The following is a 109525-nucleotide window of genomic DNA, read 5'->3' as shown; positions in this document are numbered from 1 at the left end:
AAAAGAAGGACATGCTGCGGCTATGCGGTGCCGAATTGATCGAGGTGCCGCAGCTGCCCTACTCCAATCCGAACAACTATCAGCATGTCGGCAAACGGCTGGCTGACGAACTTCGCAAGACCGAGCCGAACGGCGTGTTGTTCGCCGACCAGTGGAACAACCTCGACAATGCCAAGGCGCACTACGACTCGACCGGCCCGGAGATCTGGCAGCAGACCGGCGGCAAGGTCGACGGTTTCATCTGCTCGGTCGGTACCGGTGGCACGCTCGCCGGCACCAGCCGCTATTTGAAGGAAAAGAACAACGCCATCGTCACTGCCTGCGCCGATCCGCACGGCTTTGCGATGTACGAACTGTTCAAGCATGGCGAAGCCAAATCGACGCTGGGCGACTCGATCACCGAGGGCATCGGTCTTGGCCGCGTCACGTCCATCATCGAGACCGCCAAGGTCGATGACGCCTTCCTGATTTCCGACGAAGAAGCGGTCACCGTGATTTACGAACTCCTGGAGCATGAGGGCCTCTGCCTCGGCGGTTCGACCGGCATCAACATCGCCGGCGCGATCCACCTGGCAAAGCAGCTCGGGCCCGGCAAGACGATCGTCACGATTCTCGCCGACTCCGGCAACCGCTATCAGTCCAAGCTCTTCAATCCGGATTTCATGCGCTCGAAGAACCTGCCGGTGCCTGCATGGCTCGAGAAGCGCACCAAGATCGACGTGCCGTTTGTCTAAGATTTGGCAACACTCGCGAACCTCATCTTGAGGAGTGGCCGCAAGGCCGCGTCTCGAAGGATGGGCCACGGGCTCTATGGTTCGAGACGCGCGCTATCGCGCGCTCCTCACCATGAGGGAGACAGTCACCGTAAAATCTGACTGAGGAACAGCTTCGTCCGCGCGTGCTGCGGATGAGCGAAGAATTCCTTCGGCGTGTTCGACTCGATGATCTGGCCGGCGTCCATGAAGATGACGCGGTCGGCGACCTCGCGGGCAAATCCCATCTCGTGGGTGACGACCAGCATGGTCATGCCTTCCTTGGCGAGGTCGACCATGGTGTCCAGGACTTCCTTCACCATTTCCGGATCGAGCGCCGAGGTCGGCTCGTCGAACAGCATGACCTTCGGATTCATCGTGAGCGCACGCGCGATCGCGACGCGCTGCTGCTGGCCGCCGGACATCTGGCCCGGATATTTGCTGGCCTGATGCGGGATTTTCACCCGCTCCAGAAACTTCATCGCGGAGGCCTCCGCGTCCTTCTTCGGGATGTTGCGTACCCAGATCGGCGCCAGCGTGCAGTTTTCGAGCACCGTCAGATGCGGGAACAGGTTGAAGCTCTGGAACACCATGCCGACCTCGCGCCGGACCTCGTCGACGCGCCGCAAGTTCGGGCCAAGCTCGATGCCATCGACGATGATCTCGCCTTCCTGAAACTCCTCCAACGCGTTGATGCAGCGGATCAGCGTCGACTTGCCGGAGCCCGAAGGGCCGCAGATCACGATGCGCTCGCCGCGGGCGACTTCGAGATTGATGTCGCGCAGCACGTGGAACTCGCCGTACCACTTGTTGAGGTCCTTGATGCTGACGATCGGATTCGAACTCATGGTGAATTTACTCAGTTGCGCCGGTGCGCGTTCAGCCTGTTCTCGACGAACAGAGAATAGCGCGACATGCCGAAACAGAAGACGAAATAGATCAGCCCGGTGAAGGCAAAGCCGGTGAAAGCCGTGGTCGGCGTCGCCCACGTAGGATCGCTGAAGGAAGCGCGCAACTGGCCGAGCAGGTCGAACAGCGCGACGATCGACACCAGCGAGGTGTCCTTGAACAGCGCGATAAAGCTGTTGACCAGGCCGGGAATGACGTGGCGCAGCGCCTGCGGCAGGACGATCAGCGCCGTCGTCTTCCACCAGGACAGGCCGAGCGCGCTTGCCGCCTCCCCCTGCCCGCGCGGGATGGCCTGCAGCCCACCCCTGATGACCTCGGCCTGATAGGCGCCGGCGAACAGCGCAATGCCGATCAGCGCGCGCACCAGACCGTCGATGGTGAAGCCGGTCGGCACGAACAGCGGCAGCATGTAGGTCGCAAAGAACAGCACCGTGATCAGCGGCACGCCGCGCCAGAACTCGATGAAGGCGATCGAGAAGATACGGATCAAGGGAATGGTCGAACGTCGGCCGAGCGCCAGCGCAATGCCGACCGGCATCGAAGTGACGATGCCCGTCACCGAAACGACCAGCGTCACCAGCAAGCCGCCCCATAGCCTGGTGTCGACCACGGGGAAGCCGCCGCGGTCGAGCTTCATGACGGCTATCACCAGACCAATCCCGGCGAAGGTCGCGAGACTGACGGCCAGCGGCCGCCAGCCGGTGCGGAAGCCGCCGCCGAGGAAGAACAGCAGCAGCGAGACGATCGCGGCAGTGAGCGCAAAATCAGTCCAGACCGGCTGACCGCCGCTCTGGATCTGGTCGCGCAGCCATTGCAGGGGCAACAGCACCCAGGAGATCACCGTGCTGATCAGAACGATCAGCTTTCCGAGTCCCCAGAGCACCGGCCCGATCACGGCGGAGGCTTCGCCGGCTGCCGCGAGCTTACGCCCGCCGTCGCCGATGCTGTCGTTGAAGCCCGACAATAGCGACGTGACCCAGCTCACGGCAAAACCATCGAGCCCGCCGCCACGCAGCAGGAAGAACGCCACCACCGGAAAAGCCAGGAAGAACAGGCTGGCATTGATGCCCTTGGCCGGGAGTCGGGGAATCAACAGCGGCAGCAGGAGCACAGCCGCCAGGAAGAACGTCAGGTTGACCCGCCAACGCTCCGGCTCCGGATAGAATCCATAGATGAACTGGCTGAGCTTGGCCTGGATGAACGGCCAGCAGGCGCCGACCGGATGCCCGGCATTCTCGGCCAGGCACGCGGCGCGGTCCTTGCCGGTCCAGACTGCATCCACAAACAAGAATTTGACCGTGGGGACAAGCACGAACCACAGCAGGAGCACGCTGACGATCGTGATCAGGATGTTGGTCGGCGAATTGAACAGCCGGGTGCGCAGGAAGCCTACGAGACCCGTGGTCTTCACCGGCGCCGGCCGCTGCGGAACGAGTTCCTCGCGGACGAAATTGGAAACGGCGATATCGCTCATCAGCCCATGCTCCGACTGATCCGCCAGCCATAGAAGCTCATGATCGCGCTCGTCACCAGCGAGATCAGGAGATAGACGCCCATGGTGATGCCGATGATCTCGATCGCCTGGCCGGTCTGGCTCAGCGTCGTTCCGGCGAACACCGACACCAGGTCGGGATAGCCGATCGCGACCGCGAGCGAGGAGTTCTTGGTGAGGTTGAGATACTGGTTGGTGAGCGGCGGCAGGATCACGCGCATCGCCTGCGGGATCACGATCAGCCGCAGCACCTCACCGCGGTGCAGCCCGAGGGAGGAGCCGGCCTCCATCTGCCCCTTGTGCACGGACAGGATGCCGGCGCGCACGATCTCGGCGATGAAAGCGGCGGTGTAGGTCGACAGCGCGAGCGTCAGCGCCACGAACTCCGGAATCAGGCGCGCGCCGCCGGCGAAATTGAAGCCCCTCAGCACCGGCATCTCGAAGGTCACGGGCGCGCCGAAGATCAGCGACGTCACCAGCGGCAGCCCGATCAGGAGGCCGAGCAGGTAGGGCCAGATCGTGATCATCCTGCCATACTGGTAGAGCTGCCGCCGCGCGTAGCGCCAGAGCACCAGCGCCGCCACGATCGCAACCAAGACCGCCACGACAAACGGCTCGAAGCCAGGATTGCCGATCGGCCTTGGAATCACCAGGCCGCGGTTGTTGAGGAAGAACATGCCGAACACGGAGACGCTCTGCCGCGGACTGGGCAGGGCCGCGAGCACCGCCAGATACCAAAACAGGATCTGGAACAAGATCGGCAGATTGCGCACCAGTTCGACATAGGCGCCGGAAATCCGCGACAACAGCCAGTTCGGCGACAGCCTCCCGAGCGCCACCATGAAGCCGATCACGGTGGCGAAGAAGACGCCGATCACCGAGACCAGCAGCGTATTGAGCAGTCCGACGAAGAAGACACGCGTATAAGTGTCCGAGCCCGTATACGGGATCAGGTTCTGGCTGACGTCAAAGCCGGCGGTGTTCTGTAGGAAGCCAAAGCCCGCGGTGATCCGCTGCGCCTGCAGGTTGGCGCGGGCATTGGCCACGATCTCATAAGCAATCCAGGCGAGCACGGCGACGAACAGGAGCTGGAGGACGAATCCTCCCCACCCTGCGCGGCCGCCAAGCGCACGTTGCAGCTTGAGCACAAACTGCGACGGTGGTTTCCGGGGCTCGATGGCCATCGCCGCACGCCTGTCGGATCAGCGGATCGGCGGCGCGTATTGGATACCGCCCTTGTTCCAGAGGTTGTTGAGGCCGCGGGCGATGCCGAGCTTCGAGCCTGCGCCGACGTTGCGATCGAACGCCTCGCCGTAATTGCCGGTCGCCTTCACGATCCGTGCGAACCAGTCCTTGGTCAGGCCGAGCTGTTCGCCGAGATTGCCGTCGGTGCCGAAAGCCCGCTTCAGCTCCGGCTTGTCGGATTTGGCCATCTCGTCGACGTTCTTCTGGGTGACGCCGAGCTCCTCGGCATCGACCATCGCAAACAGCGTCCATTTCACGATGTCGAACCACTGGTCGTCGCCGTGGCGGACCATCGGGCCGAGCGGCTCCTTGGAGATCACCTCAGGCAGCACGACGTGGTCGGCGGGATTGGCGAGTTTCAGGCGCTCGGCATAAAGCTGGGAGACGTCGGACGTGAAGACGTCACAGCGGCCGGATTCATAGGCCTTCACCGTCTCGTCGGCTGAGGCGAACGCGATCACCTCATACTTCATGTTGTTGCCCTTGAAGTAGTCGGCGAGGTTCTGCTCAGTCGTGGTCCCGGTCTGCACGCAAACCGAGGCGCTGTTCAACTCCAGCGCTGAATTGACCTTCAGCGACTTCTTCACCAGGAAGCCCTGCCCGTCATAATAGGTCACGCCGGTGAAGTTGGCGCCGAGCGAGGTATCGCGCGACAGCGTCCAGGTGGTGTTGCGCGAGAGCACGTCGATCTCGCCGGACTGCAGCGCGGTAAAGCGGTCTTTCGCCGACAGCGGCACGAACTTGACCTTGGTGCCATCGTTGAAGATCGCCGCCGCGATTGCGCGGCAGACATCCACATCAAGTCCGGTCCAGTTCCCCTTGTCGTCGGGGGACGAGAATCCCGGCAGGCCCTGGCTGACCCCGCAGGACAGCATGCCCCGGTCCTTGACCGTCTTAAGAGTTTGCGCCGAAGCGCCCTGCGCCGAGAGGCCGGCGGCAAGGGCAAGAGTGAGAACCAGCGATACGCGTTTCATGGCAGGGCCTTTCAAGGGGTCGTCCGGGAAGGTTTGCGTGCGGTCGCCTCAAACGTTAACGGACCGACCGATGATCCCCAGCGAATCGCCGATCTGGCCTGCATCTTGCGTGCCAATCAGCCAAGCGTTGGATCGAAGGTCGCGGCAGGCCCCTCAACGTGCGGCGACTAGAAGTTGGGGGCATCACATAGTGACTGGCGAGCCGGGTCAAGGGGTTGACGTAGCTCTTCCCTGTCCTGTTATTAAAAACCCGGCCCGGGCCCGCTTCTTCCGACGCGTCATGGCTGCTGCGGCAAAAAGTCTTTAACGGCGAGCGCATGAGCTTTTCCAACGACGGACCTGTCCCCCCACAACAGCCCGAAACCCGCCTGGTGACCGCGGGCCGGGACACCGAGGCCCAGAAGGGCTTCGTTAATCCGCCGGTTGTCCACGGTTCCACCGTGCTCTATCCGACCGCGGACGACCTCCATGCCCATCGCGGTGAGTATCAGTATGGCCGCCACGGCACGCCGACGACGCGGGCGCTGCAGGACGTGCTGATGGGGCTGGAGGGGCCGCAATGCGCCGGCGTCGGACTGGCGCCGTCTGGCCTCGCGGCGATCAGCACGGCACTATTGTCGGTGCTCAAGGCTGGCGACCATCTCCTGGTCTGCGACAACGTCTATCGCCCCTCGCGCAATTTCTGCAACGGCATGCTGGCGCGCTACGGGGTGGAGACCACCTATTTCGATCCGCTGATCGGTGCCGGCATCGAAGCGCTGTTCAAGCCGAACACCCGCGCGGTGCTGGTCGAAGCGCCCGGCTCGCAATCCTTCGAGATGCCTGACATTGCTGCCATCGCTGCCGTCACGCATGCGCGGGGCGCGCTCGTGATCGACGACAACACCTGGGCAACGCCGCTCTATCACCGCTCGCTGGAGCAAGGCGTCGACATCAGCATCCAGGCCGCAACCAAATATATCGGCGGCCACTCCGACATCATGTTCGGCACCATTTCGGCGAATACCCAGGCGTGGCCACTGCTCGCCGAGGGCATCCGCCTGCTCGGCGTCTGCGCCGGGCCGGATGATGTCTATCTGGCGCTGCGCGGCCTCCGCACGCTCTCGATCCGGCTGGCGCAGCATTACCGTTCGGGGCTGGAGATGGCGCGCTGGCTGCAGGCACGTCCGGAAGTGGCGCGGGTGCTGCACCCTGCGATCGAAGCCGATCCCGGCCACGCGATCTGGAAGCGCGATTTCACCGGCGCTTGCGGGCTGTTCAGCATCGTGCTGAAGCCGGCTCCACAGAAAGCAGTCGACGCCCTGCTCGACACCGTCAAGCTGTTCGGCATGGGCTATTCCTGGGGCGGGTTCGAAAGCCTGGTCATCCCCTTCGACTGCAGCGACTATCGCACGGCTACCAAATGGGCGCCGGGCGGTCCGACGCTGCGGCTGCATATCGGCCTCGAGAGCATCGACGACCTCAAGGCCGATCTCGATCGTGGCTTTGCGGCGCTCAAGGCGGCGATGTAAGCGCGCAAGTACCGGTATTTTGCGGGCTTTCGGCGCGGCCAAATAACCGCGCGTTCACCATGACGAAGAACTCCAATCCTCGTCAGGCAAATCATCCCGCTCATCAAGTTCCCTTACACCTTTGCTGCCTTAGTCATGCTCCCGGGTTGGGCTGCCATCGCCGTGCTGCGTTGGCAGTCTGGGGTAAGCGTAAGCAGTCAAGCGTATGAAGACCGCACAGATCGTCGTACTGACCATCGCGCTTGGTGCTGGCGGTGGCGTGGTCTATTTGGTTCCCCAGTTCGAGACCAAGCCTGGTCCGGCCGCGCCGGTCGCGCAGCAACTGGCGACCGTCGAAGTTCTGGTCGCGCAGTCCGACATCGGCCTCGGCCAGTCGGTCAAGCAGGAGAACCTGCAATGGCAGGCCTGGCCGGCTGCGACCGCAAGCAACAATTTCATCCGCCGTAACAACAGGCCAGATGCCATCAAGGACGTGATCGGCTCGATCGCGCGCGCGCCGCTCATCGCCGGCGAGCCGATCCGGGAGCAGAAGCTCGTCAAGGCGGACGGATCGGGCTTCATGGCGGCAATCCTGCCCTCAGGCAGCCGCGCCGTCTCGACGGAAATCTCGGCAGAGACTGCTGCCGGCGGCTTCATCCTGCCGAACGACCGCGTCGACGTCATCCTCAGCAGGCGCGAGAAGAACCCGGACCAGCACAGCGCGGATCTCGTCCGTTCGGAGATCATCCTGAGCAATATCCGCGTGCTCGCCATCGACCAGGCGCCGAAAGAAAAAGACGGTGCCAATTCCCTGCTCGGCAAGACCGTCACGCTTGAATTGAAGCCCGAGCAGACCGAGACGCTGGCGCGGTCGCGCCAATCCGGCGTCCTGTCGCTCGCGCTACGCAGCATCGCCGACGTCAACGTGGCCGACAACGCCTCACAAGATCAGCCCCCGAAGCGGGGCCAGAGCATCAACGTGGTTCGCTACGGCGTCCCGAGCTCGACAACGACACAGAAGTGAGAAGGACGCCTGCCATGAAATGCGGTCGAACCAGATTTGCGGTGCGGTCTTCGCTGGTCCGCATCCTCTTGCTTTCGGCCGCGGCCGCACTGACTCTCTCGCCGGTCATTGCCGCCGATCCCGAGACCGAAGGCGCGCAACCGGTTGCGGGTTCGCCGGCCAAGACCCGATTCCTGGCGCTCGGCGTCGGCAAATCGGTGATCATTGACCTGTCGCGCGACGTGAAGGACGTGCTGGTTGCCGATCCCAAGATCGCCAACGCAGTCGTTCGCTCCGCGCAGCGTGCCTACATCATCGGCGCGGCGGTCGGGCAGACCAACGTCGTGTTCTTCGATGCCGACGGCCAGCAGGTCGCCGCCTATGACATCGCGGTGAAGCGCGATCTCAACGGCGTGCGCGCCGCGCTGAAGCAGACGCTGCCGGGCATCCAGATCGAAGGGGTCGGCGACGGCGTGATCCTGACCGGCTCGGTGTCGTCTCCGATCGAGGCCCAGCAGGCCGGCGACCTCGCGGCGCGGCTGGTCGGCGGCGCCGACAAGGTCGTCAACTCCATCACGGTGCGCGGCCGCGACCAGGTGATGCTGAAAGTCAATGTTTCCGAAGTGCGGCGCGACATCGTCAAGCAGATGGGCGTCGATCTTTCGGCCAACATGAACTACGGCACGGCGATCGTGAACTTCAACAACTCCACCCCGTTCACGGCCTTTGGCCGCCCGCTGGTGGCGGACAATGGCGCCGCCGTCTCGGCGGTCGCCAAGGGCCTCCCGACCGTCACCGCCACCTTGCGTGCGATGGAAAGCGCGGGTGTGGCGCGGACGCTGGCCGAGCCCAACCTGACCGCGATCTCCGGGGAATCGGCGACCTTCATCGCCGGCGGCGAATTTCCGATCCCCGCCGGCTATTCCTGCGATCCGGTCACGCATGTCTGCACGACCCAGATCCAGTTCAAGAAGTTCGGCATCTCCCTCAACTTCACCCCGGTGGTGCTGACCGAGGGCCGGATCAGCCTGCGCGTCATGACGGAAGTGTCCGAGCTCTCCACCGACAACGCCATCACGCTGAACCAGGGCGGCGCGTCGCTGACCATTCCTTCGATCACCACCCGCCGCGCAGAGACCACGCTGGAGATTCCCTCCGGCGGCTCGATGGCGATGGCCGGCCTGATCCAGCAGAAGACCAAGCAGGCCATCAACGGCATGCCCGGCGTCGACCAGTTGCCGATCCTCGGCGCGCTGTTCAGGAGCCAGGACTTCGTCAACAACGAGACCGAGCTGATGGTGCTGGTCACGCCCTATGTCGTGCGTGCGGTGGCCCAGAAGGAATTGTCGCGGCCCGATGACGGGTTCGCGCCTGCCGCCGACTCGCAATCGACGCTGCTCGCCCGCATCAACCGCATCTACGGCGTGGCGGCCCGCGCCGAGCCGGTCGGAGCCTATCCCGCCAATTTCGGCTTCATCATTGACTGAGCTTGGGGGCGCAACGATGACGCGCAGAGCAGATCACCATCGCACCTTGTACCGGCTGGGCGCCCTTGTCGGTGTGTCGGTTGCGCTTGCCGCCTGCCGCAGCGGCGGCGACGAGCTCACGACCGCGAGCGTTCCCACCGACTACCGTTTGCGGCATCCGATTGCCGTCACCGAAGCCGATCGCTCGATGGTCATCTTTGTCCGACACGGCCGGCCCGGCCTCACCGCCCCGCAGCGCGCCGATGTGATGGGACTGGCGCGAACCTGGACCCGCGAAGGCACCGGCGCGATCATCGCCGAGGTGCCGGTCGATACGCAGAACGCGCGGGCGGCCGGCGCGACCTACCAGGAAATCCGCTCGCTGCTCACGGCCGGCGGCGTGCCCGCGCGCGCCATCACGCTGCGCAATTACCATCCCGACGATCCGCGCACGCTGGCGACGATCCGCCTGAGCTATCCGAAGATCGCCGCCGTCGCGGGTCCTTGCGGGTTGTGGCCGGAGGATCTCGGCCCCTCGATCGACGATTTCGGCTACAACCAGAACAGGCCGTACTACAATCTGGGTTGCGCGAGCCAGCGCAACCTGGCGGCGATGATCGACAATCCCGCCGACCTCGAGCAGCCCCGCGTCGAGACGCCGGCCTACTCGCCGCGGCGTGACGTGGCGTTCGAGAGGTACCGCAAGGGTGTTTCGACCACCACCAGCTACCCCGAAGCCGACAAGGCCAAGCTCAGCGACACAGGCAAATGATCAGCCGCGCACAACATCCTGATAACGAGACCGACGCCGCGCCGCATGCCGACGACTATATCGCTCCTGCCCCGCGCGTGTCGGTGCAGGCGTTCTGCGCGACGGTGGCAACCGCGACAACCGTGAAGGCCGCGAGCGAGGACCGCCGTCTCGCTAAGGCGCATCTCTCGGTGCATATGGGCGGCATCGCCGCGGCGATCGACGCCTATCATACGGCACCGACCCCGAACGTCATCGTGCTCGAGACCGAGAGCGGCAGCGACTTCCTCGCCGGCCTCGACGAGCTCGCAGCCGTCTGTGACGCCGGCACCCGCGTCGTCGTGATCGGCAGGGCCGACGACAAGGCGCCCTATCGCGAACTGGTGCGCCGCGGCGTCAACGACTATGTGGTCGGCCCGGTCGAGGTGCTCGACGTGGTGCGCTCGATCTGCGGCCTGTTCTCGGCGTCCGAGGCAATCACTGTCGGCAGGATGATCGCGGTCTGCGGCGCCAAGGGCGGCGTCGGCGCGTCCACGGTCGCGCATAACATCGCCTGGGCGATCGCGCGCGACGTCGGGCTTGATTCGGTCGTGATCGATCTCGACCTCGCATTCGGCACGGCCAGCCTCGATTACAACCAGGACCCGGTCCAGGGCATCGCCAATGCGGTGTTCCAGCCGGAGCGCCCGGACAGCGCGCTGATGGAACGCCTGCTTGCCAAATGCACCGACCATCTCAGCCTGCTGGCGGCGCCGGTGACGCTGGATCAAGTGTATGACTTCGGCGCCGACGCGTTCGATGCCATCTTCGACACCTTGCGCATGACGACGCCCTGCATCGTGCTCGACGTGCCCCACCAATGGACCGCCTGGACCCGCCGCGCCCTGATCGGCGCCGACGACATCCTGATCGTCGCCGAGCCCGATCTCGCCAACATGCGCAACACCAAGAATATGATGAACACGCTGAAGGCGGCGCGGCCCAACGACCGTCCTCCGCTCTACTGCCTCAACCAGGTCGGCATGACCAAGCGGCCGGAGATCGAGGTGCGTGCCTTCGCCAAAACCATCGACAGCCAGCCGATCGCCACCATTCCTTTCGATTCGAAACTGTTCGGCACCGCCGCCAATAACGGCCAGATGATCGCGGAGATCGCCTCCAATCATCGCATCACCAAGACGTTCCTGCAGATCGCGCAGCGGATGACCGGGCGCGCCGACACAAGGGCCCAGCGCAATTCGCTGTTGTCACCGATCATGAAGAAATTGCGCGCGGTCGGCACCCGATCGAAAGGCGCCTCAGCCTAGTAGGCACCGCGCGTCAATCGGAGCTGCCGACCGCAGCAACTGGGATCTTCTCGGTACCTCCCCGCGGTCCTTCCTTGCGGGCCAGCACACGCTTCAATGCGGCGACATTGGCGACGGCTTCCTCCGGCGGCACATCCGCCTTCACGATGCTCTCCGCCTCGCCGGCGCGGCCCTGCAGGCCGACTGCGAGCGCCAAATTGGCCTTGATCCGCTGATCGTTCGGCGCGCGGGTGCGGGCTTTGCGCAGCGTCTCCTCGGCCAGCGGCAATTCCTTCGACAGCACGTAGGACAGCCCGAGATTGGACAGCACCGACGGCTCGTCGGGTGCGATCTTGAGCGCGCTCGCATAGTATTGCCGCGCCTCGTCGTGGCGGTCGAGCTGATCGAGCGCGGCTCCCTGCGCGGACAGGATCCGCCAATCCGGATCATCCGGGCTGTGGGCGCGGCCGAGCACGTCGAAGGCCTGCTGGAAATTGCCGTTGTCGGCGAGCGCGCGCCCATAGCCGGCGAGCAGCGCCTTGTTGTTCGGCTGCGCCATCGAGGCCTGCTCGAGGATCGCGACCGCCTGCGCGCGCTGCCCGGTGGCGCGCAGCGCCTTGGCGTATTGCAAGGCTGCGGCAGCGTCCTTCGGATTGGCCTTGAAGCGCTCGTGATAGCTCTGAAGGTCGCGCCGCGGGTCGGCGCTTGGCCGGCTGTCCTCGGCCGTGTCGCCGAGCGATCCCGTGATGTCGGAAGGGAGGGAGGTCTGGCAGCCGCTAAGCGCCAGCACCAGGGCCGCCGATGCTGCCGCGCCGACGAGGAGCCTTGCGGCGGAAGATCGGTGAAGCAACTTCTGGGACATGTACCCTGACCACGGTCGGCGATTGCCCAGAATGCTTCGCAGCTTAACCCTAAATCCGGGTTAAGGAGGCGCGCTACACAGGATGTTCGACCCGATATCGAACCATCTTCGCGCCTTTGTTGCTACCGACGACATGCATCATCGACAGCGGCACAACTTGCAGTCTAATCGACGAACTGTGCGCCGAACTCGCAGCCGATCCGCCAGGCGAGACGGCATTGGCGCGGGCTGCCGTTCGACAGGATGATGGTGAACTCAGAGGGAATTTCCGCATATTCGGCGATCACCTTGACGCCGCCATCGGAGATATCAGTGATCATGCAGTCCCGCGGCAGGGTGCCGGTGCCGAACTGGATCTTGGCGAGACTCCTGCACAGACGACGCTCGCTCTTACGTCGATTGACGAACATGTCGACCCCGGCCCCTGCTCATTGATTAGCGCGTTTGTTCTTCTGCTGTAGCGAGAAATCGTTGGAATCCGGCTAGCGGGACTGCTCGCAGTTGAACTGTCGGCTTCAGATTCCATTTACCGGCTCTGCGGGCCTTCTCCTCGAAATGACGTAATCTCGGGCAAACGGGGCGCTGGCACAGATGAACGCCCGCGTCCATTCCTTGGGAACAAATGGGTTGATCCGCCGTCGTTTGGCGATAGCCTGACCCTTTGTCCGGACTTCCAGGAAACTGACGAGCATGGGAAGCATGGTTCTCCTCGATCTGATGGGTGGCGTGGCACTGCTGCTGTGGGGCCTGCACATGGTCCACAGCGGGATTCTGCGCGCATTCGGGCCGGATCTGCGCATCCTGCTGGCAAAAGCGCTGAACAACCGATTCACCGCTTTCGCCGCGGGCCTCGGCCTCACCGCCCTGCTTCAGAGCTCGACCGCCACCGCCCTGATCACAAGTTCGTTTGCATCCGAAGGGCTCGTGAGCCTGGTTCCGGCGCTGGCAATCATGCTGGGTGCCAATGTCGGCACCACGCTGATCGTGCAGATCCTGTCGTTCAACATCGCCGCAATCGCCCCGCTCCTCTTCATCATCGGGCTGGTCGCGTTCCGCAGCGGGCCGCGCTCGCGCATCAAGGATATCGGCCGCGTCTCGATCGGGCTCGGACTGATGCTGCTGGCGCTGCACATCCTCCTCGACACGCTGGCGCCGGCGGAGAATGCGCCCGGCGTGCGCGTCGTCATGAATGCGATCACCGGCGATCCCGTGCTCTGCATCTTCATCGGCGCCGTCGTCACCTGGCTGGTGCATTCCAGCGTCGCCAGCGTGCTCCTGGTGATGTCGCTCGCCTATTCGCAGTTCATCACGCCCTATGCGGCGTTCGCGCTGGTGCTCGGCGCCAACCTCGGCAGCGCTATCAATCCGCTGTTCGAAGGCGCCCGACGCGACGATCCGGCGAGTTACCGGTTGCCGCTCGGCAATCTCATCAATCGCGTCATCGGCATCCTCGTGGTCGCCCCGTTCCTCGGTCCGATCGCCGCGCATCTGTACGCTTTCCAGCCCGATCTCGCCAAGGCGACTGCGCTGTTCCACATCGCTTTCAACGTCGCGACAGCGGTTCTCTTCATTGGCGTGCTCGACAGTCTGGCACGGCTGCTCGGAATGCTGCTGCCTCGCCGCATCCGGGATACCGATCCGGCCCGGCCGCGCCATCTCGACGAGAGTGCGCTGGAGACGCCGTCGCTTGCGCTCGCCGACGCCGCGCGCGAAGCACTGCGCATGGGCGATATCGTCGAAGAGATGCTGCGTAAGGTGATGGCGGCGATGATGACGGGTGACCGGGTGCTGGTCGACCAGGTGTCGCGGATGGACAACAGCGTCGACAGCCTCGACGAGGCGATCAAGCTCTATGTCACGAAGCTCACCCGCGGCAGTCTCGACGAGCGCGAAGGCCAACGCGCGATGGAGATCATCTCGTTTGCGATCAACCTCGAACATATCGGCGACATCATCGACAAGAACCTGAGCGAGCTCGCCACCAAGAAGATCAAGCGCCGGCTGCAGTTCTCGCCCGAGGGCACCGAGGAATTGCAGGCGTTCCACAGGCGCACGCTGGACTCGCTCCGGATCGCGTTCGGCGTCTTCATGTCGGGCGACGTCAGCGAGGCGCGCAAGCTGGTTGCGGAAAAAGCCGCGCTGCGCAGTGCCGAGTTCGCCGCCACCGAGCGGCACCTCGAACGCCTGCGCGAAGGTCGCCCAGAAACCATCGAGACGACGTCCCTGCACCTCGACGTGCTGCGCGACCTCCGCCGCATCCATTCGCACATCTGCTCGGTCGCCTATACCGCGCTCGTCTCCGCCGGCGAACTCGCCGCCGATCGCAGCACCGAAAGTGATGTCGGTGCGCTGCCGGGGACCGTGGCACAGCCGACGCCGCGGTAGTTGATCGCTGCGTCAGGCCCTATCCCGCCGGCTCTCACTCCGGCTTCGTCCCCGCTTTCGCCAGAACGACGTTGTCATTGCGAGCGCAGCGAAACAATCCATAGCGCCGCAAGTGGAGTCATGGATTGCTTCGCTGCGCTCGCAATGACGGGGTGAGGTCTGACTCAAATGTCAAGCAACGTCGGGATATGAGTCTACGTTCTCGCGGCGCTTTGCGTCCGAGCTCTGCTTCACTTTCCATCCTCTCCAGGCTGCCTCGGCGAAGCCGAGATCAGAGGATCAATATCTCTCGTGCGGCATTAATGGGACGGGGGACACAAGTTTCCGAGGAGGCTCGAAATGTACACGCGCGTTCTAGGATTCACGGTATCTGCTCTCGTTCTGGCGAACGGCATTGTCGGCGCGATTGCACAGGACCGAATGACGCCTCAGCCAGATCAGCAACAAATGCAATCCCATCCCACCAGCCAGGACGGCGCGAGCACGATGGGACAAGGCGGTATGACGGGGCACGGCATGATGGGAGGACATATGATGGGGCGCGGCATGATGGGTGGGAGCGCGATGGGACCACCCTTTATGATGCGTATGATGTTCGCTCTGATGGACGCCGACAGCGATGGGACCATCTCACTGCAGGAGTTTCAGACAGCTCACGAACGGATTTTCAAGGCGATGGACAGCAATAGAGATGGCAAGCTTACCCTGGAGGAGATGCAAGCGTTCATACACGGGACGAGGTGATCGGCTCCGAGCGGATGGCGCCTCGTCTCGTGCGCCATCCGCTCCTGCAATCGATCTTTTGCGAACAAGCGAGCCTTAAGCCTTCAGGTCCGTGATCCGCATTATCGCGACCACATTCCCATCGTTGTACGCCTGCTCTTTCGTGTCCTTGTTGCAGGTCCAGACAAAGTTTTTCTTGGCCGTAAAGGTCTTTCCTTCCTGTTCAATCCGAAGCTCCCCCTCCGGGATATGACAGATCATGGCATTCATCATCGGGGGACCCATCGTCTTCGACCCCGGCTGCATAATGACATCGCGCATTGAGACGGTCTTAAAGCCGGGAATGATGGATGGTGTCTCACCGTCGTAGGCACGGACCACGACACCTGGCCACGGCGTGGTGTCCTTGTAGCCCGAGGTTTGAGCGGCGGCTGGCTTCATCATAGCCGCCGAAGCCGCTGCCAAGCCGATTCCCAGCGCGGACCTTCGATCGATCTTGCTCATCGCTTTTCTCCCGACGTTGCGCAACGAGCCGCTGCAAAAGCGGCGCGCAAAGTTCGTGGTGAATGGTGGTGCGAACCGAAAAAACGGTCTCTTAAGAGCGCGTGCCTGCCGATGGCGCCAGTGCTGCTCGTTCGCCCCGGACGGTGATTTCGGCACGTCCCGCCTGAAGGGCAACTGCATTCTACGTGATCTGACGCACCTGGGAAACATGTTGCGTCGCCCGAAGACACGATTGCCATACGTTCGGAGGTGTGCACCGTGAGGCCGCAAACGCTACGAGTCACGCAGAAGTGCGTCAATCATCTCCGACGTAATTTCATCCGATGAGAGATCGACCAGCGCGTAAGATTCCGCATGGCGCAATAACGTCAGGACAACTGACAATACGTGCGGTGCTTTGGCGCTTAATCTCTCATCCGGCGACAAGAAGTACATTGACGGTGCCTGCGTGCTGGCCGACAGTGAGGGCGACAAGATTTTCTCGACCTTCGATACGCGCGATCTCGACAAGTCCCAGGCGAAGATGGATTGCGGCACTCATATCATCACCGGCGGTACCGGGAAGTATAAGGGGATCACCGGGAGCGAACCATTTGCTTGCATCAATATGCCTGCGCTGGCAGGCGCGGGTGACTATTTTGCGATGGACATCCCGCACAACACGTCGTGGGAAATCAAATAGCACGAACTTGGACGCCCGGTGTCGACGACCGGGCGTCGATTACTGAACGAGAGCCCTGTTATTTTCGAGTACTGCCTGTGGCGTGTTCCGGAAGCCGATGGCCAACCGGTTGTAGACATTCATCAAGCCGATCGCGATCGTGAGATCGACCAGTTCCTTTTCCTCGAGGACTGTGCGCGCGGCGTTGAATGCTTGATCCGGTATGCCGGTCTCTGACACACGTGTCACCGTTTCGGCCCAGGCAAGCGCGGCACGCTCACGCTCGCTGAAGAGATGGCCAGCCTCCGCCCAAGCCTGCACCAGCGCAAGCTTCTCGACCTTCACACCCTTCTTGATGAGGTCGCGGGTGTGCATGTCGAGGCAATAGGCACAGTTGTTGATCTGCGAAACCCGCAAGTAAACCAGGTCAACCAGCTCGGCGGGAAGACCGCTCTGCATGATATAGCCATAGACGCCGCCAAGGGCTTTTACGCCGTTCGGCGCGACTTGGTTGTAATCGAGACGCTTGGTCATCGTTATTCTCCTTGGTCTTCAGGCTCTATTTGACTGGTGTGGTCAGTGCCTTGTCGTCGGTATCGACGACGAAGACAGCGAGCAGCTTTGCCGGCTCGGTCCTGCTCGCATTGCGGCTGATAGAATGGCTGGCGCCGGGTGGTTCGGACCAACTCCCACCCGCCTTGTAGACCCGCGTTGCTCCGTCGTTCACCTTCGACTCGATGCTTCCGGAAATGACATAGGCGTAGATGAAGGACGATTTTGCGTGGGTATGCGGAGCCGAGGCTCCACCCGGCGGGTAGTCGACGACCACCGCGATCAGAGACTTGCCGGGAATGTTGGGTATCGTCTGCTCGAAGTTCGTCGTGACCTTGCCGCCGACATCCTGGGCGGAAATGGGCGAAGCAGATGCAATGGCAATGGCAATGGCAGCGGATGCTGCGGCAATGACAGTTCGTATCTTCATGGCTCTCACCTTTCGCTCCATTAAATGTCCTCCCCTTAGGTCGGAAAAAAGCACCAAGAACGCACGAAAATCGTGTACTACGAGCCACGTGACCAAGCCGCTCAAATTGGAACTCGACCGCTCTGCGAAGACGCCGCTGGCTGAGCAGATCCGAAAGGGTATCGGCGCGGCGATCGAGAGCGGCGTGCTCGCACCCGGCGCGCGCCTGCCGTCCTGGCAGGACCTTGCGGCGCAGCTTGGCGTCGCCCGCGGCACTGTGCGCGCGGCTTACGAGAAGCTGTCCGCAGCGCAGCTCATCGTCGCTTCGCGGGCCGCCGGCACCCATGTCGCGGATCGGCCTCGCGCAGTCACCCGCTCCGAGCAGCCGCCTGATCCGGGCTCGTTCATGGAGATGTATCGGGAGATGACCCAGGGACCGGCCATCTTTCAGATGGGGGTACCTGCAAAGGAAACATTTCCGGCCACGCTGCTCGCACGAATCCGCGCCCATGCCATTCGCACTGAGGCGCGCGCAGCACCCATTTACCCGGACCCTCGCGGTGAACTTGAACTGCGGCGGGAAATCGCCGCCTATCTTGCCATCGCCCGTGGTATCGAATGTTCGGCCTCGCAGGTCATCATAACCGGGGGATACAGCGGCGGACTCGGACTGGCGCTCCGCGTCCTTGGCCTCGAGGGACAGAAAGCCTGGACAGAGGACCCCGGCTTCCCGTTCACCCGCCACGGCCTGGAGCTCGCAAGATTATCGCTTGTACCAATACCAGTCGACGACAGCGGCATCGATGTCGACCATGGGCTGCGCCACGCCCCGGACGCCAAGCTGGTTGTCGTCACCCCCGGGCAGCAGGCGCCGCTCGGGGTTACTCTATCACTGGAACGCCGATTGCGTCTGCTCGATTGGGCCGCTCAAGCAAGCGTATGGGTGATCGAAGACGACTATCTGAGCGAACTGCAGCTCAGGGGGCGAGCCGCGCCGGCGCTCGCCTCACTTGATCGCGCCGGGCGCGTCATCCACATCGGCTCCTTCAGCAAGACCATCAGTCCGACCTTGCGGCTCGGCTTCCTCGTCGCGCCCGCCTCGCTCTCGTCGCGCTTCGCGGAGGTCGCCGCGTGCCTGGCGCCGCCGCCCGGGCCGTCCGTGCAGCTCGCGACCGCCGAATTCATGCGCGAAGGCCACTACCTGCGCCATCTTCGGCGCACCAAACGTGCCTACTTTGCTCAGCGCGACGCCTTGCTGGAGTGCCTGCGGCCGCACGTCGAGGCTGCCAGCATCACAACGGCGGGATTGGCGGTGCTGCTACGATTGCCCGACGGCGCGCCGGACACATCCATCGCCAGGGAAACCCTCGCGTTCGGAATGGCACCATCCGCTTTATCAACTTGGTACGCACGGCCGGATTCCGGACGATCGGGGCTTCTTCTGGGCATCGCGACGGTGCCAAACAAGCACCTGGCGAAATCCTGCGATCGTCTTTGCGGGATCATCGAGCGCTTCAAGTGAGAGTCGTGCGGTTACCGGGCTCCCTCAGCGATCCAGCGTCCTCGATCCCTTCCCGCGACTCTTCACGATCAGCATGATGTTTCTGACATAGATGATCGTGGCCAGTCCCTGGCCAAGAATGATGACCGGCTCACGCTTGGCGATGCCATAGATCAGCGTCATCAATCCGCCGCCCATCGAGAAGAACCAGAATGCCATCGGCACCACGCTCTGTCCGGCGCGCTCGCTCGAAATCCACTGCACCAGGAAACGCGCGGTAAACAGCAATTGCGCGACCAGGCCGAACGCAAGCCAGAAATCGAACTTGGCGACGAAGACGTCGTAGAGGTAGTTGCCGAGCGCCTCACCGTACTGAATCAGCATCACTGCTCCTCGGTCACCTCGGTCACTTCCGTGACCACGGGCGTCGGCCTCTTGCGGCGGATCAGCCACCAGACGCCGGCGAGATCCATGATCCCAATCCAGAGCCGGTCGAAGAAGCCGTAGTTCGAGACGCCGGAATGGCGGGGACGGTCGACCACGTCGACATAGGCGATCTCAAAGCCCTCGCGGCGGACCAGCGCCGGCAGGAAGCGATGTAGCCCGTCGAAATAGGGCATCATCAGGAACACCTCGCGCGGAAATGCCTTCAATCCACAGCCGGTGTCGCGCGTGCCGTCGCGCAGGATCGCGCCGCGCACGGCATTGGCGATGCGCGATTGCAGTTTCTTGAAGCCGGTATCCTTGCGCCCTACCCTCTGGCCGGCGGCAAGCCCGATGCGGCCGCTCCCGTTCTCAACCGCGGCAATCAGATCCGGCAGGAACGAGGGATCGTTCTGGCCGTCGCCATCCAGCGTCGCGACGATCGCGCCGCGCGCGGCACGGACGCCGCTGCGCACGGCCGCCGATTGCCCCGAAGAGGCCACGTGCCGGAGCTGGCGCAGATTGGAGCGCTCCTTCATGGCCGCGCCGATCCGCGATGCGGTCGCATCGGTCGAACCGTCATCGACATAGATGATCTCGTAGACCCAGCGGCGGCCAAGCGCGGCAGCGATCTCCGCAATCAGCGGCGCGATGTTCTCGGCCTCGTTGCGCACGGGCACAACGATGGAGACGGCCACCGCGGTCTGGTCGGAAAAAGGCAATTCGGCACTCTTGGCTGGATATTCGGCTCTTTGGACGGCCTTGCGGCCGGAACCGCCTGATACGGCGTCACGGCGCCCGCTTTTATGGGGCGGAAGCGCGCCCGGCAACCCTTTTGGCAACCCTTTTGAGGCGGTCCAGTGACGGGCCGGCAAGGGGGTAGATCGTGCCGTCGCGCTGGATCGCAAAGCCGAGCCGCCGGGCCGCAAACCAGTAGCGCACCGCCATGGCGCAGATCACGCCGACCAGCGCGCCGCCGACCACGTCGCTCGGGTGATGCGCCAGCAATACCAGACGGGTGGCGCAGATCACGAGGGCATAAATCAGCATCACGAACCGCAGCCGTGGCCACAGTGCGGAGACCGCAAAGGCCAGCGCAAAGGCAGTGGTCGCATGCCCGGAGGGAAAGCTCGCATAGGCCTCGCTGCCGGCGAAATGCGAGAAGTTGAAGGCGTTGGGCTCGCCGCCCACAAACGGCCGGCCGCGCCCGACGACCCATTTCAGGAGGTCGCCGACCATGACCGGGAACAACACCGCGAAGAACAGGAACTGCAACCGCGTTCCTAGTCCCAACAGCAGGGATCGCCGAATGCCGTGCAGCGCCGGCGCAATGATCGCAACCAGGATCAACAGTCCGGCCACGGTCCAAAGCACATAGGCATCCTTGCCGAAATCGGTGAGAATGCGGACCCACCACAGGCTTGCGGTACCGCGCGGCGGCATCAGCTTGATCTCAGGCACATCGAACGCAAGCATCAGCACAATGATGGCGGCGCCGATGATCGCGATCAGCGCCAGCCCGTGCCGCGCCGCGCGCCGGCCGGCTTCGGCGCGACGCGAATGCGACGGCGCGCGCACAAGCTGGGCAAGCGACCGCCCCGTCAGCGTGGCCAAGCGCGCCGGATAGCTTGCGGATTCATGGCGAACGACCGGCGCCGACATTTTCTACTGCACGTCCTCGGAACGGTAGATGCCAATGGAGATCGGCCTGCCCTGCGAGATGTTATAGCCATCGATGCGCATCGCCGCGCTGTAGCGCAAACCGATCGCCTCGGCCCGCTGCACGAAATTGCGCTCGGAACGCGCCTCCACCAGCGCAAACCGGCATGCGCCCTGCGCCAGGAAATCCGCAGCGCCCGAACCGTCGGTCAGGACGATCGAGGTGTCGGTCGAAAAGACCAGGCTCGGCTCGTGATAGCCGGCCGAGGCCAGCTTCGGACTTGGGCAATTGGCGTAGCGCAGAAGGTATCCGACCTCGGCGCTCGGAAACAGCGGCTTCAACGACGGCACCACCAGGCCATAGATGGCAATTGCAAGCAGCATCGCCGCGATCACCGCATTCAGGAACGAGCGCTCGGCGCGGCTGTCCTCGAACATCCACCAGGCGGCCAGGCCGAAGATCATCGCACCCGCCAGGAGCGGCCAGGCCGGAAACGCGGGCTGATGGGTCAGCTTGATTGCGCCAGCCACCGCAATCACGGCGGCGATCGCGGGGATCGCGAACCACCAGGCCGAGCCGCGGATCAGCCAGATGGAGCGCGACAGCACGCGCCGTTCCAGCGCACCGACGGTCAGGATCGCGATGGCGGGATAGAGCGGCAGCACGTAATGCGGCAATTTCGTCAGCACCGCCTCGAACACGATCCAGGACGGGATCAGCCAGGCCAGCAGAAACTGCGCGCCGGGCTCGCGCCGCGCCCGCCACACTGCCGGTGCCGCCATACCTGCCAGCGGCGCCCCCGGCCAGAACGTGATCCAGAACAGGACGAGATAGAGCCCGGGCGGCGCGCCATGGGATTCCTGCGCGCCGAGCTTGCTCAGCATGTCGCCGCCGACGGAGTCGGCGAAGAAGGTTTCGCCGGCGCGCAAGAAGATCAGGACGAACCACGGCAGCACCAGCACCAGGCACCACATCAGGCCCCAGACCGGGCGCATGCGGGAGAACCACTCCAGCGAGCGGTCGAGGATCGCCAGGGCCGCGATGGCGAGCCCGACGAACATCAGGATCAGCGGCCCCTTGAGCAGGATGCCGCCGGCCAGCGCAGTCCAGAAGATCGCAGGCGGCGCCCACGGCGGATGCGCGGGATCCTCGCCGCGCTGCCAGGACAGATATACCCGTGCCAGCGCCCCCATCGCGGCCGTGACTGACAGCAGCAGCATCGCATCGGTCTTCGCCAGACGCGCCTCGGCCCCGAGCAGCACACAGCTTGCCATCATCAGCGCCGCCAGCGCCGCGCCGCGCCGGGTGACGAAGGCAAGCGCGGTCCAGTAGGTCAGAAGCACGGCGCCGATCGCGCCGATCAACGACGGCGCCCGGTAGAGCCAGATCCGTGTCTGCGCCCGCGGCATGCCGAGGGCGGACGCCGTTTCAACGACTGCGGCCTGCAACCAGTAGATGCCGACCGGCTTCTTGTAGCGGACATCGTCCTGGAAGCGGATGTCGACGAAATCGCCGCTCTCGACCATTTGCTTGGTCGCCTGCGCAAAGCGCGCCTCGTCGCGGTCGATCGGCGGGATGGCGAAGAAGCCGGGCAGGAACAGGATCAGGCAGCACAGCACCAGGAACAGGACCGAGCGCTTATGATTGGCGGTCGCAAACTCGAATGCGAGCGCCAGCCTGCGGCTGGAATGCGCAGGTTTTACAGGCTGTTGCCCTGCTCCGAAACGTCTGACATTGACGGTCTCAACCATGGGCTTCGCATACGATGAAACCGTAGGCCAAACAACCGCAGAGGTTCCGTTTTGTCCCCTGTGTGGGCTCCGGGTCACTGCACCCGGATGACCACCGTATCGGCGGCCCCGGTGGCGTCGATCACGGTCAATCGCGCAAAGCCGGGGCCCGGCGGATCGATCAGGCGCTGGCGGCGGCTATCGAGATCGCCAATCGCGACCCCGTTGACCAGCATGGTTAACGGCAGGACACCGCCGGCGACCTTGACCGGCATTGGCGTGACCTCGCCGCCGGCCGCCCGATCAACATCGATGCGCGAGCCGTTCACCGGGAACTGGATATGCGGTGCCTGATCGCTGCCCGCCCGGACCAGTTCCCCTATGGGACGGAACCGGCGCAGCGGGAGCGGCAGCTTGGCGTTGCCGCTGACCAGCGTTCCCTTCGGCGCCCTCGGCAGCGCCGCCGGAATCCTGCCGGTCCGCGCAAAGGCGTCGAACAGGATCGGCGCCGCCGCGCTGCGCCCGATCAGCCCCGGCACCGGCGCGCCGTCGGGACGGCCGACCCAGACGCCGATGGTGATGCGGCCATCGAAGCCGACCGACCAAGCGTCGCGGTAGCCATAGCTGGTGCCGGTCTTGAAGGCGATCCGGTTGTGCACACCGTTTTCCGGCGGCGGCGTGCCGATCAGGACATTGCCGACCTGCCAGGCGGCAACCTGGTCCATCAGCCGCATCGGCTCGCGCTCGTCCTGTGCCAGCATGATTTCGCGAAGCGGCTTGGTGGTGCCGAGCCGGGGGAAGCCGGCATAGAGCTGCGCCAGATCCTGCAAGGTGATACCGACGCCACCAAGCCCCATCGCAAGGCCGGGCGCTTCGTCCTTCGGCAGCACCAGGCTGGTGCCCGCCTGCTTCAGGCGCGACGACAACCGGCTCGCGCCGACGCGGTCGAGCAGCGCGATCGCGGGCACGTTGAGCGACAATTGCAGCGCCTTGCGCACCGGCACGGTGCCCTGGAAGGTCATGTCGAAATTTTCGGGCGCGTAAGAGCCGAAGCGGGTCGGGCGGTCGTCGATCAGGCTCTCGGGGTGCACAAAGCCGTCCTCGAAGGCGAGGCCATAGATGAACGGCTTCAGCGTCGAGCCGGGCGAGCGCACCGCGCGCGTCATGTCGACCTGCCCTGCCCGGCGCTCGTCGAAATAGTCGGGCGAACCGACGCGCGCGAGAATGTCGCCGCTCTCATTGTCGACCGCGATGATGGCGACCGAAATATTCGGCCCTTGCGCGATGGCACGATCGCGGGCGAGAGATTCGAGATTCTTCTGCAGCGTGGCGTCGAGCGTCAATCGGATGACGGACGCATCCTTCATCGTCGCCAGCGCCTGGTCGGCGGAATGCGGCGCCAGGATCGGCATCGGCTTGCGATATTTCGGCACGGCTTCCGACTTGGCCTGCGCCGCATCATCGACGGGCAGCACGCCCTCTTCCACCATGCGATCGAGCACGCGGTCGCGCCCCTCGCGCGCGGCGTCCGGATAGCGATCGAGCCGCCGCCGCTCCGGCGATTGCGGCAGTGCGACCAACAGCGCCGCTTCCGCCAGCGTCAGCCGCTTCGGCTCCTTGCCGAAATAGGCGATCGATGCCGCGCGCACGCCTTCGAGATTGCCGCCGAACGGCGCCAGCGCGAGATAGAGGTTGAGGATCTCGTCTTTGTCGAGTTGCCGTTCAATCTCAACGGCGCGCACGATCTGGCGCAGTTTGGCGTAGAGCGAGCGCTCGCGCCGCGGCTCCATCAGCCGCGCCAGCTGCATCGTGATGGTCGAGCCGCCGGAGACGATGTGGCCGAAGGTAATGAGCTGCAACGCGGCGCGCGAGAGCGCCAGCGGATCGACGCCGCGATGGGAATAGAACCGACGATCCTCGTAGCCGAGCAACAGCTTCAGATAAGTCGGATCGACTGATGTCTTCGCATCGACCGGCAGCCGCCAGCGGCCATCCGCCATCGCGTAGGCACGCAGTAATTTGCCATTGCGGTCGACGATTGTGGTGGAGACCTTTCGCGCGTCTGCCAGCGGCAATGGGCCGAGGGAGATGGCCCAGACGGTGAAGGCAGATGCAGTGACAATGAGAACAGCCGCAGCAAACGCAGCGATGCGTATGCCGCGCCGCCTGCTACCACGGACGTCATGGCCGGGCCTGTCCCGGCCATCCACGTTCTTCTCCGCGGCAGGCGTGGATGCCCGGGTCAAGCCCGGGCATGACGATGGTGTCTGTGGAGACGCCGTCCCCTTCATGGCACCGTCCCTCATCCCACCATCACTCATTTCGCCGCGCGTACCTCCACGGTGCCGGTGCCGGTGCGGCCGTAGCGCGAGAGGTTGTACATGTCCTCGACATAGGCCTGCGGCAGCACGTATTTGCCCGGCGAGACCGCGCGGACGACATAGGCCACCGTGAACACCGACTTGGCGTCGTTGGCGCGGTCGATCGCTGCGGTGAAGCGGTCATCGCGGAACTCAGTGTGCTTGGGCTCCTCGCCGTCCTCGATCCAGTCGAGCGTGCCGGAGTCGCCGGAGGATACGAGGTGCGGGTTGTCGATCTCGAGGCCGGCCGGCAGATAGTCCGACACGATGATGTGGCCGTATTCCGGCTTGGCTTCAGTGATCTTCAGCACCACGGCGAAACGATCGTTCTGTTTCGCCTTGCTGACGTCGGCCGGCTTGCCGTCGAGCGTGAAGTAATTGCGCTCGATCTTGAAGCCGTTCGAAGCGGCCGGCTCCGGCGTCACCGGCGAGCCCGACACGGAGACCACGACCTGCACCGGCGCTTCACCGGTATTGGTGATCTTGATCGGCTTGCCGGCCATCGCCTCAGCCTTGTAGCTGCGGAACACCGCTGTCTTGACCGGCTGTCCGTCGACGTCGAGGCTCAGCGTTTCCTTGGCGAGCGCGCGGGCGGCCAGCACCAGCCAGGCATTCTCCTGGGTCGAGGTGTAAGGCGTCAGCCCCCGCGCCGCCTCGACGCGCGCGACGGCGCCGATCATGGTCGCACGCGGTGCGTTGCCCTCGCCGGCGAGCGAGACCAGCGCGGCGGCATCGCGCAGCGCCGAGCCGTAATCGGTGCGGCCGAACTCAAGCACCGGCTTTGGATTGAGCGCCTCGAGCGCGGCGGCATAGACCCGCTCCGCCCTCGCCCGGTCGCCGACCAGCGCCAGCGCGGCCGCGAGTTGCGATTTGGCGATCGGGGTCGCGAGGTTGTTCAGCTTGGTGTCCGCGAGGTAGCGCAGGTCGCCGATCGGGGCCGCGCCATTGCGGGCGAGCACGTAGAGGCCATAAGCGAGATCGCGGCCACCGTCCTTCTCCGGCTCGTTGGCGTTGACAACGGCGTTGCGGATGCGGTCGAGCGCGCTCTTGAACAGCACGTCCGGCACCACAAACCCCTTCTCGCGGGCGCGGGTCAGGAAGGCGGTAACGTAAGCATCGAGCCAGGCGTCGTCGCCGCCGGCCGACCACAAACCGAACGAGCCGTTCGGGCCTTGGCGGGCGAGCAGCCGCTCGATCGCGTCCTTGATGCGCTGGTCGGCCGCGGTGTCCATCGCCAAATGCGCCCCGGCGGCGAGGTCGTTGACATAGAGCAGCGGCATCGCGCGGCTCGTGATCTGCTCCGAGCAGCCATACGGATAGCGGTCGAGCGCCTTGAGGATGGTGGCGGCGTCGAGCGCAGTCGACAGGCTCGCCGACACCGACACGCCGCCTGTGCCCTGCACGAGGTCGGTGAACATGTCAGACGTCAGCGTCAGGCTGTCGCCCTTCGCCAGCGTGCGGACCGAGCGCCGCGCGAGCACCTGCGTCGCCGGCTTGACATCGAGCGCGTAGTGGCGCGCCAGCGTCAGGCCGTTCGGGCCTGTGATGTCGACATCGAGATTGCCGGCGCCGGCTCTGCCGGCATCGAGTGCCAGCGACAACGAGGTGCGCTGCTTGGCGGCGAGCCTTACCGTGGTGGCAGGATTGCCCGAGAGCTTCACCGGACCGGACGCCTTGACGTTGATGATGTAGTCGCCGGCTACGCCCTCGACATTGTCGATATCCATGCTCATGGTGCCGTGATCGCCATTGAGCAGGAAGCGCGGCAACGTCGCGGTCAGCACCACGGGATCGCGCACGATGACATCGGTGGTGGCGCGGCCGAGCTTGGTGGCGCTCCATGCCACCGCCATCACCCGCGCTGTGCCGGCGAATTCCGGAATGTCGAAGCTGATCTCGGCGGTACCATCGGCGCCGACGGTGACGATGCCGGAATAGACCGCAAGCGGCTTCTGCGTGGGCGGCGAGCCCTGCAATTCGGCGCCGCCGGAATCGCCGCCTGTCCTGATCTGGCCGCGCGTGCCCTGCATGCCGTCGATGAGCTGCCCATAGAGGTCGCGGATTTCGGCCGTCAGGCGGCGCTGGCCGAGATAGTAATCATCAGGCGCCGGCGGCTTGTAGTTGGTGAGGTTGAGGATGCCGACATCGACGGCAGCCACCACGACCTTGGCGTCCTCGCCGGGATTGAGCCCGTCGAGCTTGACCGGGATATTCAACGCCGAGCCCGGCCGCACCAGCGACGGCGGCGAGAGCGTCACCGCGAGCGTGCGAGCCTTTTTGTCGATACCAAACCATTTCAGGCCGATCGCGCGGCCCGGCATGCGCTGCGCGGCGGTATCGAGCGGACGGCGCAAGGTCGTCATCACATAAGCGCCCGTGCCCCAGTCCTTGCCGACGGTGAGCCTGACCTGCTGCGTGCCTTCCTTGACGTCAACGGTCTGCGTCGTCAGCAGGCGATCGCCGAGCACGTTCACGGTCAGGCGCCCGGCGGAGCGGGCATTCACCGAGACGACCATGGTATCGCCGGACTGGTATTCCGGCTTGTCGATCGAGGTCTCCAACAGATCCGGCGTGTCGGCGCTGCCATCGGAATACCAGCCGACATCGAACTGCACCGAGGTCAGCGGACCGTCGGCATCGCTGGACTTGACGTCGAGGCGGTAGCGGCCCGGCTGCGGCGCGAACGACAGCCGCGACGGCTTGTCGGCGGCGAGATTGACGTCGCCATCGGCAACGCGGCTGGTCGACTTCACGGGTTCAAAATCCCAGGACGAGCCCTGGCGATACCATTGATAGCGCGACTCGATCTTCAGGAGTTCGTAGCGCAGGCCGTTGCGCGCGAGCTGCTTGCCGTCGGGATCGACGAACACGACGTCGAACTCGGCCTTGTCGCCCTCGGCCACGCTCTTGTCGCCGAATAGCGGCTTGATGCCGATCAGCGAACTCGCCGGCGCCACCGGGAGCACGATCTTCCGCTCAACCGAGCGACCGCCGGTCTCCGCCATGCGGACGAAGATCTGCGCTTCCTGCGGCCGGGTCGAGGTCGGCGCCTTCTCCAGCTTCACCGGGAAGACAGCCGTGCCCTTGGCGTCCGACTCCGGCAGGTTCTCGATCGGGGTACGCTCATTGCTGGCGCTCTCTTCGTCGGCGACGCCGAACTGGTAGCCGGGATAGCCGGGACGGCCCGAGGCCGCCGTCGTCACCAGCATGTCGCCTTCGAGCTGCAGCCCGGAAGCCGGCGCGCCGTAAAGGAAATGACCGTCGACCTTAAGTTCCACTGGAACTTCAGCTTTGATGACCTTGTCCTTGGCGGTCAGGTCGAATTCGATCCGCTCGGGGATGTAGTCCTCGACCATGAAGGTGGTCTCGCCGACCGAAGAGCCCTTCGGATCGGTGAACGCACGCACGCGCCAGGTGCCGGTCGGCACCGCCGAATTGAGCGCGACGGCCATGGTGCGGCCGCCGGCGCCCTGGTCGGGCAGCACGGCGCGGCGGAATTCAACGCCGTCGGGACGCTCGATGACCAGCGTCAGCGGGCCGCCGGTCATGGCGTTGCCCTGCCCGTCCCGCAAGAGCGCGGTGAGATAGACGGTCTCGTTGGAGCGGTAGACGCCGCGCTCGGCATAGACGAAGGCATCGGCGCCCGAGGGCACCGCGCGACCTGCGACACCACGATCGGTCAGATCGAACGCGTTGGACTTGAGGCTCAGGAACGCATAGTCCGCCTTCTCGCTCATCACGGTCAGCAGCGCCGGCGACAGGCCGCCCTCGCCGCGCGCCAGCCCGGCTTCGAACAGCACGTGGCCAGTCTCATCGGTCTTGCGCGTGGCCAGGATCTCGTTGTTGCGGGCGACCAGCTTCACGTCGACTTTCGCGACCGGCTCGGTGGACGCCAGCGAATTGACGAAGACATGGATGCCGTCATTGCCGGAGAACGCCGTCAGCCCCATGTCGGAGACGATGAACCATTGCGTCGCCAGCGTGCCGTCATCGTCGCTGCTCGGCCCCTTGGCGGCGGCGGTCATGACATAGACCCCGGGCTGCAGGTCGCCGAGCGCCTGGTCGACCGGGAACGCGGTGACAACGTCCTGGTTGAGCGTGGTCGCGGTCGCGAGTTCGCCGGACCAGACCTTCATCCCGCGCTGGTCGCCTAGGTCGGAGAGCTGGTAGCTGCTCAGCGTGCGCTGGAAGTCGCTGTCGATCACCGTGTTGATCAGGTTGCGGTCGCCGATCCGGAACACGTTGATGGTGACGGCCGGCGTGTTGACGCTGACCACGGGGATGCCGCGCTGGCCGGTGCGCGGCAGCACATAGGCGCGACCGGTAAAGCGCACGAACGGCTTGCGGTCGCGGACATAGATGTTGAACTCGGCCGACTTCGGCAGCACCTCTTTCACGGTCGACGGGAGGCCGGCGCGCAGGTTGATGTTGTAGCGCTCGCCGTGCTTCAGCCCGTCGACGCAGAGCTGCTTGCCCTCAGTGGTGAGCGCCGGCTTGTCGTTGCCGGCAAGCGCCACGAACGGCGCGAAATCGACGCGCTTGGCCAATTCCTCGGAGAACTGGAAGCAGGCCCGCGGCGTGGCGCCATCGGAATCCACGCTGTAGTCGAGCAGCCGGAAGCCATGCTCGTCCCGCATCTTCTCATATTGGCCGCGGACCTCGGCGACCTCGCGCATGTCGAGCGACATCCTGAAAGCATCGAGCGCCGGCCGCCACAGTTTGCGATCCGAAAATGCCCGGCCGAGAACGGCCAGCGCATCGGCCTCCTCTGCCTGGTTGCCAGCACGCTGGTAGGCGATGTAGGCGGCGGTCGAGGCGCGCTCGAGCAGGAAGGTCTGCTCGCTCGAGGTCGACGTGCGGATCTGGAAGATGGTGCGGGCGAGCCGCAGCCAGTTGTTGCTGTCCTCCGGCGTGGTGGCGGCGATCTGGCCGAGGATCTGCAAGCCGGAGCGGAAGTCGGCGCGGCGGAAGGCGGCATCCGCATCGGTCTTCAGCGTAGCCGTGCTCTTGGCGACCGGCCCCGCCTCGCTCTTGATCTGCGCCTCCAGCTTGATCGCGGAATCGGCAAGGTCGTCGCGTTTGAACGCCTTGTCAGCCGCCTGCGCCGTCGCGAGGCCAAGCGCCAGCGTTGCGCAAAAAGCTGCGACACGAACCAAACCAACCATGACGGATCTCCCGGGGCGGCGAACGAACGCCGCGTGACGAATAAAAGGGCGCGAAAAGGTGACAGACTGATGGCGCGGAAACAACGTAGCGAAGAAGTCGCAAACAGGCATTGCCAAACCAGTCATTATCCCCGGCCAGCGGAGCGCCGGCACGGCAGGCGGTGACCGTGGACCGCAACCCGCGCTCCACCCGCACGCCTTTGTCGCCCGATACGAGAAAATGGTTCGGATCGAGTTGCCGAAAAATCGGATCTTTCGCATCGGCAGGCTGGGCGGGTACCCAGCCTTAGTGTCGAACGAAGCGGAACTGCTGGGTGCCGTGCTCGCGCGGATCCGGGCTATGCTCGGCGACGCGATAGCCCTCGTGCGCGGCGAGGAATGATTGCGCCGGAATCCAGTTCCTGGCGTACTTGACGAGCTTGTCCTTCGACGTCGGCAGCGCTCCCGGTCCATTGTCGCTGAGGAAGGATGTCTGCACCTCTGCCTTGGCATTGGCGTCGCTGATCGGCACGCGATACCATGCCATCGCCGCAGGCCGCGTGGCACACAAAGTGCGGATGGTCTCGATTGCTTCCGGGACGTATTGGATGGCGCCGTTCGAGTGCATCAGCTCGATGTCTCCGAGCCAGTCGGCGGCTTCGCGGATATCGCTGAAGAACATCAGCCGATTGGTCGCCAACTGACGCGCGCGGCGCGCCATGGCCGGCGTTTCCACCACCGCCCAGCGGATGTCCGGCGCCTGCTTGCGGGCGAGCTTGTAATGCAGGCCGGCGCCGCCTCCGAAATCGAGCACTGAATTGATCCCGGCCACGAGCGGCCAGTCGCCGGTAGGATCGTAAGCGATGGTCTTGTGGAAGATCGTCTCGACCAACTCCTCGCTCTCATACCCCTCGATGACTTCGCGAGGCGGGAACAGCTTGCGTTTTACTCTCTGCATCAAGGTCATCGACCCCTCCCGTCCAAGCTTTTTTCGGCAGCGCGCACCTCCCTACTGTCAGAAACATTTGGAAACAATTCGGCCGGGTGCGAATTACGGTCGCGGCCCTTACCTGCGCGAGGGAGATTGCGTCGGCGCTGCAATTCGGTTGGCCCTGCGGGCCTGCCCTGGGCGGTCGCATCTCGGGGATTGCGAGGCCCGCCCGTCTGATTTCAAGGAGGCTGCCGTCAGCCCTGACTGGACTGTGGTGGTGCGGAAGATGGCAGCGGGTGATTCGGCGAATGGCGATCCCAGCAGGATTCGAACCTGCAACCCGCGGAGTAGAAATCCGCTACTCTATCCAGTTGAGCTATGGGACCGTCTTGGCGCGGTATCGGCCATCGAGCCTTTCAATAATATAATCGTGGACCTGCCGCCAGCATGGCAGAGCCCAAAATAACAGTAAAAACATGACGCTGGGATCCAGGCGGAGACCCGCGACGTGGTCTTCCTGACGCCCACCGATCCTGCGCCTGTTCGACGGGGTCGATAAACCGCCGGCGTGGTGTCGCCGCCTCGGTGACGGAGCCCCGGCAACTTGGCAACGGCACTCAAGTCCTGGTCTTCATGGCTGTTCGATCCGGTCGCTGCAACGCGGAATCTCAGCCTCAAGTAGTGGCAGTGGTTTCCCGGATATATCGCGATCACCGCTCAGCGTAAAAGGTATCCAGAGAATGCACGCGTGCGTATGGGAGTTGCGTAATTGCGGCAGAAGCTCCGGATTTCCAGGAACCGACGATCATTATTGGAACTATTTTCACCTGATCTACTCGAACAGCTCGCCGAGTTGGAATGGTTAAGAGAGCAGGTCAGGCAGGCGGAAAAGCTGAATCCGCAGCAGATACTGACTCAATTCAAAGCTTACCGGCAGCAGAAGGCGACCAAGGCCAGGCGGACCGCGCACTAGTCTTCCACACCCACGACGGCCGGCAGATCGATCTCCGTTAGGCTGCCTCCGACGACGGCTGCGCTACGCCTGACGATGAAGACGATCCGCGCCGTTCAGGACGCGCGCGCGTCCGAAAGCGAGCCCAATAGATCGTCGACGTGGCGGTCGATCAAGGCCAAGGCAATGGCAGGCTTGGCGACGTCCACGTCGTCCACATGCCAGTATCTCACCCTGTCCGCCATCTCCGGAAAACGCCGTTCGATGAGCGGCCGATGCTCTGCTTCCTTCAGCGCGATGATCAGATCCGCGCTCTCCAGGTCAGGCAGAGTGCAGGGTTGAGGGTACCGCAAGTTTCCGACCGGCCGGATGCCCCTGGCCTGCAGACCATCGAGAGCGAAAGGCGACATTGGGCCGACATTGTCGGGCGATCCTCTTTCCGCGGCCCCTTTCGAGAAGGCGCGCCAGTTCAACTCGGCCAGCCCTGCGCGGTGATTGAATAGCTCTTCTGCAAACCGGCTGCGGTAATAATTGCCCGTGCACAGGAACAACAGATGATGAGCCATCGCGAAAGAATCATGAGCTGAGAGAGAGCCGCCGTCCCGATTGATATCGATGGTCGCTTTCTTGCGCAATTGCGCGAGGGCTGCAGAAAGGTTCGCAAGGTACGAATTTGATCATCAAATCATCTTGCAGACGATGATGCGCCCTTACACGGATTCGTCATTGTTGAGACACGTTTTGTCGCAGCGTACCCAGCGGGAGGCGGGTGGATAATGAGCGATCATTATGAGGTTGGGATCGTGATGGAGTCATGTCATGAGACGAACCGAACTCAAGCGGATGAGTTCTGACCGTCTGTGGACGTTGCGTGTCGAACTCGCTGGCGTCCTGCGACAGAAGATTCTGTCGATGAAGGCGCAGTTGGAAGATCGTCTGAGGAAGCTGCGGGTCCCCGCTTCGGCGCGTCGGCCATATCCGGAGATACGGCCCAAGTACCGCAATCCTGATCAGCCATCGGAAACCTGGGCTGGTCGAGGCAAGAAGCCACGCTGGCTGGTCGCGCAGCTGAGGTTGGGAAAACGGATCGAGGATTTCAGAATCAAGGTGCGGAAAAAGAGCCGGATCGCCGACGGCCTGGCGCGCGTCGGCAGGTAGTGTCCGGCGGGCGAGGAACGAAACCGCGGGGCCAGCGTCGAATCCCAGCCTCCGGTCGAACGCCCCCTACCCCCACCGGCCGGAGGAAAACCTCCAAGGTTGGCGGCCCCAGCGCACCCTGGGGCCGTTTGATGAGTAGCACGCTCGGGCGAGACGTCTTCCGGGGCAAGGCTCCGCGGCTCGCGCGACCGCTGGAGAGGCACGCGGGAGGCGCTTTGGCATGGTTAATCCCTCGTTGCCGAATTTGGCAAAGGTCTTGCTAATCGCTGCTCCGACACTGCAGCCCCCGACGAGGCTGCGCCGAGTTGGATCAAGCGGGAGCAATGCCCATGGGTGCCGCGTCTCAGACTGGGAATTCCAGCATCACCGCGTTACGTGACGTCATCGTCATCCAGACGATGCTCAAGGATCTGCAAAGGTCTGTCCGGATCCTCGATTGCGATATCGCGACGGAGGAAGCCTCCGGAGGGGTCAGCAACGCTGCGGACCCGCGATATCCGCTGCTCGCCAGAACGCTCTCGACGCGACGGGACAATCTCAAATCGACCATCCGGGCGCTGAGCGACCGCCTGAGCCAACTGACGGCAACGGTGTAGCCCCCTGTTCGGGTGGATAGGCGGGCTGCCGGTTATTGGCGGCCAGAGCAGCCGGTTATTGGCGGCCAGAGAAGATGGGCAGGTTTGCGTCCAGTGCGCCTTGCTGGCGGCGCCGGCATGCCTTAAGGCGGCTCGCAGATTCCCGTCCGCGATTCACTGGAACTCGATGAGAAAACTGCTTGTCACGCTCTCGGCTGCCCTTCTGGTGGGGGCCTGCCTGCTGGTACTCCGGAACGAACTGCACGCAAGGCCCGCCACGCAGTGCGGCTTCTGGGGCGAGATGGAAGCCGGAATGTCCTGCCGGTGAATTCGCCGCCGTTTTCGGCCTTGGAACAATGGCCTGAATTGGGGCAGAGCTGACGCGAGCGGCGAAGATCAATGCCGCCGCGTGGTTTGGCCCCGCCAACCACGCCCCGAGCAAAACCCGGGCGCGCCAATTCCCAAAGCTTGGTCTCGTTGCCATCGTCGGAGGTGAGGCGCTGCTGGCCCCGGCCTCACCCGACCGTCGGTCATGCTGATCTCTTCACCGGTCGCGGGCGCGCCGACATTCCCCAAATGGGAACTGTCCGATGATTTTCTCTGGCGTTCGAGGGCGATACGGCCGGCCTGCCGGGCCTTGCGCCGGCAACCGGGCTATCTGAGCACCAGCCGCGCCAATAGCGCCGCCAGTTCGCCTTGCCGCGACACGCCCACCTTGGAGAACACGCGCTTGAGGATGGTCCGGGCGCTCTCCTCGGTGATGCCGAGCTTGTCGGCGGCGTCGCGCGGCGACTGGCCGGTGCCGACCAGCGCCGTCACCCTGGCCTCGCCCAGCGTCAGGCCGAGCACATCGCGAATCAGCGACGGGTCCGGTGGGCTGCTGTTGTCGGGGTCGACGACAAGGATGAGCAGCCTGGCCTGGGTCAGGAACTGGTTGATGCTGTTGGCCGCCATCGAGACCGGCAGGACATAGAGCGCAAGCGGCCGTCCCGACGTGCGCCGGTGCACGATGATCGGCTTTTCGCCAGCCAGAACATCCTCGGCGCGGTACGCCGCGAGACGTTTCATCGCCGCGGAGGCCGGCGAATTCAGCGCCAGCGATCCCGCGGCAAGCTTCTCCTCCACGATCTCGAGCCCATCCCCGAGCAGCGACTCCGCCTTCGGGTTGGAGAAGATCACGCGGCCGACCGAATCGAGCACAAAGACCCCGGTTCCCAACCTCGCGAGCGCGGCGCCGAGGCCAAGCTTGCTTAGTTCGGAGTCCATCAGGCGAATGCCAAGGCGAAGCGAGCGCTCGACGTGACGGCCGAGTTGGGCCACGAGATCGAGCTCGGCGTCGCTATAGACCGGCTTGCTGCTCGCGCGCTGGATGCTCATCGCCACCTCGATCTTCGCATCCGGCGAGACCGTTGCGGCGGCGAAATATTTCAGGCCGTGTTTCCGAAGCAGCTCGGAATAGAAGGGGTCGGTTGCGATGTCCTCGTCGGAGACGACGTCACGGTCGGTCAGGACATCACGATTGAAGAAATAGCCGCGCTCGCGCGCACGGATCGCGCGGATATCCCGAAACGTCCACTCGCGCATGTATTCTTCCGCGATCACATCGAGCGAGGCGGACTGGATGGCGCCAAAACTTCCGTCGTCCCTGCCATAGAGCAGGATAGCGCCGACATCGTCGAGGCAATCGGCAATGCTCTGCAGGGCCAGCGGCCAATGCGACGGCTCCGCCGCGGATTGATAGATGGCGTCGATGGCCTTCAGCAGATGATGCGACATTGAACCGACAAACCGAATGACGAGTGAACGCGTGGCAATCAATCACGAGGATTGAATGCCCCGCACAATGCATTTGGATGTCAGGAAACGATAACGGGCAAGTCCGTACGATCACGGCCTTTGCATGGGTAAGCGCAACCACTGACGGCCGATCGCGGTCAGCCATCCCGTGAGGCGCAAATTACTGCTTATCGGACGGAAAACTCCAAGAGTGTCGAACGCCAGTCGCTTCGTGCAATGCACGCACTAGACCACGAAAGCCCGCCTCGCGCCAACGCGGGAAGGTCCGCGCGAATCTCAGGGTATAGCGGTCACGTCCGCGGTTATGTTGCGGCGGTCACACGCGATGCGTGCTGACCTGTCGATCAACGGGAAGCCTAACCGGGCGACGGCTGCTCCGCGTGCGCACGCGCGCGCTCCGGCCTTGCATCCCTGGTGCAGGTCGTCATGACAAAGGCGATGCGGCTGCATTGCCACCCCGGCCCGAGCGCCGCGCTCGCCACCGTCTCCTGAGAGAGGCTGCCGGCTGACAGGAGCGCCACGCCAAGACCGATCACGACGATGGCGGCCAGCAGCGCTAATCCCTTGCGGCTATAGAGTTGGTGGATCATGCGATCGTTCCTGTTCAGTTTGCGCGGAGCATAGGACCTCGTCGCCCCTCTTCCTGTGATCGGAATCACAGTCGCCCCGCGGCGTTTTAGCGCTGGCGCCTGCCGCTTATTGCGCCGGCTGGATCACGTTGCAGTTGGTCCGCCCGGACATCAGGCAGTCCTGCATCTTGCTCGCCGCGGTCAGTTCGCGCGCCAGCCACAAGCCCGCCGCCAGCATCGCGGCCGCAATCACGAGACCGGCAATCGCGCCGCGGCGGCCGCCGCCTCCCCTTGGGTCTGTCATGATCGTGTCGGTTCCCGCACCGTCACCGCAGAAGAGATCGTGGTTGCAGTAGCTGCTTCGCAAGTGTCCATGTGATCACAACAACTTCAGATCAAATGTGCAAAGCCTGGGCATAAGTGTCGCAAATCCGTTGCGCGCATCCCCGCGCTGCTCAAGACTGCGCGCCTTCCGGGAAGCGCGTGTGCGGAGCGTGCCATGGGTAAACAACATGGGTAAACAAGAAACGGGCTACGACTATCATCGCTACAAGAAACTGCTGGCGGAAGCGGTCGACGAGAGCAAGCGGCTCGAATTGATCCAGCTCCTGATCCGCGAGAAAGCCCGGGACAAGCTCGAAGCGCAGCGGACCTCCGATCGCGTGGCCATGACGGCGCAGACGGTCGCCAGGGTGCTGGGAACCTCCCGCCACCGCGACAGCTTCTAGCTCGGCCAGAATTTTAGCGAAGTTCGACGCGCATCACCGTATTGCTCTCGGCGATGGGCTCGCTTCTCCCGCGCGCACATTGCGGACTACGGATAGCTTCCCCGTTTGGCATGCCAAATTGGACGCTGGCATTTTGCCCCGGGTTCACTTATGTGCTGTGCCGAACCCGATTTTCATCATTCCTCCAACCAGCAGTGAAGATAACAAGGCTCTCTGTATGAGCGGCTTCAAGGAACCGAACTTTTCCGACCGCCAGAAGGCTGCGCAGCAGTCCCGGCAGAACATTTTGCAAAAATTCCGTTCCCGTCCCGGGCCCGATGATCCCGCGGTGCAGGCGCGCGCCGCCGAGCGCGCGGCGCTCGCCGCCAACCGGGAGCAGGCAAGGCTTGCGCGCGAGGCGGCCAAGGCCGAGCAACAGCGCCTCGCGGAAGAGGCTGCCGCCGCGGAAGTGGCGCGAATCGCTCGCGAAAAGGAAGAGGAAGCCGCGCGGCAAGCCGCGCTCGAGGCCGAGCAGAAGGCCAAGCGCGACGCGCGCTACGCCGCCCGCAAGGAACGCGGCAAGAAAAAGCGGTGAGGCTTTGCTGCGACACCATCGAGACCAGCAAAGTTTGCTCTCGATACTCGATGTAAAGGACTCTCCGCGAGAAGCGCTCGCGGCGAGTCCTTCTCAGACGCGACGGCGATCAGTTCTTCTTCATGCCGTCGTCTTTCTTCATCGCGTCGTCCTTCTTCATCATCCCGTCGCTTTTCTTCATGCCGTCATGCTTCGACATGGCATCCTTGGACATCGTATCCTTGGACATCGTGTCTTTCTTCATGGCGTCGTCCTTGCCCATCTTGTCCTGAGCGAAGGCTGCAGGCGAGAGCGCGACGCTGAGGGCGACGAGAGCGGCCGAGACGCTGAGGCCGATACGGGTCGAGAAGGTCATGGTGGTCATCCTTGCTGAGGGGTGATCGTGGAGCGACGTCTGCCGCTCTCCCCTCGACGCGGCCGGAACGGCCCTTGTTACCCTCTCACAAAGTCTTGAAAGAGTACGCGGAGCGGCGCTGCCTGAAAATTAGGCCTTGGCACATCGTCCGCCGCAGTGTGCGGTGCAAAAATACCCGCTCCAGGTGTGACGCTTGGCGTCATGCACCGGGCCGCCTCAAACTATCAGACTAGAGAAAATTCTGGCAAATTCGCCTAAATGCGGCCCTCAAGTTCCGCCTTATCGCCAAACAAGAACAGCTTTTGCCAATGGGAGAAACTTTATGCTCACTCGCCGTCACCTTTTTGCCACGGCGCTTGCCGCGCCCGCGGTGCTGCGCTTCGGCGTCGGAACCGCTCATGCCGCGACCACGCTGAAAGTCTCGCACCAGTTCCCCGGCGGCACCATCGACAAGGGCGATTTTCGCGACCGGCTGTGCCGGATGTTCGCCGCTGAGGTGGCGAAGCGCTCGGGCGGCGAGATCGCTGCCGAAGTCTATCCGAATTCCTCGCTGATCAAGACCAATGCGCAGTTCTCGGCCATGCGCAAGGGCGCGCTCGATATCAGCCTCTACCCGATGCCCTATGCCGGGGGCGAACTGCCGGAGACCAATATCGGCCTGATGCCGGGCCTGGTCACGACCTACGATCAGGGCCTGCGCTGGAAGAAGGAACCGGTCGGCAAGGCGCTCTCCGACTTCCTGGCGGATAAGGGCATCATCCTCCTGACCTGGGTCTGGCAGGCCGGCGGCGTCGCCAGCCGCTCCAAGCCGATCGTGGCGCCCGAGGACGCCAAGGGCATGAAGGTGCGCGGCGGCTCCCGCGAAATGGACATGGTGCTGCAGACGGCCGGCGCGGCCGTGCTGTCGGTGCCTTCCAACGAGCTCTATGCGGCGATGCAGACCGGCGCCTGCGACGCCGGCATCACCTCCTCCACCAGCCTGATCTCGTTCCGCCTGGAGGAAGTCGCGAAATCGCTGACCTCCGGCGCCGGCACCTCCTACTGGTTCATGCTGGAGCCGTTGATGATGTCGAAAGCGATCTTCGACAAGCTGCCGAAGAAGCAGCAGGACGTCATCCTTGCGGTCGGCGCGGAGCTCGAGGCCTTCGGCAAGAAGGGCGCGCAGGACGACGATGTCGAGGTCGCCAAGGTCTACGAGAAGGCCGGGGCAAAGGTCAGCGCGCTTGACGCAGTCACCGTCAACAAGTGGCGCGACATTGCGCGCGATACCGCCTGGAAGGACTATGGTGCTAAAACCGCGACGGCAGCCAATTTATTGAAGCTCGCAAGCGACGTCGCCGCATGATGCATGGTCCGGTCGCGGATCAAGCCGAACGCCAGACCGCCGTCACGGGCAATGTATTCGTGGCGGCGCTGTCGCGCGGGCTTGGCATCTGCAACAACATCATCGTCGTCTTCGCGTCCATCGCACTGATCGCGGCCTGCGTGATCCTGAGCTACAGCGTGCTCGGCCGCGCGCTGTTTCACAGCCCGAACTATTGGCAGGACGAAGCCGCGGTATTCCTCCTGGTTGGCGCGACCTTCATGAGCGCCGCGTACGTGCAGGCCCAGCGCGGCCATGTCAGCATCGAGGCTTTCGTCGGGCTGATGTCGCCGCTCGCAAATCGCATCAGGCTGTGGCTGGTCGATGTCGCAAGCTTGGCCTTCTGCGCCTTCTTTGCCTGGAAATCCTGGACGTTGGCGCATGAAGCCTATGTCGATGGCCAAGTCTCGAACTCGATGTGGTCGCCGCCGCTTGCGATCCCCTACATGCTGATGGCGCTGGGTATGTCGCTGCTCTGCCTGCAGCTCCTGCTGCAGATCATCCTTCCCCTACTGGGTGGTGCGCGCCGATGACTGTGCTTGGGATCGGCATCAGTTACGGGCTTGCCACCCTGTTTGCGATGTTCTCGGGCATGCCCATTGCGTTTGCTTTGGGCGCAGTCGCGGTCGTGTTCATGGCGATCTACATGCCGACGGCCTCCCTCGATACGGTGACGCAGAACGTCTACGAGGAGATGGCCTCGATCACGCTCTTGTCGATCCCGCTGTTCATCCTGAAGGGCGCAGCGATCGGCAAATCCCGCGCGGGCCAGGATCTCTATTCGGCGCTGCACGCCTGGCTGCATCGCGTGCCCGGCGGGCTCGGGGTTGCCAATGTGTTCGCCTGCGCGCTGTTTGCCGCGATGGCGGGATCCTCGCCGGCGACCTGCTCGGCGATCGGCTCGGCCGGCATCCCCGAGATGCGCAAGCGCGGCTATTCCGGCGGCTTTGCCGCGGGGATCATCGCCGCCGGCGGCACGCTCGGCATCCTGCTGCCGCCCTCAATCACCATGATCCTGTTCGCAGTCGCGGCGGAGAAATCGCTGGGGCGCCTGTTCCTCGCCGGCATCGGACCGGGCCTGTTGCTGGTGACACTGTTCGGCATCTACGCGATGTTCCGTTTCCGCAAGGAGTATGCGGCCGCGCGCGCCGCCTATGACGCGACCGGTGCGGATGCCGCGATCCTCCAGCGCGACGAGTTCACGATGGCCGACCGCTTCAACGCGCTGCCGCGGGTGCTGCCGTTCGTGCTGCTCCTGACCGGCGTGATGATCGCGCTCTATGGCGGCTACGCGACGCCGTCGGAGACCGCCGGCCTCGGCGGGCTGTTGGCGCTCGGGCTGATCGCGGTGATCTATAGCGTCTGGAAGCCGAGCGACCTCGAGCCGATCCTGAAATCCACCATCCGCGAGTCGACCATGCTGATGATGATCATCGGCATGTCGCTGCTCTATTCCTACGTGATGAGCTATCTGCACATCTCGCAGTCGGCCGCGGAGGCGATCGTCGCGATGCACCTGCCGCGCTGGGAATTGCTCGTGGCGATCCTCCTCATGGTGATCGTGCTCGGCTTCTTCCTGCCGCCGGTCTCGATCATCCTGATGACCGCGCCGATCATCCTGCCGCCGCTCCGCGCCGCCAATTTCGACATCATCTGGTTCGGCGTGGTGATGACCATCGTGATGGAAATGGGCCTGATCCATCCGCCGGTCGGATTGAACATCTTCGTCATCCGCAACGTCGCGCCCGATATTCCCTTGAGCGAGGTGATCTGGGGCACGCTGCCGTTCGTGCTCCTGATGATGCTGGCGGTGCTGTTGCTCTGCTTCTTCCCGGGAATCTCGACGTGGCTGCCGGATCTCGTGATGGGGCCGGAGAGCGTGCGGTAACTTTCATCCGTCATTGCGAGCGAAGCGAAGCAATCCATCTCGCCGCTTGCGCCAGTGGGGGCAGTGGATTGCTTCGCTCGCAATGACGGCAATCAATTGTAGGGTGGGCAAAGCGGAGCGTGCCCACCACTTCTTGCGGAGGGCGGATGGCGGGCACGCTCCGCTTTGCCCACCCTACAAAGCTAGCGCTTCTTCTTCGCGTTCAGCGCGTTGGCGACGCGGCTTACCGGCGGACGGCCGAGCAGACGGCTCACTTCGTTGGTTGCGGCGAGCAGCTTGTCCATGTCGACGCCGATTTTGATGCCCATGCCTTCGAGCATGTAGACGACGTCCTCGGTGGCGACATTGCCGGTGGCGCCGGGGGCATAGGGGCAGCCGCCGAGGCCGCCGGCGGCTGAATCGATGACGCGGACGCCCTCCTCCATGCCGGCGTAGAGGTTGGCGAGCGCCTGGCCGTAGGTGTCGTGGAAATGCATCGCGAGGTTTTGTGCCGGTACCTCGCCTGCGACCGCTCGCATCAGGTGCCGCGCCTTGACCGGCGTGCCGACGCCGATGGTGTCGCCTAGCGATATCTCATAGCAGCCGAGATCCCACAGTGTCCTGGCAACGTCGACGACCGCCTGCGGCTTCACCTCGCCGTCGAAGGGGCAGCCGAGCACGCAGGAGATATAGCCGCGCACCTTGATGCCGTCGGCCTTGGCACGCGCCAGCACCGGCTTGAAGCGCTCGATCGATTCCGCGACCGAGCAATTGATGTTGGCGCGGGAAAAGCCTTCGGACGCGGACGCGAACACCGCTATCACCTTGGCGCCGGCGGCCTGCGAGGCCTCATAGCCCTTCTCGTTCGGCACCAGCACGTGGAATTCGCCGGGAAGATGGCTGACGCCGCGCAGCACCTCGGCCGATCCCACCATCTGCGGGACCGCCTTCGGCGACACGAAGGCGCCGACCTCGACGATCGGCAAGCCGGCGCCGATCAGTCGCTCGATGAAGGCGATCCGATCGGCGACGCTGATCGGCGTCTTCTCGTTCTGCAGCCCGTCGCGCGGGCCGACCTCGACGATGCGGACGGGCTCGCTCATCACGCAGCCACCGGCTCGACTTCGGCGAGTTCGACGCCCTCGCCGACGATATCGCCCACCTTGCATTTCAGCTTCTTCAGCACGCCGGCATACGGCGCGCGCAACGTCTGTTCCATCTTCATCACTTCCAGCGTCAGGATCGCCGCGCCCTTCTCCAACATCGCGCCCTCTTCGGCTAGCAGGGCGACAACAGTGCCCGGCAGCGGCGCGACGATTTTGTCCTCGCCGACCTGCTCCTCGGTTTCGCCGCCGAACGGATCGACCCAGTGCAGATCGAAGCGGCCGTTGCGGGTACGCAAATAGAGCTCGTGACCCTCGATCACGGCCACGACACCGGATTTCGTGCCATCAAGCGTCAGATCAAAGCCCTCATCCGCGGACGGCGCCAGCGCCAGCGCGAACGTGCGATCGCCGACCGACACCGTCGACGGCCCGTTGCCGTAGCGCAGCGTCACCTTCTGTTCCGCGCCCTGCCCCTGCCGGAACGAAAACACCCGCTGCCGTTGGCCGACCGGCATCCAGCCGAAGGTCTGCCACGCCGAATGCGCCTCCTTCCGTGCAGCCTTCTGCTCCTCATTCAAGATCGCAGCGACCGCGGCGCACAGCTCGAACGCACCGGCAGCCCCACGTTCTGCGGTCAGGCTCTTCAGTTCGCGCTCAATGAAGCCGGTATCGATGGCATTCGCAACCACAGCAGGATGCGTCACCAGCGCCGACAGGAACGGGATGTTGGTGACGATGCCGCGGACGTCGGTTTCTTCCAGCCCGCGATTGAGCTTCTCGATCGCGATCTCGCGCGTCGGCGCCCACGCGATCACCTTTGCCAGCATCGCGTCATAATACGGCGAGACGTTGTCGCCGCTGCGATAGCCGGCATCGATGCGCAAACCGTCGCCCTCCTCCGGCGTGCGCCAGGTCTTGATGCGTCCGACCGACGGCATGAAATTCTTCTGCGGATTTTCCGCATAGACCCGCGCCTCGATGGCGTGGCCGTTCAGCTTGATTTCGTTCTGGGTTAGCGGCAGCTTCTCGCCGAAGGCGACGCGGAGTTGCCATTCCACGAGATCGACGCCGGTGATCAGTTCGGTGACGGGATGCTCGACCTGCAGGCGCGTGTTCATCTCGATGAAGAACACGTCCCTGCCATCGGAGACGAATTCGATGGTGCCGGCGCCCACGTAATTGACAGCCGCGGCCGCCTTTCGCGCGGCGGCGCAGACGGTCTCGCGCTGGGTGGCATTCAGCGTCGGCGACGGCGCTTCCTCGATCACCTTCTGGTGCCGGCGCTGCAGTGTGCATTCGCGCTCCCATAGCGAGAGCAGATTGCCATGGCTGTCGCCGATGATCTGCACCTCGATATGGCGCGGGTTCTGGACGTATTTCTCGATCAGCATGCGGTCGTCGCCGAATGCCGCCTTGGCCTCGCGCTTGGCGCTGATGATTGCAGCCGACAGCTCGGCTGCTGAATTGACCACCCGCATACCGCGGCCGCCGCCGCCGGCCGAGGCCTTCACCAGCACCGGGAAACCGATACGCTCCGCGGCATTCGCCAGAGTGGCCTCGTCCTGCGCCTCGCCGTGATAGCCGGGCACCAGCGGCACATCAGCCTTCTCCATCAGCGCCTTGGAGCCGGATTTCGAGCCCATCGCGTTCATCATCTCGGCCGTCGGGCCGACGAACACCAACCCTGCCTCGAAGCAGGCTTGTGCGAATTCCGCGTTCTCGGACAAGAAGCCGTAGCCGGGATGAACAGCCTCGGCCCCGGTCTCGCGCGCCGCTTCGATCACGCGCTGGATGTTGAGATAGCTGTCGCGCGCCCGGGCCGGGCCCAGCAGCACGGCCTCGTCGGCGAACGCGACATGCAGGGCATCGCGGTCGGCCTCGGAATAAACCGCGACGGTGCGCAGGCCCATGGCCTTGGCGGTGCGGATCACGCGGCAAGCGATCTCGCCGCGGTTGGCGATCAGCAGGGTGCGAAAACGCCGGTAGAGCTTTGAGCGGTCCATCGTCACATCCTGAACAGGCCGAACTTCGTCGGCTCGATCGGCGCATTGGCGGCGGCCGATAGCCCGAGGCCGAGCACAAGGCGCGTGTCGGCGGGATCGATCACGCCGTCGTCCCAGAGCCGCGCGGTGGCGTAATAGGGATTGCCCTGGCTCTCATATTGCGCGCGGATGGGCGCACGGAACTTCTCCTCTTCCTCCGCCGACCAGGTGTCGCCCTTGGCTTCGATATTGTCGCGCCGGACCTGGCTCAGCACCATCGAGGCCTGCTCGCCGCCCATCACGGAGATGCGCGCATTCGGCCACAGCCAGAGGAAGCGCGGGCTGTAGGCGCGGCCGCACATGCCGTAATTGCCGGCGCCATAGGAGCCGCCGATCACGACGGTGAATTTCGGCACGCCGGCGGTCGCCACCGCAGTGACGAGCTTGGCACCGTCGCGCGCGATGCCGCCGGCCTCGTATTTCTTGCCGACCATGAAGCCGGTGATGTTCTGCAGGAACACCAGCGGGATGCCGCGCTGGCAGCACAGTTCGATGAAATGCGCGCCCTTCAGCGAGCTTTCGCTGAACAGGATGCCGTTGTTGGCGATGATGCCGACCGGAAAGCCCCAGATATGGGCAAAGCCGCAGATCAGCGTGGTGCCATAAAGCCGCTTGAACTCGTCGAATTCGGAGCCATCGACGATCCGCGCGATGATGTCGTGGACGTCGAACGGCTTGCGGCCGTCGGAGGAGACCACGCCATAGATCTCCTCGGCCGGATACAAAGGCTCTCGCGGCTCGCGCATGTTGAGCGTGGCGCGCGCCGACGGCTTCAATGTGGCGACGATGCGCCGGGCAATGCCGATCGCATGCGCATCATTCTGCGCGTAGTGGTCGGTGACGCCGGACTGCCGCGAATGCACGTCGGCACCGCCGAGTTCTTCCGCGGTGACGACCTCGCCGGTCGCGGCCTTCACCAATGGCGGGCCGCCGAGAAAGATCGTCCCCTGATTGCGTACGATGATGCTCTCGTCCGACATCGCCGGCACATAGGCGCCGCCGGCGGTGCAGGAGCCCATCACGATCGCGATCTGTGGGATGCCCGCGGCCGACATCTGCGCCTGGTTGTAGAAGATGCGGCCGAAGTGGCGCTCGTCCGGGAAGATCTCGTCCTGCATCGGCAGGAAGGCGCCGCCCGAATCGACCAGGTAGACGCAGGGCAGATTGTTCTGCCGCGCGATATCCTGGGCGCGCAGGTGCTTCTTCACCGTCATCGGATAATAGGTGCCGCCCTTGATGGTGGCATCATTGGCGACGATGATGCATTCGCGGCCCGAGATGCGCCCGACCCCGGTGATCACGCTCGCCGAATGCACGTCGCCGCCATAGAGGCCATTGGCCGCGAGCGGCGACAATTCCAGGAATGCGGTGCCGGGATCGACCAGGAGGTCGACGCGGTCGCGCGCCAGCATCTTGCCGCGCGAGGTATGCCTGATACGGGACGCCTCGCCCCCGCCGCCCGCAACCTGGCTCAGCTTGTCGCGGAGCTCGGCCACCAGGCCGCGCATCACCTCGGCATTGCCGGAAAATTCCTGGGATTTGGGATCGATCGTGGAATGAAGCTGCATGTTGCGCTTTTCTGCCGCGTGTTTCGACAATCTTCAAACTAGAATATCGCGGCTCATCGCGCGATAGGGCCCGCCACTCAAGCCGGATGATTCCCGCCTTGCGAAATTGACCACCGCCGCCGGTTTCGACGCCATGATTCCTCCCGTCGCTATGGATCCTATAGCGAAACGATCATACGTTTTTTTATCATCCTCTCAAGAGGCTCGACATTGAGCGATTACCAAGGTTATAGCACATTGATTTCGCTCGATTTTCCGACTATAAACATACGATCGTTCGCTAGTTTCCCGCTCTTTCTAACGCTCCTGCGAGGGTCCCGATGGCGCGCACGATCGGCTCACACGGCCCAACGACGCTGGAGGCGATCCGCAAAGCCGGAACGCGCCTGATCTTCGAGCATGGCTATGAGGCCATGAGCCTGCGCCAGCTCGCCGCCGAGGTCGGCATCCAAGCGGGCTCGCTCTACAACCACATCAGCACCAAACAGGAATTGCTGTTCGACCTGGTGCAGCACCATATCAACGAGCTGCTGCGCCAGCTCGATCTTGCGCTCGACGGCAAGAGCGGTCCGGAGGAAAAAATCCGCGCCTTCGTTGCCTTCCACGTCAGCTATCACATGACGCGCAAGCGCGAGGTCTACATCGCCAATTCCGAGCTGCGGAGCCTGGAGCCGAAGAATTATGCGGCGGTGATCGCCTTGCGCGAGGCTTATGAGCGGCGCCTTGCCGACATCCTCGAGGAAGGTGTTGCGCAGGGCGTCTTCGAATTGGTCGATGTGCAGGTCGCGACCTTTGCGATCCTGGCGATGCTGACCGGGCCCTGCACCTGGTATCGTCCCGGCGGCCGGCTCTCGAAGGAAGCCATCATCGCCACCCATGAAAAGCTGGTGCTGTCGGGCATCGCGCCGCAGGCGGCTGCTCCCCCTGCCCGCATCAGCCGCAGGGCAACACGGCGTGTCGCCGCAGGATAGTTCGTTCGTCAAGGTATGAGGCATTCATGACGGAGCTCGACGAGATCGACCGGAAGATTTTGTCCGAGCTGCAGCAGGACGGCCGGCTGCGCTACAACGATCTGGCGCAGCGCGTTGGCATCTCCGCGCCGGCCTGCCTGCGCCGCGTCCGCGCGCTGCGTAGCCGCGGCGTGATCAGGGACGTCCGTGCGAGCCTTGACGAGCGGACGCTCGGTTACGAGGTGGTGTCCTTTGTCCTGATACAGTTGACCAGCCAAAACCAAGCCACGCTGGAGGCGTTCGAGGCATCGATCGCCCGCCTGCCCCTGGTGCAGCAATGCTGGCGCATTTCAGGCGAGGCAGACTTCCTGCTCAAATGCGTGGCAACCGGTGTTCAAGGCATGCACCAGCAGCTCCTGCAGTTCTCGGCGATGGCTGAGGTGCGCACCATCAGGAGCTTTCCGGTGCTCGGCGTCTCCAAGGACGCACCGCTGCCGCTCCCGCTTCCCTAGCCAGACGTACCAACCTTGCGCAGCATGCGGTGGAAGCGCGGCCAATCCTTGCCGAGGAGTTCCGCGACTTCGGCATTGAGCTTTTCCATCGCGGAATCCAGCGGGGCTCGCAGCGCCCGCCCGCGCTCGGTCAGGTAGAGATGGTAGATGCGCCGGTCGCTCTCATCGGCGTGGCGCCTGATCAGACCCGAGCGCTCGAGCCGGTCTATGACGCCGGTCATGGTCGCGCTGTCGATCACAAGGCGCGCGCCGAGCTCAGCCGCCGTCTGCGCGTCCTCTTCCCAGAGCACGCATAGCGCGGCGTACTGCACCGGCGTCACATCGTGCTCGGCCAGCAATTCCTTGGCGCGCCGTGTCACCCGCTGCTGCGCCTTTCCGAGCAGGAAGCTGATGCAGTCCTCGATCTTGTCCATCGTTCCCTTACAGCCGCCGGGGCGTTCTGGGTTGACGTTTTTCACGCACGCATGTTACTTGTGTACAAGTTACTTGTACAGCGGGGGTTGATGATGTCGCATCCTGCCGATCGCAATGCCGAGGAAGGCGCGTCCGAGCCGCAACGCTGCGTGGCGGTGATCGATGCGGGGTTGCCCCTTGGCAAGGCCGCCAACGCCGCCGCCGTGATGGCCCTGACGATGGGCGCCCGCCACCCTCACCTCGTCGGCGATGCGCTGATCGATGCCGCGGGCAATCCCCATGCGGGACTGATCCCGATCGGAATTCCCGTGCTGGGCGCGCCGAAGGAGGATTTGCCGCGAATCCGGCAGAAGGCGGCCGAGGCGGGAATTGAGATCGTCGACTTCCCCGTGCAGGGACAAGAGACCAACGACTACGGCGAATTCCGGCGCATGATGAGCGGCCTTGCGCCGGATAGCATCGAATATCTCGGGATCATGCTGTTCGGCACGAGGAAGCGGGTCGGCCGCATCGTCGGCAAATATTCGCTGCTACGGGCGCCCTGAGAGCACGCTTACATGCTGCTGGTTAGTTAGTGCGTCCAGGGCTCGCCGCGGCGGAACGAGAAATTGTCGGCATAGGCGATCTGCCGGTGGAGCGATTCCTTCGGCTCGAGCACCTGGTAGGGGATGCCCTTGCGTTCGCAATAGGCGATCGCCTCTTCCTTGGTCTGGAAGCGCAGCGTGAGCTGCTGCTTCATGTCGCCGGACGAGGTCCAGCCCATCAGGGGCTCGACCATCCGCGGCTGTTCCGGCTCATAATCGAGCTGCCATTCCCTGGTCTTGGCACGCCCCGATTGCATCGCGTTTTTGGCGGGCTTAAAAATGCGAGCTGTCGTCATGGATTGTCGAACCTTCGGGGATTGTGCGACATGGAGCGTGTGGAGGGAACGCCCGGGATAGTATACAGACACCTTTCACGGATGTGATGGGTGATTCCTGAACCCGGATGTTACCTTTCGTCCGGTATAGCCATTCTACCGCGCTGTGACAATCTGGCCGCGGATGGGCTCGAATGTCTCGCGGCGCGGCCTTCTCGAAAGCATCACTTCGAAGCGGGACCCATGAAAATCAACGCCACCCTGCCCGAAAAGGGACGCGATCTCCGGCTCGACCTGTTTCGCGGGGTCGCGAACTGGGCGATTTATCTCGATCATATCCCCGACAATGTGGTGAATTGGATCACCACGCGGAATTACGGTTTCAGCGACGCCGCCGACCTGTTCGTCTTCATCTCCGGCTATACCGCCTCCTTCGTCTACGCCCGGATGATGCTGGAGCGCGGCTTCGTCGTCGGCGCGACCCGACTGACCAAGCGCGTCTGGCAGCTCTACGTCGCCCACATCATCCTGTTTGTGATCTACATCGCCGCAATCAGCTACCTGGCGTTGCGCTTCGGCGATTCCAACCTTATCAACGAATTCAACGTCGCCGGCCTCGTCGACAACGCGACCGAGACCCTGCGCCAGGGCCTGTTCCTTAAGTTCAAGCCGGTCAACCTCGACGTGCTGCCGCTCTACATCGTGCTGATGGGCCTGTTCCCGCCGGTGCTCTGGTTCATGCTGCGCCAACCGAACCTGACCATGCTCGCCTCGATCGCGCTGTGGCTGGTGTCGCGCCAGGTGGGGTGGAACCTGCCGGCCTATCCGGCCGGCGTCTGGTACTTCAACCCGTTCGCCTGGCAGGTTCTGTTCGTGTTCGGCGCCTGGTGCGCACTCGGCGGCGCGCGGCAGAATGCCAACATCATCAACTCGCCCTACACGCTCTGGTTCTGCGTCGCCTATATGATCTTCGCGCTGATCATGACCATGGCCGGCCGCTTCCCGGATTTCGGCGCCATGTTCCCGGACTGGCTCTATTCGGCCTTCAACCCGAACGACAAGACCAACCTCGCGCCTTACCGCTTCATCCACTTCGCGGTCATCGTCATCCTCGTGATCCGCTTCATCCCGAAGGATTGGGCGGCACTGGAATGGAAGGTGTTCGATCCGCTGATCGTCTGTGGCCAGCAGTCGCTCGCGGTGTTCTGTGTCGGCGTGTTCCTGTCCTTTGTCGGGCACTTCGAGCTGTCGATGAGCTCTGGCTCGCTGCTCGCGCAGATCTTCGTCAGCGTCACCGGCATCGCGATCATGACGATCGTGGCCTACTACATCTCCTGGTCGAAACGGCAGGACAAGCCGCTGCCGAAGACGCCACCGACCCCGGCGAAGGCGACGTAGCGCCATCTTCCGCCTCTCCCCCGTTCTTCACGGGGCCGGGACGAGCAGAGCTCGCCCTGAGAGGGTTGGGGTGAGGGGCTGCTTCCGCAAAAACGGTGAGAGTCTGACTCGCGGAGACCCCCCTCACCCGGATCGCATCTTACGATGCGATCCGACCTCTCCCCGCAAGCGGGGCGAGGTAATCTCAACTCGGCGGCGGGGCAGTCGAGGCGACGATGCTGGCGACATCGCCATAGGTCCTGACCAGCGGCGCGACGACCTTGTGCATCCGGCCCTTCGACACGATCGTGTCGTGCAGGATCAGGTTGTCGACCCCTGTGGCGAGGAAGCAGTTCACGGCGTCCTCCGGCGTCTCGATAATCGGCTCGCCCTTGACGTTGAAGGAGGTGTTGATCAGCACCGGCACCCCGGTCAGCGCCTCGAACTCCTTCAGGAGCCGGTAGAGCCTCGGATTGGTCGCCTCGCGCACAGTCTGCACGCGCGCCGAGCCGTCGACATGGACGATGGCCGGAATCTTGTCGCGCCACTCGGGACGGACCGGCTTGGCGATCAGCATGAACGGCGAATCCTCCTCACCTTCGAATATCTCCGTCATCCGCTCGGCCAGCACCAGCGGCGCAAACGGGCGGAACGCCTGCCGGTGTTTGACGCGGCTGTTGAGGATGTCCTTCATCTCTGCCCGGCGCGGATCGGCAATCAGGCTGCGATTGCCGAGCGCGCGGGGCCCGAACTCGGACGGCCCCTGGAACCAGCCGATCACGCGCTGGTCGGCGAGCAGCTTGGCGGTATCGCGGCAGATATCGTCGCTGCGCCTGGCGTCCACCTGCACACGCACCAGGAACTTCTGCAACGCGGCCGCGACCTCCGCCTCGCTATAGGGCCTGCCGACGAAAGCGTGCTCCATCACGAAGTTGCGCCGCTGTTTCAGGATCCCGAGCCAGCCGTAATAAGCGCAGCCGATCGCGGTGCCGTCGTCGCCCGCCGCCGGCTGGATCCAGACATTCTCGAAGCCGGCTTCCCGCGCAATCCGTCCGTTGGCCACGCAATTCAGCGCGACGCCGCCGGCGATGCAGAGGTTCTTGGCGCCCGTAGTCTCGCGCAGCCAGCGCGCGCGGGCGAGCAGCACGTTCTCGGTGTCGTCCTGCACGCGCCAGGCGATGTCCTCCCAGTGACGCATCGCCGGGCTCTTGTCCCAACTGCCGCTGTCGAGCAGATAGGGTTGATTGAATTCGCTGGTCCATGGCGGCACGTGCAACTTGCCGTCGCTCATGTCGAGGAGATGCTTGACCTGCTCGCGACGGCCGTAGGGGGCAAGGCCCATCAATTCGCCGCACTTGTTCCAGTCGCCGAACACGTAGGACGAGACACGGCTATAGAGCGCGCCGAGGCCCGGCATATTGTAGAACTCGTCGCTGAGCATGCCGCGCGAAGGCTCCATGAAGACCTTCTTCAGGCACTCCAGCTTCTCGCCCTCGAACCGGTAGTAGCTTTCGGATTCACGCGCCAGCGGCGACGCCGCATCCGCATTCGGATACTGCTCCATGACGTCGGACTGATAGTTGCCGACGCCGTCGACCACCATCACCACACCCTCATCGAACGGCGACACCGCAAATGCGCTGTAGGCATGCGCCAGATGGTGGGAGAGCGATACCACCTTGCCCGAGGTCGAACGAAACAGCGGATGTTTGGACGCTTCCTGCCGCTCGGGATACGGAAGAAAGCCGGCCATGTCCTGATAGATCAGCCGCTCTTCCAGCTCCGGCACCGGCAGGATGTAGCAATTGCTGACGACCAGATCCACATCATCGAGCGTGATGCCCTCGGCCTTGAGGCAATAGTCGATCGCCTCCTTGTAGAATCCGGACGCGTGCTTCTCGCGCGTGATCCGCTCCTTGGCGATCGCAAAGGCGATCGCGCCGTCGCGCAACAGGCAGGCGCTGACGTCATGATCGTAGGTGTTGAGGCCGAGGACGTAGGTGTGCTGCTTGGGCATGGGGACTCGTCAGGCGGGAATCATCGCGTGGCTTAGGATACGCGATCGTGTCGACATCAAGTTCTCTGCGGGATTTGTCGAAATCTTTTTCGCCATGGTTCGGCGGCGCACAAATCATTGGATACGACGAAGATGAACAAGATGAACGACGGATGAACGGCAAGACACACGATGCATTTCTGCAAGCGGGACTATAACTTGACCTCCCCCGACCCGCCCAATAGAGTTTTTGCGAAGCGCAAGAACGTTCGACAAAATTTTGTCTTAGTGCATCTGAACTAGTGGCTGTCTCAAACGTCTAAGCAAGACAGTTCGGATTGTTTGGATGTCTGGAAGTGACCGGGAGATTACTGAATGGTTAAACGCTACAATTTCCTGACGCGCTGCCTTGCCGCGGTGGCATTGCTGTTCGTCTATGTCGCCAGCACCTCGGCGATTCTGGTCGGCACGACCACCTCGTCGGCGCAGGCGCAGTATCGCGGACGCGGCGGTTGGGGTCGCGGTCGCGGCGGATGGGGTTATCGCGGCGGTTATCGCCGTGGCTGGTATCCCCGCGGCTACGGCTACTACGGCGGCTATGGTGGCCCGCGCTGCTGGTGGACCCCGCGCGGCGTTCGCGTCTGCAGGTAGTGGCGTTAGCCCGACGCTACTGCACTAGATCAAAGGAAAAATCAGGTGCGTCGGAAACGGCGCACCTGATTTTCTTTTGGCAAGAGAGCTCTCGCGGCTCAGCTCTCGAGGATCGCGACCGCCCGCGTCCAGCCAGCGGAAGCGCGCTCGATCTTCACCGGGAAGCACGACACCATGAAGCCGGTCGAGGGCAACAGTTCGAGATTGTGCAGCTTCTCGAGGTGGCAATAGCCGATGTGGCGGCCGGCCTTGTGGCCTTCCCAGATCAGGCTGGCATCCCTCGTCTCGGCATATTTCTTCGCGGTGTAGACGAACGGCGCATCCCAGCTCCAGCCGTCGGTGCCGGTCAGCCGCACGCCGCGCTCCAACAGATACATCGTCGCCTCATAGCCCATGCCGCAGCCGGAGACGACATAATCCGGCCGGCCGAATTTTGCGCCAGCGCTGGTGTTGACGACGACGATCTCGAGCGGCTTGAGCGTATGGCCGATGCGGATGAGCTCCTCCTCGACATCCTTGGCGCTCGCGACATAGCCGTCCGGTAGATGCCGGAAGTCGAGCTTGACGGCCGGCTGGAAACACCATTCCAGCGGCACTTCGTCGATGGTCCAGGAGCGCTCGCCGCGGTTCATCGTGGGATGGAAGTGCCAGGGCGCATCCAGATGCGTGCCGTTATGGGTGGAGAGATTGACCTGCTCGACCGCCCAGCCCTGCCCGTCCGGTAGATCTTCCGCTCGTAACCCCTGGAAGAATTCCAGCATCCGCGGCAGGCCCTGCTGGTGGTCGATATACTGGATGGTCGGATGGTTGCCCGGCGGATCGGCCGGCACGTCGTTCTGCAGGGGAACGGAGATGTCGATCAGTTTGCGCGCCATGGTCTGTCCTCTCGGGTTTCCTCGATGAAATTCTGGATCAGTACGCCGATCCCTGCAACGTCAGCAGAAATCTCGTAGTCCAGGTAGAGCGCAGCGCAACCCGGGCTACGGACATACACGGCGGGCCTTTTACCAATGGTTAGCCTTACCGATGTTGCCACAGGAACGTCATTCACCAGCCTTCATTGACGTGCAAGGAGTGCGGATGACGAACGAGCTCGACAAGATCGACCGGACGCTCGACGAAATGCTGGTGAACCTGGGCGCCATCGTGCTCAAGCTCGCCTCGGTGTCGAAGACCGCGGCGGAGCGGCGGGCGCTGGCTCAATCCGTCCATCAGTACACGGTCTGCGCCGAGCGATCGAGCGATCCCCGAGTCCAGCGCCTGCGGGTGGAACTCGAAGCGACCCTCCAGCCTCCGCTGAAACTGATCTCCAGCCGGTAGCGCCGACGCATCCTACCGGGCTTGGGGCGCACGCCTCTGCTCAAAAGCGCGGCATCGCAGTTTTGTCAAACGCCGCCGCTACAATTTGACATTTCGTGCGCCGGAACGGCGCCGATCCGCGCTCGTTGTCGTCGAACAGATGGCGCGGCTGGCGCATGCGCATGGCGCCAGATTGATGATGGCTGGATGCGGTTGATTTGGCTCAACACCCGTACCGCGCAGAAATAGACAGTAGCGCGTCCAGCAAAAGCCGTCACGATTGGCAATCGTCGCCAGGAAACAACGAGGCGTTCAATGCAAGATGCAGGCAGCCCGTCCGCCGTTCTCGATAGCGCCGAACTCGATCTGCTTGATCGGTACTGGCGCGCCGCCAACTACCTCTCGGTCGGCCAGATCTATCTGCTCGACAATCCCCTGCTCCGTGAGCCGCTTCGCAAGGAACATATCAAGCCGCGCCTGCTCGGCCATTGGGGCACGACGCCCGGTTTGAATTTCGTCTATGCCCATCTCAATCGCGTGATCAAACACCGCGATCTCGACGTCATCTATATCTGCGGCCCCGGTCATGGCGGGCCCGGCATGGTCGCCAATACCTATCTCGAAGGCAGCTACACCGAGATCTATCCCAGCATCACGCGCGACGTCGACGGCCTGCGCAAGCTGTTTCGGCAGTTCTCTTTTCCCGGAGGCATCCCGAGCCACGCCGCGCCGGAGACACCTGGCTCGATCCATGAAGGCGGCGAACTCGGCTATGCGCTCGCTCATGCCTATGGCGCGGCATTCGACAATCCCGATCTTCTGGTTGCCTGCGTCATCGGCGACGGCGAAGCCGAGACCGGCCCGCTCGCCGCCTCTTGGCATTCGAACAAGTTTCTCAACCCTGCGCGCGACGGCGCGGTGCTCCCGATCCTGCATCTGAACGGCTACAAGATCGCCAACCCGACCGTGCTCGGGCGGATGAGCGACGAGGAAATCCGCCATCTGTTCCTGGGCTTCGGCCATGAGCCGATGTTCGTCGAGGGCGAGGATCCCGCGACAATGCACCGGCAGATGGCTGCCACGCTGGATGCGGCGACCGATCGCATCCGCGCCATCCAGCAGGCCGCGCGAGGCGTATCGCCATCACAAGAGCGGCCACGATGGCCGATGATCGTGCTGCGCAGCCCAAAGGGCTGGACCGGACCCAAGGAAGTCGACGGCCTCAGGGTGGAAGGGTTCTGGCGCGCGCACCAGGTGCCGATTGCCGAAGTCCGCAGCAATCCAGGCCATCTCGCGATACTGGAGCGATGGATGCGCGGCTACCAGCCGGAAACGCTGTTCGACGAGCAAGGCAGGCTGGTTCCGGAATTGCAGAAACTGGCGCCGAACGGCGCGCGGCGGATGGGCGCCAATCCGCATGCCAATGGCGGCACGCTCAGGCGCGAACTGGAATTGCCCGACTATCGCAACTACGCGATCGAGGTCACGACGCCCGGGGGCGTGATCGATGAAGCAACGCGCACAATGGGCAAATTCCTGCGCGACGTCATGAAGCGCAACGAAAGCACGCGCAATTTCCGCATCATGGGTCCGGACGAGACCGCCTCCAACCGGCTCGATGCCGTGTTCGAAGCGACCGATCGCGTCTGGATGGAGGAGATCGAGCCCTACGACGTCCATTTGTCCCGGGACGGCCGGGTGATGGAGGTCTTGAGCGAGCATCTCTGCCAGGGATGGCTCGAGGGTTATCTGCTCACCGGGCGACACGGATTGTTCTCCTGCTACGAGGCTTTCATCCACATCGTCGATTCCATGTTCAATCAGCACGCCAAATGGCTGAAGGTCTCCCGCGGCCTGCCCTGGCGGCGCCCGATCGCCTCGCTGAACTATCTGCTCACCTCACATGTCTGGCGGCAGGATCACAACGGCTTCAGCCACCAGGATCCGGGCTTCGTCGATCTCGTTGCCAACAAGAAGGCGGACATCGTCCGCGTCTACTTCCCGCCGGATTCCAACTCGCTGCTATGGATCACCGACCATTGCCTGCGCACCTACGACCGGATCAACGTCATCGTGGCCGGCAAGCAACCAGCGCCGCAATGGCTGACGATCAAGGAGGCCGCAGTTCATTGCGAGGCCGGAATCAGCGCGTGGCCATGGGCCGGAACGGAAACACCGGATGACGACGTCGACGTGGTGATGGCCTGCGCCGGCGACGTGCCGACGCTGGAGACACTCGCCGCTGTCGACATTCTCCGGAAGCAGACCCCCAAGCTCAAGATCAGGGTCGTCAACGTCGTCGACCTCATGGCCCTGCAGCCGCGCGAGCAGCATCCGCATGGCCTCACCGACCGCGACTTCGACACCCTGTTCACCCGCGACAAGCCGGTGATCTTCGCCTATCACGGCTACCCCTATCTGATCCACCGCCTCACCTATGCGCGCACCAACCACTCCGGCATCCATGTGCGCGGCTTCAAGGAAGAGGGAACGACGACGACGCCGTTCGACATGGTCGTGCTCAACGAGCTCGACCGCTTCCACCTGGCGATCGAGGTCATCAACCGCGTGCCGGGACTTGCGGCCTCCGCAGCGGCCGTGAAGCAGCATTGCCTTGACCGGCTGATCGAGCACGGCAAATATGTCCGCGAGCACGGCGAGGACATGCCCGATATCCGCGACTGGTCCTGGCCGTACGGCACGGCCGCGAACGCCGGCGACTGATGCCCGATCACAAGCGTTGAGGCTGAAGAAGATGCCGAACGCCCTCCTCGTGCTCAATGCGGGATCGTCCACGATCAAGCTGGCGCTGTTTGCGAGCGGCGGCTCAGGCGATCCCGCACCGCTGTGCAAGGGCATGCTCGACCATCATCAGCATCAGCCGCAGATGGTCGTGAAGGATCTGCACGGCAACGTACTGTTCGAGCGGCACGCCGCGGCGGAAGCGGACGACGAGAGCTTCTTCTCGGATCTGTTGCACTGGCTCGACGAATTCCTCGCCGGCGGAACTCTCGTCGCGGTCGGTCACCGCGTCGTCCATGGCGGCCTGAAATTCTTTGAGCCGGTGCAGGTGACGCCGGCCATCCTGCAGGCGCTGCGCGAGCTCACCCCGCTCGCGCCCTTGCACCAGCCGGTCTGTCTGGCGCCGATCGAGGCGATGCAGAAGCTGCGGCCGGACCTGCCGCAGGTCGCCTGCTTCGATACCGCCTTTCACCACAGCGTCGCGCCGCCCATGAGCCGCTTTGCGCTGCCGCGGCATTTCGAACAGGAAGGCGTGCGCCGCTACGGCTTTCACGGGCTCTCCTACGAGTTCATCGCCCGCCGCTTGCGCGAAATAGCGCCGGATCTGGCGACGGGGCGGATCGTGACAGCCCATCTCGGCAGCGGCGCCAGCCTGTGCGCGATGCGCGACGGGCGCAGCATCGACACGACGATGAGCTTCACGACGCTGGACGGACTGATGATGGGCACGCGCTGCGGCGCGATCGATCCCGGCCTGCCGCTCTACCTGCAGCAGCAGCGTGGGCTCTCGGCCGACGAGATCGAGCACGTGCTCTATTACGAGTCCGGACTGCTCGGCGTGTCCGGGATCAGCGCCGACGTGCGCGTGCTCACCACGAGCGACGATCCGCGTGCCGCCGAGGCGCTCGAACTGTTCGCCTTCCGCGCGGGGGCGGCAATCGCCGCGATGACCCACAGCCTGGGCGGCCTGGATGCGATCGTCTTCACCGCCGGGATCGGCGAGAACAGCCCCGAGGTGCGGAAGCGGATCTGCGCCGGCCTTGGCTGGCTCGGCGTGGAGATCGATGATCGCGCCAACAGCGCCAATGAACTCAGGATCGGTGCGAAGACGGCGAGTGTTGCAACCCTGGTAGTCCCGACCGATGAGGAAGCGGCTATCGCCGCTCACAGCCAGGCCTTGATTACAAATCGTTGAGAATGACGAACGGCATTGCCGTCGCTCTCACGGCCGCGATCCGGCGGGATGGTTCGCGCCAAAGGATTTGATGAGCGAGACCGCATTCGCGCGGCACCACAACACCTACTTCACTTCTACTGGCGCCGGCCGGACGGGCTGGCCCAGCCGTCTCGCGAAGACAGGAGTCTCGCCATGAAGAAACTATCCCTCCTCTGTATCGCCCTCGCCGTCGGCCTTTCGACCACCGCAGCATGCGCACGCGGCGGCGGAGGCGGCATGGGACACGGTATGGGTGGCATGGGGATGCACGGAGGCATGCCCATGAGCAGCGGCCTGCCCACGAGCGGGGGCCTGCCGGTGACCGGCGGTGCTTTTGGAACCAGCCCCACCACGCCCGGCACCAACTCGCTCGGAACCGCACTTTCCTCCGAAGGCATAGCCAACGGTCCCCAGAAAGGCCCGCTGCTTGGCACCGATCCCTCGCTCGATCGCGAGGACGCCAAAGTCGACAAGATGATCGGATCGATCTGCCGCGGATGCTGAAGCGGCAGCAAAAGCACCTCGCGGCCCCGCTACACGGACGTTAAGGTTGATCGGTTAGGTTAAGATCAGGCTCGTCTTGAGCTTGGTGGCCGCGATGGTAAGCGAGTTTACCGTACCAGGTTTCCGGCTTATGACCCGACCGGGCTAAATCGAGCTTTCTTTCCGAGAGCCAGGATTGCAGGTGATATCATGTGGAACGGCCGCAAGAACGCACTTATTGGGCTGAGCGCGCTGTTCGCATTCGTCCTGCTTGAATTGTGCGCGGCAATCGCTGCGATCGGCGCGGTGCTCGAATTGGCCATCGGCATCGACGTGCCGGTTCTGCCGTTCCTCACGTCAAACGATTAAGGCGTCCCGCACCTAAAGGGAGTGCGCTGCACCCTCGGTGCTTCGCCGCCACCAGCGTGCAAGCGCAAGCGCCCGTCCCAAAAATTCCTGCAGCCTGACGGTGGCGGCATGATCGGATCCGCTGATTTGACGTGCGATTTGGCAGGCACAACCGTTGCTGGCGAAGCCGGATGCCACCTACTATGCTGCGCCCCTGCAAGCCCCGCCGCGATTCCTGAATTCTTTTCTTTGGAGCCATGAATGTTCAGAACGCCTCTGATAATTCTGTCAGCCCTCGCCTCGATGATTGCTTCTGCCGTTGCTCAGCCTGCCTCTCTCACCTGCAGCGGCTCCCTGTTCGATCCGACTGGATCGGCGCCGTCGTCAAAAAGCGTGACGCTTGCCCTCGGTCCGCCGGTTTCGATCGACACCGGGAATGGCCCGCAGCGCGCTACGGTCGTCAGCAACAACAGGATTCAACTCAGATTCAAAACCAAGGACTTCACGGGCGAGTATTTCCACTACACCAGTGATCTTTTCCTGATCTACCGATCAGGACATCTTGCGCGGTTGACGTGTCAGCGTTGAGCAAGCAGTGCGGCCTCGGGTGTCATGGAAAGGACCTCATGCCCAAGATCGACATCGCCACTGTCCCGAAACGCAAGGGCTCCGGCTACCCGCCGCCATTCGACGCCGCCTGTGCCGAACGCGTGCGGCAGCGATTGGGCAATGCCGGCGGCCTCACCGACTTCGGGGTCAATCTCATGCACCTGCCGCCGGGCAACTGGTCGAGCCAGCGCCACTGGCACTCGGACGAAGACGAATTCGTCTATGTGCTCGAAGGCGAACTGACGCTGATTGAAGATGGCGGCGACACGGTGCTGCGCGCCGGCGATTGCGCGGCGTTTCCGAAAGGCTCCGGTAACGGCCATCACCTCGTCAACAAGTCGGGCGCAATGGCGGTTTATCTCGAAGTCGGCTCGCGCTCGCCAGCCGACGTCACCATCTGCTCGGACGTCGACATGATGAGCTCCAACGCCGACGGCCGGTTCGTGCACAAGGATGGCACGCCCTATCCGGAGCGGTAGAGGGAAATCGGGGTGGCCCCCCTAGCAATTTCAGCGTTTCGCTATTCTCGTGCAGGGATCACGCTTTGATCATCACACGCGAAAGACCAATGGCTCGCCCCAAATCCACCGCTCACCTTCTTGAACGAAGCTATCGAGTTACCGAAGCCTCTCACAATTTGGAGACGCAGCGGACCGGCAAAATTGAAGCCACCGGCAACATCCGAAAATTCGCCGTCAATGATGTCGCCACGTAGCGTGGCTCGAAAAACGTTGGCAAAGTTCCGCTCTTTACTCTGTCCAAACCACCAAACAGTGTTTCCGCGTTGCGCGACAAAGTAGGTACCTGTGTCGTTACCCTTCCAGATTCCCTTCATACTCCTCGGCCCTGTGCACGATGCATGTGCTTCTACCGAGACCGACAACGTCAGGACAAATCCAACGATAGCAATGCCGATATCCGAGCGCATTTTCTTGCTCCCTACCCACTGACGCAGCAATCGTTCGTATTCGACGGCATAAGAGTAAGCCGCCTCCTCCCGCGTGGATCGTCATCGATTCCATGCGCATTACAGAACGACGTTATTCCATGGGTCGGGCAGTCGCGCATCGGACGTTCGTCCGACGCTATTCACCTTCCGGTTGCAAAGATTGGAAACGGAGCGCACTCGCCAGATCGCGCGCTCATGGAAGCCCCTCGACGAGCTCTCTCCGGCTGACCCCGAGACTCCCGACAGTGCACAGCAAATCAGCGGGCGGGACGCAGCACGTCGCTCAAATATTTGATTCCACTAATATTTTGGTCGGGGCAGCTGGATTCGAACCAACGACCTGCAGTACCCAAAACTGCCGCGCTACCAGGCTGCGCTATACCCCGAGCAATCCGCAGGCGATGTCGATACACGGTTAGGCGGGCGCCAGCAAGCCGCTCGCCAGGCGCGATGGTGATCCGATCAGGCTGATCGGATCACCATCGCATCCCCTTTGTTGAGCATGATCTTTCCGGAAAACCGGTGCCCACTTTTCCGGATCATGCTCTATTTGCCATTAAACAGCGGGTGGGCCACCCGGTCACCGGGCTTGATGCCGTATTTCTGCGCCGTGCCCGCGACCACCTCCAGCACGCCCTTGGCGAGCCCGCCGGACGAGATGATCTTGGTCGACAACGGCTCGGTATTCTCCGCGATCCGCAGGATGCGGCCGTCGGCGCGGATGAAGATCATGTCCAGCGACACATAGGTGTTCTTCATCCACATCGACACCTGTTGCTCCGGCGAGAAGTCGAACAGCATGCCTTTGCCGTCGGGCAGCTCCTTCCGGTACATCAGCCCAGTCGTCTTCTCCTCCTCGGTCGTCGCGAGCTCGACGGAGAAGACGTGCACTCCATTCTTGGTGACGATCTCGAGCGGCTGGACCGTCGCAGCCCTTGCGGCAGGGCCCGCGATCACACCACACAGGAGGGCAAGCGACGCAAACAGGGCAACGAGCAGGCGATGCCCGGTGACACGATCGAAAGTCATGGAAACTGCACTCACGGCAAAATCAAATCGCGCGGAACCTAACCCGAGCACCGCGCCGATGGCCAGAGGGCAAAGATATGCCACGCGCCATCCGGCTCACGTTTCCGTTAGAGCTTGCGCAGAAAATCAGTGCGACGACAGCGCCGACGGGCCGGTCTCCGGGTGGATTTCCGCGGCCATCATGCCCTTGGAGCCGGGCCCGAACCGCACCAGCACATATTGGCCGGGGCGCAGCTCGGTCATGCCGAAGCGGCGCAGCGTTTCCATGTGCACGAAAATGTCGGGCGTCCCTTCACCGCAGGTCAGGAAGCCGAAGCCGCGCAGCCGGTTGAACCACTTCACTTGCGCCCGCTCGAGTCCGCTCGTCGGGGTGACTGTGACATGGGTCCTGGGCGGCAGCATCTGCGCCGGATGGATCGCCGTCGTTTCATCCATCGAGAGGATGCGGAACGCCTGATAGCCCTTCGCGCGCTGCACGCATTCAACCACCACGCGAGCGCCCTCGTAGGCCGTCTGATAGCCGTCACGCCTGAGCACGGTGACGTGCAGAAGCACATCTGGCCAGCCATTGTCTGGGACGACGAAGCCGTAGCCTTTCGAGGCATCGAACCATTTGATGACGCCGGAAATCTCGACGAGGTTGGCGGCATCGCCCAAGCCGGAGAACGCATCCGCCGCCGGATCACGCGGTGCTCTCTCCGAGTATTCACCCGGCACAAGCCTACCCTGCCCGGCGCCACCTGATGGTGGACCGCCGAGCTTCTTGGACTCAAATCCGTCCGACCCCATGACCCCGGACCCCGCACATCATCTGCAATCCGTCTCTCTGCGACGGTACCTTATCGGTGCGTTGTTGCACGACCGCTCATGAACAACGCACGCGAATCTCGAATCAAAAGATAACACTCCCGCTTGTATCGCATAGATAAAAAATGAATCTGGCGGGAACTATGAACAGACTTGCACGACCGCGAATCAATTGAGCGTCAATTGCCCACGAACGGCCCAAGCGTCTCGCCGATGTCGTGACGGATCACGAGATCCGCAATGTCGTCCTGATCGGTCGGCTCGTTGTTGATGATCACAAGCCTCGCACCGCAGTTCTTGGCCATCATCGGAAATCCGGCCGCGGGCCACACCACCAGCGAAGACCCGATCGCAAGGAACAAGTCGCAGTGCTGCGCAAGTTCCGTCGCCCGTCGCATCGCATCCTCCGGCATCGCCTGGCCGAACGAGATGGTTGCGGTCTTGATGGGATCGCCGCAGTCGGTGCAATCGGGCGCACTGCCGTTCTCGTCAAAGCGCTGCTTGACCCACGGCAATTCGTACGCCCTGCCGCAACCGATGCAGCGCGCATAGGTCGTGTTGCCGTGCAGTTCGACCACATGATCCGATTTGAAGCCGCTCATCTGATGCAGGTTGTCGATGTTCTGGGTGACGATCGACGGAATCTTCCCCGCGCGATAGAGCGAGGCGAGCGCGCGATGCCCGCGCCCGGGCTTCGCCGCCATGAAGATCGGCTCCATCGCAAAGCGCCGGCGCCAGGCCTCGTCGCGCGCGTCGGCACTTGCAACGAATTCGTCGAATGGAATTGGCCGGTTGCGCGTCCACAGCCCGCCGGGCGAGCGGAAGTCGGGAATCCCGCTCTCGGTTGAAATGCCGGCACCAGTGAAGGGAACGATGGTGGAGGCCTCGGCGATCAAATTGCCGAGCGCCTCGACACCGCTGCGCAGATCTTTTGTAATCACGTGAGAAACCCGAGTTGACCGCGCGCACTATAGCACGGCCAACCGGACCGAGGGATCGCACCTAGGATGCGGCTCTCAGGCCGCCTTTGTCACAACCGCCTGGTTTGTCACGCCGCTTTGGCGACCGGCTCCTTCGCCTCGTTCGGCTCCTTCACCTCGTCGCTCTTCTTCGTCTTCGCAACCGGCGCGGCATCGGACTTCTTCACCGGCTTGCCGTATTGGGCAAGCTTCTCCAATTCCGCTTCGAGTTCGGCGCGGCGCGCCGCGACCTTCTCGAACAGCTTGTCGGTCGCGTACTCGCGCAAGCTTGCGAGTTCTTCGATGCTTAGTGAATCCAGATCGATCTTTGCCATGAACGGCCTCCCCAGTTTCTCTTTTTGGCTAGCGGGGCCGCGGAGAAGCGACAAGCAGCGTACGCGCCTTATCCACCGCCTTCGCTGCCCATCATCTCACCACAATCCTGCACCGGCTCCTCCCCATTGGCGCCCCATTGGGGAGGCGAATTCGCCCCCGATGACATTACGATTACAGGGATGGGCCATGATCGAAGCCATGACCGAAGACGCCATGACCGAGAAGGAAGAGCTGCTTGCACGTGAACGCGAAGAGATCGCCGCTCGCATCGCCAGCTTCAAGGCGACCCAGCAAAAGTTCGAACGCGAGCGCCAGGAGTATTACGAGAGCACGCTTGGCAGCGCCTGGCACGGCTATCAGCAGGCACCGATCGAGACCGATTAGGCGCTCGCAGCACAAGTGGAGTCAAAAAGCCCGGGGCGCGTCGCTCCGGGCTTTCTGTTACCAATAAGGATCCCAGTAGGCGCGCCGATAATAAGGGCCGCCCCCGTAGGCGTAAGGACCACCGCCGTAGTAACGTCGATACCCGTAGCCGCCATAATAGGCCGGGTAGTTGTAGTAGCTCGGTCCGTAGTATCCGCCGTAGTAGCCCGGGCCGTAACCGTAGTAGTAGGGGCTGGACGCTGCGGCAGCGCCCGCAATCAGTGCGCCCGCGGCGAGACCGAATGCCAGGCCCGGACCTGCACCCCGCCAGCCCCAGCCGCCGCCGCGCCAGTACGCCTCGGCCGGCGAGCTCATTGTGGTCGCCCCCAGCGCGGCGACCGTAGCCAAAACTACGAAAGCCTTTTTCATCCTCGCCTCCTTAGGGATTCATCCGCGGCTCCAACGCAGAAATTCCCGATTGGTTGCATCGGGAACCCGCGGGCCTATCGGGGCGGCGCTGGCAGCGCTTGGACGGGCCGCCTCCCTTCGAGCTATGCAACTCGGCCGGACCACCCATGGATTGGGGGCAGGAACAAACCACGACCTCTGCGCGTATCGTGCTGCAGAAGGGGTAATCGCCATGCCGGTCTGGCTGGAAATTCTGATCAACATCATCGGCTATGGCGGGTTCATCGCCATCGCGATGTATCACCGCTCCTCTAGCGAGAAATTGCCCGGACAGGATCCGCGCTAATTCGCCTTGTGCGGTTCGCCCGCGGTGCGCACCAGGCGGTCGGCTTTCACCAGCACGCGTCCATCGTCCGCCTGCGGCCGCAGCGAAAAGCTGATCGCGACGAAGGCGAGACAAAACAACAGCCCCACCAGCATCACGCGCCGGTGAGTTCGCCTGTCTGCATTGTGGAATGAAGGGATCATCATGGCTCGGGTTCCGCACCTGATCCCTACGCGCAACCTCCGGTTATCGCAACGCGATCCTGCCCTTAACCTAACTGAATAGCGTTATCGGCTGCCCCGAAAGAGATCGTTAGGAACACGGCGCCGCACGGGCGCCATCCGCTTCCTCTCGTCCCCAGCTTATCCGCAGCAAATCCACAGGCCGCCGGACCGGCCTTTGCCAAGCATTTCCTGATCTTGCTGCGCAGCGATCCACACACGCCCCGCCCTGCTCGCGATCGGAGTTCCCGGACGTTTGGACAACCGAATTCATCCCCATTAACCGCACCTCTTTAGAAAACGTAAATGCGGATCTGGGATTTTTGGGCAGGAGGTTGCCGTCATGGTCATCTACCCCGTCCCTGCCGCGGTGACGCAGGCGAAGGTTCAGCTCGTCATCGACGAGACTGCAAAAGCGCCGCCGCATCAGATCAATGCCGATGTCCAGAGCGTCATCGACGCCCAGACCCAAGCCGAACGCGAGGCGCTGCTGGACCGCAAGGCGTGACGGCAAGCGCCTCCGCGTTCTCCTGGCGTGAATGCCGAACCGCGCCAGCGCTTAGTCGTTGGATTTTGGCCCGCCATGATAGCGGTGGGCGTCGCCATCGCTCATTTGCGGTGCCATCTGCTGATCGGCCGCCGTTTCCTGCCGCGGCGTTGAGGCGTCCGAACGTGCGAACGCCTGTCCGGACGTTGCCGCCACCGCCACGATCGCCGTGGCCAGAATGATGCTTTTCATGGATCTGCCCTCGCTGCGTACGTCGCCTCGGTTCCGACATGCGCGCGGCGGCATAGGAATGCGATGCAGGCTCAAACGCTTGTGTAAAAAGGTGAGATCAGAACACCAGGCCGTTGCGGCATGCCGCGCGCGGCCTTGAGACCCGTGACAACACTCCGCAGGAACACTTCTGATCGTCACGAATTGAGTAAGCATCAGGAAGTGCCGGTAGGAACACTCCCCCTGCCGCCTACCGGCTAAGAAGCCCCGCGATGCCCCCGTCGCGGGGTTTTCTTTTGAACCTCTTTTGCACGCCGACAGACATAGTGGAACTGGGGATTTCAGGGCCCAGTAATTCGCGGCAGCGTCGCCCGGAGAACATACTCCTCTAGGCGGCGCTGTTGCTTTTTGAAAATTCAACCTTAAGTTATCGACTGAAGCTGGCGGCTCGCGCCCTGAATCCCCAGACCGTCAGCCCGAAAGCCCCGTGCCCCCACGCGCGGGGTTTTCTTTTTCGGACTTGTTCTGACTCTTGGGCAATTCACCGGCGCCGCTCACGACAGCGTCGCGATGATCGTCTGCACCTGGTCAGACGCTGACGCGACGAGGCCATCGAATGACGTTTGGCCGTGAGCCGCCGCTCTCAGAATACGTTCGGCCACCGCCGCCTTGACGCCAAACACCGATTGATCGGCGGGAATTTTCGCCATGACCGCTTCCAGCGCGGCCCGCATGGTCTCGATGAGTTCAGGACTGTATGGCATAGCGTCCTCCCCGCGCGGCAAGATAGTCGGAGCGCTGTTGCCTGCCACTCACAAGCCCGAGACTCACGACCATGTGTCGTTGCGGGTTTCAATGAATTCGGGCGGAGATCGCTTGCCCGCCTCGCTATCCAAATACCCACCAGATCAGGGGACCACCGAGTCCGACGAGAATGGCGAAACAGAGCGTGAGGCGGCCGATCTTCTGCAGCGTGGTCACCTGCGAGAAGTCCCGGTCAGGCATGCGGCCCAATCGACGCCCCGTCCAATCCAGGGCACGCCCCATCAACCCAGCGACCAGTTCGAACAGATACGGGACAACGCCATCCATGGCCTCACCTTGGCACAGCCAGTGCTTCCACTTTGTTACACGGGAGCCCGTTCGACACCCTGCCCTTCACAGCCTTTTCTGATATCTAGGGCGTGATCCGGAAAATTGGATGCCGTTTTTCCGAAAGGGTCATTCTCAAGCAAAATGATCGAGCGGGATGATTAATCATCACACCTTGGTCTCGCGAACCGCCCAAACCAGACGCTACAACCCCCCAGAGGGAGCCAACACCATGCGTTATCTCCACACCATGCTGCGCGTGCGCAATCTCGACATCGCGATGAAATTCTACCAGGACGCGCTGGGGCTGAAGGAAGTGCGCCGGATCGACAACGAGAAGGGTCGCTTCACGCTGGTGTTCCTGTGTGCGCCCGAGGATGTCGACCAGTTGAAGAAGCTGCCGAGCACGCGCGGCGCGCCGCTGGTCGAGCTCACCTATAACTGGGACGAGGAGAAATACGGCGAGGACCGCCATTTCGGCCATCTCGCCTACGAGGTCGACGACATCTACGCGACCTGCGATCGGCTGATGAAGCTCGGCATCACCATCAACCGCCCGCCGCGCGACGGCAACATGGCGTTCGTGCGCTCGCCGGATCTGCACTCGATCGAGCTGCTGCAGAAGGGCGATCCGAAGCCCCCGGCCGAGCCGTGGCTGTCGATGCCGAACACCGGCCACTGGTAGCCCTCGCGCAAACACTGCGCGCACGTCAGGTCACAGCATGAGCGCTGCGATCCATAACGGAACGAGCGTGTGGATCGCGCGTTTCCTCACCGATACGAATGGAGGAGGAAACGATGGCAAGAGGACTCTTGCTGTGGCTGCTTGGCGTGCCAATCCCGGTGATCATCCTGTTGTGGCTGTTCTTCGGACACTGATCGCACGCAGCCCACCCAACCCAACAAAATCAGGTGCCGCTCAGCGGGCCTGATTTTTTGTTGGTGCGGGATGATCGGGATCGCGCTTTCTGCTATTCCGCCGTCAACGCAAGAAGGCATGGGAGAAAGACGCGTGGCGGAAAAATATCAACTCACGGTTTGGGGCCGGGCCAACTCGGTCAACGTGAAGAAAGTGCTGTGGTGCCTCAGCGAGCTCGAGCTGCCCTATCACCGCATCGATGCCGGCATGGAGTTCGGCAAGAACGACCAGCCGGACTATCTCGCAATGAACCCCAACGGCCGCGTGCCGACGCTGGTCGACGGCAGCTACACGCTGTGGGAATCCAATTCGATCATGCGCTATCTCTGCCTCGCCTATGGCGAGGGCTCACCGATCTATCCGGCCGCGCCGCGCCAGCGCGCCAGCGTCGATCGCTGGCTCGACTGGACGCTATCGACGCTGCAGCCGGTCGACCGTCCGGTGTTCTGGGCGCTGGTGCGCACACCGCCGGAGAAGCGCGACATGGCCGTGATCCAGAAGGACGCCGATGCCGAAGCCGAGGTGTGGCGGATTGCCGATGCGCAGTTGGCGAGCCGGCGCTTCATCGACGGCGACGGGTTCACCATCGCCGACATCGCGATCGGTGCCTTTGCACGGCGCTGGTTCGGCGTCGAGGGCATCACCAAGCCGAGCCTGTCCAATCTGGAGCGCTGGTTTGCCGAGATTTCCGCACGCCCGGGCTTCGTCCAGTTCCTGGCGCCGCCATTGTCGTGAGCTGATTTCACAGAGCGTTTTCGAGCGAAGCATGCCCTCGGACTTGATCCGAGGGTGGGCACCGGTTCGCGTGAAGAAAACGCGTCAAACAAAGAATCTAGAGCTTCGTTTTCGATTCAATCAGAACCGAAGCTCTAACGCCCGCCGATCGACACGCCGCCGCCAATGTCGATGGCGCCGCCGATCTTGATGCAGGTGTCGGAACCCTCGATCCTGACGAAGCCGGCGCCGTATTCTGCGCACGCATTGGGCCGCGCGACTCTCTTCAGCGGGAGCGGCTTTGCGGAAGCCGTTGCTTTACCGGACTTGGTTCGATGAGGCTGCTCCGCGAGTGCGATTGCCGGCAGCAGCGCGAGGACGAGGATCAGCGTCTTTCGCATCGGGCCTTTTAACGCGCGAAGGCGGGAACTGCTAGCTCACGAACTTGACGCCCACCGTCCTGCCGCGGCGCCACACCACCTCGCAGGGCCGTCCGGTGCGGGTGTCGCGCGAGAACGCCAGGCGCAATTTTCCAGGCAGCGTGTTGGGATCGTCGATCGTGATCTTGGCGCCGGTGGACGACATGTCCTGCACCACGCAGGGCCGCGCGGCGAATCCGCCCTCCAGCGTGATCCACCCGGGCTGGTGCATCGATTTGCGCGCCTCGCGCTTCTTGCGGCTGAACGCCATGGCCGACGCCTACGGCACCAGGCTTTACAAAGCGTTGCGAAACACCCGCGGTTTTTCGGGTATCGGCGCCTGTGCTGATCGATCCGGGGACGGCTGCAAAAAGGGCCGTCCTGCGGCTTGCCCCCCCATCCAATCACCACTATACGTTCGCTCCGTCGCCGCCAGTAACCGTCGGCGGCCGATCTGGCATATCCCGCGGCTAACGCATTGATTTGCTGATTGTTTTGCTCCCTTCGTCTATCGGTCAGGACGCCACCCTTTCACGGTGGAGAGAGCGGTTCGATTCCGCTAGGGAGCGCCAAAAGCCAATGAAATCAAAGAGATAGCCGGACAGGTTAGCCAAGGCGGTTAGCCGCGCCCCCCGGTCTCGGAAGCGCGGCTCCAGTTCCTAGTCTGCTCAGCACGTCGCACCGCAAGCGCTAGCGGCTTGCCGCCGGTAGCCGCGAAGCTCACTTTCAGCTGATGGGCACCAAGTCACGCGAGACCATCTTCGGCGCGTCCGTGCGCGCCGCCGCTGAGCAGGCCGCCGAAGCACGCCAGCGCGCCGAATCGGCTCGCCTGTGAAGCCTGGAACAAGCGCATGCTGGCGTTCCAGGGCCCGGCGCAGCCTTCGCCCGCCCTCGGCGACGCACTCAACGCCGGCTACGCCTATCTCGAGGTGAAGTGTCTCGGCTGCGAGACGCACCAGACGGTCGCCCTCGATATCGTGCGCCGGCCGAAGACGACGCCGATCCATGAGCTTTAGCGCTACATGCGCTGCAAGCTGTGCTCCGAAGAGCGAGGCTATCCCTACAAGCGCAGCCATCTCGCGGCGCTGCGGCCGACGAAGATATCCGCGCAGGATCCGCCGTCGACCTGCTGGCCGGGTGAACGCTGAACGATCGGAAAGTCCTATGGTCACCCGGTTGGCAAGAGTGGACTCTCAAGCTCCCTTTCTGTTGGCCACGTCGTGAGAATGGCACCGCTCGGCCGAATTACTGCGAGAAGAAATTGGGAACGAACGCTCGCGTCACGATTTTAGAAGGTGTGAGACCGCCACTCGCCGTTAAACTACACGGCGCATGTCGCGGATAGCCAAAGGTCACAAAGACCCGCTGTTTCAGAACAAGCGCTCGCGCAGATAGCCAAAAGCGGCGGTCTCCGGTTCCATTCGGAATTGCCAGCGGTACTCGCTAGCGGAGGGCTAGTTGGTGCCGGGTTTCTGTTGGTTTTCTTATGCCGAGCTTCGCCATGCGCAACCCCATCGACCTCGACCACAAACACAGCCGCGCCATTGTTCGAGAGATCGGCGAGAGATTGCGTACGTTGCTAAAACCAGAGCCTGAATTGCCACCGAGCGTCAGAACGCAAATCAACCGGCTCAGACAATTGGAAAATCAGGCACCATCGATCATTCCAGCCGCCGAGCATTGGGGCAAGCCGGGCCGTTAAGCTGCGTTGGGGCAGCACCAACGACTCGGCGGAACGGGGGCCAGCAATGCCATCGGTTAAGCTTCGTGCATCAAAAATTTTGAATGAATTCGGTGAGGCACAATCCGAACTGATCGGCATCGCCGTCGTCCTCACGAACGGAAAGGCCGGCGAGGTCGAGAACGTTTGGTTAGATGAGTTGCACGGGCTGCGGATTTCCATCAAAGGCCATGATGGGAAATGGCCCGTCTCAACCATCAAATTCCCGGAAGACTAGTCTAACAACGGCCCTTTGTGGGACGCGCTCCCTGACATTGTCGCCCTTCGTCATTGTCCTCGCATTGCGCTCGGCTGAGTTCTTCGGCGAGCCCGATGAGAAGCCCTTCGGGCCCGCGGATGTAGCAGAGCCGATACGCATCTTTATACTGAACGACTTCGCCCATAAGCTGCGCGCCGCGATTGCGGAGCCTTTCAAGCGTCTCATCAATGTCGTCCACGGCGAACATGACGCGGAGGTAGCCTAGAGCGTTAACCGGCGTTACGGTGATCCGCAGCGGGAGGCGGCGTGAGGAAGCGGGATAGCTCGAGCCGGCCGAGGCCGTCCGGCGTGCGCATCATGGCGATCTCGACGCGCTGATCGCCCAGTCCAGTGACACGTCCGGCCAATTCTCCTTCGCTCGTGGCTCGCCCTTCGAGCTGAAGCCCGAGCTCGCGAAAGAAATCCCCGAGGTCATCGACGAGGATTCCTACGTTGTCCATCCGTTTGAGCGCCATGTGGCCAATCTAGAAGGTGTCGCCTAGGCCGCAAACCGATACGACAAACGCGCCGACAATTTCCTTGCTGCCATCAGAACATTCCGATCAGGATGAAGACGCTGACCCGATTAAAAACGTGGTCGACGTGATGGCAACTGTCAGGAACACATCGCCGGCTGAGAAAGGATTCATTATCACCTCGCATCCGGCGAAGCCCCCCATCAATGCGCATGGGCTACAAAGGTTTCGGTTCCAGACATGGAAGATGCGAGCGGCAGACCTATCGCATTTCGAGCTCTTTGATTGCCAGAGCCGAAATTTGTGCGGGGTCCTTGATGCCGGATTGCGCGATCTTGATGATGTTCCTCGCGATCATTTCCGTTAGAGGATCATCGCGATCCTTGACGTTTAGCGTCTGCAACGCGCGCTCATAAGCCGCTGTGATGCGGCTGAACTTTTCCGGCTCCACGACGGAGCTTTGCAACAGTCGATAGATGGCCAATTCTCACCGCCCAAGCCCCGCCGGGGGAAGCACAGGAACCTTGTACACGGTCGAAGAACTACGGACGCTATTGTGTCACGACCTATCAGGAAGCGATCCGCGCATTATTCCGGGCAATCAATCGGTACATTGGACAGACTAGCGGCATGGAAAAGGAGCGGTCCCGGCTGGGGGCAATGCTGAGACCGCTCCTCTCGGGACATGACACGAGGCCGTCACACATGTCGGTGCAAGCGGCCGCGGGCACTCCCCGTCGCCGGCATGGCGCTGAGCTTCAGAACTTCACGCATGCTTGCGCCGCCGCTTGACCAACCAATAGACGCCATAGCCGACAGCGAGCATCGGGAGACCGGCGCCGGCGATTGGACCAGGGGCTCCGTCGACGCGGTGACCGGGCGGGTCTCGGCCGGGGGCGTTCTCGCAATTCCCGCCGCCGTTGCAGGCATTCGCTGGCAGGGCAGTCATGATCAAAGCTAGGGCAAAAAAAGCAGCGGGAATCGCAGATACAATCTTCACAGATACCTCCTGCATTCTGACCAATTCAAACTGTGTAATTAAATACGACATTTAACAATTAAATATGTTAGTTTATTAATCTGTTGGTTGCAATAAACCGAATGTTCGCAGAAATGCGCGGAAGGCGGAATATGGCCAATTTGAAACCGATCAGTTGCCCCCTTTGCGGGGCTGAGGCCCAAGACATTACCGTTGCGACGTTCGATGGACGGACGATCTGTTGCGGCTTCTGCGGCGACTATGATGTCTCCGGCACGGTGTTCGAGGCTGGGCTGCTTGACAGGTTGGATCGCAGAAGAAGGTTGGATGCGCTCGAAAGGGCGAAGGGCTCCGCTCCCTCGGGCAAGCGCCCAATGATAACAAGCCACGATCTTTAGCAGACATGCCGACCGCGCCCGCCGATCTCTTCCTCCGCCCACCGTAATCGGCGGCGACCATGTGGTCATCTGGGATGGCTTCTCGATCCGGCGTATCTACAGGAACGTACCGCAGCAGCCAGACCATCGCGGTAGCTGTGCGGACCTCGAGAGGGCCAAGGCAGTTTTCAAGGCGACTTGGCTGCGAGTGCTCCAGCAGCTGAGCGATGAGGACGTTGCGGAGGCCCGCAGGAATCTCGCAGGATCGAATGGGCACAAGAGATGAGGTGCAGGTCGAAGACTATCCACATTCGTGGAGGGTCATGGCCCTCTCGCAAGTGCCGTTTCGCGCCTTCAATGGTTGCGCTAATTTACCAACCGCGGCGGGGTCCGCAGGTGTTCGAATGCACATGTCGCGCGCGAGCTTTTTGTTGGCAATTCTTGTCTTGACCGCGACGTATCTGCTTGGAGCGTACAGCGGTCGCCATGACTTTTTTCCCTTTCCGGTTCTTCACGCGATGAAATCTCGACGGCTCCCGACCGCTACACATTTGACGGGACGGCTGGCATCCGGCGATCAAAAGAAAGCTATTGCCTGCCCGCAGCAGACGGAACGTACGGCCGTGCTGTTGCTAGTCGGACAGTCCAACGCCGGGAATCACGCGGGGCAGCGGTTCCGCTCGGAACACGGGGAGAGGGTCGTCAATTTCTTCGATGGACAATGCTATGCGGCCGCGTCACCTCGTTGAGATCTCACGGCGTCGGTGCGCCGGTATACGTTGCCATTGCGACCAAGTGTCTATCGGCAAGCAACGGAGGAACACGCTTCCACTCTGCCGAAAACCCGGTGGCGCGCGCTCAGTTGGGCCTTCCCGATGGCGGCGCTGATCTGAGAAGAGGAGTTAACTTAGACGCCTTGCTTGGTGATCTGGATCGGTACGACGATTGCCATTTCGGCTCTTTGGGAGAGCAGAAGGTCGCGAGAGCCTGGGCAGACCTGCTCTCGACCGCCCGCTGAGCCGGCGCCAAGAAACTGCGATCGGTGAGGCGATGAGGAGCAGCGTGCTTTCACGGAATCGGCTTAGATTGTCGAGTGGCAATTCGGACACGAGGAACGGCCCCGCGCCACCGGGTAACCGCCTTTCAAATTGGAAACTACGGCCATAACTGCTGTGGCGCGATTTCATGACTAGGACGCTTCTATCGCTCTCGCCTCCGTCGCAGCGGCTGCCATCCGGCTCTATTCCACCTCGCACGAATAGAGCTCGGCGTGCTCGATGTTGTCGTGCCCGCGCATATCCATAAGCTGCCGAGATCATCATCGCGCATAAAGCAAAATATGCGCCGCTGCTCGATCGCCTCGAGCAGGAGCTTGCCGCGATCAAACGCCGACGACCCGGTCAGCCGTGCGCCGGCGCCTTCACTTCCTACGGTCTGTAGGTGCCGGAGTCGTCGCCGCCGACCAATCCGCCCCGGTTGTTCGGGCCGCCGCCTGCACCGCGGCTCCAACCGTAGCTGCTCCCACCGTAGTTGTTCCAACCGGGGTTGTTCCAGCCGTAATTGCTCCCATTGTAGTTCATAGAGGGCTGCGTCCGGGCGTAACTACCGGAATGCGTCCTGGCGCCTGACTTATGATGCTTCGTGTATGCAAGTGCGAACGTACTTGAGAGCGCGAACACAGAAGCCAGTGCTATCGTCGCAAGTTTCATGGTCGTTCTCCCTTGGGTTAGCAAATTCAATGCGCCCCCCGTCTAGGACGGCGTACGCAGCGCGCGCATCCGCCTCGCAAGAGGATGTCGGAACTGGCGTGTCTGCCTATGCATGTTCGGCAGATCGCGGCCTCGTGATCGAGGTCGCGACTGTACGAAGGCCATGATCGTTCCAGCAACGACGGATCGAAATCCTGGATACCGCGTTCTCGAGCATTTTCTACCTGCCACCCTAAGAGGCGCGGGTGAGAAAGATCGGCAGCCCACGCTTGTTGGAATAGAGAGGACGGTAGCGCTGCGTGTTGTATGTGCTGGCGACGTCCAGTTTGCGCGGTCCGAGCCTGGCGTCAGGGATCGGCACGAGGTCATAGCGGCCCTCGACCAGCGCCGACATGAGGCCGGTCTTGCCTTCCAGGATAGCATCGTAGGCCATGTTTCCAAAAGTCAGGGCGACCAGCTTGTCGATGAAGTCAGGATCGCCCGAACGCAGGTCGTAGGTGAGATCAGAGACGATGGTCTCCTCGCCGGCGCGCCGCTTGATCTCGTCGGCAAGCGCTTCGGCCACGCTCGCCTTCTTGCGGTGACCGTAGGCGTCCGGTTCGCCGTATTCGTGCGCTTTGTAGCCCTCCCATTCCGCGCCTTCGCTCAACACGATCAGCGCATAGTTGCTTGGGTTGCCGCGCTTGTCCTCGATCAGCAACTGGATCAGCTTGTCGAGATCGACCTTGTACTCCGGTATCAGGCATCGGATCGAGGTCGCGTATGCTGTATAGAGTGCCGTAAAGCCGGCATCGCGGCCAAAGATGCGGAAAATGCCAACGCGCTCGTGCGAGCCGACTGTGGTGCGCTGCCGCTGGATCGCATCGCTGGCGCGGGTGATCGCCGTCGAAAAGCCGATGCAGTACTCCGTGTTGCGGACGTCGTTATCCATCGTCTTCGGGATGGCGATGATGTTGACGCCGAGTCCGTTCAGCTTGTCCGCATAGCTGAGCGTGTCGTCTCCGCCGATGGCGATCAAATGTTCGATGCCGAGCGCCGTCAGGTTCGCCAACACCTGGCCGCTGAGGTCCCAGGTCTTGGTTGCGATCCCGCCCTTGGTGCTCTCCGAGACCGGAGGGTTGCTGCCGACGAGATGATCGGGGAGCTTTTTCATTTTGGAGGGATTGGTGCGGCTCGAGTGCAGCACGGTGCCGCCGCGTCGGTCGATGATGCGGGTGTTCTCACGGCTGAGCGGAATGAGGTAGTGCGATTTGCTGGCGGGGTCGTCGAGGTTCAGGTGCGTCAGGGCTTCCCAACCGCGGCGGAGACCGACGACTTCGATGTCGTCCTCGCTGCCGCGATAGGTCACCGTCTTGATGATTGCGTTGAGGCCGGGAACGTCGCCGCCGCCCGTGAGAACACCGATGCGCTTTTTCGCCACGCTCGCCTCCCAAGATCAGGACTCGCAAATGCGCTCTCGCCGCAACTCGACGCTTCCACTGCTGCCGCCTGGCGCAGCCTACTCGGCCGCTTCCGGCTTGCGCTCCTCGCGCAGCCGAAAACGCTTCAGCAATCCGGACACGGTGTCGCGGAAGCCGCCATACTCCAGCTCGGAATAGGGCAGCATCGCAGCGCCGGACCAGCCTTGGCTGCGCATCTCGATTGCCTTGCGCTGTGCGCTCCGGCGCACCTCGTCCCACGCCGGATTGTCGAAGAAGTCGGTGTAGGACTCCGAAAAGCGGCCCTCCCTGTCGATCGAAAAGCCTGCGCAGGAAACGATCGGCAGGCAGTACATGCCAGTCACCGGGGTATTAAGCGGCACGGGCATGAGCGGCATCACGTGCGAGCCGCGCGCGTCGCCACCCACGAAGTGCGCCTTGGCGAAGGGCGAGACGATTTCCTCGGGCGCCGGGAAAATTCCCTGGTTCCTGATGATCGCGACCGGATCATCCTTGCCGGTGTACTTGCCTGCGATCGCGTGAAGACGCTGCGCCGACACTGCGGCGGCGACCTCGCCATGGGTTTGAGAGACGATGCGATCAATGCCAAAACGCTCGTTGTCGCGGAGCAGCGCGGCAATGTGGTAGTTGTCCGCGGGCGCGTTGAGTTCGATCACGCTGTCGCCGGCCGTGTCGTCCATGTCGATGATATGGAAACGGAATCCCTTGATCATTGGAGGCAGCATCAGCCCCGCGCAATACATTGGATCAGCAAAGGCAAGGTAGAGCGGCAAATTGTAGGCGCCGGGGCCGCATTTGTCGGCGGCAAACACCATGAATGATTCCGCCGGTCTCGGAGCCGAGAGGCTGTGGTCGAAGCTGAGCTCGGCGACACCAGGGCCGGCACCGCGAATGTTTCCGGAAGGTGCGTCTGCGAGAAGATCCTGGCCGGCACCGTAGAGACCGGCAGTCTTGGCAACCGAAGTGGCGGCGAGAAACGCCTTCCAGGCGAGTTGATGGACCTCGGAGCTCCCCTCGCCCCGTGTGTGCGTCATGATGATCGCGATGTCATCGCCGGTGTGGCAGATGAAGGCATCGATCAAGAGCCCATTGCAGATCGCCTTGGCGACTTCGCCCTCGACAGTTGCGATCATGCGGGAAGACGGTTTCGTGTGCCCGCCTACGGACCCAATGTCAGCCTTGATGACCGAAAGAGTAAGTCTCATGAGCATCCCCTCCCAGCAGCACAGCTCAACGCCTCGGCCACGACGCTTGCTGCGCCGGGGCGACGGCGCTGCTCATTCGCGAAAGCGAACGTCTATGTCGCAATTAGGTTCCAGCCTGGAGCGTAACAACCTCCGCACTGAGTGAGCGACCCTGCCCTTTTGGTGCAGACAGCTTGCCAACGCGGAAAGCTTTGCAGACTGGCGCCGCGCTGCAGGCACACGAGGTCGTCTTTCATCTCATGCGCGGCGGAAAGAATCCGCGCCAGACGCACGTCAAGGCCGGAAGCGATCGCACCCGCTATGACGTCTCGAAAAACCGGTTCGACCTAACCGTCGGGCATCATGTTTTTCCTGAGGACCGATCAATTGCCGCGGTGTCAGTAAGCCAATTTTGGAGGGATTTTCCTGAGGACGCGATGCCAACGAAGCTGTAGCACGCTCCGCAATAGACACCTTTTCTCGAAGTGCAAGCAGTTCAGCTCTCTGCTGTTCCAACCTGTCAACGTCGACAATCAAAGTTTGAAAATCTTTCTTCGAGCCAGCTTCGATCGAAACAGCCATAGGCGCCTCCCTTCCGAAAAAGGAGCATTGCCTCCTCTGACGATGGAGTCCACTTACCTGTGTTAGACGAACGCGAGATTTCTCTCGCGTTCGTTCAGCCGCCATTCATCTAGCCGGTCGCAGCAATCCCTTGCCTGACGGACGATTGCAGTGTGCTGACGGTTGGTCTCGCTGCTCACGCGACCGACGCCGTCGCCTCCGCCGGAGGCATTGCCGGCCGATCCTCGGCCTTTTGCTCAGATGGCCCGTGCCTGGAAGTGACCGGCTGCCCCAGGTCCGCACAGTAGTGGATGCTCGGACAGGTTGTAGCGGATGCAGGCATGTCCCCCTCCGCAGCGATCTCACACGTCGCCACCTCGCAAGCTCGGCACAGCAAGGCTTCGCTGGCGAACCGCCGCGTAGTCCCGGAAATCAATGAGCCTTTCGTCTGCCGCGGGAGGGGGCGTGCCGTTCGACTGAGGCGCGGACCTCGCGTGCGCGACGCGTGGCTTCCAACTCGGCATCCGCGACGCGTTTGCGAAGCGCAAACAGCGCCGTCACTTCGCGCTGAAGATCGAACAGGCTGGTTGTGTTGAGATAAAAATGTGCCTCCGACATGAGAGGCCCGCATGGTCGTCGCATTGGCTACGCCTCCGCTGCGAAATGCTGCTCGCTTTTCCCATGAGGCAGGGCCTTTGCAAATAACCCATGTGATTCCAGATTCCCGGAGATCGCACCCTCTAAGCACATATCCTACGACGTGCACAACGCCCGGTGTGTGCACTGTTGAACACAAGCGGTACGGGAGCGGGTCTCTAAAGCGTTTTCGAGCGCTTCATCGTCATGGCGGGACGGCTGCTGCGCCGGATCCGCATGTCTTCGGTCGCGAGATTGATGCGGAAAATTGTCGCGCCGTCTTCGACGACCTCCAGAGACCAGCTTTCACTCGGTTGCAGCGATCCCTCGATGTCGCGCACCAGCCGCAGCGCTTCCGCCCAGGCGGTTTCGGCATCCGGTAGTTCCATGCCCTCCTCGTCGTGGAAAGGCCTGAGCCCGGCAATGTGAAACTGATAGGTATGCATTTTGCGCCAACGCGAGGCGCTCCCGCTCGTTCCGCAAAAGCTTCATTGCTGATGCAGATAGGTGTCGTTGAATCCTCCGATCTCCACGAGCTTCTCGATGTCGCTCAGCTTCACCATGTTCTTCTGAATGTCGAGCACGCCTTCCGCGCGAAAGGACTGGAGAACCCGGTTGACATGGACAGCGCTTAGCCCCAGCGCCTCCGCCAGCCGCGATTGGGTGATCGGAAATTCGAACTCGTCATCGGCGGCCAGCCCCATTGCGGTCAGCCGCTGGCGGAGTTCGGCAATGAGATGGGCCATGCGTCCCGCGGCCGTTCTCGTGCCCAGGCTCACGATCCACTCCCTGAAGACAGCCGCGTCCACCAGCGTTTCACGCCAGAGCGCCTGCGCGATCGACGGCCGCGCCTCGATGAGCTGATGGATGGAACGATGCTCGATGAAGCCGACCCGAGCGCGCGACAGCGTCACCAGATCATGGTCCATGCGATCAAGGAAAAGCCCCTGCAGGTCCGGCAAGTCGCCTGCGGGGTGGAACGACAGGATCTGTCGCTTGCCGTTCTCCGCCACCTTGGCACGATAGGCAAACCCGCTCAGGATCACGCAGCAATGCGTCGCGTGTTCGCCTTCGCTAATGACGACTGTCTCTTCCGGAAATTCCTTTACCTGAACACGCAAGGAGCGGAGCGCCGAGACATCATCCTCGCTCAATTTGGAATTGACCCGCAGCCTGCGGATCATCATTTCGCTGGGCATTGTCCAAACCAAAGGCAGGTGCAATTACAACAAGGCGCGAGAGCTGTCGCACTTTTGCCCCCTCAGCGTTAAGACCAAAAGCCTACCCCTCCTCGCCGGGGTTAGCGAGTCCTGTTCTCGACCTGCTTGGGTCGGGTTGCGCTGCCGCGAACCTGCGCGCTATGCTTCGGTTTCGAAGGCTGAGGCTCCCAGGCGGGCGATCACCTAATGATCGGCCGATTCCTCGTTACGGACAGGCTGGTGCTCGACGGCCAGTGTTCGGTAATGCGCCGCCATCTCGCGGTAGTGCGCCCGCGAAATCGGATCCTTCGCCTCCTCGGCGCGCCGCTCGAACATTTCCGCTCGCTTCCGCAGTTCCATAGCGTCGGCCATCGATCCTCCGCCATTCCGCTCATTGGACCTGATCAAGATATGGTCGCGACGTGCGGCCAACACCAGAGAGACAAGGATTACAGTCGGTTCACAATTAGCGCGGCTTGCTTGCCTGAGGCTGCGGCGTGCTGCCGCGAGCTGCGTCCGGAACGGCACGGCCCGAGCGATCTGAAGCCGCCGTCACCAGGTGATGCGGAAGCCGCCGGTGCCCTTGTAGCTGTGGTTCTCGCCGGCGTCTTCGAGGCTCGCGCGATAGGTGATTTCGCCGAACACGGCGTAGCGGCCGCTCGCCCAGCTATAAGTGCCGCCGCCGATGCTGCCCCACAGCCGGTCGTTCGCATTGGCGAAGCCTGCGCCGGCGACATCGATCCTGGTGCCCTTGAGGAACTCGCAGTGCAAATTGCCGATCGCGTAGACGTCGGAGCGCACGATGCCCGAGCCGTCGTTCCAGATATTTTGATGATTGAGTAATAGCCCGGCGCGGCCGAGCAGGCTGTCTGCATTGGCGAGCGAGACGAGCGCGCCGAAGCGATCGGCGAAGGCATCGAAGTCGACCTTCTCATTCTCTCCGTGCGGTCCGATTGCAGTCGAACCAGCATAGCCCCAATGCATTCGCGCATCGTCCCTCAGCCCCTACGGCGCGCTCTGCCAACGGCAGGTTGCAGTCCCGCCCGTGTTCGCGGATTGCGAAATGTTATCGACTGTTACGCTAAGTGACTCTCATTTATCCGGCAACAACGCTGCGTGTTGTTCGCGAACAACGCGCGGTGTGCTTTCGATGCAACGTGAGCGCGATGAAAATTAACGGATCGAAAACGAACTGCAGCGCGCAATGCGCATGTGTGCATCACACCCGGATTAGCGACTGGCGACGCGCGATCCGTCAGGCCGCTCGGCGGTCTCCTGGGGCTTGATGCAGCCTTTGCAGATCACAAGCTTGCTGGCGAGCTTGCGATCGGCATCTTCGTCAGAAACCTGCTCGCCCTCATCCGCCGCTGGCTCGATCGCCTGAGCCACGCTGGCTGAATGCCTGGGCGCTCGCCGCGGCGCGTTCGGATCCTCGCCCGCCCCATCCCAGGCGAACGTTCTCGGTCCGGTCGAAGCCGTATTCGTCACGCCATATTGCGCGCAGGCACCAAGCGCGAGCGGAAGAAGCAGGATGGCGATCCGGCAGGCCGGGTTCCGAACATGACGCATGGCGATACTCTGATACAACTGATGCTGCGAGCTAAGTGCAGAATGGCTAACAAATCGTTTTAGCTAGATGCCCATTGATCAGAGCGAAAAGATGGCCGAAGCGGCGATCGACATCGCTGAGGGCGATGGAGATCGCTAAAGCGATAGAGATCGCTGAGAAGAAAGAATGCGCAAGCCAGTGAGGAGCAGCCTTTGAGCTCCCTGCTCTTCCTACCGACGGCGCGCGATCTCCGCGGTTGATACGACGAACTCGGTGAGCACACCGTCCCGGCTCATCGGCATCAAGCGCGCCTCGACATCGCGCAGCATCGGCTCGACCTTCGCGCCCAAGACGGCCGGCGAGGACGACGAGAAGGTCAACATGCGTTGCGCCAGGTCAGCCACGCTGGTCTCCTTCACGCTCTCGACCCGGATCTCTTCAGTGGCCTGAAATGTGGTGCCTTGCAGCAGCGAGGAAAGCTCGCGATGCACGCGCTGCCCCGAACGCGACTCGGACCATAGGTCTTTGTCCGACCAGTGACGCCGCGCAGCGGTGTATTCCTCGAGCCACACATTGCGCCCGTCCCTCACAGAGGAGGATGCGCATATGGCCACGACGCCACCCGGCGCCACCAGCCGTTCGAACAACGGGCCCAAGGTGCTCTCGTCCAGCCAATGGAGCGCTCGTCCGATGGTGACGAGATCGAAGCGTCCGATGCTCTCCGGCAAGTCCTCCGCCCTGCCCTCGACCAGCGTCACGTCCCGTCCGGCCTGCTTGGCCGCCTGCCGCGCCGCCGCCAGCATGTTCGGCTCGGGATCGACGGCGACAATGCGTCCGACATAGTCCGCAAAGCCGAGCGCGAGCAGGCCCGGCCCGGTGCCGATATCGATCAGCGCATGTTGCTTGGTGAGCGCCAGACGCTGGGCGACCTCACGGAAGAACGTGGGCGGATAAGGCGGCCGGAATTGCTCATAGAGGTCAACCGTCGTTGCAAAACGTCCCATTCCGTGGGCCCAATCATCGAGGTCATCGAACGGCGTACAGCGAAACTAACCCGCTGCAGCGGCGCTTCACCTTAAATTTGGATTACATTTCACGGGCTCACCGTTGTCAGAAGCCGTCGGCAAACGAATGTATACGCGTGCGGTCCGTGAGTGAGCTGATCAGCCGCAATTCCAGATCGGGCCGATCGGCGTCCGCGTCCAGCAAGGGCCGAAGCTGCCGCCATTGTAGCGGCCGCCGTAGAATCCGGGCCGGCCGAAATAATGCCAGTCGCCATCCCACCCGTAATAGCGTGGCACCGGATCGATGTACCAATGGCGCCGGTCGCGGCGCGCCATGCGCGAAGCCAAAGCTTTCTGCTTGAAAAGCGGAAGACTGTTGTTCGGTGGCTGCTGATAGCCCGGAAGGAAACCGTAGCCGTGCCAGCGTGGCGGCGTTCGTTTATGAACCGGCGCAGCCGGCGCTACGACCGGCAGCAGCGACAGGACGATGGCAATCGACAGACACATCAGGCGCGACATGAGCATAACATAGACGTCCGGCTGCTCGGAAGCGACTCAAATCCGAGTGCATGGTTGCTCCCGACTTTCTCGCATCGATTCGATGGTGATGCTGAAGCAACAAAATGGTAACTGGAAGACTGGAGCTCTCGAACGACCGCTGGGACGCGGGATCAACTTTCAGATCTTCGTCGATTCCGTGGCCCCTCTTCTCGATGCACTGAAGCGAGAGAAATGGCCTCTCTTCAGAGAGTGTCATGACGCCTGGTATCGGATCGCAGGAGAAGAGCGCGGCAACAGGCAATTCCTGGTGCAAGACCATGACGGCTACCTCCTGCGTTTCGCACAGGATTTGGGAAGCAGGTAATCACCTCTCGAACGGCACCAGTTGGACCGGCCATGTTGAAGGAATTCGATCGCGAGATCTGGACTGCAGATGGACCCGACGTATCCGTAGCCGGATTTCATTATCCCACCCGGATGGCCGTCATCAGACTGTCAGACGGAGGTCTCTTCATCTGGTCGCCGATAGAGCGCAGCGATAGCCTGCGGGCGGATGTCGATGCCATCGGTCAGGTGCGGCACATCGTTGCTCCCAATTCACTTCATCACCTGTTTCTTCCACAGTGGAAGCGCGCCTACCCTGACGCCAAGGTCTACGCCCCGCCAGGATTGCGAAAGAAGCGCGAGGACATCGTCTTTGATGCTGACCTCGAAAGTGTGCCGAGCCCGGATTGGATCGAGGAGATCGACCAGGTCCTGATGCACGGCAACCTGATCACGACGGAGGTGGTGTTTTTTCACATCAAGAGCGGGACCGTGCTGTTTACCGATCTGCTCCAGCAGATTCCGGCCGACCGCAATTCCGGCTGGCGGGCCATGGTCGCGAAGCTGGATCTCATGGTAGGGCCCGAGCCGTCGGTGCCGCGCAAGTTTCGTGTCGCCTTCACCAACCGCCGCGCCGCGCGAAAGTCTCTGGACTACATTCTGGCATGGCCAGCCGAAAAGGTGCTGATGGCCCACGGGACACCGGTGGAAAAGGACGCGCGAGCGTACCTGCGCCGTGCGTTTGGGTGGCTGACCGCGTGATCTGCAGCGTCGGAGCCACGAAGACGTTCACGTTCAAATTCAGAAAGGTTCGCAAATTCAGAAAGGTTCGCAAATTCAGGAAGGTTCGCGTGTTAGCTGCGCGATAGGTCGCGTCTGACGACCCCTGCAACACGATTCAAAACAGAAGAAAGGTCCCGATCAGGATGCCTGCAGCAAAGGACCAAAGTCCCAAGGTGCAGGCTGAAACAACGCGGACAAGGTTGCGGAGCTGCTCCTCGTGCTCCTCCTCTGCGGTCTTAGGAAGATGAGCCGTCATTGGCGCTGTCTTGCCCATGCTTTGCCCGGCATTCCCGGGATTTACGCCCCCAAATCATGGTGAAGGCGGGGCAATTGCGCGCCGCTGCGATGCCGTTTTTGTGATCAGGCGTGGGGCCAAGCCGCAGCGGAAGCGGCGGCGAAGTCTTGCTTCAGCGGGCCAAGAAGGTCCGCTTGGGGTCATGGTAGCCGCCCAGTAGATCGTCCGGCACGTTGCCGAACGCGCGCAGCACGGTCGTCGTCGATTCCGGATAGCCGACGCGGACGAACGCGACGGCTCCGGCATGGCCCAGGATCTGCCAAAACCCTTTCGCGCGCTCGATGGCCGCCGCAGGGCTCGCGCATTTGAAAGGCTCGCCGGCGACGAGACCATCGTCGGTCAGGTCGAATGGCATGGCGACAAAGAGAGTGATCTCGCCCATGGCCGTCTCCCCGATTATTTCGCTGCCCGTCTGATGGGGCTGATCGCGCATTGAAAGCAAGTTTGGGTCTTCCTGGCTTGCGCCAAATCAAAATGGCCTCGCCACTCCGTCATTTATGCCGTTTGGTCCGCGCAGACCAGAGGTCGGCCCTATCGCCTGTCCGACGGGAAACACGCCCCGGGCAGCGCCGGCTTTCCCTGGCGCGCGGCGTATGCGAGCCTGCGTGGAAAGAAACCATCAACGGGTGCATCCGCCATGCCCGATCCAGACCTGCCCGTCGACGGCGCGCGCGTTCTTGCCGATCTCAATGCGCTCCGCGCCATCGGCGCCTACAAGACCGGCGTGCACAAGCCGACCTTTTCGGAGCCGCATATGCGCTCGATCGCGTGGCTTGCCGCAAAGCTCCCGGAAGCCGGCCTCGCTCCCACGATCGACGGCCTCGGCAACGTTCTCGGCACCAGCGCAAAACCTGGCTTGAGGCTCCTGGCCGGCTCGCATCTCGAAAGTCAGAATTTCGCCGGCTGGCTCGATGGACCGCTCGGCGTCGTCTATGCGCTCGAAGCCGCCCGCGTCCTCAATCCCGACGCGAGCCTCCAAGGTGCCGTCGAGGTTGCCGCCTGGTGCGACGAGGAAGGACATTTCGGCCATTTCCTCGGCAGCCGCTCCTATGTTGGCGCCGTCACGGACGCCGAGATCGACGCCGCCTGCGACCGCAGCAATGGCCGTCCCATGCGTGATGCGCTGGCGAACGTCGGGCTTGGCGGGCGCCCGCGCGTCACCGCCGAGCGCGGACGGCACGTCGGATATCTCGAAGCCCATATCGAGCAAGGCAGGACACTCGAAGACAGCGGCCTCAAGATCGGCGTCGTCACCTCCATCGTCGGCATCTGGCAATATCGCATCACCTTCACCGGCGAGCAGAACCATGCCGGCACCACGCGGATGTCGATCCGCCGCGATGCCGGCCTTGCGCTCGCCAAGTTCTGCGTCGCGATCGACGATAGCTTCCCTGCCCTGTGCGGACGGCGCACGGTATGGACCACCGGCCGCATCACGCTCGATCCCGGCGCGCCCAGCATCATTCCCGGCCGCGCCGAAATGCTGTTCCAGATGCGCGACGACGATCCGAGCATGATCGAACGTCTGGAAGCGCATTTGCGCCGCATGGCCGCCGAGGTCACGGCGGCAGGCCGCTGCAGCGTCGAGGTCGAGCGCATCCGCACCGGCGCGCCGGCGACGATGGATGCCGCGTTCCAGGACGCGATCGAAGCCGCGAGCGCACGCTTTGCCGATGGCAAGTCGATCCGGATGCCGAGCGGCGCCGGCCATGACGCCCAGGTCCTCGCCACCATCATGCCATCAGCCATGCTGTTCGTGCCCTCGATCGGCGGCATCAGCCATCACTGGAGCGAGAACACCGACGACGCCGACATCGTCACGGGGGCGAAGGTGTTTGTCGATGCGTGCCGGCGCTTGCTGGTGCGGTGAGCGCGCGCCACAGGCTTCCCACTCTCCGTGATTCCGGGGCGCGCGCAGCGCGAACTATGATGTGCAATTGCACATCAGAGAATCCATTCGTCCATTTGCGCAAGCAGCAAATGGATTCCAGGCTCGATGCTTCGCATCGCCCCCGAATGACAGCCCCCGTCATTGCGAGCAGAGCGAAGCAATCCATGCTTCTGCTTGCGGTGCTATGGATTGCTTCGCTCCGCTCGCAATGACGATGTGGTTGGCTTGAGTGCGACATAGCAACCCGACGGGCAAATCACCGAAAGTCTGTCCAGCCCTTACGGAAAAAACATTCCGCTTCCGTCGTCGGGCAAATCAGTGATTTAACTCCGCGCGTCTCACCCGAAAGAGGGGCGGCTCGCGATCGTCACGAACGTTGCGGTGAGATGCGGTGGACGCGGGGTTCACGACTGACGAGCGTGGCATTCGCGGACGGCGAAGTCGTGTGGTCCTGGCGCCCCGACGCTGGCGCTAAGTTCGTGCGAACAAGTTCGCACTAGACGATGGTGGCAAGAAAGCCCGGTCACCAGGGAGAGCGCGAAGGAAACCGTAACACCATCGCGCAGGGAAAGCCGGAATGCTTCGGTTGAACCTGTGGTCCTACCCCCGTGCTTTTTGTTGCACGGGACCCATGGGTGCAACCAGCGCCCGGCTTTCCCTGCGCCCTCTGTGTTTCGAGGAGGGTGGAAAGTAAACCAAAGCTCGGACGCATGGCGCCGCGAGAATGCGAACTCACATCCTCTCACCAAACTCTACCGTCATGCCCCGCCACCGGGTCTCGCCTTTTGGCGAGCTCGATGACAGGCTCCGGCGGGGCATCCAGTATCCGGCGTCCTGTCAACCGCTCTACCCATCCTACGGACTGCGGGATCCCGGCTCGACACCGGAAACGACCGACCGTGCCATGCGACAAAAAGCCGTGAATGTGGCGGGCCGAACCCATCGCAAAGCGGTTACGTTGCCTTGCCAAGCGCTGGCTTTGTGGCCATTTTCCTTACTCGTACCCGGTTTTGATTACCCGCAGATGCTATTGCTCGAGTCTCTCCCAACCGTCATCGGTGCCGCCGCCATTGCGCCGGCGCTTCTGATGCTCTGGCTCGTCATCGCCGCCGACGAGCGCCCGGGCCCGCCGGGACAGGTCTGGCTCGCTTTCGTGCTCGGCGCGGCCAGCATCTCGCTGCTTGGGCTGGTGCGCGCGCCGTTCAACGCATTGCTGGCGATACCGGAAAACCCCTGGATGACGTTGGTGGTGCGCTCGCTGTTCGGCGTCGCCCTCCCTGAAGAGATCGTGAAGATCGCGGTGATCATCGCCGTGTCGTCCCGGCGGCGGCGCGCCTCCGCCGACCCGATGGATCCGGTGGTCTACGGCGCCGCCGTAGGGCTCGGTTTCGCCGCCTATGAGAACCTCGCCTACCTGGTCCAGCACGCCGAGATGTGGCGCGCGCTCGCCGTGCTGCGCAGCGTGCTCACGGTGCCGTTTCACGGCGCGCTCGGCATCATCGCCGGCGCCTATGTCGCGATCGCACGCTCCGGCACCGCGCTCGGCGCGCACCGCAAGAACCGCGCCTGGGCGCGCTTGTCGAGCTGGGGCATGGTGCTGCTCGCCCCGGTCTTGCTGCATGCCGCGTTCGACTTCCCGCTCCTGACCCTGCAGCGGGGCGGCGATCTCGGCTCCACGCTGCGGATGGTCCTGGGCTCGGCGAGCGTCCTGATCGGGTTCAGCTCGATCGGCTTCGCCATCCGCCTGATCTACCGGGTCGGCCGCCATCATGCCCCGCGCACCGCGCTCGCGCGTGAACGGCTGAGCCAGTTGCGGCGGATGTGGGCCGTGCTCGTCCTCGGCAGCGGCGCCGGCTTTCTCGGGCTGGCCTTCGTGCTGACGTCGATCCGTCGCTGGCTGATCAATCCCGAGCACAATGCGGCGGCGATCCTGGTCCCGGTCGCGGCGATCTCCATTGTGATCGGTATAGCGCTGCTGATCGCGACCACCGCGATTTACATCTTCGGGCGAAATCGAATTCGCACGACGTCGGAGGGCTTTTCGTCGGCGCCGGGGCCGGGCTAATCTGATATAATCAGAACCGGACACGCTCTAGGATCGCGTGCAATCAGGCACCCGCCGGGAGAGCTGCGATGACCCTTCCAGATAACCTCGACAAGCTGCAGTCCGAAGTGAACGCCACGGTGAAGGCGCATTGGAAGGCCTTCCTGTTCGAAGGCATCCTGCTCGTGGTTCTTGGCCTCGCCGCGTTGATCGTGCCGGCCTTCGCGAGCCTCGCCGTGACCATCTTCCTCGGCTGGCTGTTCCTGATCTCCGGGATCGGCGGATTGATCGTCACCTACTGGGCGCGCGAGATGCCGGGCTTCTGGTGGTCGCTGATCTCGGCGGCGCTGGCCGTGCTCGCCGGCCTGATCCTGCTGGCGCGGCCGATGCAGGGCGTGCTGACGCTGACCATCGTGGTCGGAGCCTATTTCGTCGCCGAGGGCGTCGCCACCATCATGTATGCGCTGGAGCACCGGCGCGAATTGACCGGGCGCTGGTCGTGGCTCCTGATCGCAGGGCTGATGGACATCCTGATCGCCTTTATCATCGTCGCCGGCCTGCCCGGCTCGGCGGAATGGGCGCTTGGGCTCCTGGTCGGCCTCAATCTGTTATTCGGCGGCGCCAGCCTGATCGGCATGGCGCTCGCCGCCCACAGCACCGACCCGTGATTTTGAGCGTTTTCGAGCGAAGTGGATACCGGTTCGCGTAAAGAAAACGCGTCAAAATAAGAAACTGAAGATCGGTTCTGATTGAATCAGAACCGAATCTTTGGAGGTGACAAGGCGGAATCCTTCCGCTATAGACCCAGCCATGATCAACGCTGCCACCAGCTATTTTTGGTACTTTAGCTACGACAGCTCGCTGGCGGCGGGAGGATCGCGCTCAATTTAGTGAAATTGCAGCAAGACGTCCGAACAGCCGCCAGACCTGGCGGCTTTTTTGTTGGCCGGCAGGTTCAAAAATCAAAAGGAGCCCGCCGTGTTGAGTACCACTGACGATCTTCGCATTAGAGAACTGAAAGAGCTGAGTACGCCCGAAGAGGTGATGCGCGAGATCCCGCGCACCTTGACGGCGACGCGGGTGGTGATGGCGGCGCGCAACGCCATCCACGCCATCCTGAACGGCAAGGACGACCGCCTCCTGGTTGTCGTCGGCCCCTGCTCCGTCCACGATCCCGAAGCGGCCATCGACTACGCCGAGCGCCTCGCCACCTTGCGCGAGACGCTGTCTGACCGGCTCGAGATCGTGATGCGGGTCTATTTCGAGAAGCCGCGCACCATTGTCGGATGGAAGGGGCTGATCAACGATCCCAACCTCGACGGGAGTTTCGACATCAACAAGGGCCTGCGGCTCGCCCGCAGCGTGCTCTCCGCCGTCAACAATCTCGGCCTGCCCGCGGGCGCCGAATTCCTTGATATGACGACGCCGCAATACATCGCTGATCTCGTGAGCTGGGCCGCAATCGGCGCGCGCACCACCGAAAGCCAGATCCACCGCGAGCTCGCCTCCGGCCTGTCCTGCCCCGTCGGCTTCAAGAACGGTACCGACGGCAATGTGCGCATCGCCGCCGACGCCGTGAAATCGGCCTCCCACCCGCACCATTTCATGGCGGTGACGAAAGGAGGACGCTCGGCGATCGCGGCGACCAGCGGCAATGAGGACTGCCACATCATCCTGCGCGGTGGCCGCGCGCCGAACTATGATGCGGCGAGCGTCGATGCTGCAGCAAGCGAGCTGGCACGCTCAGGCGTCAACCAGCGCATGATGATCGACGCCAGCCACGCCAACAGCAGCAAGAAGCCGGAGAACCAGCCGCTGGTCGTTGCCGACATAGCCGGTCAGGTTTCCGGCGGCGAGACGCGCATCATGGGCGCGATGATCGAAAGCAACCTGGTCGCCGGGCGGCAGGACGTGGTGCCGGGGGTCGCGCTCACCTACGGTCAGAGCATCACTGACGGCTGCATCGATTGGGAGACGACGGTCTCCTCGCTCAACGTGCTTGCCGATGCGGTCGAGGCACGCCGCAAGGCAGAGCGCCGCGATGTCCGGGAACGGTTGGCCTAGACGCTTGTGGCTACGGGCCGCTGGGCGACGCAACGCCCGGCGGCTCGCCTCAGCAACCCCTGCAGATGCTCTTGATCTTGCGATCAAGGGCAGCATCTTCCTTGTTCACCGGATTGTTCGGGTCGTTGATATTGCTCTCGCCCGGCACATCGCCGCGGCGCGGCTGACGGTGGCCGACCGGCGCTTCCGGAATCGGCCTGGTCTCGGGAGTGCTTTTCGGCACTGTCGTGGTTCCACCCTGCGCAAAGGCAGGCGCACCGATCAGGGTCACAAGTGCCATCGACAAGATTGTTTTCCGCATCCTGATTCTCCTGCCTCTCGACACACTTTATCGCGCCCGTTCAGGCGCGTCGATATTACTGCATCTGCGCTCACACCTTAGGTGGATAGAGATGCACGTCACCGCAATAATCGACGACACGGTAGCGTGTTTCATTAACTCCTTCACGCTGCGAGAGATTGTCCTGCGTCAAATAGCCCGGCCCGATCGGCGCTTTGCCGTGGCCGCCGGGAATGTCGAGCACGTAGTCGGGCTGGCACAGGCCCGAGACGCGGCCCCGCAACGATCGCATCAGTTCCTGCCCCTCCTCGATGGTCGTGCGCAGATGCGCAGTGCCGGGCGCGAGATCGCCATGGTGCAGGTAATAGGGCTTGATCCGGCATTCGACGAAGGCCCGCATCAAGCCCTCTAATGTGGCGGCATCATCGTTGATACCCTTGAGCAGCACGGTCTGGCTCACCAGGGGAATGCCGGCATCCGCCAGCCGCGCGCAGGCGGCGCGCGCTTCTGGCGTCAGTTCGCGCGGATGATTGGCGTGGATCGCAACCCAGGTCGTCGCGCCCTCCACACGCAGCGTGCGGACCATCTCTGGATTGAGACGGGCCGGATCAGCCACCGGCACGCGCGTGTGCAGGCGGATGATCTTCACGTGATCGATGGCAGCGAGATCGGCCATGATCTCGGCGAGCCGCCGCGGCGACAGCATCAACGGATCGCCGCCGGTCAGGATCACCTCCCAGATCTCCGGCTGCGAGCGGATGTAGGAGAGCGCATCGCGGTAGGCGTCCTCCGACAGCGCCGTCGCCTTCCCCGGCCCGACCATCTCGCGGCGGAAGCAGAACCGGCAATAGACCGCGCAGACGTGCACGAGCTTGAATAACACCCGGTCCGGATAACGGTGCACGATGCCGGGAACAGGCGCATGCGCATCATCGCCGATCGGATCGGCGTTCTCGCCGGGATGCGTCACGAGTTCATCCGCGGCGGGGATGAATTGCCGCGCGATCGGATCGTTCGTATCATTCGGGTCGATCAGCGCCGCAATGTCAGGCGTCACCGCGATCGCGTAGCGCGCGGCGACCTGCTCCAGATCGGCAAGCGCCTCCTGCCGCGCAAGGCCGCGCTCGATCAGTTCGGCGGGCTGGCGCAGGGTTGCGGCCAGCTTTCGATCGATCCGGTTCATGTCTCTCCTGCCGGCGGCGTCCACACCACCTGGTCGATCCTTAGCGCGCCGCTTGCCAGCATCACCAGCCGGTCGAAGCCGAGCGCGACGCCGCTCGCCTCAGGCATCTCGCCGACGGCGGCAATAAAATCCTCATCCAGCGGATAACGCTCGCCGTAGCGACGCTCTTTCTCGTCCATCGCCGCAGCGAAGCGGCGGCGCTGCTCGGCGGCATCGGTCAGTTCGCCAAACCCGTTGGCGAGTTCGACGCCGCAGGCATAGACCTCGAAGCGCTCGGCGACGCGCGGATCGGACGGTTCCGCGCGCGCCAGCGCAGCTTCCGGAATCGGATAGTCGGACAGCACGGTCAGGCGCCCCAGACCGAGATGCGGCTCGACGTGTTCGACCAGGACCTTGCTGAAAATATCCGACCAAGTGTCATCCTCGGCAATCCGTACCCGTTCCCGCGCCGCATCCGCTAGCGCCGCGCGGTCACCCTCACCGTCAACGACGGTCGCCAGGAGATCGATCCCGGCAAAGCACTCGAAGGCGGACGAGACCGTCAGCAGTTCAGGCACCCCGCCGATCTCTGCGGTCTTGCCACGAAACGAGAATTGTTTGATGCCCGTCGCGTGCGCGGCCTCGGCGATGATCAAGAGGGTGTCGGCCACCACGGCGTCGATATCATCATTGGCGCGGTACCATTCCAGCATGGTGAACTCGGGCAAATGGAGGTCACCGCGTTCACGGTCGCGGAACACGCGCGCGAACTCGAAGATCTTTGTTTCACCCGCCGCGAGTAGCTTCTTGCAGGCGAATTCGGGTGACGTGCGCAAGTAGCGGGGCACGCGGCTGCAATCGGCCCGCGTCAACTCCGTGCGCGGCGCATGCAGATGGGTCTCGTTGCCAGGCGAAATCTGCAGGATGCCGGTCTCGACTTCCAAGAATCCCCGCCCCTCAAACCAAGCCCGCACCGCCTTCGTCACAGCGCTCCGCGCCTCGAGAAACGGTTTTCTGTCGGCGTGCCGGGCTGGATTCCACCAGGGGGACGGGCGGTTGACGCCGCTCATGGCTGCGCTCCTGCCAAAGGACGCTTCACGCGATGCGTCGGGTTATCCATTAACAAGTTGAGAAAATCGGTAAATCTCATTGAAATCGCTCGATTTCCTCGACGTCCGGCGACCCCTTGATGCCTGACGGTGAATGTGTTGTCCATAGAGCGGGGCGGCACCACGTTCCGGCCCGCCGTTCGCGCGGTTGACACCTCGTAGAGGACGCCACACCTGTCAGCAACCTGCCGAAACCGGCCGCAAAAGGCTGGCATCTCGGGGGCAAATCAGTATGTTGCAGCCCGAAACTGCCGCCAGGCCGCCGAGCGCATCAGCCGAGCCGAGCCGGCGGCCGAACCATTCAGGAAAACCACTTTGAGAGTCATCGCCAGTTCCATCCGCAAGGGCAACATCATCGAGCAGGATGGCAAGCTTTACGTTGTCCTTTCCGCCGAAAACATCCATCCCGGTAAGGGAACCCCGGTCAGTCAGATCGAAATGCGTCGCATCGGCGACGGCGTGAAAGTCTCCGAACGCTACAAGACCACCGACCAGGTGGAGAAGGCGACCGTCGAGGATCGCAACTTCAACTACCTCTATGAGGACGCCGACGGCTTCCATTTCATGAATGGCGAGACCTACGACCAGGTCCAGGTGTCGAAGGACATCGTCGGGTCATCCGCGCCGTATCTGCAGGAAAACATGACCGTGAAGCTCTCGATGCATGAGGGCAATCCGGTCGCGATCCAATTGCCGCAGCGCGCCACCCTGGAGGTCGTCGAGACCGAGCCGGTGACGAAGGGCCAGACCGCCTCCTCCTCCTACAAGCCGGCCGTGCTGTCGAACGGCATTCGCACCGCTGTGCCGCCGCATATCTCGACCGGCACGCGCATTGTGGTGATGACCGAAGACGGCTCATACGTCGAACGCGCGAAGGATTAGCCGATCGAGCTAAGGGGGTACCGCGCCGGGGGACGACGCGTTGAAGGTGAAAGCTGTCTGCTTTGTGGCACCTTGGCTGGCAGCTTTCGCGTCGCTTCTCGCCAACCCCCTCGCCGCTTCTGCCGACGAATTCCGTAGCCCTTCGATCTCGGCCGTGCGCGTCGAATGGCGTGCGGTGCTCGATCAGCTTCGCGCCGAGATCAATAGCCAGCCTTCGATCGCTGCGAACTTCACATTTGCGAGCCAGCGCCGCGTACCTTCATACGATCCGCGCTCACGGCCCGCGCTGGTGCAATTGAACGCGATCACCTCGCAGCTATTCCCCGGCATCGGCCGCAGCCCGATCCCGGTGCTCTTGCCGTTCGATACCGCAACCTATCTCGAAGCGCGGCGGAGCGGCACGCCGGAGAGCTTGTCCGTGTCGCGCTATCAGGCGGACTTCCGTCCGGCCGATCTCTTCCATGCAGGAGCGGCCGGTTATGATACGATGTTCACACTCGAGCCGGGCGCAGGCAACGCAATGCCGGAGCGGACTTACGCAAGACCGATCGAGGTGCATATCACCGGTTCGCTGCTGCTCTATGATCTCAACGATCGGCTCGGCGGCAAAGGCGAACCGGTCAAATCGCTTTCGGCGCAATATCCTGATATCCGACGCTTCATCCGCGAAGGCTATGTACGCTATGCCTTCACCCGCTTCGGCGTACCCTATGTGGTTTCGATCCACTGCCTCGATAGCACGCCGCGGCTGCGACGGCTGGCCTGCCGCGAGGCCTATCCGGTCGCCGAACGCTTCCTGAAGGCGCTGCGCATCGCCGGCGGCCAACCCTCGCGGCTGCGGCGGGACATCGCCTCCGTGAGCGCCGAACGGCCGGCCGCCGTTTCACCTGAGTTCACCTATCGGCCAAGCGGCGACATCGTCGCCAACAGCGGTTACCACAAGCAGGGTGGCCGCACCGACCTGACCGCGTATTCGCAGATCCGCTTCCCCTTGGCGAAGGCACCGGCCTTCATCCATTCGCAATCGTTCGGCAGGCGCGCCGACCAATATCCTTGGCAGGACAGCTTTTGCGAGGCGCGCAGTTTCGAAGTCGGCCAGTGCGCCAACGGCTTTGGCCACCAGGGGCAGGATATCCGCCCGGGCCCCTGCCCGCGCGACAACGAAAGCGGAGAACCCTGCGATCCCAAGCGACAGGCGATCGTTGCTGTGCGCGATGGCGTCGTGATCCGTTCGCGAGGCCAACAGGGGGCGACGCTGCAGGTCAACACCCAGACCGAGCATATTCGCTTCCGATACATGCATATGACCCCGTCGGCGATGGATGCGGACAGCCTTCTCAACGGACACCGCGTCATGGAAGGCGAAAAGATCGGCGTGGTCTCGAATTATCTCGATCATCCCAACGGCACCACGCGCCACCTGCATTTCGACGTGCAGGTGTTCACGCGCGACGGTTGGCTCTGGGTCAATCCCTACACCACGCTGGTCTCAGCCTATGAACGCCTGATCCGCGGCCGCGGCCGTGAGATCGGCCCAGAACCGCCGGCAGCGGCCGCGGTGGCGCATGCGCAGCCGGAAGACGTGATCCAACGTCTCGATCCGCAGGAAGGCGGCGGCAACTAGACTCGAATCGTAGGCGGACAAGGGCGCTGGAAGATTTCGCGTGCGGGGCACGCTCTTTCCACGTCATTGCGAGCGAAGCGAAGCAATCCGTTTCGCCACTTGTGGAGGCGTGGATTGCTTCGCTTCGCTCGCAATGACGGCGTTAGGCCTCCGTTACTCAATGAGTGTCGTAAGCTGCGCGCCCTCGTCGGCTACGAATACGGCAATCAACTCCGCCGGCTCCGTGTTGCTTGCATTGGCTGAGACCAGGTGCGTCGAACCCGGCGGCTCGAAGAAGGATTGACCGACCTTGAACGTCTCAAGCGCTCCGCCGCCGAGTTGCGAGCGGATTTCGCCCTTGGTGATGTAGGCCGTCACCGAGCCGGCATGCCGATGCGGGCGCGTGAAACCGCCGGGGCCGTAGAACACGCGCACGATGGTGACACGCTTGCCCGGCACGTTTGGCAGCGCGTACGAGCCGATCGGCTCAACCTTGTCGAGCGGCGATCCCTCGGCGGCGTTCGCGCAAAGCGGCGCGATGGCGCCGGATACCGTGTCCATCATCGCCGGCAATGTCCTTGCGGTGACCAAGGCACAGGCAAGACCCGCAATAACCGCGAGCGAAATGGGCCGTGTCGATGCGAAAGGAGTTGTCGCGAGCATCGATGCCATGTTGTTCTCCTTTGGAGAAAGACGTTATTCGCCCCTTTGCCTTCCCTATTCACGACGCGGCTGCGCCGACCGAGGACGGCTTTCGCGCCGGCGGCGTCCAGCGATAGGCGACGCCATACCTGTTCCAGACGTTGATCGCCGCGATCGCCGAGGTGAGATAGCTCAGTTCCGGCTCGGAGAATTCCGCGCGCGCTTCAGCATAAACCTCGTCGCTCACGCCGTCGCCGAGTTTCGTCAGCGCTTCGGTCCATGCCAGCGCAGCGCGTTCTCGCGCGGAAAATTGCGGGGCCTCGCGCCAGACCACGACGAGGTTGAGCTTGTCGGCCGATATGCCGAGGCTCTCGGCCTGCAGGATATGAAACTGCACGCAGAAGGCACAGCCGTTGATCTGCGAGGCGCGCAGCTTGACCAGTTCGAGCAACTGCTTGTCGAGCCCTGCCTTGGCCGCCTGACCCAGCGCCCGCACCGCATCGTAGACATCGGGTGCAAGCTTCTGAAAGTCAGCGTATTCGGCTCTCGCGTGTGACATCAGTTTCGCCTCATGTTATCAGTATGCTGATAGATTATCAGAGCACTGATATGGCGCGCAAGACTGCACGGTCCACCGGCACGGTTCGTAAGACATCAAAAATCGAAAAATCGAAAAATCCCACTCGGAGCCGGAAAGCGCCCGCCGAGACAGATCCGGCACTTGCAATCATCCGCCCACCACCACCCGGCCAGGGCAAGCGCGGCGAGCAAGGCTATCTCGCTTATCTCCTGCGGCAGGCCCAGGCGGCGACGCGGCTGACGATGGAGCGGGCGCTGGGAAAGCTCGGCGTTACCCCGCCACAGTTCGTCGTGCTGACGATGCTGCGCGCCTATCCCGGGCTGTCCGGCGCCGATCTCGCGCGGGTGGCGTTGCTGACGCCGCAGACCGTCGGCGTCATCATCCGCAATCTCGAGCGCGACGGCGCGATCCGGAAGACACCGCATCCGGTTCACGGCCGCGTCCTGCAATGGACGCTGACCAGGCGCGGAACCGCGCTCCTGGAAAAATGCCGGAGCCACGCCCGTGCCGTGGACCGGCGGCTGGCCAAGGGGCTCAACCCCAGGGCAGAACTGATCGTGCGGCGCTGGCTGTCCAAAATCGCCACAGAGCTGCAGGATAGCTAGGTTCCCGCGGCGATGTGACTTTTTGTGTCCTTGGATGGCGCCGCTAGATTGGCAGCATGAAGCAACTTGATTCTTTGAGATCCCTTACCCGCCGGGCTTTCCTGCAAGGCAGCATCGCGGCTGGCAGCCTGCTTGCCAGCCCATTCGCGGCGCTCGCCGCAGCACCACCCGGCTTCGACCAATGGCGCGACAATTTCCGCGCGCGCGCGCTCGCCAAGGGAATCTCGGCGGCGACCTGGACCCGCGTGATGGGCCGCATCGAGCCTGACATGAGCGTGTTCCGGCAAATGCAGAAGCAGCCGGAATTCAACGAACAAATCTGGCAATACATCAACCGTCGCGTCTCCGACTGGCGCATCATCAATGGCCGTGAGGCGCTCAAGAAGAACGAGGCGCTGTTCGCGCGGATCGAGAAGGATTTTGGCGTCGAGCGCGGCACGCTGTTGGCACTGTGGGGCGTTGAATCCGCCTACGGCGATCCGCTGGTGCAGCAGAACCACATGAAGCCGGTATTCCCTGCACTTGCCGCGCTCGCCTGGAACGAGCCGCGTCGCAAGGCTTATTGGGAGACCGAGCTGATCAATGCGCTCAGGATCGTCGATCGCGGCTGGAGCACGCCGGAGGAGATGCGCGGCTCCTGGGCCGGCGCCATGGGGCATTCGCAATGGATGCCGGAAGTGTGGCTCAATGTCGGCTTCGACTATGACGGCGATGGCAAGGTCTCGCCATTCGGCCGGCCGGACGATGCACTCGGATCAACCGCGAAATACCTCGTCAACCGCGGCAAATATCACCGCGGGCAACATTGGGGCTATGAAGTGCGGGCCAATGGCAACATGAGCGGCAGCCGCACCTATGCGGCATGGGCCGGCGCCGGCGTGACCCGCGCGGACGGCCTGCCATTCCCGCAGCCGAATGCATCGGCGCAGCTATGGATTCCGGTCGCCGGCGGCCCCGCCTTCCTGCTGGGTCCGAATTTCTATGCCGTGCGCAGCTACAATCCCTCAATGAACTATGCGTTGGCGATCTGCCATCTCGGCGACCGCATCCTCGGCGCGCCGCCCTTCATCCATCCCTTCCCCGGCTCCGAGCGTGCGCTGACGCTCGCCGAGGTGCAGGAAATGCAGACGCGACTGACAAAGGCCGGCTTCGATACCGGCGGCACCGACGGCCGCGTCGGCAATGACACCATGAAGGCGATCCGGGATTATCAGACCAAGATGAGCCTGTTGCCGGCCGACGGTTATGGCGGCCTGAAGGTGCTGGCGCGGTTGCGGCAGGGGAATTAGCGCAACCGTCATTGCGAGCACAGCGAAGCAATCCACGTCGCCGCGAGTTGAGAGATGGATTGCTTCGCTGCGCTCGCAATGACGGCAGGTGTCATGGTCGCCGCGCGACCGCACCCGCGTTCATGCCGCCGTCGATGACAAGCTCAGTCCCGGTCACGTAGCGCGACGCATCGGAGGCCAGATACAGCACGCCGCTGGCGATCTCCGCCGCCTGACCGGCGCGGCCGAGCGGGGTTGCAATCTTCGCACGTTCTTCGGGATCAATCGGCGCGTTCGCACGGTTCCCCGTCGCCTCCGTCGGGATCTTGCTCCAGATCGGGGTGTCGATGATGCCGGGATGGACCGAGTTGACGCGGATGCCGTCTCCCGCAGCGGCGCATTCCATCGCGACAGACTTCGCAAGCAGCCGCACGCCGCCTTTGGTCGCGGAGTATCCGGCAAGGCCCGCCGCGCCGCGCAGGCCCGCGAGCGAGGACATCATGATGACGGATCCGCCACCGCTCCTGCGCATCAGCGGCAGAGAATATTTCACCGAGAGGAAAACGCCGTCGAGATTGATCGCGGTCTGCCGGCGCCAGTCGGCAAGCGTCATGTCGGTGATCGACGGCACGGCGATGCCGATGCCGGCATTGGAGACCAGCACATCGAGCCGGCCGAACCGTTTCTCGATCTCCGAGATGATCTCCGCCCAGCGTGCCTCGCTGGTGACGTCCTGTTGCAGAAACACCGCTTTGCCGCCGGCCTTGTTGACGCCGGTAACGAGCTCCGGTCCCCTGAGCTCGTCGATATCGGTCGCTACGACCGTGGCGCCCTCCTGCGCCAGCAATTCCGCGACCGCCGCGCCAATGCCCGAGGCGCCGCCGGTGACCAGTGCCACCTTGCCTTCCACCTGTCCTGCCATGTGCTCTCCCCGACTGTTTTCTTATCTGATCACCGCGGGCCCCTGATCGGGGACCGCGACGTCGAGCACACGCAATTGCACACGTTCGCTGCCTTGCCAACGGTCGATCGCAAGGGAGCCCGCGACATGGAGCGGCTGGCCGCGATTTTGAATCAGCGCATTGCCGAGCTTTTGGCCGACGGAACGGAACGCCATGCCGTTCACGATCGCGCCGTCGCCCGATTTGAAGCGCAGTCGCAGATGCGCCTGTCCGACTTCATCGGCATAGACGAGCTGGTGCGACGGCAGCGCGATCACCGGCTCCGGATTGCCGCTGCCGAACGGGCCGGCGCGGTTCAGCATCGCGGCAAATTCCACCGCTACGGCGCGAGCGCTCACCGCGCCGTCGATGAACAATTCATTCTCGTGACGCGAATTGGCGACGTCGGCGGCGAGCACGCTTTCCAGATAGGCGCGGAACTCGGCGAGCTTCTCCTTTCGCAGCGTTACGCCTGCGGCCATCGCATGGCCGCCGCCCTTGAGCAGCAGGCCGTCCGCCACCGCCTGCCGCACCGCCTTGCCGAGATCGACGCCGCCGATCGAGCGACCCGAGCCGGTGCCGATGCCGCCCGGCTCGAGCGCGATGGCGAAGGCCGGCCTGCCAAATTTCTCCTTCAGGCGCGAGGCCACGAGGCCGACGACGCCGGGATGCCAGCCCTCGGCGGCCGTGACGATGACAGCGCCCTTGTCCTCCAATCCGAGCGAGGCCAGCGCCTCCGCCTCGGCCTGCGCTTCGGCCGCCTGCTCAATGACGCGCCGCTCGCTGTTGAGGCGGTCGAGTTCGGCCGCGATCCGTGCCGCCTCCGAGGGGTCGGATTCCAGAAGTAGCCGCACGCCGAGGTCGGCGCGCCCGATCCGCCCGCCCGCATTGATGCGCGGTCCCAGCATGAAGCCGAGGTGCCAGGCCTCCGGCGGGCCATTGAGCCGGGCCACATCCATCAGCGCGGTGTGCCCGACATGGTCGCGCCGGCGCAGCGCGATCAGCCCCTTGGCGACCAGAGCGCGGTTGAGCCCAATCAGCGGCGCGACGTCAGCCACCGTTCCAAGCGCGACGTGATGCAGCATGCCCAAGAGATCCGGCTCCGGCATTTCCGAAGTCCAGAAATCGCGCTGGCGCAATTCCCGGTTCACCGCGACCAGCGTCACCAGCACGAGGCCAACGGCTGCGAGATGACCAAGGCCGGAGAGATCGTCAGGCCGGTTGGGATTCACCAGTGCGTCCACCTCGGGCAGCACCTCGCCGCATTGATGGTGATCGATCACGACCACGGACATGCCGAGCCGCCGCGCCTCCGCCAGCGGCTCCAGGCTCGTGGTGCCGCAATCGACGGTGACCAGCAACGTCGCGCCCTTGGCGGCAAGCGCGCGCACGGCCTCCGTGTTGGGGCCGTAGCCCTCGAACAGGCGGTCGGGAATGTGGATCAGCGGATCGAGCCCGCAATGCCGCAAGTGCCAGGTGAGCAGCGCCGCCGAGGTTGCTCCGTCGACGTCGTAGTCGCCGAAGACCGCGACCTTCTCATTACGCATCGCCGCATCCGCGATCCGCCTTGCCGCCGCCTCCATCTCGGTCACGGTGAAGGGATCCGGCATCAATTTGCGGATGGTGGGATCGAGGAAATCCGGCACATCATCGATCGCGACGTCGCGGCCCGCGAGCACCCGCGCCAGCATTTCCGGCAGTTGGTGGCGCTGCGCGATCGCGAGCGCCCGCGCCGCTCCCCGCGCGTCCAAACGGTCGCGCCAGAATTTGCCCGTGAGCGAGCGCGCCACGCCGAGAAAGGCCGGCGGCATCTCTACGGGCAGGACGGCGGTGTGCAGCGTCATAACGATCCCGACGACGAGTGGCGCTCGCATGAGAGCGAATCAGAGCTGCCATCCTCGACCCTGAGCGGGCGATCGCGAAGCGCTGCCAGGCGGTTTTGCCCGCTTTTCGAAGGAGACGGACGTTGCGGAATTGGCTTGCGGGGGTGTCGAGGCCTTCGTCGGGCGGTGTCAGGAGAGGGATTCACAACGGGAAATGGCGGAGTGCCCAAATAAAGTGCAGTCCCACATAGGTGGCAATTTCGGAAAATTAAGCCGATGTTAGCCGAAATCCCCGAAAAAGGACGCGTGTTTGATGTGCGATTTTTTGGTTCCGTTCCGTCCGCAGGAAGCGGTCAAAGGCTTAATGCAAGGGAAGTCCGGCTATGTCCATCGCGCTCCCGCGCGCGAAATCAATCGCGAGCGAATCGGCGGTCTCGCCTGACATCGACGATGAATCCGACATTTCGGCGCTGATCGCGCGGCTGACCGCGGAGGTCAATCAGATCGCCTGCGAGAAGACCAGGTCGATCCAGAAGATCACCAACCAGATGAAGATGCTGGCGCTGAATGCGCTGATCGAAAGCTCGCGCGCCGGCGCGCAAGGCGCGGGCTTTGCCGTGGTGGCGCAGGAAGTGCGCGGCGTCGGCCAGCAGGTCGAGACCATCGCGCGCGAGCTCGAGACGCAACTAACGCGGCGCACCGGCAGTCTCATGAGCTCGATCGAGCGCATGACCGACCGCTCGCGCGGCGAGCGCATGGTGGACCTGTCGCTGAACGCGATCGAGCTGATCGACCGCAACCTCTATGAACGCACCTGCGATGTGCGCTGGTGGGCGACCGATTCTGCCGTCGTCGACTGCGCTGCGTCACCGCAACCGGCGGTGGTCGCGCACACGTCCGAGCGGCTGGGCGTGATCCTTTCCGCGTACACCGTCTACCTCGATCTCTGGCTTTGCGATCTCGAGGGCAACGTGCTCGCCAACGGGCGCGCCGATCGCTTCAAGGTGATCGGCCAGAACGTCGCGGCCACAAAATGGTTTCGCCAGGCGCGCGACCTGCGCTCGGGCGACGACTATGTCGCCGGCGACGTCGAGTGCCAGCCGCTGCTCGGCAACGCGCAAGTCGCGACCTATTGCGCCAGCGTCCGCGAAGGCGGCAAGGCCCATGGCAAGCCGACCGGCGTGCTCGCGATCCATTTCGACTGGGAGCCGCAGGCACGCGCCATCGTGCAGGGCGTGCGCGTCGGCGCCGCCGACAAAGCGCGCGTGCTGCTGGTCGATTCCCATTTCCGGGTGATCGCGGCATCCGACGGCAAGGGCCTTCTGACCGAGCACGTCTCGCTGTCACTCGGCGGCCAGCGCAGCGGCTTCTACCACGACCGCTCCGGCGCGTTGGTCGCCTTCCACGCCACGCCGGGCTACGAGACCTACAAGGGTCTCGGCTGGTACGGCGTCATTCTCTGCGGGGCGGCTTCCTAGGCCTAGATCGGTGTGGTGTCCCCTCATGGTGAGGAGCGCCAGCGCGTCTCGAACCATGAGGCCCCGATCTCGCCCGCGGCCCATCCCTCGAGAGGGCCGCTGCGCGGCCTCCTCAGGCTGAGGGCTTTCTGCGTGGCGCTCTTCTTGGCTTTTCGCGACGAGCTGCTCAGCTAGCAACCCATCCGATCGGCGATCGCGCCGAAATCCTTGGCGACGATATCCCAGTCGCCGGTTGCTTCGAAGTCGACCTTCTGCAGCGGGCCGTATTCGGTCGGACGCGCCACAAAGGCGGTCTTCAGGCCGTTCTGCTGCGCATGCTTGAGATCGCCGTTGTGCGCGGCCACCATCATCACCTGCTCCGGCGGCAGGCACAGCAATTTCGCGGCGCCAAGATATGTCTCGGGATCAGGCTTGTAGTGCTCGAACAGTTCGGCCGACATAACGAGGTCCCAGGGCAGCCCTGCGAACTTCGCCATGTTGGTCAGCAGTGCGACATTGCCGTTCGAGAGCGGCGAGATGATGTATTTCGCCTTCAGCCGCGCCAGCCCCGCTACGCTGTCGGGCCAGGGATGCAGGCGGTGCCATCCCGTGGTGAGGTAATGCAGGTCGACGTCCGTCAATCCCTTGATGCCCTGCTGCTCGACCAGCTTCTCCAGTGAGCGGCGGTGCAGCACGTCGAGGATGACATAGCCGCGTTCAGGATGTTTGCGCACCTCGTCCATCGAGGCGACATAGACCGCGCGCCAGCCGTCAACCAGCGCGGACCAGTTGGCTTCGATGCCGCGCGTCTTCGCCCACTTCGTGAAGTCGTTGATCAGGCTGGTGCGCCAGTCGACGACGGTGCCGAACACGTCGAACACCAGCGCCTTCACCGCCGAAAGATCGGCCATGCTCGCCTCCCGTTTGTTTCTGACGCCGTCATTCCGGGTCCGATGCTTCGCATCGCCCCGGAATGACGAAGGAGTATCCTCAATCGAGATGGAACTTCTCGAGCTGGCGGTGCTCCGCCTTGATGTAGCGCACGGTGCCGGTGACCGAGCGCATCACCACCGTCTCGGTCTCGATCGTGTCCTTCTTGAACTTGACGCCCGTCAGCAGCGAGCCCGTGGTGACGCCGGTGGCGGCGAACAAGCAGTCGCCGCGCGCCATGTCCTCGATGCCGTAAATCATCTTCGGATCGGTGATGCCCATCTTGTGCGCACGCTCGCGCTTCTCCTCGCTGTCAAGGATCAGGCGGCACTGCATCTGGCCGCCGATGCAGCGCAGCGCTGCCGCGGCCAGCACGCCCTCGGGGGCACCGCCGGTGCCCATATAGATGTCAACGCCGGTCTCGTCCGGGTTGGTGGTGTGGATCACGCCGGCCACGTCGCCGTCGGTGATCAGGCGCACGGCGGCGCCAGTCGAGCGGATGCTCGCGATGATGTCGGCATGGCGCGGACGGTCGAGCACCAGAGCTGTGATCGCCGATGCCGGCACGCCCTTGGCCCTGGCGAGCCGCTGGATGTTGTCGGCCGGCGACGCGTCAAGCTCGATCACGTTCTTGTCGTAGCCCGGACCGATCGCGATCTTCTCCATGTAGACGTCGGGCGCGTGCAGCAGCGTGCCGCCATCGGCCATCGCCATCGTGGCGATCGCGCCCGGCATGTTCTTCGCGCAGAGCGTGGTGCCTTCCAGCGGATCGACGGCGATATCGACCTTCGGCCCGGCATTGAGCCCGACCTTTTCTCCGATGAACAGCATCGGCGCCTCATCGCGCTCGCCCTCGCCGATCACGATGGTGCCCTCGATCGGCAATTTGTTGAGTTCGCGGCGCATCGCGTCGACCGCGGCCTGGTCGGCCGCCTTCTCCTGGCCGTGGCCGCGCAGCCGCGCGGCCGACACCGCCGCCCGCTCCGTCACCCGCACGATTTCGAGCGTGAGAATGCGCTCGAGCAAAAGTTGCGGCGGGACGGAAATATGGGTCGACATCTCTGCACTCCTTCAGCCTTCGGGCCCCTCGCCCGCATTCAATCATCTAACGTAGAAGGCGTTCGCTATCGCACACTAATTTTTCTCAATTCGGATCACCTGCGGGCGACCGCTGATGACCCTGTCGCGCTGCACGGCCTTGAGCGCCCGGTGAACCGCATCTTCACTGGTCGCATAGGTAATCAGAATGACAGGAACCGGTGAAGCTTTTTTGGCCGAACCGTTAACATCACCGTCATTGCGGTGGCGCTGCACGATCGATTCCAGCGAAATCTTCTGTTCCGCAAGCCGCGTTGCGATGGTCGCGGCGGTGCCGGCGTGGTCGCGGGCCAGAAGGCGGATGTAATACCCGCCCTCATGGCGCTCCATCGGCGCCTTTGTCGTCGCGCGCAGGCTGTCGACCGGCCGGCCAAACGGCGTTGCGCGGATACCGCGCGCGACGTCGGCGATATCGGCAACGACGGCGGACGCGGTCGCCGCCCCGCCGGCGCCCGGCCCGACCAGTGTGATCGGCGGAATGCCCTCACCGTCGATCGTCACCGCATTGGTGACGCCCATCACTTGGGCAATCGACGAAGATTTCGGCACCATGGTGGGATGCACGCGCTGCTCGATGCCCTTTGCAGTTCGCACCGCAACGCCGAGCAGCTTGACGCGATATCCGAGTTCCTCCGCCGCACGCAGGTCTTCGGGCGTGATCGAGGAAATGCCTTCGACATAGACGGCGGTTTGCGCGACCTTGGTCCCGAAGGCGAGGCTCGCCAGGATCGCGAGCTTTTGCGCGGTGTCGTGTCCGTCGACGTCAAAGGACGGATTGGCTTCGGCATAACCGAGCCGCTGCGCGTCCTTCAAACATTCCTCAAACGACAGTCCCTCATGCTCCATCCGCGTCAGGATGTAATTGCAGGTGCCGTTGAGGATGCCGTAAACGCGATTGACGCTGGTGCCGGAGAGCCCCTCGCGCAGCGTCTTGATCACGGGAATGGCCGCGCCGACCGCGGCCTCGTAATTCAGTGCGCTGCCATGCTGCTCCGCGGCCTTGGCGAGCCGCAGCCCATGCTTGGCGATCAGCGCCTTGTTGGCTGTCACCACCGACTTGCCGGCCTTCAGCGCAGTCTCGATCGCCGAGAAGGCGGGATCATCGGCGCCCCCCATCAATTCGACGAAGCAATCGACATTGGAATCCTCGGCCAGCGCCTGCGGGCTTTCGGCCCAGTCGATGCCGCGCAAATCGAGTCCGCGCTTCTTCTTCGAACGCGCGGTGACCGCGACGACGCGCACGCCGCGGCCGCTGCGCGCCGCCAAGGCGGCACCCTGCTGCTCAATAAGACGGACGACTTCGGCGCCAACGGTGCCGAGCCCCGCTATGCCCACTTTCAGCGGTGCGACCATTGCAAACAGACCTGCCGGAGGAGATTAACGCCGGTTGGCGAGAGGAACCACGTTGTGCAACGTTTCGATGCCGCTTTCAAGGAAGCGGCGCACACCGCGCGCGGCCTGGCGAATACGTTGCTCGTTTTCCACCATCGCGATGCGGACAAAGCCTTCGCCGTGCTCGCCGAAGGCAACGCCAGGCGACACCACCACGCCGGACTTCTCCACCAAGAGGGTTGCGAACTGCATGCTGCCAACATCCTCGAACGCTTTCGGCAGCGGCGCCCAGGCGAACATCGAAGCTTGCGGCGGCGGGATATCCCAGCCGGCGCGGCCGAACGCCTCTACCAGCGTGTCGCGCCGGCGGCGGTAGGTCTCGCGCATTTCGCGGATACAGTCGTCCGGCCCGTTCAGCGCCGCGGTCGCGGCCACCTGGATCGGCGTGAAGGCGCCGTAATCGAGATAGGATTTCACCCGCGCCAGCGCCGCGATGATACGCTCATTGCCGACCGCAAAGCCCATGCGCCAGCCGGCCATCGAATAGGTCTTCGACATCGAGGTGAATTCGACGGTGACATCCATCGCGCCCGGCACCTGCAGCACCGAAGGCGGCGGATTGTTGTCGTCGAAATAAACTTCGGCGTAAGCGAGATCCGACAGGATGAATATCTCGTGCTTCTTCGCAAAGGCGACGAGGTCTTTGTAGAAGTCGAGATCGGCGACATAGGCCGTCGGGTTGGAGGGATAGCAGACCACGAGCGCGAGCGGTTTCGGGATCGAATGGATGATCGCCCGTTCCACCGCCTCGAAGAATTGCGGCGTCGGCTCCGACGGCACCGAGCGGATCACCCCGCCCGCCATCAGGAAGCCGAAGGCATGGATCGGATAGCTCGGATTCGGGCACAGGATGACGTCGCCGGGCGCGGTGATCGCCTGCGCCACATTGGCAAAGCCCTCCTTCGAGCCCAGCGTCGCCACCACCTGGGTGTCCGGATTGAGCTTCACGCCGAATCGCCGCGCGTAATACGCAGCCTGCGCCTTGCGAAGGCCGTTGATGCCCCGCGAGGCCGAATAGCGGTCGGTCCGCGGCTTGCCGAGGGTTTCCTTCAACTTCTCGAGCACATGGGGCGGCGTCGACAGGTCCGGGTTGCCCATGCCCATGTCGATGATGTCGGCCCCGGCATTACGCGCCGCTGCCTTGGCCTGGTTGACCTTCTCGAACACGTAAGGCGGCAGACGGCGAATGCGATAGAACTCTTCCATGGGCCCTTTGCTCCGACGACCGGCACGGCAGAATCGCGCGCGTTTACGCGGTTTGCCGAGACCAAGCCCGGTTTGGCCCGGAAATTACGCCCAATCAATGACTTAGAGCGTTTCCAGACGCAAAATCTGGGCTCGGCGACCGGATATGCGGTTGAATTGAGGTTCTTTTAGCATGTAGCGGTGGCAGCGCCAGCGATTAGCTTGCTGCCGCTTCACTTGCCGGCGCTTTGTGCGGCCGTGGCTTGGCGGTCGCGTGCGGCCTTCAGCTCGGCCTCGATCTTGGCCTGCTCCGCCGGCTTCATCGGCGCCTCCTCACGATCCGGCGGCATATCGTGCACCGGAAGATAGCCGCTGGCCTCCTTCGGACGCGCCGGGGCATCGGCTGGCACCCCGACGCCGGGAAGATCCGCGATCGACGTGGAGCAGCCGCCAAGCGCAACCGCGCACCCGAGCAGCGCGCCGACCGCGAGCAGCCTTTTCATTCGATCGATACGCATACGTCCGGAAGTCCCCACTTGCCGGTAACCAATCACTGGTACGAGCTTTGCAGCGACAAATCGTCTAATCGCTTCGGCTCTGCCCTAACCGTTCAAACCATTGTCGCCCGAAACGATTAAGTCGTGAACAACAAATCCGATTGATGCGGCTTCAATGTGTCGGAACTGGGAGGAATTTGTCGCAGTGCAACAATGCGAAAACCTAGAGAAATCCTACATCTTGCTTGCCGCACCGCGCGATGACGCGGCTCAATTGAAGCGATAGTGTCCACTGCATGAGCGACGTTACCCTCGAAACCCAGGCCACAAAGAAGTTCGACGGCGAAGCCTTCGCAATGAACATTGCGCGTGCGCTGGAGAGCTCCGGCCAGGCGCTTGCGGCCTATCTGAAGCCGCGCGAAAACGCTGACATCAAGGACAAGGCGGGAGGCGAGTTTGCGGAGGTGATCAAGACCTTCACCGCGGTCGTCGAATACTGGCTCTCGGACCAGGATCGGGCCGCTGACCTGCAGACCAAGCTTGGCAAGGCCTATCTCGACCTGTTCGGCTCAGCCGCCCGCCGCATGGCCGGCCAGGAAGCCAAGGCCGCGATTGACCCCGCACCGCGCGACAAGCGCTTCGCCGACCCGGAATGGCGGTCGAACCAGTTCTTCGACTTCATCCTGCAGCTCTATCTGCTCACCACGCAATGGGCGCAGGAGCTGGTGCGCAACGCCGAGGGCATCGACCCACACACCCGCAAAAAGGCCGAGTTCTACGTCCAGCAGATCGCCAACGCGCTGGCGCCGTCGAATTTCGTTTTGACCAATCCGGAAGTGCTGCGCACCACGATGGAGACCAACGGCGACAACCTCGTTCGCGGCATGAAGATGCTGGCGGAGGACATCGAGGCCGGCCACGGCACGCTGCGGATCCGCCAGTCCGACCCGACCAACCTCGCGGTCGGCGTCAACATGGCAACCACGCCGGGCAAGGTGATCTATCAAAACGAGTTGATGCAGTTGATCCAGTACTCGCCGACCACGGAGACGGTGCTGCGCACACCGCTCCTGATCGTGCCGCCATGGATCAACAAGTACTACATCCTCGATCTCAGGCCCGAGAAGTCCTTCATCAAATGGTGCGTCGACCAGGGACTGACCGTGTTCGTGATCTCCTGGGTCAATCCCGATCGCGATCTCGGCAAGAAGACCTTTTCCGACTACATGACCGAAGGACCGCTGACCGCGATGGACGTCATCGAGAAGGTGACGGGCGAGATGAAGGTTCACACCGTCGGCTATTGCGTCGGCGGCACCCTGCTGGCCGCGACGCTCGCCTGGCTCGCCGAGAAGCGCCGGGTGCGGGTCACCTCGGCCACGTTCTTCGCCGCGCAGGTCGACTTCACTCATGCCGGCGACCTCCTGGTGTTCGTCGACGAGGACCAGATTTCCGCGCTCGAGCGCGACATGGAGCAGCGTGGCGTGCTCGAGGGCAGCAAGATGGCGATGGCCTTCAACATGCTGCGCTCGAACGACCTGATCTGGAATTATGTCGTCAGCAACTACCTGAAGGGGCAGCCGCCCTCCTCGTTCGACCTGCTGCACTGGAACTCCGACGCGACGCGGATGCCGGCGGCGAACCATTCCTATTACCTGCGCAACTGCTATCTGGAGAACCGGCTTTCCTCCGGCACCATGGTGCTGGACAACACGCTGCTCGATCTCTCCAAGGTGAAGGTGCCGGTCTACAACCTCGCGACCCGCGAGGATCACATCGCGCCGGCCGAATCGGTGCTGTACGGATCGCAATTCTTCGGCGGGCCGGTGAAATATGTGCTGTCCGGCTCCGGCCATATCGCCGGCGTGGTCAACCCGCCTGCGGCCAACAAGTACCAGTACTGGACCAACGACAACATCAAGGACGCCAAGCTTTCCGACTGGCTGAAGAGCGCCAAAGAGCACACGGGATCGTGGTGGCCCGATTGGCGCGAATGGCTGGAAAGCATCGATGCCGAGACAGTGCCTGCGCGCGCGGTCGGCTCGGAGGCACTGCCACCGATCGAAGAAGCTCCCGGCAGCTATGTCCGGGTTCGCGCATAGCGCGAGGCGCGCCGCTTCGGTATAATCAAGCGTCCATCGGAGCAGAAAAACCATCAGGCTCCAGACGGGACGCAGCTCAACCGAGGGGAAACCAATGACGCGCGAACTGTTCTGGCTGACGCTGACGGTAATCCTGACCGGAATATTGTGGATTCCCTACGCCATCAACCGCTGCCAGGTCCGCGGCCTCGCCGGCGCGATGGCCAATCCGTCGCGCAACGACAAGCCTCACGCCGACTGGGCGAACCGGCTGATGTTCGCGCATGACAACGCGGTCGAGAACCTCATCATTTTCGCGCCGCTGGTCTTGATCCTCAACGCAATCGACTACTCGACCAAATGGACCGTGCTCGCTTGCGCCGTCTATTTCTGGTCCCGCGTCGCGCACCTGAT

General features: G+C 63.1%; 115 protein-coding genes, 3 tRNA genes and 2 pseudogenes (2 of these 120 only partly in view). 52 read left to right on the top strand and 68 right to left on the bottom strand.

The genetic code is table 11. The annotated features are described in order from the left end of the window. Positions 1 to 734, top strand: partial view of a cysteine synthase A gene (locus AC5ZG5_RS06355; protein ID WP_456641615.1) — the 3' portion only. 301 nt of this gene lie to the left of the window's left edge; only the last 734 of its 1035 coding nucleotides appear in the window; its start codon lies off the left edge, out of view; the stop codon is at positions 732 to 734. A 125-nt stretch (positions 735 to 859) separates the two neighbouring features. Here the strand turns inward: AC5ZG5_RS06355 and AC5ZG5_RS06350 are convergent, their stop codons facing one another. The 4 genes from AC5ZG5_RS06350 to AC5ZG5_RS06335 are packed head-to-tail and all read right to left on the bottom strand — an operon-like array spanning position 860 to position 5372. Further along, positions 860 to 1600, bottom strand: coding sequence for an amino acid ABC transporter ATP-binding protein (locus AC5ZG5_RS06350; protein ID WP_028166843.1), 741 nt, complete (start codon positions 1598 to 1600; stop codon positions 860 to 862). 11 nt (positions 1601 to 1611) lie between these two features. Continuing rightward, complete coding sequence (locus tag AC5ZG5_RS06345) at positions 1612 to 3135, bottom strand: amino acid ABC transporter permease (protein ID WP_456641614.1); 1524 nt, start codon at positions 3133 to 3135, stop codon at positions 1612 to 1614. Continuing rightward, positions 3135 to 4337, bottom strand: coding sequence for an amino acid ABC transporter permease (locus tag AC5ZG5_RS06340; protein ID WP_456641613.1), 1203 nt, complete (start codon positions 4335 to 4337; stop codon positions 3135 to 3137). Before AC5ZG5_RS06340 ends, AC5ZG5_RS06345 begins: the two co-directional genes overlap by 1 nt. A gap of 18 nt (positions 4338 to 4355) precedes the next feature. Further along, positions 4356 to 5372: an amino acid ABC transporter substrate-binding protein gene (locus AC5ZG5_RS06335; protein WP_028166840.1), complete on the bottom strand. Its 1017-nt coding sequence runs from the start codon at positions 5370 to 5372 to the stop codon at positions 4356 to 4358. Between the two features lie 317 nt (positions 5373 to 5689). Here AC5ZG5_RS06335 and metC point away from each other — a divergent pair, with 317 nt between their 5' ends. The 5 genes from metC (at position 5690) to AC5ZG5_RS06310 (ending at position 11389) form a co-directional block, all read left to right on the top strand. Beyond that, positions 5690 to 6883 (top strand): cystathionine beta-lyase, encoded by a 1194-nt coding sequence (gene metC / locus AC5ZG5_RS06330; protein WP_456641612.1) that lies wholly within the window; start codon positions 5690 to 5692, stop codon positions 6881 to 6883. Positions 6884 to 7088: 205 nt separating this feature from the next. Beyond that, positions 7089 to 7886: a Flp pilus assembly protein CpaB gene (gene cpaB, locus AC5ZG5_RS06325; protein ID WP_130223478.1), complete on the top strand. Its 798-nt coding sequence runs from the start codon at positions 7089 to 7091 to the stop codon at positions 7884 to 7886. 14 nt (positions 7887 to 7900) lie between these two features. Continuing rightward, complete coding sequence (locus tag AC5ZG5_RS06320; protein ID WP_456641611.1) at positions 7901 to 9352, top strand: type II and III secretion system protein family protein; 1452 nt, start codon at positions 7901 to 7903, stop codon at positions 9350 to 9352. Positions 9353 to 9368: 16 nt separating this feature from the next. Further along, complete coding sequence (locus AC5ZG5_RS06315) at positions 9369 to 10103, top strand: CpaD family pilus assembly protein (protein WP_456641610.1); 735 nt, start codon at positions 9369 to 9371, stop codon at positions 10101 to 10103. Then, complete coding sequence (locus tag AC5ZG5_RS06310) at positions 10100 to 11389, top strand: CpaE/TadZ family protein (RefSeq protein WP_456641609.1); 1290 nt, start codon at positions 10100 to 10102, stop codon at positions 11387 to 11389. Before AC5ZG5_RS06315 ends, AC5ZG5_RS06310 begins: the two co-directional genes overlap by 4 nt. Positions 11390 to 11402: 13 nt before the next feature. Here the strand turns inward: AC5ZG5_RS06310 and AC5ZG5_RS06305 are convergent, their stop codons facing one another. Then, positions 11403 to 12230: a tetratricopeptide repeat protein gene (locus tag AC5ZG5_RS06305; RefSeq protein ID WP_456641608.1), complete on the bottom strand. Its 828-nt coding sequence runs from the start codon at positions 12228 to 12230 to the stop codon at positions 11403 to 11405. Between the two features lie 164 nt (positions 12231 to 12394). Further along, positions 12395 to 12640: a PilZ domain-containing protein gene (locus AC5ZG5_RS06300; RefSeq protein WP_028166833.1), complete on the bottom strand. Its 246-nt coding sequence runs from the start codon at positions 12638 to 12640 to the stop codon at positions 12395 to 12397. 280 nt (positions 12641 to 12920) lie between these two features. On the opposite strand from AC5ZG5_RS06300, the gene AC5ZG5_RS06295 reads away from it, so the two are divergent. Then, positions 12921 to 14615, top strand: a complete 1695-nt coding sequence (locus AC5ZG5_RS06295; RefSeq protein WP_456641607.1) for a Na/Pi cotransporter family protein — start codon at positions 12921 to 12923, stop codon at positions 14613 to 14615. Between the two features lie 339 nt (positions 14616 to 14954). After that, positions 14955 to 15359 (top strand): EF-hand domain-containing protein, encoded by a 405-nt coding sequence (locus AC5ZG5_RS06290; RefSeq protein WP_456641606.1) that lies wholly within the window; start codon positions 14955 to 14957, stop codon positions 15357 to 15359. Between the two features lie 75 nt (positions 15360 to 15434). Here AC5ZG5_RS06290 and AC5ZG5_RS06285 read toward each other — a convergent pair whose 3' ends face one another. Beyond that, positions 15435 to 15842 carry a hypothetical protein gene (locus AC5ZG5_RS06285; protein WP_028166831.1) on the bottom strand — a complete coding sequence of 136 codons (408 nt, stop codon included), beginning with the start codon at positions 15840 to 15842 and terminating at the stop codon, positions 15435 to 15437. Positions 15843 to 16239: 397 nt separating this feature from the next. Between AC5ZG5_RS06285 and AC5ZG5_RS06280 the strand changes: the two genes are divergently transcribed. Continuing rightward, positions 16240 to 16524, top strand: coding sequence for a hypothetical protein (locus tag AC5ZG5_RS06280; RefSeq protein ID WP_456641605.1), 285 nt, complete (start codon positions 16240 to 16242; stop codon positions 16522 to 16524). Positions 16525 to 16563: 39 nt separating this feature from the next. On the opposite strand, the gene AC5ZG5_RS06275 is transcribed toward AC5ZG5_RS06280, so the two are convergent. Both AC5ZG5_RS06275 and AC5ZG5_RS06270 read right to left on the bottom strand, forming a co-directional pair. Then, positions 16564 to 17037, bottom strand: a complete 474-nt coding sequence (locus AC5ZG5_RS06275; protein WP_130223494.1) for a carboxymuconolactone decarboxylase family protein — start codon at positions 17035 to 17037, stop codon at positions 16564 to 16566. 25 nt (positions 17038 to 17062) lie between these two features. Then, the gene (locus AC5ZG5_RS06270; protein ID WP_456641604.1) at positions 17063 to 17485 is read right to left on the bottom strand and encodes a cupin domain-containing protein; all 423 of its coding nucleotides are present in this window, start codon (positions 17483 to 17485) and stop codon (positions 17063 to 17065) included. Between the two features lie 88 nt (positions 17486 to 17573). On the opposite strand from AC5ZG5_RS06270, the gene pdxR reads away from it, so the two are divergent. Then, on the top strand, positions 17574 to 18986 hold the full coding sequence (pdxR, locus tag AC5ZG5_RS06265) for a MocR-like pyridoxine biosynthesis transcription factor PdxR (RefSeq protein WP_130223498.1): 1413 nt from the start codon (positions 17574 to 17576) through the stop codon (positions 18984 to 18986). 24 nt (positions 18987 to 19010) lie between these two features. Here the strand turns inward: pdxR and AC5ZG5_RS06260 are convergent, their stop codons facing one another. The 9 genes from AC5ZG5_RS06260 to AC5ZG5_RS06220 all read right to left on the bottom strand — a co-directional run bounded on the left by AC5ZG5_RS06260 (position 19011) and on the right by AC5ZG5_RS06220 (position 32731). Then, a complete protein-coding gene (locus AC5ZG5_RS06260; protein ID WP_028166827.1) occupies positions 19011 to 19349 on the bottom strand; it encodes a lipid-A-disaccharide synthase N-terminal domain-containing protein in 339 nt (112 codons plus the stop codon). Further along, a complete protein-coding gene (locus tag AC5ZG5_RS06255) occupies positions 19349 to 20110 on the bottom strand; it encodes a glycosyltransferase family 2 protein (RefSeq protein ID WP_456641603.1) in 762 nt (253 codons plus the stop codon). Before AC5ZG5_RS06255 ends, AC5ZG5_RS06260 begins: the two co-directional genes overlap by 1 nt. 82 nt (positions 20111 to 20192) lie before the next feature. After that, positions 20193 to 21050: a phosphatase PAP2 family protein gene (locus AC5ZG5_RS06250; protein WP_456641602.1), complete on the bottom strand. Its 858-nt coding sequence runs from the start codon at positions 21048 to 21050 to the stop codon at positions 20193 to 20195. 3 nt (positions 21051 to 21053) lie between these two features. Next, a complete protein-coding gene (locus AC5ZG5_RS06245) occupies positions 21054 to 22799 on the bottom strand; it encodes an ArnT family glycosyltransferase (RefSeq protein ID WP_456641601.1) in 1746 nt (581 codons plus the stop codon). Positions 22800 to 22873: 74 nt separating this feature from the next. Further along, entirely contained in the window at positions 22874 to 25099 is a 2226-nt protein-coding gene (gene pbpC, locus AC5ZG5_RS06240; protein ID WP_456641600.1) for a penicillin-binding protein 1C, read from the bottom strand. Beyond that, the gene (locus AC5ZG5_RS06235) at positions 25096 to 30303 is read right to left on the bottom strand and encodes an alpha-2-macroglobulin family protein (RefSeq protein ID WP_456641599.1); all 5208 of its coding nucleotides are present in this window, start codon (positions 30301 to 30303) and stop codon (positions 25096 to 25098) included. The genes pbpC and AC5ZG5_RS06235 overlap by 4 nt, the downstream gene beginning before the upstream one ends. A gap of 286 nt (positions 30304 to 30589) precedes the next feature. Then, a complete protein-coding gene (locus tag AC5ZG5_RS06230; RefSeq protein ID WP_456641598.1) occupies positions 30590 to 31249 on the bottom strand; it encodes a class I SAM-dependent methyltransferase in 660 nt (219 codons plus the stop codon). 273 nt (positions 31250 to 31522) lie between these two features. Next, a tRNA-Arg gene (locus AC5ZG5_RS06225) sits at positions 31523 to 31599 on the bottom strand. Positions 31600 to 32281: 682 nt separating this feature from the next. Beyond that, the gene (locus AC5ZG5_RS06220; protein WP_130225730.1) at positions 32282 to 32731 is read right to left on the bottom strand and encodes an arsenate-mycothiol transferase ArsC; all 450 of its coding nucleotides are present in this window, start codon (positions 32729 to 32731) and stop codon (positions 32282 to 32284) included. A gap of 346 nt (positions 32732 to 33077) precedes the next feature. Between AC5ZG5_RS06220 and AC5ZG5_RS06215 the strand changes: the two genes are divergently transcribed. The 3 genes from AC5ZG5_RS06215 (at position 33078) to AC5ZG5_RS06205 (ending at position 34226) form a co-directional block, all read left to right on the top strand. Further along, positions 33078 to 33323: an H-NS histone family protein gene (locus AC5ZG5_RS06215; protein ID WP_456641597.1), complete on the top strand. Its 246-nt coding sequence runs from the start codon at positions 33078 to 33080 to the stop codon at positions 33321 to 33323. Positions 33324 to 33652: 329 nt separating this feature from the next. Continuing rightward, on the top strand, positions 33653 to 33919 hold the full coding sequence (locus AC5ZG5_RS06210; RefSeq protein WP_456641596.1) for a hypothetical protein: 267 nt from the start codon (positions 33653 to 33655) through the stop codon (positions 33917 to 33919). A 166-nt stretch (positions 33920 to 34085) separates the two neighbouring features. After that, on the top strand, positions 34086 to 34226 hold the full coding sequence (locus AC5ZG5_RS06205) for a hypothetical protein (protein ID WP_165435194.1): 141 nt from the start codon (positions 34086 to 34088) through the stop codon (positions 34224 to 34226). Positions 34227 to 34552: 326 nt separating this feature from the next. On the opposite strand, the gene AC5ZG5_RS06200 is transcribed toward AC5ZG5_RS06205, so the two are convergent. The 3 genes from AC5ZG5_RS06200 to AC5ZG5_RS06190 form a co-directional block, all read right to left on the bottom strand. Continuing rightward, positions 34553 to 35674, bottom strand: a complete 1122-nt coding sequence (locus tag AC5ZG5_RS06200; protein ID WP_456641595.1) for a helix-turn-helix transcriptional regulator — start codon at positions 35672 to 35674, stop codon at positions 34553 to 34555. A gap of 377 nt (positions 35675 to 36051) precedes the next feature. Then, positions 36052 to 36285: a hypothetical protein gene (locus tag AC5ZG5_RS06195; RefSeq protein ID WP_028166817.1), complete on the bottom strand. Its 234-nt coding sequence runs from the start codon at positions 36283 to 36285 to the stop codon at positions 36052 to 36054. 106 nt (positions 36286 to 36391) lie between these two features. Further along, complete coding sequence (locus AC5ZG5_RS06190; protein WP_456641594.1) at positions 36392 to 36568, bottom strand: hypothetical protein; 177 nt, start codon at positions 36566 to 36568, stop codon at positions 36392 to 36394. Between the two features lie 208 nt (positions 36569 to 36776). Between AC5ZG5_RS06190 and AC5ZG5_RS06185 the strand changes: the two genes are divergently transcribed. Beyond that, complete coding sequence (locus AC5ZG5_RS06185) at positions 36777 to 36992, top strand: hypothetical protein (protein ID WP_028166816.1); 216 nt, start codon at positions 36777 to 36779, stop codon at positions 36990 to 36992. A 217-nt stretch (positions 36993 to 37209) separates the two neighbouring features. Further along, positions 37210 to 37566, top strand: coding sequence for a DUF6481 family protein (locus AC5ZG5_RS06180; RefSeq protein ID WP_456641593.1), 357 nt, complete (start codon positions 37210 to 37212; stop codon positions 37564 to 37566). Between the two features lie 109 nt (positions 37567 to 37675). On the opposite strand, the gene AC5ZG5_RS06175 is transcribed toward AC5ZG5_RS06180, so the two are convergent. Next, complete coding sequence (locus AC5ZG5_RS06175; RefSeq protein WP_028166814.1) at positions 37676 to 37921, bottom strand: pentapeptide MXKDX repeat protein; 246 nt, start codon at positions 37919 to 37921, stop codon at positions 37676 to 37678. Between the two features lie 322 nt (positions 37922 to 38243). Here AC5ZG5_RS06175 and AC5ZG5_RS06170 point away from each other — a divergent pair, with 322 nt between their 5' ends. From AC5ZG5_RS06170 to AC5ZG5_RS06160, 3 genes are read left to right on the top strand one after another with little or no spacing between them, the layout of a single operon-like run. Then, positions 38244 to 39266: a TRAP transporter substrate-binding protein gene (locus tag AC5ZG5_RS06170; RefSeq protein ID WP_130225717.1), complete on the top strand. Its 1023-nt coding sequence runs from the start codon at positions 38244 to 38246 to the stop codon at positions 39264 to 39266. Then, positions 39263 to 39817, top strand: coding sequence for a TRAP transporter small permease (locus AC5ZG5_RS06165; protein WP_456641592.1), 555 nt, complete (start codon positions 39263 to 39265; stop codon positions 39815 to 39817). Before AC5ZG5_RS06170 ends, AC5ZG5_RS06165 begins: the two co-directional genes overlap by 4 nt. Next, on the top strand, positions 39814 to 41172 hold the full coding sequence (locus AC5ZG5_RS06160) for a TRAP transporter large permease (RefSeq protein ID WP_456641591.1): 1359 nt from the start codon (positions 39814 to 39816) through the stop codon (positions 41170 to 41172). Before AC5ZG5_RS06165 ends, AC5ZG5_RS06160 begins: the two co-directional genes overlap by 4 nt. A 182-nt stretch (positions 41173 to 41354) precedes the next feature. Here AC5ZG5_RS06160 and AC5ZG5_RS06155 read toward each other — a convergent pair whose 3' ends face one another. The 3 genes from AC5ZG5_RS06155 to AC5ZG5_RS06145 are packed head-to-tail and all read right to left on the bottom strand — an operon-like array spanning position 41355 to position 45867. Further along, positions 41355 to 42254: a hydroxymethylglutaryl-CoA lyase gene (locus AC5ZG5_RS06155; protein WP_456641590.1), complete on the bottom strand. Its 900-nt coding sequence runs from the start codon at positions 42252 to 42254 to the stop codon at positions 41355 to 41357. After that, complete coding sequence (locus AC5ZG5_RS06150) at positions 42254 to 44260, bottom strand: acetyl/propionyl/methylcrotonyl-CoA carboxylase subunit alpha (protein WP_456641589.1); 2007 nt, start codon at positions 44258 to 44260, stop codon at positions 42254 to 42256. The genes AC5ZG5_RS06155 and AC5ZG5_RS06150 overlap by 1 nt, the downstream gene beginning before the upstream one ends. Before the next feature lie 2 nt (positions 44261 to 44262). After that, on the bottom strand, positions 44263 to 45867 hold the full coding sequence (locus AC5ZG5_RS06145) for a carboxyl transferase domain-containing protein (protein ID WP_456641588.1): 1605 nt from the start codon (positions 45865 to 45867) through the stop codon (positions 44263 to 44265). A gap of 320 nt (positions 45868 to 46187) precedes the next feature. On the opposite strand from AC5ZG5_RS06145, the gene AC5ZG5_RS06140 reads away from it, so the two are divergent. Together AC5ZG5_RS06140 and AC5ZG5_RS06135 are read left to right on the top strand one after the other, a co-directional pair. Further along, positions 46188 to 46838 (top strand): TetR/AcrR family transcriptional regulator, encoded by a 651-nt coding sequence (locus AC5ZG5_RS06140; protein WP_456641587.1) that lies wholly within the window; start codon positions 46188 to 46190, stop codon positions 46836 to 46838. Positions 46839 to 46864: 26 nt separating this feature from the next. Beyond that, entirely contained in the window at positions 46865 to 47329 is a 465-nt protein-coding gene (locus AC5ZG5_RS06135) for an Lrp/AsnC family transcriptional regulator (protein ID WP_028166805.1), read from the top strand. Here AC5ZG5_RS06135 and AC5ZG5_RS06130 read toward each other — a convergent pair. After that, positions 47326 to 47742 carry a MarR family winged helix-turn-helix transcriptional regulator gene (locus AC5ZG5_RS06130; protein ID WP_456641586.1) on the bottom strand — a complete coding sequence of 139 codons (417 nt, stop codon included), beginning with the start codon at positions 47740 to 47742 and terminating at the stop codon, positions 47326 to 47328. The genes AC5ZG5_RS06135 and AC5ZG5_RS06130 overlap by 4 nt on opposite strands. Positions 47743 to 47835: 93 nt before the next feature. Here AC5ZG5_RS06130 and AC5ZG5_RS06125 point away from each other — a divergent pair, with 93 nt between their 5' ends. Then, on the top strand, positions 47836 to 48288 hold the full coding sequence (locus AC5ZG5_RS06125) for a DUF2000 domain-containing protein (protein WP_456641585.1): 453 nt from the start codon (positions 47836 to 47838) through the stop codon (positions 48286 to 48288). Positions 48289 to 48314: 26 nt separating this feature from the next. Here AC5ZG5_RS06125 and AC5ZG5_RS06120 read toward each other — a convergent pair whose 3' ends face one another. Beyond that, positions 48315 to 48623, bottom strand: a complete 309-nt coding sequence (locus tag AC5ZG5_RS06120; protein WP_035691450.1) for an ETC complex I subunit — start codon at positions 48621 to 48623, stop codon at positions 48315 to 48317. A gap of 222 nt (positions 48624 to 48845) precedes the next feature. Here AC5ZG5_RS06120 and AC5ZG5_RS06115 point away from each other — a divergent pair, with 222 nt between their 5' ends. Next, positions 48846 to 50000, top strand: a complete 1155-nt coding sequence (locus AC5ZG5_RS06115) for an OpgC domain-containing protein (RefSeq protein WP_028166802.1) — start codon at positions 48846 to 48848, stop codon at positions 49998 to 50000. Between the two features lie 184 nt (positions 50001 to 50184). Here the strand turns inward: AC5ZG5_RS06115 and AC5ZG5_RS06110 are convergent, their stop codons facing one another. After that, positions 50185 to 51996, bottom strand: a complete 1812-nt coding sequence (locus tag AC5ZG5_RS06110) for a carbamoyltransferase family protein (protein WP_456641584.1) — start codon at positions 51994 to 51996, stop codon at positions 50185 to 50187. A gap of 354 nt (positions 51997 to 52350) precedes the next feature. Between AC5ZG5_RS06110 and AC5ZG5_RS06105 the strand changes: the two genes are divergently transcribed. Beyond that, on the top strand, positions 52351 to 52626 hold the full coding sequence (locus AC5ZG5_RS06105) for a hypothetical protein (protein WP_456641583.1): 276 nt from the start codon (positions 52351 to 52353) through the stop codon (positions 52624 to 52626). Between the two features lie 98 nt (positions 52627 to 52724). Here the strand turns inward: AC5ZG5_RS06105 and AC5ZG5_RS06100 are convergent, their stop codons facing one another. Beyond that, complete coding sequence (locus tag AC5ZG5_RS06100) at positions 52725 to 53501, bottom strand: cyclase family protein (protein WP_028166799.1); 777 nt, start codon at positions 53499 to 53501, stop codon at positions 52725 to 52727. Positions 53502 to 53706: 205 nt separating this feature from the next. Between AC5ZG5_RS06100 and AC5ZG5_RS06095 the strand changes: the two genes are divergently transcribed. The 7 genes from AC5ZG5_RS06095 to AC5ZG5_RS06065 all read left to right on the top strand — a co-directional run bounded on the left by AC5ZG5_RS06095 (position 53707) and on the right by AC5ZG5_RS06065 (position 59802). Then, on the top strand, positions 53707 to 53946 hold the full coding sequence (locus tag AC5ZG5_RS06095) for a hypothetical protein (protein WP_130225705.1): 240 nt from the start codon (positions 53707 to 53709) through the stop codon (positions 53944 to 53946). A 294-nt stretch (positions 53947 to 54240) separates the two neighbouring features. After that, positions 54241 to 56649: a phosphoketolase family protein gene (locus tag AC5ZG5_RS06090; protein ID WP_456641582.1), complete on the top strand. Its 2409-nt coding sequence runs from the start codon at positions 54241 to 54243 to the stop codon at positions 56647 to 56649. Between the two features lie 31 nt (positions 56650 to 56680). Continuing rightward, on the top strand, positions 56681 to 57862 hold the full coding sequence (locus AC5ZG5_RS06085) for an acetate/propionate family kinase (protein WP_456641581.1): 1182 nt from the start codon (positions 56681 to 56683) through the stop codon (positions 57860 to 57862). 174 nt (positions 57863 to 58036) lie between these two features. Continuing rightward, positions 58037 to 58387 (top strand): hypothetical protein, encoded by a 351-nt coding sequence (locus tag AC5ZG5_RS06080; protein ID WP_456641580.1) that lies wholly within the window; start codon positions 58037 to 58039, stop codon positions 58385 to 58387. A gap of 189 nt (positions 58388 to 58576) precedes the next feature. After that, entirely contained in the window at positions 58577 to 58735 is a 159-nt protein-coding gene (locus AC5ZG5_RS06075; protein WP_155255395.1) for a hypothetical protein, read from the top strand. A 282-nt stretch (positions 58736 to 59017) separates the two neighbouring features. Beyond that, complete coding sequence (locus tag AC5ZG5_RS06070) at positions 59018 to 59302, top strand: hypothetical protein (RefSeq protein WP_456641579.1); 285 nt, start codon at positions 59018 to 59020, stop codon at positions 59300 to 59302. Positions 59303 to 59340: 38 nt separating this feature from the next. Beyond that, positions 59341 to 59802 (top strand): cupin domain-containing protein, encoded by a 462-nt coding sequence (locus AC5ZG5_RS06065; RefSeq protein ID WP_456641578.1) that lies wholly within the window; start codon positions 59341 to 59343, stop codon positions 59800 to 59802. 41 nt (positions 59803 to 59843) lie between these two features. Here the strand turns inward: AC5ZG5_RS06065 and AC5ZG5_RS06060 are convergent, their stop codons facing one another. From AC5ZG5_RS06060 to AC5ZG5_RS06035, 6 genes are all read right to left on the bottom strand, one after another. Further along, the gene (locus AC5ZG5_RS06060; protein WP_456641577.1) at positions 59844 to 60251 is read right to left on the bottom strand and encodes a hypothetical protein; all 408 of its coding nucleotides are present in this window, start codon (positions 60249 to 60251) and stop codon (positions 59844 to 59846) included. Positions 60252 to 60581: 330 nt separating this feature from the next. Then, positions 60582 to 60658, bottom strand: a tRNA-Pro gene (locus AC5ZG5_RS06055). 160 nt (positions 60659 to 60818) lie between these two features. Continuing rightward, positions 60819 to 61301, bottom strand: a complete 483-nt coding sequence (locus AC5ZG5_RS06050; RefSeq protein ID WP_456641576.1) for a DUF192 domain-containing protein — start codon at positions 61299 to 61301, stop codon at positions 60819 to 60821. A gap of 126 nt (positions 61302 to 61427) precedes the next feature. Continuing rightward, positions 61428 to 62090 carry a cold-shock protein gene (locus AC5ZG5_RS06045; protein WP_130225698.1) on the bottom strand — a complete coding sequence of 221 codons (663 nt, stop codon included), beginning with the start codon at positions 62088 to 62090 and terminating at the stop codon, positions 61428 to 61430. A gap of 197 nt (positions 62091 to 62287) precedes the next feature. Beyond that, the gene (locus AC5ZG5_RS06040) at positions 62288 to 63049 is read right to left on the bottom strand and encodes an SIR2 family NAD-dependent protein deacylase (protein WP_456641575.1); all 762 of its coding nucleotides are present in this window, start codon (positions 63047 to 63049) and stop codon (positions 62288 to 62290) included. 107 nt (positions 63050 to 63156) lie between these two features. Next, positions 63157 to 63402, bottom strand: a complete 246-nt coding sequence (locus tag AC5ZG5_RS06035; RefSeq protein ID WP_456641574.1) for a hypothetical protein — start codon at positions 63400 to 63402, stop codon at positions 63157 to 63159. Positions 63403 to 63589: 187 nt separating this feature from the next. Between AC5ZG5_RS06035 and AC5ZG5_RS06030 the strand changes: the two genes are divergently transcribed. After that, positions 63590 to 63787, top strand: a complete 198-nt coding sequence (locus AC5ZG5_RS06030) for a hypothetical protein (protein ID WP_208826698.1) — start codon at positions 63590 to 63592, stop codon at positions 63785 to 63787. Positions 63788 to 63844: 57 nt separating this feature from the next. On the opposite strand, the gene AC5ZG5_RS06025 is transcribed toward AC5ZG5_RS06030, so the two are convergent. Continuing rightward, positions 63845 to 64195 (bottom strand): hypothetical protein, encoded by a 351-nt coding sequence (locus tag AC5ZG5_RS06025; protein ID WP_456641573.1) that lies wholly within the window; start codon positions 64193 to 64195, stop codon positions 63845 to 63847. Positions 64196 to 64516: 321 nt separating this feature from the next. Next, positions 64517 to 64705, bottom strand: a complete 189-nt coding sequence (locus AC5ZG5_RS06020; RefSeq protein WP_130225694.1) for a hypothetical protein — start codon at positions 64703 to 64705, stop codon at positions 64517 to 64519. Positions 64706 to 65063: 358 nt separating this feature from the next. Here AC5ZG5_RS06020 and AC5ZG5_RS06015 point away from each other — a divergent pair, with 358 nt between their 5' ends. After that, positions 65064 to 65228 carry a hypothetical protein gene (locus AC5ZG5_RS06015; protein ID WP_208826239.1) on the top strand — a complete coding sequence of 55 codons (165 nt, stop codon included), beginning with the start codon at positions 65064 to 65066 and terminating at the stop codon, positions 65226 to 65228. Between the two features lie 51 nt (positions 65229 to 65279). On the opposite strand, the gene AC5ZG5_RS06010 is transcribed toward AC5ZG5_RS06015, so the two are convergent. The 3 genes from AC5ZG5_RS06010 to AC5ZG5_RS06000 all read right to left on the bottom strand — a co-directional run bounded on the left by AC5ZG5_RS06010 (position 65280) and on the right by AC5ZG5_RS06000 (position 66530). Next, on the bottom strand, positions 65280 to 65459 hold the full coding sequence (locus AC5ZG5_RS06010; protein ID WP_456641572.1) for a hypothetical protein: 180 nt from the start codon (positions 65457 to 65459) through the stop codon (positions 65280 to 65282). A gap of 533 nt (positions 65460 to 65992) precedes the next feature. Beyond that, on the bottom strand, positions 65993 to 66202 hold the full coding sequence (locus AC5ZG5_RS06005) for a hypothetical protein (protein ID WP_130225693.1): 210 nt from the start codon (positions 66200 to 66202) through the stop codon (positions 65993 to 65995). A 124-nt stretch (positions 66203 to 66326) separates the two neighbouring features. Then, positions 66327 to 66530: a hypothetical protein gene (locus tag AC5ZG5_RS06000; protein WP_130225692.1), complete on the bottom strand. Its 204-nt coding sequence runs from the start codon at positions 66528 to 66530 to the stop codon at positions 66327 to 66329. A gap of 232 nt (positions 66531 to 66762) precedes the next feature. Here AC5ZG5_RS06000 and AC5ZG5_RS05995 point away from each other — a divergent pair, with 232 nt between their 5' ends. Both AC5ZG5_RS05995 and AC5ZG5_RS05990 read left to right on the top strand, forming a co-directional pair. Next, positions 66763 to 67215, top strand: coding sequence for a VOC family protein (locus AC5ZG5_RS05995; protein ID WP_130225691.1), 453 nt, complete (start codon positions 66763 to 66765; stop codon positions 67213 to 67215). Between the two features lie 327 nt (positions 67216 to 67542). Beyond that, a complete protein-coding gene (locus AC5ZG5_RS05990) occupies positions 67543 to 68184 on the top strand; it encodes a glutathione S-transferase family protein (RefSeq protein WP_245474691.1) in 642 nt (213 codons plus the stop codon). 134 nt (positions 68185 to 68318) lie between these two features. Here the strand turns inward: AC5ZG5_RS05990 and AC5ZG5_RS05985 are convergent, their stop codons facing one another. Together AC5ZG5_RS05985 and AC5ZG5_RS05980 are read right to left on the bottom strand one after the other, a co-directional pair. Beyond that, positions 68319 to 68564, bottom strand: a complete 246-nt coding sequence (locus tag AC5ZG5_RS05985; RefSeq protein WP_208826234.1) for a porin — start codon at positions 68562 to 68564, stop codon at positions 68319 to 68321. A gap of 31 nt (positions 68565 to 68595) precedes the next feature. Further along, complete coding sequence (locus AC5ZG5_RS05980; RefSeq protein WP_028168579.1) at positions 68596 to 68853, bottom strand: PilZ domain-containing protein; 258 nt, start codon at positions 68851 to 68853, stop codon at positions 68596 to 68598. A gap of 226 nt (positions 68854 to 69079) precedes the next feature. Here AC5ZG5_RS05980 and AC5ZG5_RS05975 point away from each other — a divergent pair. The 4 genes and pseudogenes from AC5ZG5_RS05975 (at position 69080) to AC5ZG5_RS05960 (ending at position 70540) form a co-directional block, all read left to right on the top strand. Continuing rightward, positions 69080 to 69154 (top strand) — tRNA-Glu (locus AC5ZG5_RS05975). Positions 69155 to 69315: 161 nt separating this feature from the next. Then, positions 69316 to 69730: pseudogene (locus tag AC5ZG5_RS05970) on the top strand (hypothetical protein). A 353-nt stretch (positions 69731 to 70083) separates the two neighbouring features. Beyond that, on the top strand, positions 70084 to 70284 hold the full coding sequence (locus AC5ZG5_RS05965) for a hypothetical protein (protein ID WP_245474690.1): 201 nt from the start codon (positions 70084 to 70086) through the stop codon (positions 70282 to 70284). A gap of 46 nt (positions 70285 to 70330) precedes the next feature. Beyond that, positions 70331 to 70540, top strand: coding sequence for a PRC-barrel domain containing protein (locus AC5ZG5_RS05960; protein WP_130225686.1), 210 nt, complete (start codon positions 70331 to 70333; stop codon positions 70538 to 70540). 73 nt (positions 70541 to 70613) lie between these two features. Here AC5ZG5_RS05960 and AC5ZG5_RS05955 read toward each other — a convergent pair. Beyond that, positions 70614 to 71037, bottom strand: a pseudogene (locus tag AC5ZG5_RS05955) (VOC family protein); the annotation flags it as partial. 262 nt (positions 71038 to 71299) lie between these two features. Then, a complete protein-coding gene (locus AC5ZG5_RS05950) occupies positions 71300 to 71521 on the bottom strand; it encodes a hypothetical protein (protein ID WP_456641571.1) in 222 nt (73 codons plus the stop codon). A 1159-nt stretch (positions 71522 to 72680) separates the two neighbouring features. Between AC5ZG5_RS05950 and AC5ZG5_RS05945 the strand changes: the two genes are divergently transcribed. Continuing rightward, positions 72681 to 73142 carry a hypothetical protein gene (locus AC5ZG5_RS05945; protein ID WP_456641570.1) on the top strand — a complete coding sequence of 154 codons (462 nt, stop codon included), beginning with the start codon at positions 72681 to 72683 and terminating at the stop codon, positions 73140 to 73142. 678 nt (positions 73143 to 73820) lie between these two features. On the opposite strand, the gene AC5ZG5_RS05940 is transcribed toward AC5ZG5_RS05945, so the two are convergent. The 11 genes from AC5ZG5_RS05940 to AC5ZG5_RS05890 form a co-directional block, all read right to left on the bottom strand. After that, the gene (locus AC5ZG5_RS05940; RefSeq protein ID WP_165435190.1) at positions 73821 to 73973 is read right to left on the bottom strand and encodes a hypothetical protein; all 153 of its coding nucleotides are present in this window, start codon (positions 73971 to 73973) and stop codon (positions 73821 to 73823) included. Between the two features lie 361 nt (positions 73974 to 74334). Next, the gene (locus AC5ZG5_RS05935) at positions 74335 to 75522 is read right to left on the bottom strand and encodes a 6-phosphofructokinase (RefSeq protein ID WP_028168586.1); all 1188 of its coding nucleotides are present in this window, start codon (positions 75520 to 75522) and stop codon (positions 74335 to 74337) included. 78 nt (positions 75523 to 75600) lie between these two features. Further along, positions 75601 to 76746 (bottom strand): fructose-1,6-bisphosphatase, encoded by a 1146-nt coding sequence (locus AC5ZG5_RS05930; RefSeq protein ID WP_456641569.1) that lies wholly within the window; start codon positions 76744 to 76746, stop codon positions 75601 to 75603. 273 nt (positions 76747 to 77019) lie between these two features. Next, positions 77020 to 77307: a hypothetical protein gene (locus AC5ZG5_RS05925; protein ID WP_456641568.1), complete on the bottom strand. Its 288-nt coding sequence runs from the start codon at positions 77305 to 77307 to the stop codon at positions 77020 to 77022. Between the two features lie 794 nt (positions 77308 to 78101). After that, positions 78102 to 78368 (bottom strand): DUF6894 family protein, encoded by a 267-nt coding sequence (locus AC5ZG5_RS05920; protein WP_456641567.1) that lies wholly within the window; start codon positions 78366 to 78368, stop codon positions 78102 to 78104. 42 nt (positions 78369 to 78410) lie between these two features. Beyond that, positions 78411 to 79121, bottom strand: coding sequence for a Crp/Fnr family transcriptional regulator (locus tag AC5ZG5_RS05915; RefSeq protein ID WP_130225679.1), 711 nt, complete (start codon positions 79119 to 79121; stop codon positions 78411 to 78413). A gap of 204 nt (positions 79122 to 79325) precedes the next feature. Beyond that, positions 79326 to 79493, bottom strand: a complete 168-nt coding sequence (locus AC5ZG5_RS05910; protein WP_155255580.1) for a hypothetical protein — start codon at positions 79491 to 79493, stop codon at positions 79326 to 79328. A gap of 180 nt (positions 79494 to 79673) precedes the next feature. Next, positions 79674 to 80105, bottom strand: coding sequence for an autotransporter outer membrane beta-barrel domain-containing protein (locus AC5ZG5_RS05905; protein ID WP_130225678.1), 432 nt, complete (start codon positions 80103 to 80105; stop codon positions 79674 to 79676). A 246-nt stretch (positions 80106 to 80351) separates the two neighbouring features. Then, positions 80352 to 80690 (bottom strand): hypothetical protein, encoded by a 339-nt coding sequence (locus AC5ZG5_RS05900; RefSeq protein ID WP_456641566.1) that lies wholly within the window; start codon positions 80688 to 80690, stop codon positions 80352 to 80354. A gap of 210 nt (positions 80691 to 80900) precedes the next feature. Beyond that, a complete protein-coding gene (locus tag AC5ZG5_RS05895; protein WP_456641565.1) occupies positions 80901 to 81674 on the bottom strand; it encodes a class I SAM-dependent methyltransferase in 774 nt (257 codons plus the stop codon). Positions 81675 to 81833: 159 nt separating this feature from the next. After that, on the bottom strand, positions 81834 to 82193 hold the full coding sequence (locus tag AC5ZG5_RS05890) for a hypothetical protein (protein WP_456641564.1): 360 nt from the start codon (positions 82191 to 82193) through the stop codon (positions 81834 to 81836). 82 nt (positions 82194 to 82275) lie between these two features. Between AC5ZG5_RS05890 and AC5ZG5_RS05885 the strand changes: the two genes are divergently transcribed. Further along, positions 82276 to 82539, top strand: coding sequence for a VOC family protein (locus AC5ZG5_RS05885; protein ID WP_456641563.1), 264 nt, complete (start codon positions 82276 to 82278; stop codon positions 82537 to 82539). 32 nt (positions 82540 to 82571) lie between these two features. After that, the gene (locus tag AC5ZG5_RS05880) at positions 82572 to 83261 is read left to right on the top strand and encodes a DUF4336 domain-containing protein (protein WP_456641562.1); all 690 of its coding nucleotides are present in this window, start codon (positions 82572 to 82574) and stop codon (positions 83259 to 83261) included. A 428-nt stretch (positions 83262 to 83689) separates the two neighbouring features. Here AC5ZG5_RS05880 and AC5ZG5_RS05875 read toward each other — a convergent pair whose 3' ends face one another. Continuing rightward, the gene (locus AC5ZG5_RS05875) at positions 83690 to 83959 is read right to left on the bottom strand and encodes a hypothetical protein (RefSeq protein ID WP_456641561.1); all 270 of its coding nucleotides are present in this window, start codon (positions 83957 to 83959) and stop codon (positions 83690 to 83692) included. 255 nt (positions 83960 to 84214) lie between these two features. On the opposite strand from AC5ZG5_RS05875, the gene AC5ZG5_RS05870 reads away from it, so the two are divergent. The 4 genes from AC5ZG5_RS05870 to AC5ZG5_RS05855 all read left to right on the top strand — a co-directional run bounded on the left by AC5ZG5_RS05870 (position 84215) and on the right by AC5ZG5_RS05855 (position 89576). After that, on the top strand, positions 84215 to 85447 hold the full coding sequence (locus AC5ZG5_RS05870; RefSeq protein WP_456641560.1) for a Zn-dependent hydrolase: 1233 nt from the start codon (positions 84215 to 84217) through the stop codon (positions 85445 to 85447). 1045 nt (positions 85448 to 86492) lie between these two features. Further along, on the top strand, positions 86493 to 87533 hold the full coding sequence (locus AC5ZG5_RS05865) for a PrsW family intramembrane metalloprotease (RefSeq protein ID WP_130229830.1): 1041 nt from the start codon (positions 86493 to 86495) through the stop codon (positions 87531 to 87533). A gap of 68 nt (positions 87534 to 87601) precedes the next feature. Next, positions 87602 to 88180 carry an HdeD family acid-resistance protein gene (locus AC5ZG5_RS05860; protein ID WP_028167863.1) on the top strand — a complete coding sequence of 193 codons (579 nt, stop codon included), beginning with the start codon at positions 87602 to 87604 and terminating at the stop codon, positions 88178 to 88180. 310 nt (positions 88181 to 88490) lie between these two features. Beyond that, positions 88491 to 89576, top strand: a complete 1086-nt coding sequence (locus AC5ZG5_RS05855) for a 3-deoxy-7-phosphoheptulonate synthase (RefSeq protein WP_456641559.1) — start codon at positions 88491 to 88493, stop codon at positions 89574 to 89576. Positions 89577 to 89625: 49 nt separating this feature from the next. Here AC5ZG5_RS05855 and AC5ZG5_RS05850 read toward each other — a convergent pair whose 3' ends face one another. The 3 genes from AC5ZG5_RS05850 to epmA form a co-directional block, all read right to left on the bottom strand. Further along, complete coding sequence (locus tag AC5ZG5_RS05850) at positions 89626 to 89877, bottom strand: hypothetical protein (protein WP_130229828.1); 252 nt, start codon at positions 89875 to 89877, stop codon at positions 89626 to 89628. A 70-nt stretch (positions 89878 to 89947) separates the two neighbouring features. Continuing rightward, positions 89948 to 91039, bottom strand: a complete 1092-nt coding sequence (locus AC5ZG5_RS05845) for a lysine-2,3-aminomutase-like protein (RefSeq protein WP_456641558.1) — start codon at positions 91037 to 91039, stop codon at positions 89948 to 89950. Further along, entirely contained in the window at positions 91036 to 92088 is a 1053-nt protein-coding gene (gene epmA / locus AC5ZG5_RS05840; protein ID WP_456641557.1) for an EF-P lysine aminoacylase EpmA, read from the bottom strand. Before epmA ends, AC5ZG5_RS05845 begins: the two co-directional genes overlap by 4 nt. A gap of 354 nt (positions 92089 to 92442) precedes the next feature. Here epmA and efp point away from each other — a divergent pair, with 354 nt between their 5' ends. Both efp and AC5ZG5_RS05830 read left to right on the top strand, forming a co-directional pair. After that, positions 92443 to 93009 carry an elongation factor P gene (gene efp, locus AC5ZG5_RS05835; protein ID WP_027578243.1) on the top strand — a complete coding sequence of 189 codons (567 nt, stop codon included), beginning with the start codon at positions 92443 to 92445 and terminating at the stop codon, positions 93007 to 93009. 46 nt (positions 93010 to 93055) lie between these two features. Further along, entirely contained in the window at positions 93056 to 94633 is a 1578-nt protein-coding gene (locus AC5ZG5_RS05830; protein ID WP_456641685.1) for a M23 family metallopeptidase, read from the top strand. Between the two features lie 153 nt (positions 94634 to 94786). Here AC5ZG5_RS05830 and AC5ZG5_RS05825 read toward each other — a convergent pair whose 3' ends face one another. Further along, positions 94787 to 95284: a cupin domain-containing protein gene (locus AC5ZG5_RS05825; protein ID WP_456641556.1), complete on the bottom strand. Its 498-nt coding sequence runs from the start codon at positions 95282 to 95284 to the stop codon at positions 94787 to 94789. Between the two features lie 49 nt (positions 95285 to 95333). Next, positions 95334 to 95813, bottom strand: coding sequence for a carboxymuconolactone decarboxylase family protein (locus AC5ZG5_RS05820; protein ID WP_456641555.1), 480 nt, complete (start codon positions 95811 to 95813; stop codon positions 95334 to 95336). Positions 95814 to 95863: 50 nt separating this feature from the next. On the opposite strand from AC5ZG5_RS05820, the gene AC5ZG5_RS05815 reads away from it, so the two are divergent. After that, complete coding sequence (locus AC5ZG5_RS05815; protein WP_456641554.1) at positions 95864 to 96439, top strand: MarR family winged helix-turn-helix transcriptional regulator; 576 nt, start codon at positions 95864 to 95866, stop codon at positions 96437 to 96439. 56 nt (positions 96440 to 96495) lie between these two features. After that, positions 96496 to 97728, top strand: coding sequence for a lytic murein transglycosylase (locus AC5ZG5_RS05810; RefSeq protein ID WP_456641553.1), 1233 nt, complete (start codon positions 96496 to 96498; stop codon positions 97726 to 97728). A gap of 91 nt (positions 97729 to 97819) precedes the next feature. On the opposite strand, the gene AC5ZG5_RS05805 is transcribed toward AC5ZG5_RS05810, so the two are convergent. Both AC5ZG5_RS05805 and recJ read right to left on the bottom strand, forming a co-directional pair. Beyond that, positions 97820 to 98629: an SDR family NAD(P)-dependent oxidoreductase gene (locus AC5ZG5_RS05805; RefSeq protein WP_456641552.1), complete on the bottom strand. Its 810-nt coding sequence runs from the start codon at positions 98627 to 98629 to the stop codon at positions 97820 to 97822. 21 nt (positions 98630 to 98650) lie between these two features. Continuing rightward, on the bottom strand, positions 98651 to 100492 hold the full coding sequence (recJ, locus tag AC5ZG5_RS05800; protein ID WP_456641684.1) for a single-stranded-DNA-specific exonuclease RecJ: 1842 nt from the start codon (positions 100490 to 100492) through the stop codon (positions 98651 to 98653). 362 nt (positions 100493 to 100854) lie between these two features. On the opposite strand from recJ, the gene AC5ZG5_RS05795 reads away from it, so the two are divergent. Next, positions 100855 to 101949, top strand: a complete 1095-nt coding sequence (locus AC5ZG5_RS05795; RefSeq protein ID WP_028167851.1) for a methyl-accepting chemotaxis protein — start codon at positions 100855 to 100857, stop codon at positions 101947 to 101949. A gap of 170 nt (positions 101950 to 102119) precedes the next feature. On the opposite strand, the gene AC5ZG5_RS05790 is transcribed toward AC5ZG5_RS05795, so the two are convergent. The 5 genes from AC5ZG5_RS05790 to AC5ZG5_RS05770 form a co-directional block, all read right to left on the bottom strand. Next, positions 102120 to 102839: a haloacid dehalogenase type II gene (locus tag AC5ZG5_RS05790; RefSeq protein WP_456641551.1), complete on the bottom strand. Its 720-nt coding sequence runs from the start codon at positions 102837 to 102839 to the stop codon at positions 102120 to 102122. A 79-nt stretch (positions 102840 to 102918) separates the two neighbouring features. Continuing rightward, positions 102919 to 103917: a class II fructose-bisphosphatase gene (glpX, locus tag AC5ZG5_RS05785; RefSeq protein WP_456641550.1), complete on the bottom strand. Its 999-nt coding sequence runs from the start codon at positions 103915 to 103917 to the stop codon at positions 102919 to 102921. A 75-nt stretch (positions 103918 to 103992) separates the two neighbouring features. Then, complete coding sequence (locus tag AC5ZG5_RS05780; RefSeq protein WP_456641549.1) at positions 103993 to 105309, bottom strand: homoserine dehydrogenase; 1317 nt, start codon at positions 105307 to 105309, stop codon at positions 103993 to 103995. A gap of 24 nt (positions 105310 to 105333) precedes the next feature. Then, positions 105334 to 106554, bottom strand: a complete 1221-nt coding sequence (locus AC5ZG5_RS05775; protein ID WP_130228036.1) for an LL-diaminopimelate aminotransferase — start codon at positions 106552 to 106554, stop codon at positions 105334 to 105336. Between the two features lie 212 nt (positions 106555 to 106766). Next, entirely contained in the window at positions 106767 to 107036 is a 270-nt protein-coding gene (locus AC5ZG5_RS05770; RefSeq protein WP_456641548.1) for a hypothetical protein, read from the bottom strand. 290 nt (positions 107037 to 107326) lie between these two features. On the opposite strand from AC5ZG5_RS05770, the gene AC5ZG5_RS05765 reads away from it, so the two are divergent. After that, positions 107327 to 109132 carry a PHA/PHB synthase family protein gene (locus AC5ZG5_RS05765; RefSeq protein ID WP_456641547.1) on the top strand — a complete coding sequence of 602 codons (1806 nt, stop codon included), beginning with the start codon at positions 107327 to 107329 and terminating at the stop codon, positions 109130 to 109132. A 94-nt stretch (positions 109133 to 109226) separates the two neighbouring features. Beyond that, a protein-coding gene (locus AC5ZG5_RS05760) for an MAPEG family protein (RefSeq protein ID WP_456641546.1) crosses the window boundary here: on the top strand, positions 109227 to 109525 show its 5' portion. It continues 100 nt past the right edge of the window; 299 of the gene's 399 nt are visible here — the first part of the coding sequence; the start codon lies at positions 109227 to 109229; the stop codon falls past the right edge of the window.

Source organism: Bradyrhizobium sp. Ses1, from assembly GCF_059512365.1.
Note: the sequence above shows the minus strand (reverse complement) of the source record. Positions and strands in the feature narration are given on the sequence as shown.

Excerpts from the sequence above, each read along its gene's own strand:
- AC5ZG5_RS06160 (WP_456641591.1), top strand. The coding sequence starts at position 39,814 with ATGACTGTGCTTGGGATCGGCATCAGTTACGGGCTTGCCACCCTGTTT.
- AC5ZG5_RS05780 (WP_456641549.1), bottom strand. The coding sequence starts at position 105,309 with ATGGTCGCACCGCTGAAAGTGGGCATAGCGGGGCTCGGCACCGTTGGC.
- AC5ZG5_RS05965 (WP_245474690.1), top strand. The coding sequence starts at position 70,084 with ATGCGCAACCCCATCGACCTCGACCACAAACACAGCCGCGCCATTGTT.
- AC5ZG5_RS06170 (WP_130225717.1), top strand. The coding sequence starts at position 38,244 with ATGCTCACTCGCCGTCACCTTTTTGCCACGGCGCTTGCCGCGCCCGCG.
- AC5ZG5_RS05845 (WP_456641558.1), bottom strand. The coding sequence starts at position 91,039 with ATGAACCGGATCGATCGAAAGCTGGCCGCAACCCTGCGCCAGCCCGCC.
- AC5ZG5_RS06005 (WP_130225693.1), bottom strand. The coding sequence starts at position 66,202 with ATGCCATACAGTCCTGAACTCATCGAGACCATGCGGGCCGCGCTGGAA.
- AC5ZG5_RS06070 (WP_456641579.1), top strand. The coding sequence starts at position 59,018 with ATGATTGCTTCTGCCGTTGCTCAGCCTGCCTCTCTCACCTGCAGCGGC.
- AC5ZG5_RS06275 (WP_130223494.1), bottom strand. The coding sequence starts at position 17,037 with ATGACCAAGCGTCTCGATTACAACCAAGTCGCGCCGAACGGCGTAAAA.
- AC5ZG5_RS06130 (WP_456641586.1), bottom strand. The coding sequence starts at position 47,742 with ATGGACAAGATCGAGGACTGCATCAGCTTCCTGCTCGGAAAGGCGCAG.
- AC5ZG5_RS06295 (WP_456641607.1), top strand. The coding sequence starts at position 12,921 with ATGGGAAGCATGGTTCTCCTCGATCTGATGGGTGGCGTGGCACTGCTG.
- AC5ZG5_RS06155 (WP_456641590.1), bottom strand. The coding sequence starts at position 42,254 with ATGAGCGAGCCCGTCCGCATCGTCGAGGTCGGCCCGCGCGACGGGCTG.
- AC5ZG5_RS05790 (WP_456641551.1), bottom strand. The coding sequence starts at position 102,839 with ATGGCCGATCTTTCGGCGGTGAAGGCGCTGGTGTTCGACGTGTTCGGC.
- AC5ZG5_RS06270 (WP_456641604.1), bottom strand. The coding sequence starts at position 17,485 with ATGAAGATACGAACTGTCATTGCCGCAGCATCCGCTGCCATTGCCATT.
- AC5ZG5_RS06045 (WP_130225698.1), bottom strand. The coding sequence starts at position 62,090 with ATGGGGTCGGACGGATTTGAGTCCAAGAAGCTCGGCGGTCCACCATCA.
- AC5ZG5_RS05940 (WP_165435190.1), bottom strand. The coding sequence starts at position 73,973 with ATGAACTACAATGGGAGCAATTACGGCTGGAACAACCCCGGTTGGAAC.
- AC5ZG5_RS06115 (WP_028166802.1), top strand. The coding sequence starts at position 48,846 with ATGAAAATCAACGCCACCCTGCCCGAAAAGGGACGCGATCTCCGGCTC.
- AC5ZG5_RS06000 (WP_130225692.1), bottom strand. The coding sequence starts at position 66,530 with ATGGATGGCGTTGTCCCGTATCTGTTCGAACTGGTCGCTGGGTTGATG.
- AC5ZG5_RS06100 (WP_028166799.1), bottom strand. The coding sequence starts at position 53,501 with ATGGCGCGCAAACTGATCGACATCTCCGTTCCCCTGCAGAACGACGTG.
- AC5ZG5_RS05930 (WP_456641569.1), bottom strand. The coding sequence starts at position 76,746 with ATGAGACTTACTCTTTCGGTCATCAAGGCTGACATTGGGTCCGTAGGC.
- AC5ZG5_RS06210 (WP_456641596.1), top strand. The coding sequence starts at position 33,653 with ATGGGTGCCGCGTCTCAGACTGGGAATTCCAGCATCACCGCGTTACGT.
- AC5ZG5_RS06080 (WP_456641580.1), top strand. The coding sequence starts at position 58,037 with ATGAAGAAACTATCCCTCCTCTGTATCGCCCTCGCCGTCGGCCTTTCG.
- AC5ZG5_RS05925 (WP_456641568.1), bottom strand. The coding sequence starts at position 77,307 with ATGGCTGTTTCGATCGAAGCTGGCTCGAAGAAAGATTTTCAAACTTTG.
- AC5ZG5_RS06050 (WP_456641576.1), bottom strand. The coding sequence starts at position 61,301 with ATGACTTTCGATCGTGTCACCGGGCATCGCCTGCTCGTTGCCCTGTTT.
- AC5ZG5_RS06320 (WP_456641611.1), top strand. The coding sequence starts at position 7,901 with ATGAAATGCGGTCGAACCAGATTTGCGGTGCGGTCTTCGCTGGTCCGC.
- AC5ZG5_RS05875 (WP_456641561.1), bottom strand. The coding sequence starts at position 83,959 with ATGGGCGAGATCACTCTCTTTGTCGCCATGCCATTCGACCTGACCGAC.
- AC5ZG5_RS05765 (WP_456641547.1), top strand. The coding sequence starts at position 107,327 with ATGAGCGACGTTACCCTCGAAACCCAGGCCACAAAGAAGTTCGACGGC.
- metC (WP_456641612.1), top strand. The coding sequence starts at position 5,690 with ATGAGCTTTTCCAACGACGGACCTGTCCCCCCACAACAGCCCGAAACC.
- AC5ZG5_RS06350 (WP_028166843.1), bottom strand. The coding sequence starts at position 1,600 with ATGAGTTCGAATCCGATCGTCAGCATCAAGGACCTCAACAAGTGGTAC.
- AC5ZG5_RS05920 (WP_456641567.1), bottom strand. The coding sequence starts at position 78,368 with ATGCATACCTATCAGTTTCACATTGCCGGGCTCAGGCCTTTCCACGAC.
- AC5ZG5_RS06250 (WP_456641602.1), bottom strand. The coding sequence starts at position 21,050 with ATGTCGGCGCCGGTCGTTCGCCATGAATCCGCAAGCTATCCGGCGCGC.
- AC5ZG5_RS05805 (WP_456641552.1), bottom strand. The coding sequence starts at position 98,629 with ATGGCAGGACAGGTGGAAGGCAAGGTGGCACTGGTCACCGGCGGCGCC.
- AC5ZG5_RS06085 (WP_456641581.1), top strand. The coding sequence starts at position 56,681 with ATGCCGAACGCCCTCCTCGTGCTCAATGCGGGATCGTCCACGATCAAG.
- AC5ZG5_RS06215 (WP_456641597.1), top strand. The coding sequence starts at position 33,078 with ATGAAGGCGCAGTTGGAAGATCGTCTGAGGAAGCTGCGGGTCCCCGCT.
- AC5ZG5_RS06075 (WP_155255395.1), top strand. The coding sequence starts at position 58,577 with ATGTGGAACGGCCGCAAGAACGCACTTATTGGGCTGAGCGCGCTGTTC.
- AC5ZG5_RS05860 (WP_028167863.1), top strand. The coding sequence starts at position 87,602 with ATGACCCTTCCAGATAACCTCGACAAGCTGCAGTCCGAAGTGAACGCC.
- AC5ZG5_RS06090 (WP_456641582.1), top strand. The coding sequence starts at position 54,241 with ATGCAAGATGCAGGCAGCCCGTCCGCCGTTCTCGATAGCGCCGAACTC.
- AC5ZG5_RS06150 (WP_456641589.1), bottom strand. The coding sequence starts at position 44,260 with ATGGACCGCTCAAAGCTCTACCGGCGTTTTCGCACCCTGCTGATCGCC.
- AC5ZG5_RS06300 (WP_028166833.1), bottom strand. The coding sequence starts at position 12,640 with ATGTTCGTCAATCGACGTAAGAGCGAGCGTCGTCTGTGCAGGAGTCTC.
- AC5ZG5_RS06030 (WP_208826698.1), top strand. The coding sequence starts at position 63,590 with ATGATCGAAGCCATGACCGAAGACGCCATGACCGAGAAGGAAGAGCTG.
- AC5ZG5_RS05995 (WP_130225691.1), top strand. The coding sequence starts at position 66,763 with ATGCGTTATCTCCACACCATGCTGCGCGTGCGCAATCTCGACATCGCG.
- AC5ZG5_RS06305 (WP_456641608.1), bottom strand. The coding sequence starts at position 12,230 with ATGTCCCAGAAGTTGCTTCACCGATCTTCCGCCGCAAGGCTCCTCGTC.
- AC5ZG5_RS06035 (WP_456641574.1), bottom strand. The coding sequence starts at position 63,402 with ATGGCAAAGATCGATCTGGATTCACTAAGCATCGAAGAACTCGCAAGC.
- AC5ZG5_RS05985 (WP_208826234.1), bottom strand. The coding sequence starts at position 68,564 with ATGCGAAAGACGCTGATCCTCGTCCTCGCGCTGCTGCCGGCAATCGCA.
- AC5ZG5_RS05870 (WP_456641560.1), top strand. The coding sequence starts at position 84,215 with ATGCCCGATCCAGACCTGCCCGTCGACGGCGCGCGCGTTCTTGCCGAT.
- AC5ZG5_RS06140 (WP_456641587.1), top strand. The coding sequence starts at position 46,188 with ATGGCGCGCACGATCGGCTCACACGGCCCAACGACGCTGGAGGCGATC.
- AC5ZG5_RS06315 (WP_456641610.1), top strand. The coding sequence starts at position 9,369 with ATGACGCGCAGAGCAGATCACCATCGCACCTTGTACCGGCTGGGCGCC.
- AC5ZG5_RS06110 (WP_456641584.1), bottom strand. The coding sequence starts at position 51,996 with ATGCCCAAGCAGCACACCTACGTCCTCGGCCTCAACACCTACGATCAT.
- AC5ZG5_RS06185 (WP_028166816.1), top strand. The coding sequence starts at position 36,777 with ATGGGTAAACAAGAAACGGGCTACGACTATCATCGCTACAAGAAACTG.
- AC5ZG5_RS06345 (WP_456641614.1), bottom strand. The coding sequence starts at position 3,135 with ATGAGCGATATCGCCGTTTCCAATTTCGTCCGCGAGGAACTCGTTCCG.
- AC5ZG5_RS06190 (WP_456641594.1), bottom strand. The coding sequence starts at position 36,568 with ATGACAGACCCAAGGGGAGGCGGCGGCCGCCGCGGCGCGATTGCCGGT.
- epmA (WP_456641557.1), bottom strand. The coding sequence starts at position 92,088 with ATGAGCGGCGTCAACCGCCCGTCCCCCTGGTGGAATCCAGCCCGGCAC.
- recJ (WP_456641684.1), bottom strand. The coding sequence starts at position 100,492 with ATGACGCTGCACACCGCCGTCCTGCCCGTAGAGATGCCGCCGGCCTTT.
- AC5ZG5_RS05890 (WP_456641564.1), bottom strand. The coding sequence starts at position 82,193 with ATGTCGCGCCTGATGTGTCTGTCGATTGCCATCGTCCTGTCGCTGCTG.
- AC5ZG5_RS05980 (WP_028168579.1), bottom strand. The coding sequence starts at position 68,853 with ATGGCGTTCAGCCGCAAGAAGCGCGAGGCGCGCAAATCGATGCACCAG.
- AC5ZG5_RS06180 (WP_456641593.1), top strand. The coding sequence starts at position 37,210 with ATGAGCGGCTTCAAGGAACCGAACTTTTCCGACCGCCAGAAGGCTGCG.
- AC5ZG5_RS05900 (WP_456641566.1), bottom strand. The coding sequence starts at position 80,690 with ATGCGTCATGTTCGGAACCCGGCCTGCCGGATCGCCATCCTGCTTCTT.
- AC5ZG5_RS06245 (WP_456641601.1), bottom strand. The coding sequence starts at position 22,799 with ATGGTTGAGACCGTCAATGTCAGACGTTTCGGAGCAGGGCAACAGCCT.
- AC5ZG5_RS05770 (WP_456641548.1), bottom strand. The coding sequence starts at position 107,036 with ATGAAAAGGCTGCTCGCGGTCGGCGCGCTGCTCGGGTGCGCGGTTGCG.
- AC5ZG5_RS06060 (WP_456641577.1), bottom strand. The coding sequence starts at position 60,251 with ATGCGCTCGGATATCGGCATTGCTATCGTTGGATTTGTCCTGACGTTG.
- AC5ZG5_RS06015 (WP_208826239.1), top strand. The coding sequence starts at position 65,064 with ATGGTCATCTACCCCGTCCCTGCCGCGGTGACGCAGGCGAAGGTTCAG.
- AC5ZG5_RS06260 (WP_028166827.1), bottom strand. The coding sequence starts at position 19,349 with ATGCTGATTCAGTACGGTGAGGCGCTCGGCAACTACCTCTACGACGTC.
- AC5ZG5_RS06230 (WP_456641598.1), bottom strand. The coding sequence starts at position 31,249 with ATGACCTTGATGCAGAGAGTAAAACGCAAGCTGTTCCCGCCTCGCGAA.
- AC5ZG5_RS06010 (WP_456641572.1), bottom strand. The coding sequence starts at position 65,459 with ATGAAAAGCATCATTCTGGCCACGGCGATCGTGGCGGTGGCGGCAACG.
- AC5ZG5_RS06165 (WP_456641592.1), top strand. The coding sequence starts at position 39,263 with ATGATGCATGGTCCGGTCGCGGATCAAGCCGAACGCCAGACCGCCGTC.
- AC5ZG5_RS05910 (WP_155255580.1), bottom strand. The coding sequence starts at position 79,493 with ATGGCCGACGCTATGGAACTGCGGAAGCGAGCGGAAATGTTCGAGCGG.
- AC5ZG5_RS06135 (WP_028166805.1), top strand. The coding sequence starts at position 46,865 with ATGACGGAGCTCGACGAGATCGACCGGAAGATTTTGTCCGAGCTGCAG.
- AC5ZG5_RS05915 (WP_130225679.1), bottom strand. The coding sequence starts at position 79,121 with ATGCCCAGCGAAATGATGATCCGCAGGCTGCGGGTCAATTCCAAATTG.
- cpaB (WP_130223478.1), top strand. The coding sequence starts at position 7,089 with ATGAAGACCGCACAGATCGTCGTACTGACCATCGCGCTTGGTGCTGGC.
- AC5ZG5_RS05825 (WP_456641556.1), bottom strand. The coding sequence starts at position 95,284 with ATGGCATCGATGCTCGCGACAACTCCTTTCGCATCGACACGGCCCATT.
- pbpC (WP_456641600.1), bottom strand. The coding sequence starts at position 25,099 with ATGAGTGATGGTGGGATGAGGGACGGTGCCATGAAGGGGACGGCGTCT.
- AC5ZG5_RS06105 (WP_456641583.1), top strand. The coding sequence starts at position 52,351 with ATGGTTAAACGCTACAATTTCCTGACGCGCTGCCTTGCCGCGGTGGCA.
- AC5ZG5_RS05905 (WP_130225678.1), bottom strand. The coding sequence starts at position 80,105 with ATGCATTGGGGCTATGCTGGTTCGACTGCAATCGGACCGCACGGAGAG.
- AC5ZG5_RS06025 (WP_456641573.1), bottom strand. The coding sequence starts at position 64,195 with ATGAAAAAGGCTTTCGTAGTTTTGGCTACGGTCGCCGCGCTGGGGGCG.
- AC5ZG5_RS05880 (WP_456641562.1), top strand. The coding sequence starts at position 82,572 with ATGTTGAAGGAATTCGATCGCGAGATCTGGACTGCAGATGGACCCGAC.
- AC5ZG5_RS05775 (WP_130228036.1), bottom strand. The coding sequence starts at position 106,554 with ATGGAAGAGTTCTATCGCATTCGCCGTCTGCCGCCTTACGTGTTCGAG.
- AC5ZG5_RS05850 (WP_130229828.1), bottom strand. The coding sequence starts at position 89,877 with ATGCGGAAAACAATCTTGTCGATGGCACTTGTGACCCTGATCGGTGCG.
- AC5ZG5_RS06125 (WP_456641585.1), top strand. The coding sequence starts at position 47,836 with ATGTCGCATCCTGCCGATCGCAATGCCGAGGAAGGCGCGTCCGAGCCG.
- AC5ZG5_RS05885 (WP_456641563.1), top strand. The coding sequence starts at position 82,276 with ATGGTGATGCTGAAGCAACAAAATGGTAACTGGAAGACTGGAGCTCTC.
- AC5ZG5_RS06285 (WP_028166831.1), bottom strand. The coding sequence starts at position 15,842 with ATGAGCAAGATCGATCGAAGGTCCGCGCTGGGAATCGGCTTGGCAGCG.
- AC5ZG5_RS05895 (WP_456641565.1), bottom strand. The coding sequence starts at position 81,674 with ATGGGACGTTTTGCAACGACGGTTGACCTCTATGAGCAATTCCGGCCG.
- AC5ZG5_RS06310 (WP_456641609.1), top strand. The coding sequence starts at position 10,100 with ATGATCAGCCGCGCACAACATCCTGATAACGAGACCGACGCCGCGCCG.
- AC5ZG5_RS06335 (WP_028166840.1), bottom strand. The coding sequence starts at position 5,372 with ATGAAACGCGTATCGCTGGTTCTCACTCTTGCCCTTGCCGCCGGCCTC.
- AC5ZG5_RS06290 (WP_456641606.1), top strand. The coding sequence starts at position 14,955 with ATGTACACGCGCGTTCTAGGATTCACGGTATCTGCTCTCGTTCTGGCG.
- AC5ZG5_RS06020 (WP_130225694.1), bottom strand. The coding sequence starts at position 64,705 with ATGATGATCCCTTCATTCCACAATGCAGACAGGCGAACTCACCGGCGC.
- AC5ZG5_RS05820 (WP_456641555.1), bottom strand. The coding sequence starts at position 95,813 with ATGTCACACGCGAGAGCCGAATACGCTGACTTTCAGAAGCTTGCACCC.
- AC5ZG5_RS06175 (WP_028166814.1), bottom strand. The coding sequence starts at position 37,921 with ATGACCTTCTCGACCCGTATCGGCCTCAGCGTCTCGGCCGCTCTCGTC.
- AC5ZG5_RS05815 (WP_456641554.1), top strand. The coding sequence starts at position 95,864 with ATGGCGCGCAAGACTGCACGGTCCACCGGCACGGTTCGTAAGACATCA.
- AC5ZG5_RS05795 (WP_028167851.1), top strand. The coding sequence starts at position 100,855 with ATGTCCATCGCGCTCCCGCGCGCGAAATCAATCGCGAGCGAATCGGCG.
- AC5ZG5_RS06340 (WP_456641613.1), bottom strand. The coding sequence starts at position 4,337 with ATGGCCATCGAGCCCCGGAAACCACCGTCGCAGTTTGTGCTCAAGCTG.
- AC5ZG5_RS06200 (WP_456641595.1), bottom strand. The coding sequence starts at position 35,674 with ATGTCGCATCATCTGCTGAAGGCCATCGACGCCATCTATCAATCCGCG.
- AC5ZG5_RS05810 (WP_456641553.1), top strand. The coding sequence starts at position 96,496 with ATGAAGCAACTTGATTCTTTGAGATCCCTTACCCGCCGGGCTTTCCTG.
- AC5ZG5_RS06095 (WP_130225705.1), top strand. The coding sequence starts at position 53,707 with ATGACGAACGAGCTCGACAAGATCGACCGGACGCTCGACGAAATGCTG.
- AC5ZG5_RS05960 (WP_130225686.1), top strand. The coding sequence starts at position 70,331 with ATGCCATCGGTTAAGCTTCGTGCATCAAAAATTTTGAATGAATTCGGT.
- AC5ZG5_RS06235 (WP_456641599.1), bottom strand. The coding sequence starts at position 30,303 with ATGGTTGGTTTGGTTCGTGTCGCAGCTTTTTGCGCAACGCTGGCGCTT.
- AC5ZG5_RS06205 (WP_165435194.1), top strand. The coding sequence starts at position 34,086 with ATGAGAAAACTGCTTGTCACGCTCTCGGCTGCCCTTCTGGTGGGGGCC.
- AC5ZG5_RS05865 (WP_130229830.1), top strand. The coding sequence starts at position 86,493 with ATGCTATTGCTCGAGTCTCTCCCAACCGTCATCGGTGCCGCCGCCATT.
- glpX (WP_456641550.1), bottom strand. The coding sequence starts at position 103,917 with ATGTCGACCCATATTTCCGTCCCGCCGCAACTTTTGCTCGAGCGCATT.
- AC5ZG5_RS06145 (WP_456641588.1), bottom strand. The coding sequence starts at position 45,867 with ATGCAGCTTCATTCCACGATCGATCCCAAATCCCAGGAATTTTCCGGC.
- AC5ZG5_RS06195 (WP_028166817.1), bottom strand. The coding sequence starts at position 36,285 with ATGATCCACCAACTCTATAGCCGCAAGGGATTAGCGCTGCTGGCCGCC.
- AC5ZG5_RS06065 (WP_456641578.1), top strand. The coding sequence starts at position 59,341 with ATGCCCAAGATCGACATCGCCACTGTCCCGAAACGCAAGGGCTCCGGC.
- AC5ZG5_RS06220 (WP_130225730.1), bottom strand. The coding sequence starts at position 32,731 with ATGGCTCATCATCTGTTGTTCCTGTGCACGGGCAATTATTACCGCAGC.
- AC5ZG5_RS06120 (WP_035691450.1), bottom strand. The coding sequence starts at position 48,623 with ATGACGACAGCTCGCATTTTTAAGCCCGCCAAAAACGCGATGCAATCG.